This window comes from Actinoplanes sp. CA-030573 (assembly GCF_050951115.1).
Classification (GTDB): domain Bacteria; phylum Actinomycetota; class Actinomycetes; order Mycobacteriales; family Micromonosporaceae; genus Actinoplanes.
In genome coordinates this window covers 8,742,683-8,857,383 of sequence record NZ_CP192038.1, presented here as the reverse complement: position 1 = coordinate 8,857,383, position 114,701 = coordinate 8,742,683, and the positions used below count along the sequence as shown (strand labels likewise).

Sequence of the window (114,701 nt, the reverse complement as noted above, 5' to 3'; positions counted from 1 at the left end):
TGTACGAGGAAGTCACGTAGCACCCCAGGTAGTGCCCGACGGCCTGGCAGCGGTTGACCGCGATGCGCTCGGTCGAGCCGAGCAGCTCGCGGCGCCCGGTGGCCAGGTCCCAGCGGGTGATCGAGGTGCGGTCCGGCGGTGCGGTGGTGCCCTTGAGCACGAGCAGGGCCGTGCCGGGCTCGATGCGCCAGACCGTCTCGCCGGTGACGTCCGCGCCGACCCGCTGCCCGGTCGCCGTGTCGACCAGGTACTGCCGGCCGCCGTCCGGATCGGAGACCACGACCCGCTCGGCGGACGGCGCCCAGCCGCTGCCGATGCCGGGCAGGCGCCAGACGAGCCGGCCGCTGTCCGCCTCGTACGCGGTCAGCCCCCCGGCGTTGTTGACGCAGATGCTCGCGCCGCACGGAAAGGCGTAGCCGTCGGTGCCGTCCGCGTGCCACCTCTCGGTCATCGAGTCGAGACGGTAGACGCTGAGCTCGGCGTGGCCCTGGACGTTGCGGTTCACCACCAGATGGTCCCCGCCGGCCGTAAGGTCGTTCCATTGCCCGCGCTCGGGGTCGGGCCGGGCCCACGGGATGCGCGCCGCGGCGATCCGGCCGCCGTCGGCGAAGCGAAGGATCTCGATCAGCCCGTCGGAGGTGGCGGTGATGACCCGCTCCGGCCCGGCTCCGTCGAGCGCGAAGGCGACGCTGATGGCGCCGGGCGTCGGCCGCTGCCAGACCGTGCTCCGGTCGCGGAGCCGGATCAGCCGCAGGCCGGAGTAGCCGCCGTCGTCGCCGTGGTCGGCCATCAGGACCGCGCCCCGGGCGACCAGGAGCGAGTCGCCGGGCTCGGTCCAGAGCGCGCGTCCGGTGCGGGTGTCCAGCGCGACGGTCTGCTGGGCGTACTGGGCGTAGAACTCGCCGTGCGTTGCCACCTCGGTGTCGGCCGGCAGCAGGAGCAGGCCGTCCGGCTCGGCCGGCTGCGGGTAGCCGAGCACCCCGTCCAGCGTCGTCTCCCACCGGACCTTCCCCGAGGCCAGCTCGTAGGCGGTGAGCCGGGTGCGGCCGCCGGCCGACCGGCTCAGGTAGACGCTGTCGGCGCCGAGCGTCGCGTTGTCCTGGTCGGCGAACGGCACGCTCCACAGGCGCCGAACCCCGCCCGGCGGCTCGGGCCGGGCCGACGCGGTGACGCCGAGCAGGCAGAGCAGGCCGACCACGGCGATGGTGAGCCGGCGGAGGGTGCGGAGGTCGAACTCGCGGACGGGTTCCTCGCCGGGCGCCGAGGAGATCTCACCGAGCTCGATCGTGCTCATCTCGTGGGCATGCGGTTGGCCGCCGCGGCCGCGAGCGCGGCGCTGAGCGTACGCCCGTTGGTGCCGACCTCGGACCAGCCCGCGGCCAGGCCGATCGGGGTGCCCGGCACCAGCACCTGCCAGTTCTCGGCGCTGGTGGCGGCGGCGATCCGGCGGGACACCTCGGCCGCCTGCGCCTGGCCCGCGCCCGGCAGCACCACCACGAACTCGTCGCCCGCGAACCGGGCCACGAAGTCGCCCCGGCGCATCACCCGGTTGAGCACGCCGGCGATCCGCTGCAGCACGAGGTCGCCGCAGTGCCGGCCGTGCCGCACGTTGACCGCGGTGAAGCCGATCAGGTCGCAGACCCCGATCGCCGCCCGCTCGCCCCGCTCCAGCATGGAGCCGACGTAGCGCTCGAGCTGGCGGCGGTTGGGCAGCCCGGTCAGCGGGTCGGTGAGCGTCTCGTCGCCGTACCGGCCGGCGTCGCGCTGGGTCTCCTGGGCGTCGAGCCGGGCCGCGACCCCGTCGAGGTAGCCGTCGCGGAGCCGGTCGATGCGCTGGGCGGCGAGGCGGAACGCGTACCGGTCGGCCTGGTGGGCGGCGGCGTGGTCGCCGGCCGCGGCGTGGCAGATGCTGCGCAGCCGGGCCGGCTCGGCGGCGCCGAGGATCTCGGGCGAGACCGGCACCGCGTCCAGCATGGCCAGCGCCTGCCCGGGGCGGCCGGCGGCGATCGACAGGCAGACCAGCCCGAGATGGTGCAGGTCGCGGGTGCGGACGCTGTCGCCGCCGCTGGTGAGCAGCTCGGCCGCGTTCGCCTCGGTCTCCTCGCCCAGCGCCGCGCGGCGGGCCAGGGCGTAGCCGTAGGCGGCGCGGCTGCCCGGCCGCATCTGGTCGGCGCCGATCGCCAGGTAGCGGGACAGCTCGGCGTCGATGTCGCGCAGCACCCGCAGGCAACCGTCGGTGTCGCCCTGATGGTCGAGGGAGACGGCGTTGCGCAGCCGGATGCCGGGAGCGGCGAAGATCTCGGGGGCGAGCCCGACCGCGGCGCCGACCTGCCGGGCCTGCTCGATGGCGGTCAACGCGTGACCGTGGAAACCGAGGTACGAGTAGGCCATCGCGAGGTCGTGCCAGCCCCACGCGGTCTCGAAGTCGTTCTCCCGCACCGCGGCCAGCGCCCGGGACGCCTGCACGAGGTGGGTCACGCCGCGGTCGATGTTGCTCTGCAGGTGCGAGCCGAGGGCCGCGAAGGCGTGCATCTGGCCGCGCAGGTAGGCGTCCGGTATCTCGCGGACGGCGTTGGCGGCGAGTGTCATGGCGGTGGCGAGCTCGGCGATCCGTCCCAGATTGATCAGTGCGCCGAAGCGCTGGACCAACGCGTACGCCCGGGTGGTGGGGTCGGTGGCGGTGGCGAGCACGTCGTCGAGAATCGGGAGCGCCTCGGCGGATCGTCCGTTCTGCTGCAGCCGCCCGGCCCGCTTCAGCTCCTCGATGTTTTCAGGGAGCTGGTCCAACCAACTCACCGGGCGCCTCCCACCGCATGTCCCCGTGTCGATGCGCCGACCCGGCCGGCCGGCGTCGCACGTGACGTTTGATGATTATGCCGTGGACCCGGACGACGAACACCCCTCCCGACACTTGGTACGGATGCCTCTCGGCCCGGCGCTGGCCGAGGCGGTCACCGTCCTCGCCGCCGCGGGGGTGGCGTCGCCGCGGGTGGACGCCGAGCTGCTGGCCGCCCACGTGCTGGAGATCCCGCGTGGCCGGCTGTTGCTGGTGGACTCGATCCGCGCCGACGAGCTCCGTCGTCTTCGGACGTTGGTGGCCGAGCGGGCGCGCCGGACCCCGTTGCAGCACCTGCTCGGCACGGCCGCGTTCCGGCATCTGGAGCTGTCGGTCGGCGACGGCGTCTTCGTGCCCCGGCCGGAGACCGAGCTGCTGGCCGGGTGGGGCGTGGAGCGTGCCCGTTCGGGCGGCGTCGTGGTCGATCTGTGCAGCGGTTCCGGCGCGATCGCCCTGTCGGTGGCGGACGAGGTCAAAACCTTGCGGGTGTACGCCGTGGAGCGTTCCCCCGTGGCGCTCTCCTTCCTCCGCCGCAACGCCGCCGGATTTCCGGCCGTCGAGGTGGTCGAGGGCGACGTCACCGACCCCGATCTGCTGCCCGAGCTGTCCGGGCGGGTGGACGTGGTGCTGTGCAACCCGCCCTACGTCCCGGACGGCACCGCCGTTCCGCCCGAGGTGTCCGATCATGATCCGGCCGAGGCGGTCTTCGGCGGTGCCGACGGCCTCGAGGTGATCCGCCCGGTGATCGCACTGGCGGCCCGGTTGCTCAAGCCCGGGGGACATGTCGGAATTGAGCACGATGACGGGCACGGCGACGCGGTGCCCGCCCTGCTGCGCGCCGACGGCCGGTTCGACGAGGTGACCGCGCACCGGGATCTCGCCGGGCGCCCGCGCTTCGCGACCGCCCGGCGCACCTGATCGGTGGCGGCCGCCACATGGCAGACTGCACGGTGTGATGCTCTACGACTGCCGTACGACCGCGGACCGGGATCGCGGCATCGCCGCCGCCGTCGAGGCGATCAAGAGCGGTGAGCTCGCCGTTCTGCCGACCGACACGGTCTACGGCATCGGCGCGGACGCCTTCACCCCGCACGCGATCACCGCGCTGCACCACGCCCGCAGCGTCACCAACCAGGTGCCTCCGCCGGTGCTGGTCGGCTCGCGGCACACGCTCGACGGCCTGGTCTACTCGCTGCCGCGGGCCGCCCGCGAGCTGGCCGACGCGTTCTGGCCGGGCGCGCTCACCCTCTACGTCGAGCACTCGCCGAGCCTGCAGTGGGACCTCGGCGACACCGGCGGCCGCGTCGCCGTGCGCATGCCGCTGCACCCGGTCGCGCTCGAGGTGCTGCGCGAGGTCGGCCCGATGGCGGTCACCACGGCCAACAAGGTCGGCCAGCCCGCGCCCACGACCGCCGAGGAGGCCCGCGACCAGCTGGAGTACGCGGTCCGCGTCTACCTCGAGGCGGGCGTGGCGCATGACCCGGCACCTAGCACCATCGTCGATGTGTCTGGGGATGTGCCGCGGGTGCTGCGGGCCGGCGCGATCCCGTTCGAGAAGTTGCGTGACGTGGTTCCCGAGCTGCTGAGCCCGGAGGCCTGAATGTCCGAGCCGTTCACCGTTCTGCACGTCTGTATGGGCAACATCTGCCGGTCGCCCATGGCCGAACGGCTGCTGGCGCGGGCGGTGCAGGACCGGGTCGGCGAGGCCGCCGGGCAGCTGGTGCGCAGCGTCAGCGCCGGCACCGGGGGCTGGCACGAGGGCGAGGAGATGAACCCGCCCGCCGCCCGCCAGGTGCGGGCCCGCGGCGGCTCGGTGACCGGCTTCGAGGCCCGCAAGCTGCGCGGCGACTTCATCGACGAGGCCGATCTGATCTTCACCGCCACGGCCGACCAGTACGACTACGTGGTGGCCCTGCGCCCCGACGCGGCCGACCGCACGTTCGTGATGGGTGAGTTTGGCCGGCTGCTCGCGAGCGTCGACCCGGAGTCGCTGCCGCCGGGTGACGGCAAGCCCCAGTCGGTGCACGACCGGGGCGTCGCGATCGTCGAGGCGGTCCATCGGCTGCGCGGCCCGGAGGGTCCGCTGCCCGGCGACGACCTCGACGACCCATGGGGGCGCGGCGACCAGACGTTCCAGCGCATCGGCGACGAGATCGAGGACACCACGGTCCCGTTCGCCAATCTCCTGCTGTCATGACCGAGAGCTGTCATGACCGGACGGCTGTCATGACCGGAAGGCTGTCGTGACCGGTCGCATCGTCGCGCCCGACGACGGCGGCATCGCCGAGGCGGTCGAGCTGCTGCGGGCCGAGTCGGTCGTCGCGTTCCCCACCGAGACGGTCTACGGCCTGGGCGCGGACGCGTTCTCGGCCAGGGCGATCGGCGAGGTCTACCGGCTGAAGAACCGCCCCTCGTGGAACCCGCTGATCGTGCACGTGGCCGACGTCGAGGCGGCCCGCAAGCTCGCCGCCGAGTGGCCGGCCGCCGCCGACCGGCTCGCGGCCGCGTTCTGGCCCGGCCCGCTCACGCTGGTGGTCCGGCGGGCCGAGCACCTGACCGGGGTGGGCGCCGGGAACGCGACGATCGCCCTGCGGATCCCGGCCCACGAGGTGGCGCTGCGGCTGCTGGCGGCGTCCGGCCTGCCGCTGGCGGCGCCGAGCGCGAACCGGTCCGAGGGCATCTCGCCGACCACTGCCGGGCACGTGCTGCGCAGCCTGCCCGACGTCCCGCTGGTGCTGGACGGCGGCCCGAGCTCGTGGGGCATCGAGTCGACCGTGCTCGACCTGACCACCGCCGTGCCGACGCTGCTGCGGCCGGGCGCGCTGGCCCTGCGCACACTGCGCGACGTGACCGGCTCGATCGCCCTGCGCGACGCCGAGGCGGCCGACGGCACCGCACGCCCGTCGCCCGGGATGAGCCGCCGCCATTACGCCCCCCGCGCGACCCTGCGGTGGGTCGGCGACGCGAACCGTGCCGATAAAACCGACAAAACCGGCGTTCTGACCTACGAGGGTAAAGAGGTCGAGGGCGCCGAGATCTTGTCGGCCGATCCCCGCGAGTACGCGGCCGACCTCTACGCCGCCCTGCACCGCCTGGACGACGCCGGCGTCACGGAGATCCTGGTTCAGGAACCTCCGGACGGCGAGGACTGGCTGGCGATCCGGGACCGGCTGAGCCGGGCCGCCGCGAAGTAGCCGCCTGCCGGGCGATGTTGCGGGCCATCCCGTTGAAGACGATCCCGTGGAACGGCAGCACCGACGCCCAGTACGCGTGCCCGGCCAGCCCTCGCGGCAGGAAGACGGCCCGCTGCCGGTAGACGCTGCGCCCCTCGCCGTTCCCGGTCGCGCACATCTCCAGCCAGGCCCGCCCCGGCACCCGCATCTCGGCCCGCAGCCGCAGCAGCGACCCCGGCACGATCTCCTCGACCCGCCACCAGTCGAGCGCCTCGCCGACTCGCAGCCGGTGCCGGTCGCGCCGCCCCCGGCGCAGCCCGACGCCGCCGGCCAGCTTGTCCAGCCAGCCCCGCACCGACCAGGCCAGTGGGAACGAGTACCACCCGTTCTCGCCGCCGACGCCCTCGATGACCTTCCACAGGGCCTCGACCGGCGCGTCCACCTCCTTGCACCGCTCGTCGACGTAGACGCTGCCGCCCGACCACTTCGGGTCGCTCGGCAGCGGCTCGGCCGAGGCCTGCCGGCCGGCCGCGTTCGACCAGCGGGTCTCCACGTCGGCGTCCTTGATCTTGCGAAGGGCGCGGCCGACCGACTCGTCGAAGCCGAGCGGGTGGACGTCCGGCACCAGCTCGCGGATGTCGTTCTCGCGGGCCACCGCCTCGTGCACGAGGCTGGCGACCAGCGGCCGGGCGATCGAGTTCGGCACCGGCGTGACCAGGCCGACCCAGTGCGCCGAGAGCCAGGGGCTGAGCGGCTTCAGCGGCACGATGATGCGGCGCCGCAGGCCGGCGACCCGGGCGTAGCGGCGCATCATCTCCAGGTACGTGAGGACGTCCGCCCCGCCGATGTCGAAGCCGCGGTTGACCTCCGGCGGCATCGTGGCCGCCGCGATCAGGTACCGAAGCACGTCCCGGACGGCGATCGGCTGGATCCGGTTGCGGACCCAGCGCGGCGTCACCATGACCGGCAGCCGCTCGGTCAGGTAGCGGAGCATCTCGAACGAGGCCGAGCCGGAGCCGATGATCACCGGCGCGCGCAGCACGACCGTGGGCACCCCGCTGTCGAGCAGGATGCGGGCCACCTCCTCGCGCGACCGGAGGTGGGCGGAGGCGCGCTCGCCGGCCGGCGGCTCGGGTCCGCCCAGGTAGATGATCCGGCGCACGCCCGCATCCCGGCAGGCCTCGGCGAAGTTGCCGGCGGCACGCCGGTCGATCTCCTCGAAGTCGCGCCGGCCCAGCGAGTGCACCAGGAAGTAGGCGACCTCGATGCCCTCCAGGGCCGCCCGCAGCGACCCCGGGTCGGTCAGATCGCCCTCGGCGATCTCGACCTGGCCGGCCCACGGCGCGTCGCGGAGCCGGGCCGCGCTGCGCGACAGGCACCGCACCTCGTGGCCCGCGTCGAGCAGCCGGGGCGCCAGACGGCCACCGATGTAGCCGGTCGCGCCGGTCACCAAACATCGCATAACCCCAGAGTGTGCCCGTTGAGCGGCCTCTCAAGCCATATGCTTCAGTTCGGCGGCGTTGCCTACCGGGGGAGGGCACGTGGACACCTTCTGGGGGCCGGACTTCGCGGGGCTCGAGCGCGAAGATCCGGAGATCGCCCGTGTGCTCCTCGACGAGCTCGACCGGCAGCGGACCGGGCTGCAGCTGATCGCGAGCGAGAACTTCACGTCTCCCGCCGTGCTGGCCGCGCTCGGCTCGACGCTCAACGACAAGTACGCCGAGGGCTACCCGGGCCGGCGCTACTACGGGGGCTGCGCCGAGGTCGACCGGGCCGAGGTGCTGGCGGTCGAGCGGGCGAAGGAGCTGTTCGGGGCCGAGCACGCGAACGTGCAGCCGCACTCGGGGGCGTCGGCGAACCTGGCGGCGTACGCGGCGCTGGCCGAGCCGGGCGACACCGTGCTGGCCATGGAGCTGCCGCACGGTGGGCACCTCACCCACGGCAGCCGGGTCAACTTCTCCGGGAAGTGGTTCCACCCGATCGGCTACCGCGTCTCCCCGCACACCGAGGAGATCGACTATGACGAGGTACGCGACCTGGCCCTCGCCCACCGGCCCAAGCTGATCATCTGCGGCGCCACGGCGTACCCGCGCACGATCGACTTCGCGCTGTTCCGGGAGATCGCCGACGAGGTCGGTGCCTATCTGATGGTCGACGCCGCGCACTTCATCGGCTTGGTCGCGGGCCGGGCGGTGCCGTCGCCGGTGCCGCACGCCGACGTCGTCACCTGCACCACGCACAAGGTGCTGCGCGGGCCGCGCGGCGGCATGATCCTGTGCCGGGCCGATCTGGCCCAGCGTGTCGACAAGGCGGTCTTCCCGTTCAGCCAGGGCGGCCCGATGATGCACGTCATCGCGGCCAAGGCGGTGGCGCTGCGGGAGGCGTCGGGTGCGGCCTTCCAGGCGTACGCGCGGCAGGTCGTCGACAATGCGCGGGCGCTGGCCCTGGGTCTGGCCCAGGAGGGGATGCGCCCGGTCTCCGGTGGCACCGACACCCATCTGGTGCTGGCCGACCTGCGCGAGCTCGGCGTCACCGGGGCCGAGGCGGAGGCCCGCTGCGACCGTGCCCGCATCACACTGAACAAGAACGCGATACCGTTCGACCCGCAGCGGCCGGCGGTGGCGTCCGGCATCCGGGTGGGCTCGCCGGGCGTGACCACGCAGGGGATGCGCGAGGGCGAGATGCGGCGGATAGCCGGTCTGATCGGCGCCGCGGTCCGCAGCGACCCCTCGACGGCGGACGGCGCCCGGCGCCTGGCCGGCGCGGCGGACGAGGTGCACGACCTGGTCAGGAGATTCCCGGCCTATGCGCGGCAGGAGGTGATGGCGTGAGCCAGAGCGCCGACGAGTCCTCGGTGACGCTTCCCGGCGTACCCAGGCAGGGTTTTGATCCTGATGATCCGGACGACCGCCCGTTGCCCGCCGGCCTCGCGCCGCTCCCGGCCGATCCGCGGTGGCGGGTGGCGCATCTGCCGTTCCTGAGCGCGGTCTCGTTCGCCCTGCTGCTCTGCGCCGCCTCGGCCGGGTTCCTGACCGGTGGGTCCGCCTCCGCGCTCGGCGCCGCGCTCGGCGTCCTGATCGTCACCATCAGCTACACGATGTCGACGCTGGTGATCGCGTGGGCCGACACCGTGCGCCCGGCCCTGCTGATGCCGCTGGCGCTGGGTACATATGTGTTGAAGTACAGCGTTTTGGGATTGGTGCTTGCCTACGGTGTACAGACGACGTGGACGGGGAAGTCTGCGTTGGGCTGGAGCATCGTCGCCGCCGTGATCGTCTGGACCGCGGTCCAAGCGTGGTGGTTCACTGCGGTGCGTCGCCCGAAGTGATCTATCGCACCGCGTTTTGCCTCGTCAGCGTCCCTTTCGTGATTGGTTGACCACGAAACGGTGACGTGGACGGTCGTGGCTTGTCCGGTTATGGCGAAGGGGGAGTACCGTGTCCTTCCAGTTGCGAGACCCCTGACGCCTGGACAACTGCGGTTGTGCGGGGGGTCCCGCTTAGCCTCGCCTTTCCTGCTGATATCGTTCGGGCCGTCATGACCGGTCAGGAACCTCCCAAGAATCCCCATGGGGACGACGGTCAACAGCCGCCCGACACGGGCATGGGCATGACGGCCGTCTCCTACCTCCTTGCGGGCATGTTGGTGTGGGGCGGGATCGGTTGGCTGGTCGACCACTGGGTCGGGACCAGGGGCATCTTCGCCGGTATCGGCGCGGTCGTTGGCATGGCCGGCGGTGTCTACCTCATCGTGCGCCGTCTGGGCGCCTGACAGGAAGGGCTACGGTGACCGGTCAGTCGATCGTCCTCGCAGCGGATATTCCGTTCCCGCCGAAGGTCGAGGACTTCTACCTGCCCAGCATCCTGCCGTGGGGCGAGCACGACAACTACTGGTTTACGAAGATCACCGCGCTCGTCTGGCTGAGCGCTGCTTTGATCATCATTTTCTTCCTGATGTCGTACCGGAAGCCGCAGCTGGTCCCGACGAAGAGGCAGTGGCTCGCGGAGAGCGTCTACGGCTTCGTGCGGAACAACATCGCCGTCGAGATGATCGGCCCGGCCGGTGTGCGGTTCGCGCCCTACCTGACGACGTTGTTCACCTTCATCCTGCTGAACAACTTCTGGGGCATCGTGCCCCTCGTCCAGATCTCGCCGAACTCGCACATCGCCTTCCCGGCGTTCCTGGCGATCATCAGCTACGTGCTGTTCATCGCGGTCGGCATCCGGCACCACGGCTTCTTCAAGTACTTCAAGACGGCGCTCATCCCGCCCGCGCCGTGGTTCATCCTGCCGCTGCTGATCCCGATCGAGTTCTTCTCGAACTTCCTGGTCCGGCCGTTCTCGCTCGCCGTCCGGCTCTTCGCCAACATGTTCGCCGGCCACATGCTGCTGCTGGTGTTCACGCTCGGCGGCTTCGCGATGCTGAACGCGAACATCTGGTACCTGCCGTTCTCGCTGCTCTCCTGGGCGCTGACGATCGCGTTGACGTTCCTCGAGTTCCTGGTGATCTGCCTGCAGGCCTACGTCTTCACGGTGCTGACCGCGAGCTACGTCCAGGGCGCGCTCGCCGACGAGCACTGAGCTTCACCCCACGCATCGCCCAGTAACACCCCGTTGTCGTCCCGCGTGAAACCGATTCACGCGAGATACCTGGAGGAACTGAAAACATGGACATCGCTGCTTTCACCGGTAGCACCGCCGCCATCGGTTACGGCCTCGCCGCCATCGGCCCCGGCATCGGCGTCGGCCTGGTCTTCTCGGCCTACATCCAGTCGACCGCCCGTCAGCCCGAGTCCTCGCGTCTGACCCTGCCGTACGTCTGGATCGGCTTCGCCGTCATCGAGGCGCTCGCGCTCCTCGGCATCGCCTTCGGCTTCATCTGGCAGGGCTAGAGTCCTCCGCCTCGAAGGAGGTAAGTAATGATCAACTCTCTCGTGGTTCTGGCCGCGGAGGGCACGACCGAGACCGAGCACAACCCGATCCTTCCGATCTGGCAGGAGGTCGTTCTCGGCGCCATCGCCTTCGGCCTGTTGTGCTGGGTGCTGATGAAGTTCGTCTTCCCGCAGATGGAGAAGACCTTCGCGGCCCGGGTGGACGCGATCGAGGGCGGCATCAAGCGCGCCGAGGCCGCTCAGGCCGAGGCCAACCAGCTGCTCGAGCAGTACCGCGCGCAGCTGTCGGAGGCCCGGACCGAGGCCGCTCGCATCCGCGACGAGGCCCGCGCCGACGCCGAGGGCATCCGGCAGGACGTCCTGGCCAAGGCCCGGGAGGAGTCCGACCGGATCATCGCGGCCGGTCGCGAACAGCTCGCCGCGCAGCGCGAGTCGATCGTCCGTGACCTGCGCGCCGAGGTCGGCACGCTCGCGGTCGACCTGGCCGGCCGGATCGTCGGAGAGTCCCTCGCCGACGAGGCGCGCAGCCGCGGCACGGTCGAGCGGTTCATCGCCGAGCTCGACTCCGCCGGCACGACGGGCGGGCGTCGCTGATGGCGTCGAGCGTCAGTCAGCAGGCCTACAACTCGGCGGTCGAGAAGCTCGCCGCCGAGACCGGCACGGCCACGGCCGCGCAGCTGGCCATGGTCGCCGACGAGATCCTGTCGGTGGCGAGCCTGCTGCGCGCCCAGCCCGGACTGCGCCGGGCGCTCACCGACCCGTCGCGGGCCGGGGACGAGCGGGCCCAGCTGCTGCGCTCGCTGCTGGCCGGCAAGCTGGCCCAGACGACCGTCGACACGCTGACCGCCCTGGTGGCCGGCCGGTTCTCGAAGCCGACCGAGCTGCTGGACGTCACCGAGCGTCTCGGCGCCGAGGTCGTCCTGCGGTCCGCGGAGAAGGCGGGCACGCTCGCCGACGTCGAGGACGAGCTGTTCCGCTTCGGGCAGATCGTCGCCGGCAACCCCGAGCTCGCGGTCACGCTGAGTGACCCGGGCGCGCCCACCTCGCGCCGGGTTAAGCTGGTGGAGGACTTGCTCAAGGGCAAGGCCCAGCCGGCGACGGTCCGGCTCGTCGAGGTGGCCCTCGAGGGTTTCCTGGGCCGGAGCTTCGACTCCTCGCTGACCAGGCTGGTCGAGTTGACCGCCGCGAAGCGCGACCGCGAGGTCGCCTACGTGACGGTGGCCAGGCCGCTCAGCGACGCCGACGAGCAGGCGCTGGCTGCCAAGCTGTCCGACCTCTACGACCGGCCGGTCTCGCTCAAGATCGACGTCGACCCCTCGATCATCGGTGGAGTCAGCGTCCGAGTCGGATCCGACCTCTACGACGGCACGATCCTGCGGCGGCTCAACGCGGCACGCCAGGCGTTCGCGAAATAGATGTATTTCCCTCGGTCAACGTCATTCGACACGGTGATCGAGCAGGCCCCTCGGTGGCGGCGACGTCCCGAGCTAGACAGAGAAGGCAGAGGATGGCCGAGCTGACCATCTCCTCGGACGAGATCCGGGGGGCGCTAGAGCGCTACGTCTCGTCCTACACGCCCGAGGTCTCCCGCGAGGAGGTCGGCATCGTCTCCGATGCGGGCGACGGCATCGCGCACGTCGAGGGCCTGCCCTCGACGATGGCGAACGAGCTGCTCGAGTTCGAGGACGGCACGCTGGGTGTCGCCCTGAACCTCGACGTCCGTGAGATCGGCGCCGTGGTCCTGGGCGACTTCGCCGGCATCGAGGAGGGTGGCCAGGTCAAGCGGACCGGCCGCGTTCTCTCGGTCCCGGTCGGCGACGCCTTCCTCGGTCGCGTGGTCGACCCGCTGGGCCGGCCGATCGACGACCGTGGCGAGATCGCCAACGAGGGCTTCCGCGAGCTCGAGCTCCAGGCCCCCAACGTCATGGCCCGGCAGCCGGTGAAGCAGCCGCTGCAGACCGGCATCAAGGCGATCGACGCCATGACGCCGATCGGCCGCGGCCAGCGCCAGCTGATCATCGGCGACCGCAAGACCGGCAAGACCACGGTCGCGATCGACACGATCATCAACCAGAAGGCGAACTGGGCGTCCGGCGACCCGGAGAAGCAGGTCCGCTGCATCTACGTGGCGATCGGCCAGAAGGCGACGACCATCGCCTCGATCAAGGGCACCCTCGAGGAGCAGGGCGCGATGGAGTACACCACCATCGTCGCCGCCCCCGCCTCGGACCCGGCCGGCTTCAAGTACATCGCGCCCTACACCGGCTCGGCCATCGGCCAGCACTGGATGTACGCGGGCAAGCACGTCCTGATCATCTTCGATGACCTGACCAAGCAGGCCGAGGCGTACCGCGCGGTCTCCCTGCTGCTGCGCCGCCCGCCGGGTCGCGAGGCCTACCCGGGCGACGTCTTCTACCTGCACTCCCGGCTGCTCGAGCGCTGCGCCAAGCTCTCCGACGAGCTGGGCGGCGGCTCGATGACCGGCCTGCCGATCATCGAGACCAAGGCCAACGACATCTCGGCCTACATCCCGACCAACGTCATCTCGATCACCGACGGCCAGATCTTCCTGGAGTCCGACCTGTTCGCCTCCGGTGTCCGCCCGGCGATCAACGTCGGCACCTCGGTGTCCCGGGTGGGTGGCTCGGCCCAGGTCAAGGCCATGCGCTCGGTCTCCGGCCGGCTCCGCCTCGACCTCGCCCAGTTCCGTGAGCTGGAGGCGTTCTCGGCCTTCGCCTCCGACCTGGACCGGGCGTCGCGGGCCCAGCTCGACAAGGGCGTGCGCCTGGTCGAGCTGCTCAAGCAGCCGCAGTACTCGCCGTACTCGGTGGTCGACGAGGTCATCGTGATCTGGGCCGGCACCACCGGGCAGCTCGACGACATCGAGGTCGGCGACGTACGCCGCTTCGAGGGCGAGATGCTGCAGTGGCTGCGCCGGCACCGGGCCGACACGCTCACCGCGATCGAGTCGACCGGCCAGCTCAGCGACGACAACGTCGAGAGCCTCAAGTCCGGCCTGGACGAGTTCAAGGAGCTCTTCAAGCAGGGCGAGACCGGCATCAAGCTCAACGAGCCCGACGCCGAGGCGCTGGCCGAGGGCCGCGAGACCCGGGAGACGGTGACCCGCGAGGTTCCCCGTCCCGCGCAGAACGAGCAGTAGTCATGGCCGGTCAGGTACAGGCCCTCCGGCGGCGCATCCGCACCGTCCGGTCGACCAAGAAGATCGCCAAGGCGCAGGAGCTGGTCGCCACCAGCCGCATCGCCAAGGCCCAGGAGCGGGTGGCCGCCTCCAAGCCGTACGCGGAGGCGATCACCCAGGTCCTGACCGCTCTGGCGTCGAACGCGACGATCGACAACCCGCTGCTGGTCCCGCGTGAGCGGGTCCGGCGCGCGGGCGTCCTGCTGATCACCAGTGACCGCGGCCTCGCCGGCGCGTACAACGCCAACGCCATCCGCACCGCCGAGCAGCTGATCCAGAAGCTGAAGGCGGACGGCAAGGACGCGGTGCTGTACGTGGTCGGGCGCAAGGGCGTCGGCTACTACCGGTTCCGCAACCGGCCGATCGAGGCCAGCTGGACCGGGTTCTCCGAGCGTCCGTCGTTCACGGACGCGAAGAGGATCGGCGACGCGTTGCTGGAGGCGTTCATCGCGGGCGCGGACGACACGGACGCGCACTACGGGCCGGACGGCATCCAGGGCGTCGACGAGCTCCACATCGTCAGCACGCAGTTCAAGTCGCTCATGACCCAGAGCGCGGAGGCGCACTTCCTCGCGCCGATGCAGGTCGAGGACCGCGAGGTCGAGCCGGGTCTGCGGCCGGCGTACGAGTTCGAGCCGGACGCCGACGAGCTGCTCGACGCGCTGCTGCCGAAGTACCTCAACACGCGGATCTACGCGGCGTTGCTGGACTCGGCCGCGAGCGAGTCGGCCTCCCGGCGGCGGGCGATGAAGAGCGCGTCGGACAACGCGGACGACCTGCTCAAGCGGTACACGCGCGAGATGAACTCCGCGCGGCAGGCTGCGATCACCCAGGAAATCAGTGAGATCGTCGGCGGCGCCAACGCGCTGGCCGCGGCGGGAAGTGATGTGTGATGACTGCTGTTGCTGAGCCCACCAAGGCGGAGACCGGCGTCGGCCGCGTCGTCCGGGTCATCGGCCCGGTCGTCGACGCCGAGTTCCCGCGTGACGCCATGCCCGACATCTACAACGCGCTGCATGTCGAGGTGACCCTCTCCGAGGGCACCAAGAAGCTGACCCTGGAGGTCGCCCAGCACCTGGGCGACAACCTGGTCCGCGCGATCTCGATGCAGCCGACCGACGGCCTGATCCGGGGCGCCGAGGTCACCGACACCGGCGCGCCGATCTCGGTGCCCGTCGGCGACGTGACCAAGGGCCACGTGTTCAACGCCCTCGGCGACGTGCTCAACGCCGACCCGTCGTCCCTGGACATCCAGGAGCGCTGGGCCATCCACCGCAAGCCCCCGGCGTTCGCCGACCTCGAGCCGAAGACCGAGATGCTGGAGACCGGCATCAAGGTTCTCGACCTGCTCGCGCCGTACGTGCGCGGTGGCAAGATCGGCCTGTTCGGCGGCGCGGGCGTGGGCAAGACGGTGCTCATCCAGGAGATGATCATCCGGGTTGCCCGCAACTTCGGTGGTACGTCGGTGTTCGCCGGCGTCGGTGAGCGCACCCGCGAGGGCAACGACCTCATCCTGGAGATGGAGGAGGGTGGCGTTCTCGACAAGACCGCCCTCGTCTTCGGCCAGATGGACGAGCCGCCGGGCACCCGGCTGCGGGTGGCGCTGACCGCGCTCACCATGGCGGAGTACTTCCGGGACGTCCAGAACCAGGAGGTGCTGCTCTTCATCGACAACATCTTCCGGTTCACCCAGGCCGGCTCCGAGGTGTCCACCCTGCTCGGCCGCATGCCGTCGGCCGTGGGTTACCAGCCCACGCTGGCCGACGAGATGGGCGAGCTGCAGGAGCGGATCACCTCGGTCCGGGGCAAGGCGATCACCTCGCTCCAGGCGATCTACGTGCCCGCCGACGACTACACCGACCCGGCGCCGGCCACCACGTTCGCCCACCTGGACGCGACCACGAACCTCGAGCGGTCGATCTCCGACAAGGGCATCTACCCCGCCGTGGACCCGCTGGCCTCCAGCTCGCGGATCCTCGCGCCGGAGTTCGTCGGCGCCGAGCACTACGCGGTCGCCCGCGAGGTGCAGCGCATCCTGCAGAAGTACAAGGACCTGCAGGACATCATCGCGATCCTCGGCATGGACGAGCTCTCCGAGGAGGACAAGGTCACGGTGCAGCGGGCCCGCCGCATCGAGCGCTTCCTCTCGCAGAACACGTACGCGGCCGAGCAGTTCACCGGCGTTCCCGGCTCGACGGTCCCGCTGAAGGAGACCATCGAGGCGTTCAAGAAGATCGCCGAGGGCGAGTACGACCACTTCCCCGAGCAGGCGTTCTTCATGTGCGGCGGCCTGGAGGACCTCGAGCGCAACGCGCACGAGCTCATGAAGGGCTGACGCTCTCCACGCGGTGACCGGGCCGCGCTCGCCATCAGGCGGGCGCGGCCCGGGGCGTTTCCGGGCCGTTTCCCCGCCGTTAGTCCTTTGCACGCCCGGGTACCTTGGATCGGGCGTCGGACGGCTTCGCGAACCGGTGAGGAGTGATGGTGGCCAGGAACGGCAAGCGTCGTGCACCCATGTGGGCGCGGCTCTGTGCGATCTTCGGCTGCGTCCTGATGCTGCTCAGCGGCGCCGTGTTGCTCGGCGGCCAGGTGGTGCTGGCCCGCTATGCGAACTCGGTGGACAACCAGAACCTCTTCGGCGCGACCGCGGACGGCTCCGAGCAGAAGGTGTCGGACATCAAGGGCCCGCTCAACATCCTGCTGGTCGGCATCGACCCGCGGAACGCCGCGCAGCCCCCGCTCTCCGACTCGATCATCGTGGTCCACGTGCCCAGGGACATGGACCAGGCCTTCCTCTTCTCGGTGCCGCGCGACCTGGTGGTCGACATCCCGCCGTTCGCCAAGACCGGCTTCCGCGGCGGCCGCTCCAAGATCAACGCTGCGATGGGCTACGGCAGTGCGGTCGGCAACGGCAAGCACGACCCGGCCCAGGGCTTCGAGCTGCTGGCCAAGACGGTTCAGCAGCTCACCGGCATCCGTCAGTTCGACGCCGGCGCGATCCTCAACTTCGGCGGCTTCAAGCAGATCGTGGACGCCATGGGCGGCGTGACCATGCGGATCGACCAGAACGTCAAGTCCGAGCACCTCCAGCCGGACGGCAAGCCCCGCCCGCGCTACGCCCGGTGCGCCGACAACACGTGCGAGCACCCCTATTACGGCCCGCAGGCGGAGTACAAGGTCGGCACGTACCACCTGCAGGGGTGGCAGGCGCTGGACTACGTGCGGCAGCGCTACGGCCTGCCGAAGAGTGACTACGACCGCCAGCGGCACCAGCAGCAGTTCATCAAGGCGATGGCCGAGCAGGCGCTCAGCAAGGACGTCATCACCAACCCCGGCAAGCTCGACAAGGTGCTCAAGGCGGCCGGCAGCGCGCTGATCTTCGACGGTCAGGGCCACAGCGTGGTCGACTGGGGCTTCGCCCTCAAGAACATCCGGGCCAACAACATGGTGTCGATCAAGCTGCCCGGCGAGTCGAAGTTCGAGAACGGGAGCTACGTGGGCGAGGGCCTCGACGAGAGCGCGGCCGACTTCTTCGCCGCGGTCGGCGCCGACCAACTCTCCGGATTCCTGTTCCGACACCCGGAGTACGTCAACAAGACCAGCTAGGGATGTGGCGGTCGCCACCCCCGACCGCGGCGCGCAAGGGCGCCGTTTAGACTTCACCCATTCGGTAATGCAGGGCTGAACAGGGAGACAGCGTGGCCAACCAGCTGCACGTCAAGGTTGTCGCCGTCGAGGAGCGCGTCTGGACCGGCGACGCCGAGATGCTCGTCGCGCGCACCACCGAGGGTGAGATCGGTGTGCTGCCCGGTCACGCGCCGTTGCTCGGCCTGCTCAAGGAGCCGTCCCAGGTGCGGGTCAAGCTCGCCGGCGGCGAGCAGCTGACCTACGACGTCAGCGGCGGATTCCTCTCCATCGACGCGGATGGCGTGACCGTCCTCGCCGAGAGCGCCACCCCCGCCACTCCCGAGTCTCACTGACTCCGGCGATGCGGGTTCTCGAGATCCTCGGAATCTGCTTCGTCGCGTTCATCGCGCTCCTGTTCGTGATCTTCTTCCGCCGCCGGCTGCTCATGCTCGGCGGCGGAACCATTCGGCTGCAGGTCCGGGTCAACACGATCGTCCCGGGCCGCGGCTGGTCCACCGGGATCGGCCAGTTCGTCGGCGACGAGCTGCGGTTCCATCGCATGTTCAGCCTCGCGTTCCGCCCTAAACGGGTGCTCGACCGCACGGTGCTGGTGGTCGAGGAAAAGCGGAGACCCGACGGGCCCGAGCGGCTCACGATGCCCGCGCAGTGGTGTGTCCTGCGCTGTTCCCACTGCGGCGCCGGCGAGATCGAGATCGCGATGGCCGAATCCACCGTCACCGGCTTCCTCTCCTGGCTCGAGGCGGCGCCGCCCGGCCAGCCCGGCAGCGTCAGCCCCCGCCCGACGATCCGCCCCCGCACGATCGAGCAGTGAACTTGGCGGGAATCCGCTCGCCCCGCCCGCGCCCGACGTTCTAGCGTCGGCCCATGCGCATCCGGATCGTCGACGCCTTCACCTCCCGCCCGTTCGGCGGCAACCCGGCCGGTGTGGTCGTGCTCGAGTCCTTTCCCGACGCCGCCTGGATGCAGCAGGTGGCGGCCGAGGTGAACCTCTCCGAGACGGCGTTCGTCCACCCGCTCGGGTCCGGCGCCGACTTCGCCCTGCGCTGGTTCACGCCGGCGGTCGAGGTCGCGCTGTGCGGACACGCCACGCTGGCCACCGCCCACGTCCTGGGGCGAGAGAAGGTGAGTTTCCAGACGCTGAGCGGCGTGCTGACCGCGACCTCGGCCGAGAAGGGGTGGTACACGCTCGACTTCCCGACCGCGCCGCTCACGCCGCTTTCCGGCGCCGCGGCGCCGCCGTGGCTGCCGGAGGTCCTCGGCGCGGAGGTGCGGTCGGTGCACCACACCGGGCCGAACACTGACGACCTGCTGGTCGAGCTGGCCGACGAAGACGTCGTGCGCGGGCTGCGCCCCGATCTCGCCGCGCTGGCCCGTAAGGAGAACCGCGGCGTCATCGTCACCGCGGCGGCGGCCGACCCCGAGGCCGGCTACGACTTCGTGTCGCGCTTCTTCGGCGCGGCCGCGGGGGTGGCCGAGGATCCGGTGACGGGGAGCGCGCACACGGCGCTCACGCCGTTCTGGTCGGCCCGGCTGGGCGGGCGCACCGAGCTGGTGGGTTACCAGGCGTCGGCGCGCGGCGGCTACGTGCGGGTCACGCTGGCCGGCGAGCGTACGCACCTCACCGGCCAGGCCGTGACCGTCATCGACGGCGAGCTGCTCGTCTAGGGCGCCTCCGCCACAGCTCGATGTGGTGCAGGCCTCCTACCGGTCCCCGCCCGGTACCCACTTGACGTCACCGCCCGGATTGGCGGTGCGGGACAGGATGAACAACAGGTCCGAGAGCCGGTTCAGATACTTGGCGGGCAGGTCACCCGTACGGCCGGGGTCGTCCTGAAGGAGAGCCCACGCCGAACGCTCCGCTCGTCGCGCCACCGTGCGCGCCACATGCAGCAAGGCCGCGCCCGGCGTCCCACCCGGCAGGATGAAGCTGTCGAGCGCCGGAAGCCGGTCGTTGAACTCGTCACACCACGCCTCGAGCCGGGTCACGTAGTCGTCGGTGATCCGCAGCGGGGGATAGGGCGACTCCTCGGCGATCGGGTTGCAGAGGTCGGCGCCGACGTCGAAGAGATCGTTCTGCACGGCCGTGAGCACGTCGCGGACCTCGTCGGGCAGGTTGCCCAGGGCCAACGCGACGCCCAGCGCGGCGTTGCACTCGTCGGTGTCGGCGTAGGCGGCCAGGCGCGGATCGGTCTTGCGGACCACCTCGTTGTTGCCGAGACGGGTCTCGCCGGCGTCGCCGGTGCGGGTGTAGATGCGAGTGAGATGAACGGCCATGCACCTACCCTACGGAGGCGCCCGTGGGCCGCGGCCCATACCATGGCCCGCGTGGATGTGATCAGGGTGATGGGCGGCGCGCAGCTCTCCGGCGACGTCACGGTCGGCGGCGCCAAGAACTCGGCGCTCAAGCTCATGGCGGTGGCGCTGCTCGCCGAGGGGCGCAGCGTGGTGAGCAACGTTCCCCGGATCACCGACATCGCGATCATGGCGGAAGTGCTGCGCCGGCTCGGGTGCCAGGTGACGCTCGAGGGCGGTCAGGCCACCATCGACGTGCCCGCCGAGCCCGGCAGCGAGGCCGATTACGACCTGGTCCGGCGGCTGCGGGCGTCGATCTGCGTGCTGGGGCCGCTGCTGGCCCGGCGGGGGTACGTGCGCGTGGCCCTCCCCGGCGGCGACATGATCGGCTCGCGCGGGCTCGACATGCACTTCTCCGGCCTGGCCCGGATGGGCGCCGAGATCTCCGGCGAACACGGCTTCGTCATCGCCTCGGCGCCGCAGGGCCTGCGTGGCAGCAAGATCTGGCTGGACTTCCCGAGCGTGGGCGCGACCGAGAACCTGCTGATGGCGGCCGTGCTGGCGCGGGGGGTCACCGAGATCGACAACGCGGCCCGCGAGCCCGAGATCGTCGACATCTGCGACATGCTGACGGCGATGGGCGCGCACATCGAGGGCGCCGGTTCCTCGACGCTGACGGTCGAGGGGGTGCCGTCGCTCGCGCCGGTCTCGCACACCACGGTCGGCGATCGCATCGTCGGCGGCACCTGGGCCTTCGCGACGGCGATGACCCGCGGCGACGTGACGATCCACGGGGTGCGGCCGGAATACCTCGACATCGCGCTGGACAAGCTGGTCACGGCGGGCGCGGTGGTCACTCCGGGCGACAACCGGTTTCACGTACGGATGGAAGACCGTCCCCGCGCGGTCGACATCGTGACGCTGCCCTACCCGGGTTTCGCCACCGACCTGCTGCCGATGGCGATCGGACTGGCCGCGGTGGCCGAGGGCTCGTCGCTCATCACCGAGAACATCTTCGACGGCCGCTTCATGTTCGTGAACGAGATGGTCCGCCTCGGCGCCGACATCCGCACCGACGGCCACCACGCCGTGGTGAACGGCCGGGAGCGGCTGTCGGGCGCGCCGGTGCGGGCGACCGACATCCGGGCCGGGGCTGGCCTCGTGATCGCCGGCCTGTGCGCCGAGGGGGTGACCGAGGTCGGCGAGGTGCACCACATCGACCGTGGCTACCCCGATTTCGTCACCGATCTGGCGAAGCTGGGGGTCGAGGTCGAGCGGGCCGACGTTCCCGAGCCGACGTTCGACTTCTGAGGTTCACAGGGCCGGTGAGCCGCCTACCAGGCGGCGGGCCTCCTCCACCTCTTCGGCGAAGACCAGCACCGCCGTGCGGCCCTCGCGGTCGATCGCCTGGGTGGCCCGGATGCCGGCCGCGCCGAGAAGTCGCCGGATCTCGCCGGCCACCTCGGCGTCGTCGGTGACCGCGGCCGGGGAGAGGAGGCCGTAGTCACCGTCCGCCGGGCCGTTCCGTTCGCCGAAGTCGCGGTCACGGTCGCCGAAGCCGTAGTCGCCGATGTGCGGCTCGCTGTCGTCGCGCTCGCCGAAAATGGCCAGTCCGTCGGCGTACCGGTCGCCGTCCTCGCGGCCGAACGTCCAATGCAGGCCCATGCGCCAGAAGACGGCGCCGAGCAGGCCGACCAGGCCGACGGCAATCAGTGGCCCGATGAGGTACCAGCCGTTGCCTGAGGCCATGCGCATAGTCTGGCACCGCGGGGCGGCCGTTTCCCCGGATTTGCCCCGATCGGGACGCCGACCCCGGGCCTGAGTTTCCGTTAAGTAACAACGGTAGGGTGAGCGGGCGTTGGCGTTTTTCGGCGGAAGGGGAAGGCACATGGCGGGTCGACTCGCGGTCATCGGCTCCGGGCTGATGGGCTCCGGCATCGCGCAGGTCTCGGCGCAGGCCGGCTGGCAGGTCACGATGCGGGACGTCGATGACGCCGCGACCAACCGGGGCATGGCGGCGATCCGCGACTCCCTCGGGCGGTTCGCGGCCAAGGGCAAGATCACGCAGGACGAGGTCGAGGCGACTCTCTCCCGCATCACTCCCACGACCGACCTGGACGCGGCCGCCGACGCCGACGTGGTGGTCGAGGCGATCTACGAGAAGGTCGAGGCCAAGCACGAGGTCTTCCGGGCCCTCGACAAGATCTGCAAGTCGGGCGCGGTGCTCGGCACGAACACGTCGGCCATCCCGATCACCCAGATCGCGACCGTGACCGAGCGGCCCGAGTCGGTGGTCGGCATCCACTTCTTCTCGCCGGTCCCGATGATGAAGCTGGTCGAGCTCGTCCGCGGTTACCAGACCTCGGACGACACGCTGGCCGCCGCCCGCAACTTCGCCGAGGAGGTCGGCAAGACCTGCGTCGAGGTGAAGCGCGACGTCGCCGGCTTCGTGTCGAACCGTCTCTTCTCGGCCCTGCTGGTCGAGGCGATCAAGCTGGTCGAGTCGGGCGTCGTGTCGCCGGCCGACCTCGACACGGTCATGAAGCTCGGCTTCGGTCACGCCATGGGCCCGCTGGCCACGGTGGACCTGACCGGCCTCGACGTGATGCTGAACGCGGCCGGCAACATCTACCGCGACACCGCCGACGAGAAGTTCTTCCCGCCGGAGCTGCTCCAGCGCATGGTCACGGCCGGTGACCTGGGCCGCAAGACCGGCAAGGGCTTCTACTCGTACTGACGGCGTTTGTTCCGGATTCGGCGACCGCCCGGGCAAATCCCCCCTACCATCGTTTTTCACGGTTTTTATCGTGAAGCGGGGAGGCCAGGATGACCCGGGCGGCACCGACTCCGGAGCAGATGCAATGGGCGCTGTCCGAGGCGAGTCACGAGGCCCTGGCCGTCGCGCCGGGCTGGTTCCGGGCCTGGCCCACGGCCGACGAGAGGTGGTCGGCCGTGAACATCCGCGGCGCCACGCAGGTGATCGTCAACCACAGCCGGGAGGACGACCGCCACCCCAACAGCTGGACGGTCCGCGCCCTCTTCGGCACGCACGCGGTCGAGCTGCACGTCGGCCCCTACGACAACAAGGTCGACGCGGTGCTGGTCGCGCACGCCGTGCTGAACATCGCCTTCCGCGATACCTCGCAGCCCTCGCAGCCCCCACCGGTCACCGCTTCACCGGTGCCGCCGGCGCCACCGGCGCCCGAGTGGGTGCCGCCCGCGCCCGCTCTTGAGTAGCGCCGCCGGCCGCTCTTGAGTAGCGCCGCCGGCCGCCCTCGAGTGGCCAAACGCAATCGAGGGGAACGCGGTCGAGGGTGAAGGGGCGTGCGGTCGAGAGGGCGTGCGGTCGAAAGCGCGTGCGGGTGGGACGGCGTGCGGGTGGGACGGCGTGCGGTCGAAAGCGCGTGCGGTCGAAAGCTCGTGAGGTTGGGACGGCGTGCGGTGAGAGGGCGTGCCGTCGGAGGCGGGTGCGGTCGGTAGGCGTGCGGTCGAGAGGGCTTCAAGAGCGCGTGCGGCCGGCAGGGCGCCCGGCCGAGGCATCGCCCGGGTGCGAGGGCGAGCGGGTGACGACCGCGCGGAGGAGCTGGTGGTCAGCCGTCGCGCTTGGTCGTCCACTTGAAGGTTGTCAGGCACAGGATCAAGGCCAGCACGCACCAGCCGGCCAGGACGGCGGCGACCATCGGCAAGTTGAACGAGCCGCCCGGCTCCTGGGCGCCGAACGACGCCGGCAGGAAGACCGCGCGCAAGCCCTGGCACAGCCACTTCAGCGGGAACAGGGCCGCGATCGTCTGCATCCAGCTCGGCAGGCTCGTGAAGACGAAGAACACGCCCGAGATGAACTGCAGGATCAGCGCCACCGGGGTGACCACGGCGGGAGCGCTGCGGCCGGTGCGGGCCACCGACGAGAACGCCACCCCGCACAGCGTGCACGCGGTGATGCCGAGCGCCGACACCCAGAGGAACGTCACCCACTTCTCCGGCGTGTCGGGCAGTTTCAGGCCGTAGAGCAGGGACGCCACGGTCAGCAGGATGACCGTCTCGAGCAGGGCGATGAACGCGACCATCAGCACCTTGCCCGCGAAGTACACCCATTTCGGCATCGGCGTGCCGAGGAACCGTTTCAGCACGCCGCGGTCGCGCTCCTGCGGGATCTGGATGGCGAGCGCCTGGAAGCCGGCCGTCATCAGGCCGGTGCCGATCATGCCGGTCACGAAGTACTGCGTGAACTTCACGCCGTCGCCGATCTCGCCGTTGAAGATCGAGCCGAAGACCAGAATCATGATCGCCGGGAACGCCAGCGTGAACATGACCTGCTCGCGGCTGCGCATGAACTGCCGGATCTCCATGCCGCCCTGCGCCCGGCCGAGCTCGGCCGGGCCGGCCCGCCGCTCGGCGCGAGTCTCCACCGTGGTCATGCCGCGCCCCCGATCATCTCCAGATAGACATCTTCGAGCGTCGGCCTGGTCACGGTCAGGCCCGGCACCTCGCCGGAATAGCGCGCGGCCAGATCGGTGACGACCGCCGTCGGCGTCGCGCTCTGCGTGCGTTCCCAGCTGCCCTCGGGCGTACGCCAGGAAACCGTCGCCAAGGCCGAGTCGCGCCGCCCCAGAGATCGCGGCGTGTCGACCGCGATCAACTGCCCCCGGGCGATGACACCCACCCGGTCGGCCAGCGCCTCCGCCTCCTCCAGATAGTGCGTGGTCAGCACGATCGTCGTGCCGCCCGCCTGCAGGTCGCGGATCAGCGCCCAGAACTCCCGCCGCGCCTCGGGATCGAACCCGGTCGTCGGCTCGTCGAGAAACAGCAGGTCGGGCCGCCCGATGATGCCGAGCGCCACGTCGAGCCGCCGTTTCTGGCCGCCGGAGAGCGTGTGCGTGCGTGCCCGCACCTTCTCGGCCAGGCCGACCCGCTCGATGACCGCACCGGGATCGTCGGCCGCCGGGTAGAACCGCGCGAAGTGCCGGACGACCTCGCCCACGGTCAGCTCGTCGAACTCGCCGGTGCCTTGCAGGACGATGCCCACCCGCTCGCGCCAGCGCTTGGCCACCGCGTCGGAGGTCGTGCCGCGCTTGCCGTTGGCCACCGCCGGGTCGACCCCGAGCACGGTGACCTCGCCGGCATCGCGCCGGCGATAGCCCTCGAGGATCTCCACGGTGGTCGTCTTGCCCGCGCCGTTGGGCCCGAGCAGCGCGAAGACCTCGCCGTAGGCCACGTCGAGGTCGATCGCGGCGACCGCGACGTTGTCACCGTAGGCCTTGCGTAGCGCTCGCACCCGGATGGCTGGCTCGTCCATGCCGACGACAGTAGAGGGCGGCTACGACAATTTCCGCCCGCGATCAATGGGTGGCGGCGAAAGCCAGCGACAGCAACGTCGCCGCGATCATCCCGCCCAGCAGCGTGAGCCCGATGCCACCGATGTCGAGGCGGGCCTCCAGACGGCGATGAGCCAGCAACGCCGCCACCGGAACGCCCGCGGACGGCGCCACGAGAAAGGTCAGCCACCCGAGCCCCCGCAGCAGCGGCCCGCCCCACACACCCGTACCGCCGATGGTCACCAGGCCCGAGGCCACCAGGCCGGCGAGCGCCGCGATCAGCGCGCCCACCAGCGGTAGAAAGGGAAGCGCCCAGCGGGGGAGCGCCCGGCGGGCCGCGGGCCGGACGGTCACGTCGATGCGCGAGGCCGCGCGGGCCAGCAAGATCTTGGGCGACTCCTGGTTCGGCGGCGCCGAGCCGTCGGCCGGGTTGCGGGGGAGCGCCACCCGCGGCAGCGTCTCCATCGGAGCCGGCTCCGGCACCTCGCCGAGCGCCCGCACCCGCAGGCCGCGCGCCCGCCGCAGCTCCTCCCACAGCCGGGCGGCCTCGCGGTCCACGTCGAGCACCTGGGCGGCGGCCGCACCGGCCCAGCGGTCGGCCGAGAGCGCGTCGCCCTCGGCCCGGGCCAGCTCGCCGGCCGCCTGGGCGGCACTCTCCTGATAGGCCTGCTCGGCGCCGCCCAGCTCGGTGTCGCGCCGCCGGGTCGCCTCGGCCAGCGCGCTCACCATCAGCTGGTAGTCGCGGCCGATCGGCTGCCGGTCACGTGTGGTCACTGTTCACCTCGTACGGGATGATCACTTCGGGTGTGCGGTGCACCGAACGGTCGAAGAACAGCGCCCGGCGGGTGCGCGGATACCAGGCCGGGCCGCCGGGCTGGGGATAGAGCGGCGTGAGGTCGGCGCCCTGCACGTCGAGCGCCACCCAGGCCCCGATCGGGTCGAGCCGGCCGGCCGGTCCGCCGAGGCTGTCCCGCAGCCGGGAGACCGACCGCCACCAGCCCAGGACGTGCGTGCGCTGCTCGGGCCCGTCGGTCAGCAACCGCCGCAGCGTGGCCTGGTCGGCGCCGGCGTCGAGCGCGTAGCCGAGAACGTAGTGCGGGATGTCGGTGGCGGCCAGCTCCGGCAACTCGTCGTACCAGTCGGCCGAGGGCAGCTCGGCGACCAGCCGGGCGGCCGCCCCGCCGGCGTCGGGGTCGAGGCACACGACGCTGAAGTGGGCCGGACCCTGGGCGGCCAGCGACAGGGCGGCGGCCGCCAGCACGTCGCAGGCCTCGTCGGTGCGGGTGCCGAGGACGGCCAGGTTGCGGCCGGGCATGCGGCCGAGACGCAGGCGCGCGGGGCGGGCGGCCACGTCGATCCGCTCGCCGAGCACGGCCCCGGGCGACGAGCCGACCGGCGAGCCGGCGTCCGGCAGCACGCCCGACGGCCGGCACGAGGCGGGTAGGCGGGGCACGGCGTCGCCGTCGAACAGCCGGGGCTCCTCGCAGCCGTCCGGCCGCATCCGCCAGAGACGGCGCTGGAGCGTACGCCAGACCAGCCGGTCACCGGCGTCCGGAAGCCGGACCACGACGTTCGCCCCCGGCGCGCCGGCCTCGGTGTTCACCACCGCGTGATGCCGGGGGATGACGGCGGCGGCCAGGTTGTTCTCGGCCAGGATGCGCCGGGCCTTGGGCAGGGCGATCCGGAGCGTGAACTGGCCGACCAGCCCGGTGCGGCCCCACAGCGCCTCGATGCCGGAGACGTCCTGCGAGGCCAGGATCAGGTGGATGCCCTGCGAGCGGCCGCGCCGGGCCAGGTCCTCGAGCAGGGTGACGGCCTCGTCGGCGACCGCGTCCCGGCCGCCGAGCAGCACCTGGAACTCGTCGATGACGGCCACGATCCGGGGCCACGACCCGGCCGGGTCCTCGGCCCGCAGCTCGGCCAGCTTGCTGGCGTCGTGCCGCTTGGCCGCCTGGGCCCGGGCCCGCAGCTCCTCGCCGAGGTGCCGGAGCATGGCCAGGCCGAACTCGCGGTCGCCGTTGACATTGATGCCGGCCAGCCGCACCTGGGGCAGCCAGCTCGGATCGCGCGGCCCGGGCACGTACCGGGCGAACGACACGCCCTCCTTGAAGTCCAAGAGGTAGAGGGCAAGCTCGGCGGGGCCGTAGCGGGTGGCGAGCGCGGCCAGCCAGGCGTAGATGAGGTTGGTCTTGCCCGAGCCGGACGGACCGCCGATCAGCGCGTGCGGTGGGTCGTCGCCGAGCGGCACGTCGATCAGCGTGCCGTCGGTCGCGTCGCCGATCGGGGCGAGCAGGCCCTCGGCCGACGACTCGGTCCAGAAGGTCGCCGGGGAGAGGTCGGCGAGGCGGGCGGGTGGCGGCCCGGCCCGCATCCGCTCGGCGGTCGACCGGCAGAAGGAGGCGACCCGGTCGGCCGGCGGCGGCGGGTCCAGCCTGATCTCGAGGTCCCCGGTGACGTTGCAGGTGGCGCTCTGCTCGCCGGCCTCGATCCGTACCACCGTGGGATGGTCGGTCAACCGCAGGCCACGCACGATCAGATGGACGCCGCACGCCACCCCGGTACGGGCGATCCGATCGAGCTGCGCCCGCTGGCCGTTGGTCAGCTCCTCGGCGGTGGCCGCGTCGGCCAGCAGCACGATGACCCGCCAGGGCTCGGCCCGGGGCGCCGCCGCGTGGTCACCGCCGGCCAGCACGGTCTCGTTGACCCGGCAGATGTATTCGACCAGCTCGTCCAGCATCGGCCCCAGCCCGCCCGGTCCGACGAACGAGACGCCCAGCGGGGCGAAGGGCGCGAGGGTACCGCCGAGATGCTCGGGGTCGTAGACGGTGAGCTGGACGTCGCCGGCCCGGGTGCTGCCGAGGGCGCGCAGCAGCACGCCGGTGATGACGCCGTCGACGACCGGGGCCGGGCCGGTGAGCTCGAGGTGGGCCGCGTCCAGGAACGGTACGAGCGCGGGCAGTCCGGTGGCGTCGTCGAGGGTGAGCGCGCCGATCCGCAGCAGGCCGGGTCGTCCGCCGCGCTCGGGCTCGCTCGGTGCCCACAGCCGCCAGGGCGCGCCGGCCGCTCCCACGGCGCTCAGCGCGGCCACCCGGCGGACGTTGCCGGCCAGCTTGGCGGTCTCGTACTGGAAGCGGCGCTGGATGTCCCGGCGGGCCGTGTCGCGGGCCTCGGCCAGCTGGTGCAGGCAGGTGGAGTACGCCTCGCGGATCAGCCGCCGCCGGTTCTGCGCCTCGCCCCGCGCCGACTCGGCCGCGGCCAGCACCGCCCGGGCCGCGCCCCGCGCCTCGGCCAGCTCCTGCCGCACCGCGGCGACCAGCGCGTTGCGGTGGCTAGCCACTCGACCCCCGGGATTTCACGATGGGGGATTTTACCCATTTTGCCGCGGATGCCGCGATTTTGTGCTGCGTGTCGTGCCGCTCAGCCCGCCCGCACCCGGGTCAGCCAGCGCGGATCGGCCCGCGTCATCTCGTCCCACAGGCGCCGCGCCACGATCGAGGCGGCCTCCTCACGCCATTGGCGCAGCTTGCGGCGCGGCACCTGCCGGCGCATCCAGTCCAGGGCCAGCCGGGTCTCCCGGTCCAGGCCGTCGGTGCGGAGCTTGCGCTCGTACGGGTTGAGGCCGAGCACCGTGCAGAAGTAGAGCGCGTTGTAATGCCGCCACTCGTCGGTCGTCCCGAAGGCGCCGGCCGGCCGCAGCCGGTCGACGCTCTCCGACAGCACCGCCCGCAGCTCCATGGCCCGGGCCAGCGGCTGCTCGATCGTCAGCCCGGAGAGCCGCCGGTCGACCGCCGGCAGGTCGGTCAGCGGGCTGCGCATGAGCCGCCCGAGCTGCCCGTAGTTGTCCAGCGCCTGCCGGGTGAACCGCAGGAAGTCGCCCTGCGGGGTGGTGATCAGCCGGTGCCGGTGACGGTGCCGCGGCAGCGCGTCGGCCAGCAGCAGCAGCGCCGCACGGTCCTGCCGCAGCCGCGCGTCGTGCCGGAACGCGATCGCGTCGAACGCCCGGCGCAGGTGCCCGATCAGCCCGATGCCGGTCATCACGACCCCCACCAGCACGAACTGGAGGATCACCACGCGTCGGCCGTCGGTGCTGAGCAGCGTGAGCACGGCCGGCGTGCCGACGGCCAGGGCGCCGACAAGCGCGGCGGTCAGCGATCGCAGCAGGTCGGGCCGCAGCCGCTCGCCCACGTCGAGCGCGTCACCGACCGCGACCAGGAAGGCGAGCATCATCAGATCGACGCCGATCGCGAGCACCACCAGCACCGGGACGCCCAGCTCGACCGGGAGCAGCAGGAAGGCGAGGCCGGCCGCGTAGAGCGCCGCCACCACCGCCATCGCCGCCGGCAGGATGGTCGGCTGCACCTGGTCGCGGAACCGCCAGAGCAGCACGATGCCACCGGCCAGCGGGGCGAGCACCACGAGCCGGCCGGCCGACGGGAGCGCGACCACCATGACCAGGAACGGTCCGGCCAGGATGCGCCAGCCGAGGTTGATCTGGCGGCGCTCCGGCAGCATGCGGGGGAGCAGGGCGACGGCGGTGCCGGCCCAGCTGAGTGCCGGCACGCAGAGCAGGATCTGGGCGGTGGCCGATCCAGGTGCGACGGTCCAGGCGACCACCCCCATCCCGTACGCGGCGAGCGCCGCGGCCGCCCGGACCAGGGGCGCACGGGCGGGGTCTCGTCCGATCAGGTAGCAGGCGGCCCACCAGGACAGGGCAAAGGCGGGCACGGCGATCGCGGGCACCCGAGAAGTCAACCAAACGGGTGACCCGTACCGGAAGCCGCGATTGCCCGCTTGCGTCGCCGCCGGCGCGCCACCGAGATCGCGCCCCAGATCAGCAGACCGATGCCGACCAGCACCAACACCGGCATGAGGATGGCCAGAATGGACATCAGAACGCTGCCGATGTCTTCGACCGTCGAGGCCACCGGCGCGCCGAAGCCGGCCGTGCTGACGTTCACCACCGGGCGGGCGGCCGCCTTGACGCCGTGCACGCAGAGCGCGATCAGCACGCCGGCCGCGACCGGCACCCATTGATGCGAGCCGAAGAAGGAACCCGGGTCGCTCACCGTCACGGTCTGTGCCGACGAGCCGGCCCCGAAGGCGAGCCCGCCCGCGGTCGGCCGCACGACCGTCTGCACCACGTCGTTCGCGTGGTCGACCACCGGCACCTTGTCCGCCACCACCTCGACCGCCAGCAACACGGCGAGAATCAGCAGCACCCAGCCGTTGGTCAGCCACGTCCAGCCGCCCGGCAGGTTGATCACGTCGGTGTACCGGGCGAGCAGCCCCATCACCATCAGCGGGATATAGGCATTTAGACCCGCCGATGCGGCCAGGCCGGTTCCGGTCAGCGCTTCGAGCACGTCTCCAGGATGGCACCCGTACGCGAGTCCCGCCCGTTCCGCTACTGTCGTCCGGTGCGTCTGGTCATCGCGAAGTGCTCCGTCGACTACGTCGGCCGGCTGTCCGCCCACCTGCCCCTCGCCACCCGCCTGCTGATGGTCAAGGCCGACGGCTCGGTGTCCATTCACGCCGACGACCGCGCCTACAAGCCGCTGAACTGGATGAGCCCGCCCTGCAAGCTGCAGGAGGCGGACGGCGTCTGGAAGGTCGTGAACAAGGCCGGGGAGGAGCTGCGGATCACCCTCGAGGAGATCTTGCAGGACACGTCGTACGAGCTGGGCGTCGATCCCGGTTTGCAGAAGGACGGCGTGGAGGCGCACCTGCAGGAGCTGCTCGCGGCCCATCCCGAGACGTTCGGCGAGGGCTGGACGCTGGTGCGCCGCGAGTTCATGACCGCGATCGGCCCGGTGGACCTGCTGTGCAAGGACGCCGAGGGCAAGTCGGTGGCGGTCGAGGTCAAGCGCCGCGGCGAGATAGACGGCGTCGAGCAGCTGACCCGCTATCTCGAGCTGATGAACCGCGACCCGCTGCTGGCGCCGGTCCAAGGTGTCTTCGCCGCCCAGGAGATCAAGCCGCAGGCCCGGGTGCTGGCCACCGACCGCGGCATCCGCTGCGTGGTCGTCGACTACGACAAGTTGCGCGGCATGGAGCGTGACGAGCTGACGCTGTTCTGACCGGCGGACCGCGCCGGGTTCTGGCCGGCGCCCCGCGCCGGGTCGTTTAAGTCGGCGATCAGGCGGGCCACCAGGGGACGAAGGGCGACCGATCGAGCGCGCCGCCAGGTGGAGATGCTCGGCATGACCGTGTCCGGGATCGTCGCCGCGCGAATCGACCACATCCCGGCCAGCCCCACGACGAACCGCGAAGCCTCCGGCGGCAGCGCCCGCAGCAGCCGGTACGCGTGATCCGTCGCCGCCTGCGGCCCGTCGGCATGACCGGTGGCGACCACGTCGGCAGCCATCTGCGCGAGGTCGATCCAGGGGGCGCCGGCCGCCGCGTACGCCCAGTCCAGCAGCACCGCCGACCGCCCCGGCACGTCCACTGTGGTGTTGTCGAGGCGGATGTCGCGATGCACCAGCGCCCCACCGGCCGTCCACCGCTCCCAGCCGGCGACCACCTCGGCGGCCGGCCGCGCGTGGGCCGCTTCCCAGTCGTCGCTCGGGCCCCTCTCCAGCAGACGCGTCCAGCCGTCGAAGTCGAAGATGCGCTGGGCAACCGGCGGCAGGCCGGCGGGTGCCCGGTGTCCGCTCGCCGTCCGGCACGCCGCGGCGACAGCCGCGATGGAGGCGTCGGTCCACGACGCTTCGGTGGCGCCGGGGGCCCAGGTGGTGACCAGCGCGATCCATGGCCCATGACCGACCGTGGCGAGGCGCCGGGGCGCCGGCACGGATGCGGGGAGAAGGTCCAGGATGGTCGACTCCTGGCGGATCATCCGGTGGTTGTGGGCGCGGACCTCGGCCGACACCGCCTTGACGAAGACCTGACGCCCGTCGGCGAGCCGCAACGCCGCGGCCGGCCCGGGTGACATGCCGCCGTGCAGGTTCCGGTGCCCGACGATGGGGGCGCCGAGCGCTTCGGAGATGGCCCTTTGCAGGGGAGCCGGCGTGGCGGCCCACGCTGCCCGAGGGGTGAAGGTCACGCGGCGCATCGTAGGAGGGTCAAGCACGCGTAGCGGGCCTGTGGAGGGTGGCGCGTTTTTGTCGTAGGCGGGTGCTCTACTCGGCCCCCACCCATCACTCAGGTTCGAGGGATCGTTGCAACACCCTAGGCGTGGGGTACCGGGCGGCGGCCCGGATGGTCGGGGTCAATATACGGATCGGGAAGCGGTGGCGTAACGGTGCCAACCCGATCGGCTCGCCTGCGCGAGGTCCGTCGCGCGGGCGGTACCTCAACGAAGACGAGCGGGTGCACATCGCTGACCGGCGGCGTGAGCGTGCCACGAAGCGGCAGATCGCTGCCGACCTGGGCGGGGATCCGTCGACGATCAGCCGGCGATCATCGGCCAGGACCACCGGTCCGCGATCGGCACGCTCGTCGAACGGGCTACCCGCTATGTCCTGCTCGTGCACCTTCCGTCCGGGCGGACCCCGGAACCGGTCCGTGACGCCTGATCGACACCATCGGCGGCCTACCCGAGCATCTGCGCCGGTCGTTGACCTGGGACCAGGGCAGCGAAATGCACCTCGATCACCAATTCACCAGGGCTACCGACATGCAAGTCTTCTTCTGCGACCCACACTCACCCTGGCAGCGCGGCAGCAACGAGAACACCAACGGCCTGCTCCGGCAGTACTTCCCGAAAAGCACCGACCTGTCCGTGCACAGCCGCGAACACCTCGACGCCGTCGCCGTCGAACTCAACGGCCGACCCGCAAAACGCTCGGCTGGGACACCCTCGAATCCGCCTCAACGGGGTGGGCTGGGCGGGTTCAAGGCGCTGGCCGGCTGTGGACAACGGCGCGTTTTTGTCGTACCGGGGTGCTCTACTCGACCCCCACCCATCACGGGGTGGGGTGGCCTAACTGTGCCGTCCTGGGAGGTCAGCGCGGACGGTATGCAGGCCAACCGACCGGCACAGCCGCCACCCCTTCCGGACAGCGACTCAACCACCCCCGACACGGCCTCAACGGCCCGCGCTCAACTCCACCCGGTCGGTGGCGGTCGTGCCGGCCAGGTACGCCCTTGCCCCCACCCCGCCCACGACGGCCTGCGTGAGCACCGTCAGCCACGACAAGGCGTTCCCCTGGGCGATCTCTACCAGCGCCGGCAGACCGAGCAACAGGGCGTCCGGGCCGATCGCGGCATTGACCAGCGGGCCGGTCGAGACGGTGCCCATCGGGGTGTCCAGCGGCAGCAGTTCGTTGCGGACGAAGCCGACCCGGGCTCGCCGGACGGCCGCCACCGCGCCGACCGGGCCCAGGGCCAGGCCCAGCGCCCACCACGGGCCGGGCGGCAGGTCGTGAAGGACGGCCAGCAACTCCAGCGCCGCGGCCGACCAGATGGCGGCCAGCGCGCCGGGCACCCACATGCGCTGGAGGATCGCCTGGCGGGAGCTCAGACCCAGCATCCGCAGCAGTACGGGATTGCCGGCGTCGGTCTTGACGTTGCCGCCCGCGGTCGAGCCCGCCAGCAGCGCGCCGAGCAGGATGGCTATGCCGGTGATCGCGCCGGGGGCGTCGGCCAGCAGCACCGGCAGCGCCGCGGCCAGCAGCAGCCAGAGCACGCGGCGACGCCGCCGGGCGACCAGCAGCAGGTCCTGCGCGACCAGCACCGGGAGCCGGGCCGGGAAGCGGATCGACCGCATCCTGCGCCGGGCCCAGTACCGCCGCTCGATCATGTCGGTGAGGAAGGACGGCTCCATGCCGAACGCCGTGTCGAACAGGGTGCCGGCGGTCTTCGCCGCTTCCAGGATGCGTTCGTTCGGCGTGCGCGCGAGTCCGCGTACGGCCAGCGCGAAGAGGAACGCCACGACCAGCGCGAGCGCGCCCACCACCGCAAGCAGCACCGACGCCTGCGGCCACCCGCCCACGGCGACCGCAGCGGAGGAGGAGGAAGAAGAGGAGGCGACGAGCCCCGCCAGGCCGGCCGCCAGCAGCAGCGAGATCAGTGCGTCGACCCGGTCGCCCCACCGGCCGCCCGCCTGCGCCGCCAGCGCCACCAGCAGCAGCGCGACGCCGATCAGCGCGGCGCCGGCGGCGAGCAGCGCGACGGCCGAACCGCCGAGCGTCCGCGGCGCCGCATGCCCGACGATCGCGATGCCGGCCAACGCGCCGATCACCGCCGCCACGATCGCGGTGAGACGCAGCGAGGGCAACAGCAGACGGCGACGGCTCACCGGCGCCGGCAGCAGCCAGGACGCCGCCGGCCGGCTCAGCGCGAGCGGGCCGAAGCGCCGCAGCGCCAGGTAGAGCAGGCCGAACAGGACCGGGACCAGGGACGCGGCGACCAGGCGGGACGCGTTCGGCGCGGTCGGCCAGAAGACGACGGCCAGCTGCTTGTGCACCATGCCGCCGACCACGGCCACGAAGAGCAGGGCGAAGTAGATGTTGCCGGCGGTCGCGCCGCGCTCGCGGTGGGCGGACTGGCGGCGGCCGATCCAGCGCCGGACCGGTGCGAGCGGGACGACGGCCGAGGTCATGCCAGCGATTCCATGGTGGTGACCTCGGCACCCGAGGCCGCCGCGAACTTGTCGTCGTGGCTGGCCATCAACAACGAACCACCATCGGCCACGTACGCCGCGAGCAGCGCCGCCACCTCTTCCCGGCCTTCCGGGTCGAGGCGTTGCTCGGGCTCGTCGAGGATCAGCAGCGAGCTGGGCCGGATCAGGCCGATCGCGAGCGTGAGCCGCTGCTTCTGGCCCGACGAGAGCTGCGGCGGGATCGCGTCGGCGTGCCCGGCCAGCCCGAACCGTTCGAGCGCCTCGTCGATGCCGGCCTCCTCCGGGTCCTGCCCGTGGGCGCGGCAGACCAGCTCGGCGTGCTCGCGGACGGTGAGCCCGGGATACCAGGTCGGCGGCTCGACTGTGGTGACCACGGCCCGCCAGAACTCGGGGGTGGCGCCGGGGGTGCCGCCGAAGACCCGGATCACGCCCTCGTCCGGCTCCTGCAGGCTGCTCACGCAGCGCAGCAGCGTCGACTTGCCGATGCCGTTCTCGCCGGTCACGCAGACGCCGCCGCCGGCCGGCACGGTCAACGAGACGCCCTGCAGAACCGGCGTGGAGCCGTAGCTGACGTACAGGCCCTCGACCTCGACCGCCGGGTGATCTACCACCCCGTCAGCTTACGATCGGCGCCCGTAGAGCAGGCGCACGGCCTTGACAATCTGCGCGACCTGGGCCGGGGTGCGCTCGAAGGTGGTGGACGGCAGCAGCGACCGGCCGCGCCGGACCGTGATCGCCTTGGGCCGGGCGAACTCGCGCAGGCCGTCCTCGCCGTGGATGCGGCCGAAGCCGGAGTCGCCCACGCCGCCGAACGGCAGGTTGCCCATGCCGACGAAGGTGAGCGTCGAGTTGACCGCGACCATGCCCGAGCGCAGCCGGCGGGCGATGCGGATCGCGTTCTTCTTGCCGAAGACCGCGCCGCCCAGGCCGTACTTGGTGTCGTTGGCCAGGCGCACGGCCTCGTCGGCGTCGGCGACCTTGGTGATGGTCAGGGTCGGGCCGAACGTCTCGTCGCGGATCTCGGTCGAGTCAGCCGGCACGTCCACGAGCACGGTCGGCGACACGTACGGCGGCCGCACCGCATCGGATCCGCCCAGCACCGCCTTGCCGCCCTTGGCCAGGGCGTCGTCGATGTGCTCGCGGATGATGTCGATCTGCCGCGGCATGGTGATCGGGCCGATCTCCTCGCCGGTGCGCAGCTTGCCGGCCTTGGCGACGATCTCCTTGACGAGCTGGTCGTAGACCGGTGCCACCGCGTAGACCCGCTCGATGCCGATGCAGGTCTGCCCGGCGTTGGTCATGCCGCCCCAGACCGCGGCCTCGGCCGCCGCCGCGATGTCGGCGTCGGCATCGACGATCATGGCGTCCTTGCCGCCGGCCTCGATCACCACCGGTACCAGGTTTTCGGCGCAGGCGGCCATCACCTTCTTGGCGGTGGCGGTCGAGCCGGTGAACGCCATCTTGTCCGCCCCCGAGCGGCACAGCGCGGCGCCGACGTCGCCGAGGCCGTGCACCGCCTGCAGGACCGGCTTCTCGGGCACCACCTCGGCGAACGTATCGACCAGCCACTGGCCGACGATCGGGGTGTACTCGCTGGGCTTGAAGACGACCGCGTTGCCGGCCGCGAGCGCCCCGCTGATCGGGCCCACCGGCGTGACGATCGGGTAGTTCCAGGGGCCGATCACGCCGACCACGCCGTACGGCTGGTACTCGAGGTGACCGGAGTGCTCGGCGACCAGCAGGCGGGTGCGGGTCTTGCGGGGGCCGAGGACGCGCTTGGCGTGGTGCGCGGCCCAGTCGAGGTGCTCGATCGCGGCGACCGCCTCGACCGTCGCGTCCGCGTCCGGCTTGCCGGTCTCGAGGCTGGTGAGCTGGGCCAGCTCCTCGATCCGCCGGACGATCAGCGACCGCCAGCGCAGGAGACGCTCCTTGCGGCCGTCGTATCCGAGGCGCTGCCACCAGAGGGCGGCGTCGCGGGCCTTCTCGACGGCCGCGTTCACATCAAGATCAGATGCGGCCGGTACGCGACCAGCCTCGTCGCCGGTGGCGGGGTTGGTCGAGATCAGCACGCCGTCTTCGATCACCGGCACGCCGGGAACGCGAGTAGCCGTCATGGCGGGAGTCTACGGCGATTGTTACCGGCCAGTCACTACGTACTCTTGATTCCGTGCCCCGCCGCAATCACCCCCGCCGCCGCCCCGACGGATCGCCCGCGCCGCTGACCGACGAGCGGGTCCGCAAGGGCGTCGAGGGCGTGCAGCAGTGGCAGGACGGCGACTGGATGGTGCGCTCGATCTTCGGCGGGGCGGCGGTCAAGACGTACCGCTGCCCGGGGTGCATGCAGGAGATCCGCCCGGGCGTCGCGCACGTGGTGGCGTGGCCGATCGACGGCCAGGGCGATCTCACCGACCGCCGGCACTGGCACACGGGGTGCTGGCGGGCGCGTGACCGGCGCGCCCCTGGGGTGGAGCGCTCGCGCAACGCTCCCCGCTATGGGTGAAAATCCTCGCTATGAGTACCAACCAGATCCGTGCGAACTCGATCCTGCCCGCGCACCGGGAGGACATCGAGCTGCACACCGCCGACGGCCTCACCCTGGTCGGTGAGCTGGCCCGCCCGCTCGACCGCGACCCGGTCGCCACGCTGGTGTGCCTGCATCCGCTGCCCACCCACGGCGGCATGATGGACAGTCACGTCTTCCGCAAGGCGGCGTGGCGGTTGCCGGCGCTGGCGGGCATCGCGGTGCTGCGCTTCAACACGCGCGGCACGAGCAGCGTGCGCGGCACCTCGGAGGGCGCCTTCGACGGCGCGGTCGGCGAGAAGTACGACGTGGCCGCCGCCATCGAGTTCGCCGAGTTCGCCGAGCTGCCGAACATCTGGCTGCTGGGCTGGTCCTTCGGCACCGACCTGACCCTGATGCACGGCCTGGACCCGGCCGTCGCCGGCGCCATCCTGCTGTCCCCGCCGCTGCGGTTCTCCGAGCCCGAGCATCTCGACGCGTGGGCGAAAAGCGGAAAGCCGCTGACCGCGATCATCCCGGAGTTCGACGACTACCTGCGCCCCGACGCGGCGAAGGAGAAATTCGGCGACAAGGCCGAGGTTCTGCCGATAAAGGGCGGCAAACATCTCTGGGTCGGCGACGCCGAGACGGTCCTGGACGAGGTGGTCAAGCGCGTCGCGCCCGAGGTGGAAACCCCACTGCCGAGGACGTGGGACGGGCCGATGGAGAGCGGCGACATGAACGCGTACGCCGACCGCACCGTCGCCGCCTTCTCCGACGTTCCGGTCCCCGGCCCGCTGGTCAGCGGCTCTGCTGACTCGGCACCACGACCTCGCGAATGATGAGCTGGACGGCGGCCACCATCGGGATCGCCACCAGCGCGCCGACCACGCCGAACAGCGCCACCCCGAGCAGGGCCGCGACCACGGCCGCCACGTCGCTGACCTTCACCGAGCGGCGCATCACGTTCGGGTAGATCAGGTAGTTCTCGACCTGCTGGTAGACGATGAAGAACACCACGCAGACGATGCCGGCGGTGAGCGACGACGCGAAGCCGACCAGGCTCACGATGATCGCGCCGAGGGTGGCGCCGATCTGCGGGATCAGGTCGCAGACGGCGACCACCACGGCCAGCGCGAACGGGTAGGCGAGCCCGAGGACCATGGCGAGCACGAAGGAGCTGGCGCCGGCCACCACCGCGATCGCGAGCGCGCCCACCATGTACGCGCCGACCTTGGTCAGGATCTCGTCGGTGAGCAGCCGCACCCGGTTCCGCCGGGAGGCCGGCACCAGCGAGTACGCCGACTCGCGCAACCGGTCGAAGGCGGCCATGAAATAGATCGTCAGCACCAGCACGGTGAGCGTGTTGAAGATCGTCCCGAAGATCAGCTTGGTGCCGCCCACGACCCCGCCGACCGCGTTGCCGACCGTGCCCGCGTTGACCGCGCTGGTGACCTTCTCCATGATGTTGTAGCGCACGACCAGTTCGTTGATGGTCTCGTTGCGCTGCAGCTGCTGAACGTAGCCGGGCACGTTGTGGATCAGCTCGTTGGTCTGGGTGACCAGCGGCGGAACCAGCGCCGCGATGCCGCCGACCAGCAGACCCAGCACCACCAGCGCCACGATCGCGACCGCACCGCCGCGGGGCACGCCCCACCGGCGCAGCCGGGTGATCGCCGGGTTGAGGCCGATCGCCAGGAAGCTCGCGATGAAGATGAGCACCAGAATCGACGCCGCGTTGCGGATGCCCAGAAAGATCGCGTACGCGAGGATGACGCCGAACCCGCCGAGCAGGCCGATCATGAACGGATTGCGCCGGTCGAGGGGCGGCCCGGGCGTGCCGAACCTGCCCTCCTGCTCGGCTTCGTCGACCGCGTCGTCGGCCGGCCCGTCGTCGGAAGGCACGGAGTCAGCGGTCTGATCGTCTACGGTCACGGGGCATTTCCTCACGCCGATCTGGTATCGGCGGAGGCTATCACCCGACTACTCGGCGTCGGCCCCGACACGGGTGGCGGGCGGAACCGTGACCTTGGCCGAGGCGGTCACCTTGCCGGCCGCGTGCTGACCGGCCGGCTCGTCGGCGGCGTGGGCGCCGACCGGACCGCCGGCCACCGCCTTCTCGGCCGGCTCCTCGGCGGCGTCGATGTCGTCCTTGTCGTCGGGGGACGCCGCGGCGGCGAGGACGGCGGCGGCCGCCAGCTCGGCGACCCGCTTCGCCTCCTTCTGCACCTGACGGCGGACGTCGGCGGCGTGCCGCTCGGCGGCCTCGCCCGCCCGCTTGGCCTCGGTCACCCGGTTGAGCTCCGCCTCGAGCTGCTTGCGGGCCTCGGCGAGACGCTCCTGCACCCGCTCGGTCTCCTGCTCGCCGGCCTGGGCGCGCTTCTGCGCGTCGGCGAGCCGGCGCTCGGCGTCGACGACCTTGGCCTGGGCGGCCTCGAGATCGGCGGCGGCCTGCGCGATCTTCTCCTGCTGGGCGGCGATCTCTTTCCGTACGGCCGTGGCCTGCTCGTCCGAGCGACGGAGCACTTCCTCGGCGTACTTGTCGGCCTCGCTGCGCAGGTCGGCGCACTGCTTCTCGACCCCGGTGCGCAGCTGGGCGAGCTCCTGCACCACGCCCTGCCGGCGCTGGGCGAGCTCCTGCTCCATACTGGCCTTCAGCTCGTTGTGAGCGCGGTCGGCCTCCATCCGCTGAGCCGCGATGTCCTGCTGCACCTTTTCCCGGAGCGCCTTGATCTCCTGATCGGCCTGCATCCGGGTCGACTTCGCGTAGCCGTCGGCCTCGGCCCGCACCCGCTGCGCCTCGCGCGCGGTCGTGTCGGTGACCTGCTGCGCCTCGGCGCGGGCCCGGGCCAACGCGTTCTCCGCCTCGACGCGCATCTGCTCGGCCGACTGGCGGGCGGCGGCCAGCGCCTTCTCCGCGGCCGCGCGCTTGGCGGCGTCGGCCCGCTCCTCCTCGGCGCGGCGGGCGGCCAGCGCGATCTCGAAGTCGCGGATGCCGTTGTGGGCGTGCTTCTCGGCCTCGGCCCGGATGCGCTCGGCCTCGGCCAGCCGGGCGGCGATGTCGTCGGTGGCCGACGACTTGATCGCCTCGGCCTGCTCCTCGGCCAGCGCCAGGATCTGCTCGACCCGGGGGCCCAGGTGGCGGAAGGAGACCTCGGGGCCGACCCCGCCCTGGCGGCGGACCTGCGTGATCTCCTGCTGCAGCCGCTCGATCTGCGCGGCCATGCCCTGGATCTGCGCGTACGCCTGCTCCCGCTCGGACGCCAGCGCGGCGATCTCGTTCTCGGCCCGGGCCACGTACCGCTCGACCTGCTTCTTCTCGTATCCCCGCAGGGCGGTCTCGAAGCTGGGCTCGGTGGCCGCGTCTCCGCCGAGACCGAAGATTTCACCGCCGTGCGACATGCTGTCCATCCTCACATACGCATGGTCCGGTCTAGTACCGATACACACCGTCCTGGCCGGAGTATGCGTCTAGTTGTGATTTGTCATAGCCGGCTTGCCGGAGCAAAGGCTACGCGCGCCAAACGACTCAGGCCGCACCGGAGAAACTCCGATACGGCCTGGAGCGTATGCGTAGCGGCCGACCGAACCACCGTCGCGCACCCGGGAGGATGACGCAACCGCAGCGGTCAGTGGCGAACGACTCAGGAATTCGTCTTCGCTGGTACCGGCTTGTCCGCGGCCCCGTTCTTGTCGGCCTCGGGAGTCCGCTGGGTGGGAGCCTCGGTCTTGGCCGCCTCGGCGCCCGGCTTGGCGGCGGCGGGCGCGCCACCCACCCCCGGGACCAGGCCGGAGAGGCCGGAGAGCATCTGCCCGAGCTGGTTGGTGACCGCGTCCTTCTGCCGGGTGAGGTCCTCCACCTCGCGCTTGGCGGCCTGGGTGGTCAGCTCGGCCTCGGTGCGGGCCTCGCTCATCAGGCGCTGCGCCTCGTTGCGGGCCTCGGTGACCGTCTTCTCGGCGAGGGCGCGGGCCTTCTCGGTGGTCTCGGCCGCGTTCCGCTCGGACTCGACCCGGCGCTGCTCGGCGCGCTGCTCGATCTCCTTGGAGCGGTCCTCGGCGGCGCGGGCGCGCTCCTCGGCCTCGGACACCATCTTCTGGGTGGCGCTGACCTGAGCGGCGTGCCGCTGCGACTCCTCGCGCTCGGCCTTCTCCCGCCGCTCGGCGATCTCGAGGGCGAGGGCCTGCAGGTCCTTGTCGCGCTTGTCGCGGGCGTCGGTCAGCAGCTTGGTCGCCTCGGCCCGCTTCTCCTCGGCCTCGCGGGAGGCCTTGGCCCGCAGCTGGGTGATCTCGCGCTCGGCGGTGGCCCGCAGCGACGCCACCTCGCGCTCCACCGTCGACTTCAGCTCGGCCACCTCGTGGGCGGTGACCGTGCGCAGCTGCTTGGTCTCGCGGTCGGCGTCGGACCGCAGCGTGTCGGCCTCGCGCCGGGCCTGGACGCGGGCCTCGGCCGCCTCCCGCTCGGCGTGGGTGCGCACCTGGCCGGCCTCGCGCTCGGCGGTCGCCTTCATGGCGGCGGCCTCGGCGCGCGCCTTGTCGGTGATCTCCCGGGCCTCGAGCCGGGCCGCCGACAGGATGCCCTCCGACTCCCGCTTCGCCTCGCTGCGGTGGTCGTTCGCCTGTTCCTCGGCCAGCCGCAGGATCTGCTCGACCCGGGTGCCCAGCCCGGAGAGCGTCGGCCGGTTGTTCTCCTCGAGCAGCTTGTTGCTGTCGGCGAGCTTCTGCTCTACCGCGTTCAGCCGCTGCTCGGCCTGGCGCAGCCGGCGCTGCGCGTCGTTCATCCGCTGCTCGGCCTCGCCCCGGGCCTGCTCGGACTGGTTGAGCGCGGCGACCAGCCGGCCGAGGTGAGCGTCAACCTGTCCGCGGTCGTATCCGCGGAGGACGACGGTGAAGTCGTGCTGCGAGTTCGCACCGTCGAAAAATGCCAAGTTCTGATCCTGCTGCTGAGGCATTGGGCCATCCTGGCGAAGACGCACCTGCCACGCAAGAGCGGACCGGCATCGGAAAAGACACGTAGATCAGCTTTGAGCTGGCCGTAAACCGTTCGGCCAGCGGCGGTGGGCCGCCCGGGCCTTCTGAGGTCGCCGGGCCGCCACCTGCTGTATCCGGGTTTCGGGTGATCGGCGGCGCCGTCGCGCCGCTCGATGTCCCCGATCCTGCCAGGCCGGCGGGCCCTCCGTCAGGAGGATTCACCCGGAAGGCGGACCTATCCGGCGGGTTCCACCAATTCCACCAGAACTCCACCGGCGTCCTTGGGGTGCACGAAGTTGATCCGGGAGCCGGCCGTGCCCCGCCGCGGAGTGTCGTAGAGCAGCCGCAGGCCCCGGGCCCGCAGCGCGGCCGAGGCCGCCTCGACGTCGGCCACCGTGTAGGCCAGCTGCTGCAGGCCGGGACCGGCACGGTCGAGGAACTTGGCGATGGCGGAGTCGGGCCGGGCCGGCGCCAGCAGTTGCAGCCTCGGCCCGGCGCCGTCGCCGACCGCGAGCATCGCCTCGCGTACGCCCTGCTCCTCGTTCGTCTCCTCGTGCACCACCCGCAGGCCGAAGGTCTCGGCGTAGAAGGCCTTCGCGGCGTCGAGATCGGCGACGGCGATACCGACGTGGTCGATGCGCAACAGGTCGACATCGGCCAATGGGGGGCGGCCCGGTGTGACATTCGCAGGGGAGCTAGGTACGGCCTCGGTCATCCCACTAGTCTTACTTGAACCACCGTTCAGGACGAAAGCGATCAGCCGTGACCACGTCGGTAATCGTCAGTGGCGCCCGCACGCCCATGGGCCGCCTTCTCGGCAACCTCAAGTCGCTCCCCGGCACCGCGCTCGGCGGCCACGCCATCGAGGCCGCGCTGTCCCGCGGCGGCGTCCGCCCCGACCAGGTGCAGTACGTGATCATGGGGCAGGTGCTGCAGGCCGGCGCCGGGCAGATCACCGCCCGTCAGGCCGCGGTGCTGGCCGGCATCCCGATGACCACCCCGGCCGTGACGATCAACAAGGTCTGCCTCTCCGGCCTCGACGCGATCGCGCTGGCCGACCAGCTGATCCGGGCCGGCGAGTTCGACATCGTGGTGGCCGGCGGCATGGAGTCGATGACCAACGCGCCGCACCTGATCAACCAGCGTCAGGGCACCAAGTTCGGCGACGTGGCCGTGCACGACCACATGGCGTTCGACGGGCTCACCGACCCGTGGGACGGCATCGCGATGGGCGAGTCGACCGAGCGCAGCGGGGCCCGGCTCGGCATCACCCGCGAGGAGCAGGACGAGTTCGCGGCCCAGAGCCACCAGCGCGCGGCCGCCGCGCAGAAGAACGGCCACTTCGCCGAGGAGATCGCGCCGATCACCATCGCCCAGCGCGGCGGCGACCTGGTCGTCGACACCGACGAAGGCGTCCGGCCCGACACCACCGCCGCCTCGCTGGCCAAGCTGCGGCCGGCGTTCACCAAGGACGGCACGATCACCGCCGCCAGCTCGTCGCCGATCTCGGACGGCGCCGCCGCGGTCGTGGTGATGAGCAAGGCCAAGGCCGAGGAGCTGGGCCTGGCCTGGCTGGCCGAGATCGTCGCCCACGGCAACGTGGCCGGCCCCGACAGCTCGCTGCAGTCCCAGCCGGCCAACGCGATCAAGCACGCCCTCGGCAAGGCCGGCCTCTCCGTGGCCGACATCGACCTGTTCGAGATGAACGAGGCGTTCGCCCAGGTCGCCATCCAGTCGATGCGCGAGCTCGGCGTCGGCGACGACGTCGTGAACGTCAACGGCGGCGCGATCGCGCTCGGCCACCCGATCGGCATGTCCGGCGCCCGCCTGGTGCTGACCCTGGCGCTCGAGCTCAAGCGTCGCGGCGGCGGCCTCGGCGCGGCCGGCCTCTGCGGCGGCGGCGGTCAGGGCGACGCCCTGATCATCAAGGTTCCGTCGGAGTGAGTCGCCGGCACGACGTGCCCACGCTCGTCGCGCGGGCGCGCGACGGCGATCCGCGGTCGGTGGCCCGGCTGATCAGCCTGGTCGAGAACGGCGATCCGGCGCTGCCCGAGGTGGCCGCGGCGCTCGCGCCCTACGCCGGCCACGCCCAGGTGGTCGGCCTCACCGGCTCGCCCGGCGTGGGCAAGTCGACCACCACCAACGAGCTGGTCCGGGCCCTGCGCGCGGCCGGCCGGCGGGTCGGTGTGCTCGCCGTCGACCCGTCCAGCCCGTTCACCGGCGGCGCCATCCTCGGCGACCGGGTGCGCATGCAGGAGCACACCACCGACCCCGGCGTCTACATCCGGTCGATGTCGAGCCGGGGCCAGCTGGGCGGTCTGGCGGCGGCGACGCCCCAGGCCGTACGCGTGCTGGAGGGCGCCGGCTGCGAGGTGATCCTGGTCGAGACCGTCGGGGTCGGCCAGGCCGAGGTCGAGATCGCCTCGCTCGCCGACACGACGCTGGTGCTGCTCGCGCCGGGCATGGGCGACGCGATCCAGGCGGTCAAGGCGGGCGTGCTCGAGATCGCCGACGTCTTCGTGATCAACAAGGCCGACCGGCCCGGCGCCGACGCCACCTACCGCGACATCCAGGGGATGCTCGGGCTGGGCGAGCGCGCGCCGGGGGACTGGCGGCCGCAGGTCGTGCGGGCCACCGCCGTGCGCGGCGAGGGCATCGACGAGGTGGTGGCCGCGATCGGGAAGCACCGCGGCTGGCTCGAGTCACACGGCGAGCTGACCCGCCGCCGGGAGCGGCGGGCCGCGGTGGAGGTCGAGGCGATCGCCCTCGGCACGCTGCGGGCGAGGATCGGAAACCTGCGCGACGGTACGGCGTTGAGCGCGCTCGCCGCCGCCGTCGCCGCCGGTGAGCTGGACCCCTACGCCGCCGCCGACGAGCTGATCAAGGGTCTCTAACCGGCGCTCGCGAACGCCGCCAGCGTCTGCTGGATCAGCGCCAGGTCCCAGGTGAAGGCCCCCGTCTCCAGGTCTTTCACGACGCCGCGCAGCCAGGCGATCTCGGCCGTGAGCATGGCCGCGCGGTACTCGTCCTCGATCAGGAACAGCCGCGGCATGCCCGGCGGCGCCTGCTCCCGGATGATGGTGAGCCGCGCCTCCTGCGCCTCGATCCGTTTCTCCAGCAGCGCCTTCACCTCGGCCGGCGGCAGCGGGGCGAGGAACGCGAGCGCCGCCGGGAACTCCGGGAACTCCCGGGCCGGGGCCGGCAGCATCTCGGTCAGCCAGCGCCGGAACGTCGCGGCTCCCTCGTCGGTGACCTCGTAGACCGTGCGCTCGGGCCGGCCCGCCTCCCGCGCGGTCGCCGCCGGCCGGGCCAGGCCGTCCCGCACCAGGCGATCGAGCGCCTGGTAGACGCTGTTGCGCTGGGCCACGTTCACGAGCTGGTCCTGTCCCCGCTCCCGGATCACCTGCTGCATCCGGTACGGGTGCATGGGCGCCTCGGTGAGCAGCGCCAGCAGCACCATCGCCAGCGTCGATCGACGCGGTTCTCCCATGCGATCAGCTTACGGGCTTGACGATTCTTAGTCATGTTATGCATAGTCAGGTTATGACTAAAACAGCTCTGGTGGCCGGCGGCGGGATCGCCGGCGCCGTCGCCGCCATCGCCCTGCATCGCGCCGGCCTCGCGCCGCGCCTGTTCGAGGCCCGAGCCGAGGGCGAGGACGACGTCCGCGGCGCCTTCGTGACCGTGGCCGTCAACGGCCTGACCGCCCTGCGCGCCCTCGACCTCGACCCGGCCCGCGTGCTGGCGGCCGGCTTCCCGACCCCGCATCTGGCCATGGTCAACGGCGCCGGCCGCCGGCTGGCCGTTCTCCCGCTCGGCGGACCGACCCCCGACGGCACCGTCACCACGACGATCCGGCGCGCCGACCTCTACGGCGCCCTGCGCGCGGCCGTCGTCGAGCGCGGCATCCCGATCGAGTACGGCAAGCGCCTCACCGGCTACACCGAGCACGACCGTCCCGCCACCGCGCCGCCCGCCACCGCGCCGCCCGCCACCGCGCCGCCCGCCACCGCGCCACCCGCCACCGTTCCGCCCGCCACCGTTCCGCCCGCCGGTCGGCCAACCGCGGCGTCCGCCGGCGGCGTCATCGCGAACTTCGCCGACGGGTCGACGGCCGCAGGTGACCTGCTCGTCGGCGCGGACGGCCTGCGTTCCCGTGTCCGGGAGCTGCTCAATCCCAGCGGCCCCGAGCCGACGTTCCTCGGCCTGCTCAACACCGGCGGGTTCACCGACCGGCCGGTCGACGCCGACCTCGACCGCACGCCCGGCCTCATGCAGATGGCGTTCGGCCGCAAGTCGTTCTTCGGCTGGGCGGTGGCGCCCGACGGCCGGGTGTGGTGGTTCGCCAACCCGCCGAGCAAGCGCCCGGTCCGCTCCAGCGACTACACGCCCGAGTCGTGGCGGGCCCACCTGATCGGGCTCTTCGCCGGCGACGACCTGCCCGCGGCCGCCATCATCCGGGCCACCGACGTGGCGATCGGCCCGTGGAACACCGACGACCTGCGCCGCGTGCCGGTCTGGCACTCCGGCCGGGTGGTGCTGGCCGGCGACGCGGCGCACGCGGTCGCGCCGTCCTCTGGCCAGGGCGCGTCGATGGCCATCGAGGACGCCGTGGTGCTCGGCCGCTGCCTGGCCGCCCGGGACGACATCGGGGCGGCGCTCGAGGCGTACGAGAAGACCCGCCGCACCCGCGTGCAGAAGGTGGTGGCGCAGGGCCGCCGCAACGGAAGCGGCAAAACCGCCGGCCCGATCGGCGCCGCCATCCGGGACGCGATGTTCCCGGCGTTCCTCAAGCTGGCCTACCGCAAGGGAAATCCGCAGAGCTGGATTCTCGACCACCGGGTGTGAGCGATCAGCCTTAGTGATCGTTCAGGTTTGCCTCTACGATGGCGGCATGGATGCTGCCGACATCGCCGCCGGCCGGGAGCGCTGGCAACGGCGCTACGACGCCTCCCGTAAGCGGGAGGCCGACTTCACCACGCTCTCCGGAGTGACCGTCGACCCGGTCTACGGGCCGCCCGACGGCGCCGCCTACCCCGGCTTCGACCGCATCGGCTGGCCGGGCGAGTTCCCGTACACCCGGGGTCTCTATCCCACCGGTTACCGCGGACGCACCTGGACCATCCGCCAGTTCGCGGGGTTCGGCAACGCGCAGCAGACCAACGAGCGCTACAAGATGATCCTGGCCGCCGGCGGTGGCGGGCTGAGCGTTGCCTTCGACATGCCGACGCTGATGGGCCGCGACTCCGACGACCCGCAGTCGCTCGGCGAGGTCGGGCACTGCGGGGTGGCCATCGACTCCGCCGCCGACATGGACGTCCTTTTCAGCGGGATCAACCTGCAGGACGTCACGACCAGCATGACGATCTCGGGGCCGGCCGTCCCGGTCTTCTGCATGTACCTGGTGGCGGCCGAGCGGCAGGGCGCCGATCTGGCGCGCCTCGACGGGACGCTGCAGACCGACATCTTCAAGGAGTACATCGCGCAGAAGGAGTGGCTCTTCGCGCCCGAGCCGCACCTGCGCCTGATCGGCGACCTGATGGAGTACTGCGCCCGGTCGATTCCCAAGTACAAGCCACTGTCGGTGAGCGGCTACCACATCCGGGAGGCCGGCTCGACCGCGGCGCAGGAGCTGGCGTACACGCTGGCCGACGGCTTCGGCTACGTCGAGCTCGGGCTCTCCCGCGGGCTCGACGTCAACCAGTTCGCTCCCGGCCTCTCGTTCTTCTTCGACGCGCACATCGACTTCTTCGAGGAGATCGCCAAGTTCCGGGCCGCCCGCCGCATCTGGGCCCAGCACCTGCGTGACGACTACGGCGCCACCAGCGAGAAGGCGCTCTGGCTGAAGTTCCACACGCAGACCGCCGGCGTCTCGCTGACCGCGCAGCAGCCGGTCAACAACGTGGTGCGCACGGCGGTCGAGGCGCTGGCCGCGGTCCTCGGCGGGACGAACTCGCTGCACACCAACGCGCTCGACGAGACGCTGGCGCTTCCCACCGACGAGTCGGCCGAGATCGCGCTGCGCACCCAGCAGGTGCTGATGGAGGAGACCGGGGTGGTCAACGTGGCCGACCCGCTCGGCGGCTCGTGGTACCTGGAGGCGCTCACCGACCGCATCGAGGCCGAGGCCGAGGAGATCTTCGCCCGCATCCGCGAGCTCGGCACCGACGGCAGCATCACGTCGGGCATCCTGCGCGGCATCGAGGACGGCTGGTTCACCGCCAACATCGCCGAGGCGGCGTTCGTCTACCAGCAGGCGCTGGAGAAGAACGAGAAGCGGATCGTCGGCGTCAACGCGCACACCGGCACGGTCGCGAAGGAGCTGGAGATCCTCCGGGTCTCCCACGAGGTCGAGGTGGTGCAGAAGCGCGAGCTGAGCGATCGGCGGGCGGCCCGCGATTCCGTACGGGTGAAAGCCGCTCTTGATCAGCTGGTGGCCGTGGCGCGCACGTCGGAGAACATGATCCCCGCGATGCTGGAGGCGGCTCGTGCGGAGGCAACACTGGGCGAGATCTGCGGCGTGCTCAAGGGCGAGTGGGGGATCTATCGGGAGCCCGCCCGGTTCTGAGCTTTTGTCCGGTGATTTCCCGCCTAGGCCACCCCACCCCGTTCAGTGGGTGGGGTGACTCCAGGCGCCGGCTACGACAGTTTTCGGGAGTTATCCACAACGCTCGTGGTGATCTGGCACGCGCGGCCGGCCCGGGATCTTGCGCAAGCGGGCGACGGCGTCGAGTATCTGGATGACGTGCGGTTGTGACGTCCGATATCGGCCGCCCCGCGGCACGGCGAACCGCCTTGTCAGCGTGCGAGACTAGGTAACCATGAGCGACCCACGGACCACTCCGTCGATCTTCACCCGCGGCGCGGTCGATCTCAGCGCGCTGCGCTCCCCGGCCCCCGCGCCCTCGGCGGCGCCGACCCGCCCGGCCGCGTCCCCGGCCGCGCCCGCCGACGGCGCGCCCGCGGGCTTCCCGGGCAGCGGCGGACCCGAAACGATCATCGATGTCACCGAGGCCAACTTCCAGTCGGCCGTCCTCGAGCGTTCCCTCAGCACCCCGGTCATCCTCGATTTCTGGGCCGACTGGTGCGAGCCGTGCAAGCAGCTGTCGCCGGTGCTCGAGCGGCTCGCGCAGGCCGGTGGCGGCTCCTGGGTGCTCGGCAAGGTCGATGTGGACGCCAACCCGCGCCTGGCCCAGGCGTTGCGCGTGCAGGGCATCCCGATGGTGGTCGCGGTCGTGGGCGGGCAGCTCGTCGAGGGCTTCACCGGCGTACTGCCCGAGCACCAGGTCAAGCAGTACGTCGACGCGGTGCTCAAGGCCGGCGGCATCTCGGTCGAGCCGGCCGCCGACCCGCGCCTCGACGCGGCCGACGACGCGCTGATGGTCGGCGACCTCGACGCGGCCGAGCAGGCGTACAAGAAAATCCTCGCCGAGTCGCCGGCCGACGCCGCCGCCGAGTCCGGCCTGGCTCAGGTCTCGCTGTACCGCCGGGTGGGTGGCGCCGACCCGGCCGCCGCGCTGGCCAAGGCCGCGTCCGACTCCGACGACATCGAGGCGCAACTGCTGGCGGCCGACGTCGAGGTGCTGTCGGGGCAGGCCGATCGGGCGTACGAGCGACTGGTCGCCCTGGTCAAGCGCACCGCCGGCGACGACCGGGACGCCGTACGCAAGCATCTTCTGTCCCTGTTCAGCGTGGCCGGCCCGGACGATCCCGCGGTCGCCGGGGCACGCCGGGCCCTGGCCAGCGCGCTCTTCTAGGCGGGAGGCTCCGTGCGCCGGATCGCAGTCCTCGACGCACCGTCCAATCTCGGTCTGCGCCCGCCGACCGCGACGTCGGTGCCCGGCTGCGCCAAGGCGCCCGGAGCCCTCCGCGACCACGGCCTGCTCACCCGGCTGCACGCCCGCGACGCCGGCTGCCTGACGCCGCCGCGTTACGACCCCGGCGACTGGCGGCCGGGCGACGGGGTGGCGCACGCCGCCCAGATCGCGGCCTATTCGCGCAAGCTGGCCGACCGCATCGGCGGCATCCTCGACGCCGGCGAGTTCCCGGTGATCCTCGGCGGCGACTGCTCGATCCTGCTCGGCTCCGGCCTGGCCATGCACCGCCTGGGCGAGGCGGTCGGCGGCCGGATCGGGCTCGTCTTCGTCGACGGCCACTCCGACTTCCGGCACCCCGGCAACGCGTCCTACGTGGGCGCCGCAGCCGGCGAGGACCTGGCGCTGGTCACCGGCCGTGGCCAGGCCGACCTGGCGTCGATCGAGGGCCGCCGCCCGTACTTCCGCGACATCGACGTGGTCGTCCTCGGCATCCGCGCCCAGGACGAGTACCGCCTGGACCTCCAGGCCGCCGGCATCATCACCCGCCCGGTGCCGGCCCTGCGCGCCGAGGGCGCGGCCCGGACCGCCCAGTGGGCCCGCGACCAACTGGTGGATTGCGCGGGCTACTGGGTCCACGTGGACGTCGACGTCCTCGACCCGGCCGTGATGCCCGCGGTGGACGCGCCCTCGCCCGGGGGGATCGCCTTTCCCGAGCTCGAGCTGCTGCTGGCCGGGCTGGTGGAGTCGCCGCACTGCCTGGGCGTCGAGATCACGGTCTTCGACCCCGACTACGACCCGGACGGCGAGTACGCGGCCGAGATCACGACGGCGGTGACGGCGGGGTTGGCGGTCGCCCACCACGTCGAACCCCGCCCCGACCTGATCGCCGCCCGCGCCGACCTGGCCAGGCCGGCGGCGCCGACGCCCGCGGCGGGCGCGTTCGCGGAGACCGAGGCTGCGGAGACCGAGTCCGCTGAGCCGGATCGCACCGGGCCAACGAATCTCGAAATTTCGGATTTGTCCGGCGAAGGCCTGTCGGCGGATGGGATGTCAACCGCCGAAGAGGGGCTGCGGGCTGCCGAGGCGCTGGCGGCTGACGAGGCGCTGCAGGCCGACGAGGATGGCGACACGGTCGAGGAGCCGGGATCGGTCGTTGAGGCCGAGGTCGTCCCCGGCGCCGATCACGAAATTTCGGAAATATCCGGTGGAACGGGCCCTGAAGGTGAGAAGAACGACGCCGCCGCGCTGGACACCTCCGAAGAACCTGATGCCGGCGGGCGGGATGCCGACGAGCTGAATCCGGCGGCTGAGCTGGATCCGGCGGGTGATTTTGAAGCGGCAGTGGACGTCGCGGCGGCTTCAGGCCTCGAAGCCAAGCCCGAATGGGCCGAGTCCGAGCAGGCCGAGTCTGGGCAGGCCGAGTCTGGGCAGGCCGAGCCCGACCGGGCCGAGTTGGACCAAGCGGAGCCCGAGCAAGTAGCACCCGCGGAGACCGAGCCTGAGACGACGGAGCTGGAACCGGTGGACGAACCTGTCCGGCTGGCCTCGCGGCCGCTCGGGCAGAACCCGTTGCTCGACTCCGAGCCGCTGCCGGCGACTCGCCCGGGCATGCTCCGGCCCCGGCCGGCTGAGGATCTGCCGGCCGCTGACGGGTTTACGCTTCCCGCACAACGGCCGGCCTTCGACCTTGGCACCGGCTCCCCGGCCGACATCGCCTGACCCTGCCGCCTAAGCCGGGCTGCTGCGTTGCCCAAGCCCCGGCAACTGCCGCGTCGCTCTGGCCCGGCGACGCCGCGCCTCGCGAGCCCGCGCTGCCGTGCCCCGCGAGCCCGCGCTGCCGGGCCGGGCCGGGCGGGCTGCATCAGTTCAGGGCGTTCAGGAACTTCGCCACCAAGGGCACCGCGGCGTCGGCGCCGGCGCCGCCCTTCTGGACCATTACGGCGAACGCCAGGTCGCCCTGGTAGCCGATGAACCAGGAGTGGGTGTCCTTCGAGCTCTCGTCGAACTCGGCGGTTCCGGTCTTGCCGTAGACGGGGGCGCCCTTGACCGTGCGCAACGCCGTGCCGGTTCCGCTCGTCACCACCTCGCGCATCATCGCGCGCAACGCGGTGACTGCGCCCTCGTCCAGCTTCGGGCCGTCGGGGGCGGGCTTGGCGGGGGCCGGGTCGATCACCAGCTTGGGCTGCTTGAACTGGCCTCGGGCGACCGACGCCGCCACGCCGGCCATCGCCACCGGGCTGACCGCGGTCGCGCCCTGGCCGAAGGCGGCGGCGGCCAGCTCGGTCGGGCTGTCGGCGGGGGAGACCTTGCCGCTGAAGGCCTCGATCCCCAGGTCCCACTGGCCGCCCAGCCCGAGATCCTTGGCGGCGCTCTGCAGGCCCTCGGCGCCGAGCTTCGGGGCCAGGCCGACGAACGCGGTGTTGCACGACTTGGAGTAGTCGATGTGGAACGGGACCTTGCCGAACTCCTCGTCGCCCGAGTTCTTGAACTCCCGGCCGGTCACCGTCGCGGTCTTGGGGCAGTCGACGGGGGTGTCGGCGGTGACGACCTTCTTCTGCAGCAACCCGTACGCGGAAACGGTCTTGAACGTCGATCCGGGCGGGACCTGCCCGGTGAGCGCCGTGTCGACCGTGCCGCCGTCGGGGCCGTTGGCGACGGCCAGGATCGAGCCGTCGCTGACCTTGATGGCCACCAGCGAGCTCGGCTGCTTCTGGGTCGCGAGGGCGGCGTCGGCGGCGTTCTGCACCTTGGTGTCGAGGGTGACCTTGATCGGCTTACCGTCGACCGCCTTGGTGCTGTAGAGCTGCGAGTCGCTGACCGTGCCGTCGGCGGCCTCACGGGCGATCACCACGGAAATCCCGGCCGTCCCGCGCAGCGTCGTGTCGTACCGCTGCTGCAGGCCGCCGTGCCCGACGATGTCGCCCTGCGCGACCGCCTCGGGGTTGGCGTCGATGTCCTCGCGGGTCGCCTCGTCGGCCGTGCCGAGCAGGGCGCGGGCGAAGACGCGCGTGGGGGCGAGGTTGCGGTTCTCCTCGCGGAACACGGTGCCCTCCAGCGGGCGTACGGTGTCGCGGATCTTGTCGTAGTCGGGCCGGCGCAGCGTGACCAGGTCGATGAACGCTCCGTCGTCGGCGTTCTTCACGCGATCGGCGAGATTGGACATGTCGACGTTGACCTTGATCTTCTTGAACGCCGCCGCCAGGTCCTTCTGCAACTGTGCCAAGTTTTTGATGTTCACCGGGGTGACCCCGATGGTGACCACCGGGCGCGGCGTCACGAGCGCCTCGCCCTTCGCGTCCTCGATGGGGCCGCGCTTGGTGGCGATCCGGCGGACGCCCAGCTTGTCGCCGGCCGCCAGCTCGGTCTGCACGATCGCCGGCTCCCAGATCACCCGCCAGCCGTCGCTCTTCTGCTTGGTGAGCCGGACCGTGCTGTTGTACGACCACGGCGCGCCGCCCGGCAGCGTCCAGTCCAGCTTGATCGTGCTGGAGGCGATGTCGCCGGTCACCTTCGGGTCGCTGACCGTGGTCAGCACCAGCGGCTGCTTGGCCAGGTCACCGGAGAGCGTCTTCAGCTGGTCGACGACCTCGTTGGCCGAGACCTTGCCGCCGTCGGCGCTGACGAAGCCGACCGCGCTCAGGTCGCCGCTGCGCCAGCCGGCCAGGAAGTCCTTGACCGTGCCGTCCGGCCCGTCCTTCGAACAGGCCGACAGGCCGCCCGCGACCAGGGCCAACGCGGCCAGAACGGCGGCCGTGCGGCGGCTGGTCGGGTCACGACGGTCACGCATGAGCTCCCCTTCCCCGGGTACATCGCAAGCGATGCTACGGAACGGTAATAAAGACACGCCCGTCGCGTGGGCCCGGTGGGGGTGACGTACAGCAAATTTGCCGTGGATCGGACCGATCCCACTACGGGTGTGATCCGTGGTGCCCGGCCCGTTCTACGCTGTCTGCGACACGTTCGAACCCACAGTGTCGTGGGTGAGGGGAGCACCAAGGCCATGGTTTTCGGCGACGAGACTCCGTCGGAATCAGACTCGACCACCGATCCTGAGCTGGACCTTTCGCAGGGCCCCGGGCTCGCCCTCACGGGCCGGCTCGGCGCGTCCGACGAGGGCGAGCTGGACGAGCCACTGCCCAACGGCGAGCGCCTGGTGGCGCAGGCCGTCGAGGTGGCCGGCGCCGACCACGCGACCGCGTCGCTGGTCAGCCGCTTCTGGCGGTTCGCGCCGGACGAGGAACTGGTCGGTTTCACCGCGCAGGAGATGTACGACGCCGCGATCGCGCACCGCGAGCTGGCCGCCGTCCGGCTGCCGGGCGAGCTCAAGCTGGCGATCACGCCACCCAGCGGCTCCCAGTGCCACACGGTCGTGCAGATCGTCACCGACGACATGCCGTTCCTGGTCGACTCCGTGATCGCGCTGCTGACCGCCCACCAGCTGCAGGTGCACCTGCTGGTCCACCCGTTGATCGTGGTCCGGCGCGAGCCGCTGGGCGCGCTGTCCGAGCTCGCCGCCGACGTCGAGCCCGACGACGCGATCGACGGCGACCTGGTGGAGAGCTGGATCCGGATCGAGATCGACCCGGTACGCCGCGAGGAGGCCCGCGAGCAGCTGCACAACGAGGTCCGCCGGGTGCTGACCGACGTGCGCGACGCGGTCGAGGACTGGCCGCGGATGCGCCAGCGGGCCCTGGTGATCGCCGACGAGCTGGCCGCCGCCCGCGGGTCGGAGGCCAAGCTGCCGGTTCCGGACAAGGACGTCACCGACACGACCGAGCTGCTCAAGTGGCTGGCCCACGACCACTTCACGTTCCTCGGCTACCGGGAGTACCGCCTGGACGGCGACGTGCTCAACGCGGTGCCCGGGACCGGCCTCGGCATCCTGCGCGGCGACTCGAACCCGCGCGCCCTCTCCTCGATGACGCCCGAGGCGTACAAGCGGGCCCTGGAGAAGCGCCTGCTGGTGATCACGAAGGCCAACTCGCGGGCCACCGTGCACCGCTCGGCGTACCTGGACTACATCGGGGTCAAGACGTTCGACGACCGCGGCCAGGTGATCGGCGAGCGCCGCTTCCTCGGCCTGTTCTCGAGCTCGGCCTATCGCACCAGCGTGCGCGAGCTGCCGGTGGTCAAGCGCAAGGTGATGGAGGTGCTCGACCGGTCCGGCCTGTCCCCGCGCGGCCACTCCGGCAAGGACCTGCTGCAGATCCTGGAGACCTATCCGCGCGACGAGCTCTTCCAGATCAAGACCGATGACCTGTACGAGGCGGTGATCGGCGTCCTGCGCATGGCCGGCCGCCGTCAGCTGCGCCTCTTCCTGCGCCGGGACGGGTACGGCCGGTTCATCTCCTGCCTGATCTACATGCCGCGCGACCGGTTCACCACCGGTAACCGGCTGCGGATGCAGGAGATCCTGCTGCGCGAGCTGAACGGCATCGGCGTCGACTACACGACCCGGGTCACCGAGCGGATGCTGGCCCGGATCCACTTCATCGTGCGCACCGACCCGGCCGACCCGCCGGGCCAGGTCGACCCGAACGCGCTGGCCGAGATGCTGGCCGACGCGACCCGGATGTGGGACGACGACTTCTCCCTGGTGCTCGAGCGGAAACTGGGCGAGGAGCCGGCGCGGGAGCTGTTCGGGCGGTACGCGGCGGCGTATCCCGACAGCTACAAGGACGGCCATACGCCGTACGAGGGAATGCAGGATCTCGCGAAGCTGGAGCTCTTGGAGGAAGAGGGCCAGCTCGAGATGCACCTCTACCGCAAGCGGCGGCCGGGCAAGACCGGCGAGCCCGAGCCCGACGACCACGACGTGCGGTTCAAGGTCTACCGCTACGGCGAGCCGATGATGCTCTCGGCGGTGCTTCCGGTGCTGCATTCGCTCGGCGTGCAGGTGGTGGACGAGCGGCCGTACGAGATCCGCCGCGCCGACGGGACGATCTACCTCTACGACTTCGGGCTGCGCCCCCCGGCCGGGCATCGTGAGCTGGCCGAGGTGCGTCCGCAGGTGGAGAACGCGTTCGCGGCGGCCTGGCGGGGCGAGGCCGAGGTCGACGGCTTCAACGAGCTGGTCCTGCGGGCCGGGCTCACCTGGCGGCAAGTGGTGGTGCTCCGGGCGTACGCGAAATATCAGCGCCAGGCCGGCAGCGTCTTCTCCCAGCGCTACATCGAGTCGACCTTCATCGCCTACCCGGAGATCGCCCGCCTGCTGGTCTCGCTGTTCGAGACCCGCTTCTCGCCGCGGCTGGAGGTCGGCGAGTCGGAGCGCTCGCGGCTGGCCGACGAGATCGTCGAGCGGGTCACCGAGCTGCTCGACGGGGTCGACAGCCTTGATCAGGACCGCATCCTGCGCTCCTACCTGACGCTCGTGCGGGCGACGCTGCGCACCAGCTTCTTCCAGCGTGGCCCGGACGGCCGGCCGAAGAACTACGTGGCGTTCAAGCTCGATCCCAAGGCCATCCCCGACCTGCCCGAGCCGCGCCCGAAGTACGAGATCTTCGTGTACTCGCCGCGGTTCGAGGGCGTGCACCTGCGGTTCGGCGCCGTGGCCCGCGGCGGCCTGCGCTGGTCGGACCGGCGCGAGGACTTCCGCACCGAGGTGCTCGGCCTGGTCAAGGCCCAGATGGTGAAGAACGCGGTGATCGTGCCGGTGGGCGCCAAGGGCGGGTTCGTCCTGAAGCAGAAGCCGGGCGATCGGGACGAGGCCGTCGAGTGCTACAAGCGGTTCATCACCGCCCTGCTCGACGTCACCGACAACATCCACAGCGGCAAGATCATCCCGCCGCGGGACGTGGTCCGGCACGACGGCGACGACCCCTATCTGGTGGTGGCGGCGGACAAGGGCACGGCGACGTTCTCCGACATCGCCAACGAGATCTCGGTCGGCAAGGACTTCTGGCTCGGCGACGCGTTCGCGAGCGGCGGCTCGGCCGGCTACGACCACAAGAAGATGGGCATCACCGCGCGCGGCGCCTGGGAGTCGGTCAAGAAGCACTTCCGCGACCTCGGCGTCGACACCCAGACCGAGGACTTCACCGTGGTCGGCGTGGGTGACATGTCCGGCGACGTGTTCGGCAACGGGATGCTTCTGTCCGAACATATCCGGCTTATCGCCGCGTTCGACCACCGGCACATCTTCCTCGATCCCTCGCCGGACGCGGCGGCTTCGTTCGCCGAACGGCAGCGTTTGTTCGATCTGCCCCGTTCCTCGTGGGCCGACTACTCGGCCGAGCTGATCAGCAAGGGCGGGGGCGTTTATCCGCGTACTGCTAAATCGATCCCGATTTCGCCGGAAGTGCGGGCCGCGCTCGACCTCGGCGACGTCACCGCGATCAGCCCGACCGAGCTGATGAAGGCGATCCTCAAGGCGCCGGTCGATCTGCTGTTCAACGGCGGCATCGGCACGTACGTGAAGGCGACCTCGGAGACGCACGCCGACGTCGGTGACAAGACCAACGACCCGATCCGGATCAACGGGTCGGAGCTGCGGGTGAAGGTCGTCGGCGAGGGCGGCAACCTCGGGCTCACCCAGCGCGGGCGCATCGAGTTCGCCCGGGCCGGCGGCCGCATCTACACCGACTTCATCGACAACACCGCCGGCGTCGACTGCTCCGACCACGAGGTCAACATCAAGATCCTGCTCGGCGGCGCGGTCACCGACGGGGAGCTGAGCGTCCCCGACCGCGACGCGTTGCTCGCGCAGATGACCGACGAGGTCGCGGCGCTGGTGCTGCGGGACAACTACGAGCAGGCGGCGGCGCTCGGCAACGCCCGGGCGCAGGCCCACTCCCTGCTACCGGTGCACCGGCGGATGCTGACCTCGCTGGAGGCGAGCGGGCAGCTCAACCGCGAGCTGGAGGCGCTGCCGAGCGACGCCGAGCTGGCCACGCGCTACGAGAACGGCGAGGGGCTGACGGCTCCGGAGTTCGCGGTCCTGCTCGCGTACGTGAAGATCTCGCTCGAACGCGAGGTGCTCGCCGACGAGCTGGTCGACGAGCCGTGGACCAACGACGTGCTGGCCCGGTATTTCCCGACGCCGCTGCGCGAGCGCTTCGCGGGCCGGATGGCCGGTCACCGCCTGCGCCGGGAGATCATCTCGACGGCGCTGGTCAACGAGGTGGTCAACCGCGGCGGTACGTCGTTCGTCTTCCGGGCGATGGAGGAGAGCGGGGCCTCGGCGGCCGACGTCATGCGGGCGTACGTGGTGGTCCGTGAAGCCTATGGCCTCTCCGAGATCTGGGCGGACGCCGAGGCGCTGGACAACCGGGTGCCGACCTCGGCGCAGATCCTGGTCTTCCTCGAGTCGCGACGGCTGCTCGACCGGGCCGTCCGCTGGCTGGTCAGCACCCGCCGCTCGCCGATCGACGTGGCCGGCGAGATCGCCAAGCTCAAGGACGGCGTGCGCGAGCTGCTGCCCCAGCTGCCGTCGGTACTGGTCGGCATCGAACGCCGCTCGATGGACGAGCATGTGGCGACGCTCGTCGACAAGGGCGTGCCGCTCGACCAGGCCGAGCGCGTGACCTGGGCGAACTACGGCTTCGGCCTGCTCGACGTGCTGACCGCGAGCGCGCTGACCGGCCGCGACGCGACCGAGGTGGCGAAGGTCTACTTCGTGCTGTCCGAGCGCTTCCAGATCGACCAGCTGCTCTCGCACATCTCGAAGCTGCCGCGCGGCGACCGGTGGCAGACGCTGGCCCGGATGGCGTTGCGCTACGACCTGTACGCGGCACTGGCGGCGCTGACCGTCGAGGTGATCGAGTCGACGTCCGCGGAGTCGTCGGCCGAAGACCGCGTCTCGCAGTGGGAGCACGTCAACGCGGCGTCGATCGCGCGGGCGTCGAACGCGATGGGCAACGTCGACGACACCCCGGCCGAGCTGGCCGCCCTGTCGGTGCTGCTCCGGCAGATCCGCACGCTGGTCAAGACGTCGGCGGCCAGCTCCTAGATCCGCTCGTGATCCACGCCTCCACCATGCCCTAGGTACCCCCAAGGGGTATATGGTGGAGGCGTGGAACGGGTCATCGAGCTCGAGATCGGCGGCATGACGTGCGCGTCGTGTGCCAGTCGCATCGAGAAGAAGCTGAACCGGCTCGACGGCGTGGCCGCCACCGTCAACTACGCCACCGAGAAGGCGCGGGCCGTCGTCCCGCCGGCCGTCACCCCGGAAGATCTGATCGCGGTCGTCGAAAAGACCGGGTACAGCGCGACATTTCGGGCGAAGTCATCGCCGACGGTGGCGCCGACGCGTGATCCGCTTCGCGACCGGCTGCTGATCTCGGCGGTGCTCAGCCTGCCGGTGATCCTGCTCGCGATGGTGCCGGCCTGGCAGTTCACGTACTGGCAGTGGCTGTCGCTGACGCTGGCCGCGCCGGTCGTCGTCTACGGCGGCTGGCCGTTCCACCGGGCCGCGTTCGTCAACCTGCGGCACGGCGCCGCGACCATGGACACGCTGGTCTCGGTCGGCACGCTGGCGGCCTTCGGCTGGTCGCTGTGGGCGCTGTTCCTCGGCGACGCCGGCATGCCCGGCATGACCCATCCGTTCTCGCTGACCGCCCGCGACGGCGACGCCATCTATCTCGAGGCGGCGGCCGGCGTCACCACGTTCCTGCTGGCCGGGCGCTATCTGGAGGCGCGCGCCAAGCGGCGTGCGGGCGCTGCGCTGCGCTCGCTGCTCTCGCTCGGCGCGAAGTCGGTGACGCTCCTGCGGGACGGCCAGGAGCGTTCGATCCCGGCGGCCGACCTGCGGGTGGGCGACCTTTTCCGGGTACGCCCGGGGGAGAAGCTGGCCACCGACGGCGTCGTGGTCGAGGGTGTCTCCGCGGTCGACCAGAGCCTGCTCACCGGCGAGTCGGTCCCGGTCGAGGTGCGCCCGGGCGACCGGGTGACCGGCGCGACGGTGAACGCGGGCGGCCGCCTGACGGTCCGGGCCACCCGGGTCGGCGCCGACACCCAGCTGGCACAGATGGCGCGCCTGGTCGAGGAGGCCCAGAACGGCAAGGCGGCGGTGCAGCGCCTGGCCGACCGCATCTCGGCCGTCTTCGTCCCGGCGGTGATCGCCCTGGCGGTGGCGACGCTCGGCTTCTGGCTGGGCGCCGGCCACGGCGCGTCGGCGGCGTTCACGGCCGCGGTGGCCGTGCTGATCATCGCCTGCCCGTGCGCGCTGGGCCTGGCGACCCCGACGGCGCTGCTGGTGGGCACCGGGCGGGGCGCTCAGCTGGGCATCTTGATCCGCGGGGTGGAGGCGCTGGAGTCCACGCGCCGGGTGGACACGATCGTGCTTGACAAAACGGGAACCGTCACGACGGGCCGCATGTCGGTGATCGACGTGGTGCTCGCTCCGGCCGACGACGGCGCGACGGTCGCGGTGCTTCACCCGGCCGACGGCGGCGAGACGGTCGATCTGAGCGCGCAGGCCCCTCACCGGGCCGAGGGCGGTGAGACGGTCGATCTGCGCGCGGCAGGGCGCTCGGGGGTGGATGAGCTGCTGATTCTGGCCGGCGCCGTCGAGGCGGGCTCGGAGCATCCGCTGGGCCGGGCGATCACCGCCGCCGGCCTGGAGCGGGGTGAGCTTCCGCCGGTCACCGACTTCCGGGCGACGGCCGGGGTGGGTGTGCGCGGCCGGGTCGGCGACGTCCGGGTCGAGGTCGGCGCGGGCGCGCCGCCCGGCGACCACCATCGGACGGCGACCTGGGTCGAGGTCCGCGTGGACGACCGGGTGCGCGGGTGGATCGCCCTCGCCGACGCCGTACGCCCGACCAGCCCCGCCGCCATCGCCCAGCTCAAGCGTCTGGGCCTGGAGCCGATGCTGGTCACCGGCGACGCCGGTCCGGTGGCCGAGGCCGTGGCGGCCGAGACCGGCATCGCGAAGGTCTTCGCGGGCGTGCTCCCGGCCGGCAAGGTGGACGTGGTCAAGCGCCTCCAGGCCGACGGCCGCTCGGTGGCCATGGTCGGCGACGGCGTGAACGACGCCGCCGCCCTGGCCCAGGCCGACCTCGGTCTGGCCATGGGTGCCGGCACCGACGTGGCGATCCAGGCCTCGGACCTGACCCTGGTCCGCGATGACCTGACGGCGGCGGTGGACGCGGTCCGGCTCTCCCGCCGCACGCTCACCATCATCCGGAGCAACCTGTTCTGGGCCTTCGCCTACAACGTGGCCGCCCTGCCGCTGGCCGCCGCCGGCCTGCTCAACCCGATGATCGCCGGCGCCGCGATGGCGCTGAGCTCGGTCTTCGTCGTCCTCAACAGCCTCCGCCTGCGCGCCTTCCGCCCGGCCGCCATCCCTGGCGTGCCGCGCTGACAAAGGCCGGCAACGACGTGAGCCGGGCGCGGCGGATTGCTCCCGAAATCGCCACGCCCGGCTCACCGTCCTGCGTCGCGGGGACTCGGACTGGTCCCGAAGTCCGAGTCCCCGCAACATCCCCAGACCCACCTGCTGACATAACGCTACGTGCCGGCGGAGTGGGCCCGGAAGCTCTGCGTGGCCGAAATGGCCGTTCGGCTAGCCCAATATAGGCGACAAATCCTGAAAGTAGGGGGCGGAGGCGTATTTACGCCGCTTAGGCGTTACGCAGGGTGATGAGTGCGGAAGCTTACCGAGGGTGATCAGTCGTCCCGGCGGATGTTCTCGATCAGGGCCAGGATCTGGCGCAGGGCGGGCCGCAACACGCGCAGCCGGGAGAGCGCCACCAACCGGTCGATCAGCGGCACCGCCCCGTCGATCAGGCGCCTGGTCCGCCGCTGCTCGGGCGATTTGTCGTACACCCAGAAGAGGATGACGCCCATCCAGCCCAGCCAGAGCAGCTCCGGCAGTTCCTTGCGCAGCTCCGGGTCGAGCTTGGCCGACGACCCCTCGACCACGTCGCGGAAGATGGCGATGGACGCGTCCCGGGCCGGCGACGACTCGCGGGAGAACGGGCTGAGCGGCGACGTCGGCTCAGCCGCGCTCTTGAAGAAGGTCGCCGCGAACGAGTGGTACGGCGCGTTCACGTCAATGCCCGCGTGCAGCACCCCGCGCAGCCGGGCCGCGAAGTCCTTCTCGCCGGCCAGCACCGCCGAAACCGCCTCTCGGTGCGCGGCCTGGTTGCGGTCGTAGAACCCCTGGATCAGGTGCTCTTTCGAGTCGAAGTAGTAATACGCGTTCCCGACCGCGACCCCGGCCTCCTTGGCGATCGCGCGCATGGTCGTCTCGGCGTAGCCACGCTCGCGGAACAGCCGCAGCGCCGTCTCGAGGATCAGCTGCCGGGTCTGCTCCCCGCGAGCCCGCCGCGGCTTGTCGGCCGGTTCCGGCGAATCGGGTTCAGCGGCAGCGGTCGTCACACTGGTCACCGTAGTCCGCCGACAAGAGCGGCGAAGGCCCGGGCGAGCGCGTCCCCTCCCGTACCGCCGAAGCCGCTGCGACGAAACGCCGCGCCGCCGGCAGCAGACGCGGCGTGCTCAGCCGCAGGGCCGCGGCCCGGTAATCCGTCAGCGCCCACAGGCAGGCCAGCCACGCGCCGTCCCCGGTGTAATAGGTCCCGTCGTCCGCGACCACCGTGAGATCGCGCAACGTGGCCGCGTGGTCGAGCCCGGGGAAGCGCCGGCGGGCCTCCGCCGACCCGGCCGGAACGAAGTACAACGGCACCAGCTGGGCCCGGCTCGCCAGCCACCGGCGCGCCGTCCGGCAGATCGGGCAGCCCTCGTCGAAGAGCACCGTGAAGAACCCGACCCGGCCGGCCCCGTGACCGGCCGGGTCGGAGCCGGGGCTCATGCCTGGGCCGGCGGTGCCATCGGCGGGATCGGTTGCTGCGGGTGCATCGGGAGCCGCCCGGCCGGCGGCAGCGGCGGCCGGCCCTGCTGCTGCCGGATGCGCCCGCGCCGGTAGCGGTTGAGGAAGAAGACGTTGCAGAAGTGCAGGGCGCCGAGCACCAGCAGCACCAGGCCGATCTTCGTCGACAGCGTCTCGAGCGCCTCGCTGGTGTCGGCGACCCGCGCGCCGGACCGCATCGCGAACGCCACATAGCCGAGGTTGAGCAGGTAGAAGCCCATCACCAGCAGCTGGTTCACGGCCCGGGCGAGCTTGTCGTCGGCGAAGACGTCCTCGAGGAAGACCAGCCCGTTGCGGGACAGCGTGGTCGCCACCCAGACGGTCAGCCCCACGCTGACCGCGAGGTAGAGCAGGTACATCCAGACCTTGGGGTCCATCGTGGGCCGCCTCCTTGAACACGTTCAACTAAGACTCCCTCAGCGTAGGGGGAGACTTGAACGTGTTCAAGAAGGTGTGACGGGGAGATCAGGACGGGGCGAGTCCCAGCGCCTCGGCGGCGGCCCGGCCGTTCGCGAGCGAGGAGCCGTGCGTGGTGACGAACGCGCGGCAGCCGGCCGGGCGCCACGCCGACGGCCAGCCCATCTCCACGACCGCGACCGGGTGGTCGGCGGCCAGCGTCTCGATCAGGGACCGCGAGTCGGGCGAGCGGTGCACGTGCCGGCCGACCACCACGATCGGCCGGCCCGAGGCGTGGGCGGCGAGGTCGGTGGGTGAGGCGGAGGCGGCGACCACGTCGATCTGCTCGGTCCCGTTCAGGTGCGGGCGCAGCCCCCAGGGCACGCGTCCCTCGGCGATCGAGTGCCCCGACGTCAGCTGCACCACCAGCGGCGACTTCAGCTCGGCCAGGGAACCCTCGACCCGCACCGCACGCCGGGCGGCGGCGACACCCAGGCCGGCGTCGTGCTCACCCTCACTGCGGGGAGTCGCGCTCCATCGCGCCATCTCGGCCGTACGAGCGAAAGCCTCCTCCAATCGAGCAGGTGCCAGCCGGCCATCCCGCACGGCCGCGACGATCTCGGCCACCACCGCCTCGACGAGCGCCGCGTCCACCTCCGCCCCGATGCACAACAGGTCGGCGCCGGCCGCCAGCGCCCGCGCCGCCGCTCGCGGGATGCTCCCCGCCGCCAGCGCCGCACCCTTCATCTCGAGGGCGTCGGTGACGATGGCCCCGGTGAACCCGAGCTCCCGCCGCAGCAGCGACTCCAGCGCCGCCGTACTGAACGTGGCCGGATCGTCCCCGGTCAGCGCCGGCACCCGGATGTGGGCCGTCATGATCGCTTGGGTCCCGGCCGCCACCACCGAGGCGAACGGCGGCAGGTCGCGCTCGCGCACCAGGTCGAGCGGCGCGTCGACGGTCGGCAGCTCCAGGTGCGAGTCGGCCATGGTCGCGCCGTGCCCCGGGAAGTGCTTGGCGCAGGCCGCCACCCCGGCCGACTGCAGGCCGGCCACGGCGGCCGCCGAATGCCGCGCCACCAGCAGCGGCGACGACCCGAACGACCGGGTCCCGATGATCGGGTTGTCGTCGGCCGTGTTGACGTCGACAGTCGGGGCGAGGTCGAGGTTGACGCCGGCCGCCGCCAGGTCGCGGCCGATGGCCGCGTACACCTGCCGGGTGAGGCCGGTGTCGTCGACGGCGCCGAGCGCCGCGTTCCCCGGATAGGGGCTGCCGGTGCGGTGCCCCAGGCGGGTGACGTCGCCGCCCTCCTCGTCGATCGCGACCAGCACGTCGGGCCGGGCCGAACGCAGCTCCGCCGTCAGCGCCGCGACCTGGGCGGCCGTCTCGATGTTGTAGCCGAACAAGGTGTGCCCGGCCAGGCCGTCGGCCAGCAGCTCCAGCGCCCACGGCGGGGCGGACTTGCCGGGAAATGCGGCGAGCAGCGTGCCGAGGGCGAGGCGGCGCAGCCCGTGATCGTTCGCCATGGTGTCCTTCCGGTGACGCAACTCTGGCTCAGCCTGCCCGCGAGCTGCCATGATCGCTCCGAGTCGATGACGTGTGCTGCGGACGGCGACGATGCCGACCGTTACGCTGCGGCTACGAACTCGGGCGCTCCGAATCTAATAGGAAACAATCCTAAATACTAGGGGACGACAAAATGGCCGCCACTCGCCTTCCCGGCACGCCCCGGCTGCTGCGCGCTCTCAACGACCGCGCGGCGCTCGAGCTGCTGCTCGCCCGGGGTCCGCTCACCCGCGCGCAGCTGGGCGAGATGACCGGCCTGAGCAAGGTCACCGCCTCGCAGCTGGTCGAACGGCTCGAGCAACGCGGGCTGGTGCGCCGGGTCGGCGAGCAGGCCGGCGGCCGCGGGCCGAACGCGCAGCTCTATGCGGTCACTCCGGGTAGCGCCCACGTGATCGGCGTCGATGTCGGGCCGGAACGCGTGGTGGCCGCCTGCGCCGACATCACCGGCGCCATCGTGAGCCGGGTCGAGCAGTCCACCAAGGACACCGACGACCCGGTCGGCGTCGTGCACAACGCGGTCGTCCAGGCCGCGACCGAGGCCGGCACCGACATGACCTCGGTACGCCGGGTCGTCCTCGGCACCCCCGGCCTGGTCGACCCGGAGAGCGGCGAGATCTCGTTCGCCTGGGACCTGCCGCGCTGGCACCGCGGCCTTCTCGACGACCTGCGCCGCGACCTGAGCACCCCGGTCGTCTTCGGCAACGACGTGAACCTGGCCGCGATCGCCGAGCAGAGCACCGGCGCGGCCAAGGGCGAGAGCGACTTCGTCCTGGTCTGGGCCGGCCGCGGCGTCGGTCTGGCCAGCGTCATCGGCGGCAAGCTGCACCAGGGCGCGACCGGCGCGGCGGGCGAGATCGGCTACCTCGCCGTCGCCGGCACCGAGGTTCCTCGTCACCAGGGCAAGCGGTCGCAGAAGGGCGGCGTGCGCGGCGGCTTCCAGACCATCGCCGGCGGCGACGCGGTGCGGGCGATCGGCAAGAAGTACGGCTTCCGGGGCGCCGAGGCGGCCGACGTCATCCGCTCGGCGGTCGCCGCGGGCGAGGCCGGCGACCAGGTGCTCGACGAGCTGGCCGAGAAGCTGGCCCTCGGTGTGGCCGCCGCCTGCGTGGTGCTGGACCCGCCGCTGGTCGTGCTGGCCGGCGAGGTGAGCCAGGCCGGCGGGCCCGGTCTGGCCGAGCGGGTCGAGCGCGAGGTGGCGGCGATCACCCTGGTCACGCCCAAGGTGGTGATCGCCGGCGTGGAGGACGAGCCGGTCCTGCACGGCGCCCTGCACACCGCGCTGGACGCGGTCCGCGACGAGGTCTTCGGCTCGACCACCGGGTAGTCGGAAGCCGGTGCCACCCGTGGTTGGATGGACGCGTGCTCGAACCTGTCGTACGCATCCCGCCCCACGAGGACACCGTCATCGCGTTCGACCGCGTCAGCGTGATCCGCAGTGGCAACTTCCTGGTCCGCAGCCTGTCCTGGCAGGTCGAGCTGGACGAGCGGTGGGTGATCCTGGGCCCCAACGGCGCCGGCAAGACGACCCTGCTCAATCTGGCGTCGGCCCGGCTGCACCCGTCGCGCGGCACCGCGTACGTGCTGGGCGAGCGTCTGGGCCGCACCGACGTCAACGAGCTGCGCACCCGGATCGGCCTGTCCACCGGCCAGTTCGGCGAGCGCATCCCGCCGGCCGAGCGCGTGCTCGACGTGGTGGTGACCGCGGCCTGGTCGGTGGTGGGCCGCTGGCGGGAGAGCTACGACCCGCAGGACGAGCGCCGGGCCCGGCAGCTGCTCGACCAGCTCGGCATGGGCGCGTTGATCGAGCGGGAGTTCGGCACCCTCTCCGAGGGCGAGCGCAAGCGCACCCTGATCGCCCGGGCGCTGATGACCGACCCCGAGCTCATGCTGCTCGACGAGCCGACCGCCGGCCTCGACCTCGGCGGCCGGGAAGACCTCGTCGCGCGCCTCACCGAGCTCGCCCTCGACCCCGACTCGCCGGCCATGGCGCTGGTGACCCACCACGTCGAGGAGATCCCGCCCGGCTTCACCCACGGCATGCTGCTGCGCGAGGGCACGATCGTGGCGGCCGGCCCGCTCGGCGACGTGATGACCGCCGACAATCTGACCAAGACGTTCGGCATGCCGCTGGTCGTCGACCGGTTCGGCGACCGCTACACCGCCCGGGCGGCGTAAGCCGTGGCGCCTCGCATCGTGGTCGCGGGCAGCGCCAACATGGACCTGGTCGGGGTGGCCGCGCGCCTGCCGCTGCCGGGCGAGACCGTGCTCGGCGACGAGTTCGTGATGATGCCCGGCGGCAAGGGCGCAAACCAGGCGATCGCCGCCGCCCGGGCCGGCGGCCATGCGGTCTTCCTCGGCGCGATCGGCTCGGACTCGTTCGGCGTCACCCTCAACGCCCGGCTCAACTCGGCCGGCGTCGACACCGCGCACCTGCGCACCAGCTACGGCGCCTCGGGCGTCGCGGTCATCATGGTCGACCGCGCCGGGGAGAACTCGATCCTCGTCTCGCCCGGCGCCAACAGCACGTTCACCGACCTCACCGAGGCCGAGGAGCGGGTCATCGCCGACGGCGACGTGCTGCTCTGCCAGCAGGAGATCCCGGTCGGCACGGTGATCGCCGCGTGCCGGGCCGCCCGCGCCGGCGGCACCCGCACGGTCCTCAACGCGGCGCCGGCCCGCGAGCTGCCGCCCGAGCTGCTGGCGAACGTCGACCTGCTGGTCGTCAACGAGAGCGAGGCGCAGGCCATCACCGGCACCGAGACCCCCGATGTGCCCGGGCTGCTCGCGCTCGTGCCGCGCGTGGTGCTGACCCTGGGCGGTGACGGCTCCCGCTTCGCCGAGCGCGACGGCCGCGACGAGCACGTGCCCGCGCACGCGGTCGAGGCCGTCGACACGACCGCGGCCGGCGATGCGTTCACCGCCGCGCTCGCCGTCGCCTGGGGCGAGGGGCGCGACCTGCTGGAGGCGGTGCGCTGGGCGACCGCGGCCGGCGCGGTCTGCGTGCAGCGGCTCGGCGCCTCGAGCGCGCTGCCCACCCGCGCCGAGATCGACGCCCAGTTCGAGCGCTAGCTTCGCCGGCTCGGTCGCCGGCTTTTCGGCTAGCTTTTCGGGGCCGCTGCTGGCTTTTCCGGGCCGCTGCTAGCTTTTCCGGGCCGTCGCCACGAACCGGCTGACCTCGCCCCGCAACACCTCGGCCAGCTGGGACAGCCCGTCCACCCCGGGCCCGCCGTCGACCGCGACGGCGATGCCGTTGGTCAGCCCGCTCATCTCCCGGATGCTGTCGGTGACCCGCTCCAGCACGGCGATGGCGTCCGCCGCCACCTCCTGCACCTCGTTGACGTGGCCCATGATCTCGCCGCTCGAGCCACTGGTCGCGTCGGCCAGCGACTTGACCTCGCCGGCCACCACGCCGAAGCCGAGACCGGCCTCGCCGGCCCGGGCCGCCTCGATGGTCGCGTTCAGCGCCAGCAGCCGGGTCTGCTTGGCCACCTGGTTGATCAGGTCGACGGCGCTGAGGATCTGGTCGGCCGCGCTCCGCAGTGACGTCACGGTCTCGAGCCCGCGCTCGGCCTCGGTCACCGCCGCCCGGGCGAAGTCGGCCAGCCCGTTGGCCGAGGCGCCCATCTCGGTGGCGGCCGTCGCGACCTGCTCGGAGACCCGCAGCACGGCGTGCTCCAGCTCGTCGGCGAGCGCCACCCGGGCCGCGTTCGCCTCGGCCAGCCGGTCGGCGCTGCGGCTCATCGCCTCGATCGAGGCCGAGATCTGCTCGGCCGCGCCGCGGAACGCCCCGCGCAGGCCGCGGGTGAGGATCCGCCGATGGAACCGGCCGTCGGCGGCCGCGGCCGAGGCGGCGCCGGCCTCCCGGACGAACGCGTCGCTCATGTCGAGCAGGTTGTTGAGCGCGTGCCGGCAGTCCTCGGCGGTGGCCGAGTCGCCGATCGGCGGCAGGCGCGCCTCCAGGTCCCCGGCCGCGGCCCGCCGGCACACCTCGGTGATCCCCGCGAGCACCTGGTCATCCATGGGTCACCGACCAGACGAACTCGTCGTAGGACCGGCCGCCGAGCTCGTCCTCCAGCGCGCGCCACCCGGCCTCGACCGCGGCCGGGGTCGATCCCGCCCGGCTCTCGGCCGCGCGTACCCGGTCGTAGACCTGCTTGACCGCCGCGACCGACGCCGGCTCGGGCCGCCGCCGGTTGGAGTGATAGCCGACGTGCCGGCCGTCCGGGCCGTGCGAGGGCGTGACGTGCGCGAACACCCAGTAGTGCGCGCCGTCGACGGCGAGGTTCAGCACGTACGCGAAGATCTCGTCGCCGCCCTTGATCGTCTCCCAGAGCAGCTTGAACACGGCCCGTGGCATGTCCGGGTGCCGGATCAGGCTGTGCGGCTGCCCGATGGCCTCCTTCTCGGTGAGCGCCGAGATGCGCAGGAAGACCTCGTTCGCGTACGTGATGACGCCGCGCGGGTCGGTCTTGGTCACGATGATCTCGTCCGCGGCGAAGGTGCGCTCGATCCCGGTCGGGCGGGTCTGGAGGGCTCGCATGATGCCCTGATCGTCCCGAACACAGCCGGTCCCCCGCGTCAGAACGCCGGAAGAGGTCGCGCCCTTCTGAACCCCACCCGGTCACTGGGTGGGGCGACTATACGGCCGGGCTACGACAATTTCGGGGTCCCCTCCACAGAGGGTTCAGCGCGCTACCCGGCGGGCCCACAGCACCAGCGGGATCTGCAACGGCAGGCGGCCGTACGCGATGGCTCGCCGCGCCGGAGGAGCTTTCCGCCAGTCGACCGCCATCTTGACGTTCGCCGGGAAGACGCCGACGAACAGCGCGGCGGCGGCCAGCGCCCCGGCCCGGCGCGTGCGGGGAAGGGCGACCGCCGCGGCGACCGCCAGCTCGGCCGCGCCGCTCAGGTAGGTCCAGGTGCGCGGCGACCCGGGCAGCGACCGCGGGACGATCGAGTCGAACGGGCCGGGCACCAGGAAGTGCAGCGTGCCCGTGGTGGCCAGCAGGCCGGCCAGGCCCAGCGCGTCCTTCTTCATGCGCCGGATACTACTAGCGAGTAACTCCGGCCGGCTCGAGGGCGCGCTGCAGGGCCCGGTAGATCCGGCCGAAGCGGGCCGCGTCGCCGGTGCGCAGCAGCAGCACGTTGCCGGCCCGGGTGTTGCCCCAGATCTCCAGCTGCCGGCTGCCCCGGTCGTACGAGCGGTCCACGTGCTCGAGCAGCAGGTCGGCGAGTGGCGCCGAGGCCAGCCCGACCAGGATGCCGCCGCCGATCAGCCCGATGGTCACGGCCGCCGACGCGTGGATGATCAGCGCGATCCCGACGCCGAGCGCGCCCACCACGAGCGGCATCAGCATCGCCAGGCCCAGCGCGCCCCGGCCGGCGATCGCCTGCCACGACCGGCGGCCGCGCTTGTGCCACACCTGACGCAGCTCGGCCAGGGCGAAGTCGCGCCCGTTCATACGGACCCCGGCCGACGTGATCCAGACGTCCCGGTCGCGGTAGTACGTGGTCATTCACTCTCCGTACCCGTCGTAGGCTTCGGCTTAACCAACACTCAGGGAGGCGTGTTTCGTGGGCGAGTTCGTGACGCTGGAGATCACCGACGGCATCGGCACCATCCGGCTGGACCGGCCCCCGATGAATCCCCTGAACACCCAGGTACAGGAAGAGCTTAGGGAGGCTGCGCATTCCGCCGCCGGCGACGACGCGGTCAAGGCGGTCGTCGTCTACGGCGGCGAGAAGGTCTTCGCGGCGGGCGCCGACATCACCGAGTTCACCGAGCAGACCTATCAGGACATGGTCGTACGCGCGGGCGCGCTCTCCGGTGCGTTCGACTCCGTGGCCCGGATCCCCAAGCCGGTGGTGGCCGCCATCACCGGTTACGCCCTGGGTGGCGGCTGCGAGCTGGCGCTGGCCTGCGACTGGCGGGTGGTCGCCGACGACGCGAAGCTGGGCCAGCCCGAGATCAAGCTCGGCCTGATCCCGGGCGCCGGCGGCACCCAGCGGCTGGCCCGTCTGGTCGGCCCGGCCCGCGCCAAAGACCTGATCTTCTCCGGCCGGATGGTCGGCGCCGAGGAGGCGCTGCGCATCGGCCTGGCCGACCGGGTCGCGCCCGCCGCCGAGATCTACGAGACGGCCCTGGCGCTCGTCCGGCCGTACGTGACCGGGCCGTCCCTGGCGCTGCGGGCGGCCAAGCAGGCGATCGACAGCGGGCTCGGCATGGATCTCGCCTCCGGCCTGGCGCTGGAGTCGCAGCTGTTCGCCTCGCTCTTCGCCACCGACGACCGGATCGAGGGCACGACCGCGTTCGTGGCGAAGCGTAAACCCACGTTTACGGGCCGCTGATCTCGCTTCCATCGATCGGGTGCCATAAAGTCCGACGGGTGGAACCGGTTCCGCCAACGCGCACGGTGCGCCGCACCGTGCGCGTGGCGGTCTCCCTGGTCGTCGGTCAGGCGCTTCTCTGCCTCCTGATCGGCTGGCTCACGCTCGGCCGGTCGAGCGGGAGCGCGCCGGTCGACCAGATGGCCGCGCCCCCGCGCACTTCGCCGCCGACGGTGAGTGGCCGCTACGCCGAGCCGGGCCCGTCGGCGACGCCCATCACCACCACGGCAAGCTCCCGGCAGACCCGGACCGCGAAGCGCGATGCCGCCGGGAGCAGGCACCGGCCGGACACCACCCGGCCCGCCACCGGCGCCGAGGCCGCGCCCGCGCCGGCCGCTTCGCCATCGCCGTCGCCATCGCCGGCACCGGGCCTGCCCGCCCCGGCCGCGCCCGTGCCCGGCGATCCGGTCTCGCCGGTCATGGCCCCGTCCACGAGCTCCAGCCCGATCGGCAGCTTGGTCCCGCCGCTGCCGAACAACCCGCCGCTGCCGAACAACCCGCCCCTGCCGAACAACCCGCCCCTGCCGAACAACCCGCCCCTGCCCGCCGACCCGCCGCTGCCGGGCAGTGCGCCGGCGCCGACCACCTCGGCGCTGCCCAGCATCCCGTCGATACCGGGCCTGCAGGCGCCGGTCGTCGTGGGCGAGCTCTGCCATCCCGTGGGCGCGTACGGGCTCACCGCCGAGGGCACGCTCGTTCGCTGTCTGCGCACGTGGCACTACCGGCCGCGCTGGAAGATCGTCTAAGGGACTCGACCCCCTAGACTCTGCGACATGGCCACTGACCCTGGGGGGCCGAAGCGGCACGCCCTCGGCGTGGACTTCGGTACGTCCAACACCGTCGCGGTGGCGCGCTGGCCCGACGGCCGCGCGCGCCCGATCCTGGTCGACGGCTCCCCGCTGCTGCCCTCGGCCGTCTACGCCGAGCCCGGCGGCGATCTGAATGTCGGCCGCGACGCCGTGCACAGCGCCCGCCTCGACCCGGCCCGCTTCGAGCCCAACCCGAAGCGGCGCATCGACGACGGCACGGTGCTGCTCGGCGACCAGGAGCTGCCGGTGGTCGACCTGATCGCGGCCGTGCTGGCCCGGGTCGCCGAGGAGTGGCACCGCGCGGTCGGCCCGGTGCGCCCGGAGACCACGCTGACCTGCCCGGCCACCTGGGGCGCGGCCCGCCGCACGCTGCTGGCCGAGGCCGCCGCCCGGGCCGGACTGGAGGGTGCGCGGCTGGTCGCCGAGCCGGTGGCGGCCGCGACCTACTTCGCCGAGGTGCTGGGGCGGGACGTGCCGATCGGCTCGGTCGTCGTGGTGCACGACTTCGGGGCCGGCACCTTCGACGCGAGCGTGGTCGCGCGTACGGGATCGGGATTCGAAGTGATGGCCGTCGACGGCCGCGACGACATCGGTGGCCTCGACATCGACGCCGCGATCGTCGAGCACCTGCGCACCGACGAGTGGCAGCGCCTGCTCGAGCCGGCCACGGTCGAGGAGCGCCGCGCCCGCCGCCAGCTGTGGGACGACGTGCGGATCGCCAAGGAACGGCTGTCGCGCGCCCAGTCCGCCGACTTCGTGGTGCCGCTGCTCGACACCGAGGTCCACCTGACCCGGGATGAGCTGGAGAAGCTGGCCCGCCCGGTGCTCGACCAGACCGTGCGCATCACCAAGAACCTGCTGCGCTGGGCCGACCTGCCCGAGGGGCGGCTGGCCGGGGTCTTCCTGGTCGGCGGCGCGAGCCGGATCCCGCTGGTGGCGACCTTGCTGCACCGTGAGCTCGGCGAGGCGCCGGTGGTGATCGAGCAGCCCGAGCTCGTAGTGGCCGAGGGCAGCATCCTGGCCGACGCCGCGCTGCTGACCACCGGGCCGGCGGCGCCCGGACCGACCGCCGAGCTGCGGCTGGTATCGATGGGACGGGACGACATCGCGACCGTGCCGGTGGCCGACCTGGCGCCCGCTCACGTGCCCGGCACGACCGGCCTGCAGCCCCCGGTCGACCCGTGGCCCGACGCCGACCACGGCGCGTGGGTGCCCGATCCGCAGGCCACCGTGGCCACGCCCAAGCCCCGCTTCAACCTTCCGCCCGAGTCGCCGAGCGCGCGGCTGTTCTCGGCGCCGCCGGCCGCGGGATCGGCGCCGAAACTCAATCCCACCCGGCCGATGTCGCCGGCGATGCCGGCCAACCGGCCCGTCTCGGCCGGCCGCCTCGACTCGCCCGGCCGGCCGGTCTCGCCGTCGCCGCAGAGCGCGTCGTCCCGGCCGGTTCCGGTCACGCCGCCACCCGCGCCGGCGGCCCGGGTCGCGAAGGTCAAGAAAGCCAAGCCGGCCCGTCCGCCCAAGGCACGCAAGCCCAAGCGCCGCGGCGGCTTCCGGCGCGGGATGCAGATCCTGTTCAGCATCGTCGTCATGATCGCGGTGCCGCTGGCGGCCCTGGTGGTGGCCTACGGCTACGGCAACGCCGAGCCGCTGACCGACGACGCCCGGCATCTCTGGCATGACATCGCCCAACTCCTGGGTATCTGAGCGCCCTACCGGCCGGTAGGTTGCTTGCATGGCAGAAGTGATCGAGGGACACGGCGGCGACCTGGCCCTGGCCGCGTTGCGGTCGTTCGGGGTGAACGAGATGTTCACGCTCTCCGGCGGGCACGTGTTCCCGCTCTACGACGCCGCGCACAAGCAGAACTTCCCGATCTTCGACGTACGCCACGAGCAGAGCGCCGTCTTCGCGGCCGAGGCCGTGGCCAAGCTCCAGCGGCGTCCCGGCCTCGCGGTGCTCACCGCCGGCCCCGGCGTCACCAATGGCATCTCCGGCCTGACCAGCGCGTTCTTCAACGCCTCGCCGGTGCTCGTGCTCGGCGGCCGGGCGCCGCAGTTCCGTTGGGGGTCGGGCAGCCTGCAGGAGTTCGACCACGTGCCGCTGGTCGCCCCGATCACCAAGTACGCGGGCACGGTCGGCGACACCGACTCGATCGCCGGCGAGATCCGGGCCGCGCTCACCTCGGCGCTGACCCCCCACCGCGGGCCGTCCTTCCTGGACCTGCCGCTCGAGGTGATCTTCTCCTCGGGCGAGGCGGCCGCGCCCGGCGCCCCCGAGGTGCCGGTGCTCGAGGCCGACCCCGATGAGGTGGCCCGGGCCGCGACGCTGCTCGCCACGGCCGCCCGCCCGGTGATCATCGCGGGCTCGGACGTCTGGGCCGGCGACGCGGTCGGCGCGCTGCGGGACGCGGCCGAGGCGCTGCAGGTGCCGGTTTTCACCAACGGGATGGGCCGCGGCGCGCTGCCGCCGTCGCACCCGCTGGCGTTCGCGAAGGCCCGCCGGCCCGCGCTCAACGAGGCCGACGTGGTGTGCGTGATCGGGACGCCGCTCGACTTCCGGCTCGGCTTCGGCGAGTTCGGCGCGGCCCAGGTGGTGCACATTGTGGACGCGCCGTCGCAGCGGGCCGGGCACGTGACGCCGGCCGTCTCGCCCGCGGGTGACCTGCGCCGGATCCTTTCCGCCATCGCGGCTCACGGCGGCGACGTGACCGACCACGCCGAGTGGATCGCGGGGCTGCGCTCGGCCGAGGACGCCGGCAAGGCGCGCGACGCCGAGGCGATGGCGGCCGAGACCGACCCGATCAAGCCCGCCCGCATCTACGGCGAGCTGCGCAAGGTGCTGGCCGAGGACGCGGTCACCATCGGGGACGGGGGCGACTTCGTGTCGTACGCCGGCCGGTATCTGGAGCCGTCCCGCCCCGGCACCTGGCTCGACCCCGGCCCGTACGGCTGCCTCGGCACCGGCATGGGTTACGCGATGGGCGCCCGGGTCACCTACCCCGACCGGCAGATCTGCGTGCTGCTCGGCGACGGCGCGGCCGGCTTCTCCCTGATGGACGCGGAGTCCCTGGTCCGGCAGAACCTGCCGGTGGTCATGGTGGTCGGCAACAACGGCATCTGGGGGCTGGAGAAACACCCGATGCAGGCCATGTACGGATATGACGTCGCGGCCGACCTGCAGCCGGGCCTGCGCTACGACGACGTCGTGCGCGCGCTGGGCGGCGCCGGGGAGACCGTGGAGAAGGCGTCCGAGATCGGGCCGGCTTTGGCACGCGCGTTCGCGGCCGGTGTCCCGTACCTGGTCAATGTGCTCACCGACCCGGCCGACGCCTACCCCCGCAGCTCGAACCTTGCCTAGCTCCCGCTATTTGTCGTCGTCCCGGTTGTTGAACTCCCTTTCCCACTTCTCGAGCAGCTCACGGTCGCGGCGGGACTGTTCGCTGTCCATCGAGCTGAGAAAGTCGGGATCGTCGTCCGGCGAGGAGGGGCGCGCCTTCGACCGGCGCACGGGTGTGCCCTCCCGCGGGGCGGCGACCGGCCGGCCCCACACGAAGTAGCCGATCGGGCCCAGCAACGGGACCAGCACGATCAGCAGCACCCACACGAACCGCGGCGCGTTGCGGACGCGATCGGCGGACAACACGCTGATCAGCGCCAGCACGAAGAGGACCAGCTGCACGGCAGCCAGGAAGATGAACAACCGGACCATGAGGCAATGATGACTCGGCCGGAGCCGCGCGGCACTGATCAGAGCATGACAACCAGCCCGCCGAGGACGGCGAGTACCACCGTCACGAGCGCGTAGACCGGAATCGCGCGGCGGGCCGGCCGTGGCGGCGCCTTTCCCAGCCCGATCGCGCGACGGTAGGCGACACCGATCAGGGTCGCCCAGGCGGTCATCGCCAGGGCCGCGATCAGCCAGGCGGCGACGCCGGCGTCGGGGTGGAAGGCCGGGCGGGCGGCGAGCAGGCCGACCGCGGTGGCCGAGAGGCCGGTACGCCGCCAGGCCATCCGGGTGCGCTCGGCCGACGCGCCCGGATCGGTCACCTCGCCGCCTTCACGATCACGGCGACCACCAGGAGTACGGCGCCGGCCGCCACCACCAGGGCGAGGACGGCCGGGAACTTCGAGCCGGGCAGCTCGGTGCCGAGCCGCATGGCGCGCTCGGTGCGGGCCCAGTGGTCGACCGCCCGCAGCGCGGTCAGCCCGCCGAGCAGCAGCAGGGCGATCGCGATGACCTCGCGCAGGTGCTGGACGCCGAGCGGCGGCAGGAACTGCGCGCAGGCCAGGCCGCCGGCGATCAACGCGAGGCCGGTGCGGACCCAGGCGAGGAAGGTCCGCTCGTTGGCGAGCGAGAAACGGTAGTCGGGCGTACGGCCGACGGTCGGCTGCTTCTCGGGGTCGAACCAATGCCGCAGGGCTCCGAACACCGGTTGATTATCGACCGGACGGGTCAAGAAGGCGTCGTCCACAGGTTGCGGACTTCGTCACTGACGCACCGCTCACGGAGCTGGCCGCATCGGCACCACGGCGAGTCGGCGCCGGTGCGGGCGTGGGTCTCCGGCGCGGGGGCGCCCGGGCGTGGTAGAGGATGGGGGACGGGCTGGCGATACCCGTCCAGCAGCGGAGCGAATTGGCCGGACATATACGACACCTCCGCCCTCATCATGGTGAGGCGCGTCACGCAGGGTGGCTGTCCTCGCCAAGCTACTGACGGGTAACCTTCGAGGCGACGGTCCGACCGCAACGGTGCGTTCATAACAGGAGGTCGTGAGAGCGCGATGAACATCGTCGTTTTGGTGAAGCAGGTGCCGGACTCCGGCGCACCGCGCTCGCTCGGCGCGGATTTGTCGGTGGAGCGGGCGTCCGCGAACAACGTCATCAACGAGATGGACGAGTACGCCATCGAGGAGGCCTTGAAGATCAAGGAAGCGCATGGCGGTGAGGTGACGGTGCTGACCATGGGCCCGGCGTCGGCCACCGAGTCGATCCGTAAGGCGTTGTCGATGGGCCCGGACAAGGCCGTCCACGTGCAGGACGACGCGTTGCACGGCTCCTGCGCCGTGGCGACCTCCAAGGTGCTGGCCGCCGCGCTGGGCACGTTGAACGCGGACCTGGTGATCTGTGGGGCGGAGTCGACCGACGGGCGGGTGCAGGTGATGCCGCACATGCTGGCCGAGCGGCTGGGTATCGCGGCGTTGACCGGCGCGCGGAAGCTGACGGTGGACGGGTCGCAGTTGACCGCGGAGCGGCAGACCGACGAGGGCTACGAGGTCGTGTCGGCCGCCACCCCGGCGGTGGTCAGTGTGTGGGACACGATCAACGAGCCGCGGTATCCGTCGTTCAAGGGGATCATGGCGGCGAAGAAGAAGCCGGTGCAGACGCTGTCGCTGGGCGAGCTGGGCATCGCCGCCGGCGAGGTGGGCACGGCCGGGGCCACCAGTCAGGTGCTGGAGTTCGCGCCGCGGCCGCCGCGGGCGGGCGGTACCAAGGTCGTCGATGAGGGCGACGGCGGCGCGCAGCTGGTCGCGTTTCTGGCCACCGAGAAGTTCGTCTGAGAGGGCTGGTCATGGCTGAGGTTCTGGTGGTTGTCGAGGCCGGTGTCAAGAAGGTCACGCTAGAGGCGTTGACGTTGGCGCGGTCGTTGGGGGCGCCGAGCGCGGTGGTGTTCGGCGACGCGGCGACGGACAAGCTGGCCGAGTACGGCGCCGAGAAGATCTACGTCGCGGCCGGCTCCGACATCGAGGATCACCTGGTGGCGCCGAAGGCGAGCGTGCTGGCGTCGCTGGTGCGTGAGAAGCAGCCGGTGGCGGTGTTGCTGGCCTCGACCCAGGAGGGTAAGGAGATCGCCGGCCGGTTGGCGGTCAAGCTCGACAACGGGCTGCTGACCGATGCGGTGGCGGTGGACGCGGACGGCACCGCGACCCAGGCGATCTTCGCCGGGTCGGCGACGGTGAGGTCGAAGGTCACCCGCGGGATCCCGATCGTCACGATCCGGCCGAACTCGGTCACCCCCGAGGCGGCGCCGGCGGCGGGCACGGTCGAGCAGGTGTCCGTGGCGGTCGGTGAGGCGGACAAGCTGGCCCGGGTGGTGGAGCGGGTGGCGGAGCAGAAGGGGTCGCGGCCGGAGCTGACCGAGGCCGGGATTGTGGTCTCCGGTGGCCGGGGTGTGGGTAACGCGGACAACTTCAAGCTGGTCGAGGAGTTGGCGGATCTGCTCGGTGGTGCGGTCGGCGCGTCGCGGGCGGCGGTCGACTCCGGTTTCTACCCGCATCAGTTCCAGGTCGGGCAGACCGGCAAGACGGTCTCGCCGCAGCTGTATGTGGCGTTGGGTATCTCCGGGGCGATCCAGCACCGGGCCGGCATGCAGACGTCCAAGACGATCGTCGCGGTCAACAAGGACCCGGAAGCGCCGATCTTCGAGCTGGCCGACCACGGCGTCGTCGGCGACCTGTTCAAGGTCGTACCCCAGGCCGCCGACGAAATCCGCAAGCGCAAGTGACGACGGACGGTCGCAGTGAGGGGCGCCACCCCTCACTGCGATTTCCCGCTGCGGCCGGTGGGCGGTTCGGGGCATAAGCTTCTTTGTTGATGGCCTACCTGGATCACGCAGCTACCACCCCGATGCTCGCGGAAGCGCTGGACGCCTACACGGCGGCCGCCCGCGAGGTCGGCAATCCGTCGTCCCTGCACGCGGCCGGCCGCGGCGCCCGCCGCCTGGTCGAGGAGTCCCGCGAGCGGATCGCGGCGGCGCTGAACGCGCGCCCCTCCGAGGTGGTCTTCACCAGCGGCGGCACCGAAAGCGACAACCTGGCGACCAAGGGCATCTTCTGGGCGCGGCGGTCGGCCTCGCTGAACCACACCCGGGTCGTCGCCTCCGCGGTCGAGCACCACGCCGTGCTGGACGCGGTCGACTGGCTGGCCACCCACGAGGGCGCCACGGCCGACCTGCTGCCGGTGGACGAGACCGGCCGCGTCGACCCGGCCGCCCTGACCGAGCTGATCGCCCATTACCGGGACGAGATCGCGGTGATCAGCGTGCAGTGGGCGAACAACGAGGTGGGCACCATCCAGCCCATCAACGATCTCGCGCGTACGGCCGCGGAAGCCGGCATTCCCTTCCACACCGACGCCGTCCAGGCCGTCGGGCAGATCCCGGTCGACTTCGCCGCCAGCGGCGCGGCCGCGATGACCGTCACCGGCCACAAGGTCGGCGGCCCGGTCGGGGTGGGCGCGCTGCTGCTCGGCCGCGATGTCGCCTGCACGCCCCTGCTGCACGGCGGCGGCCAGGAGCGGGACGTCCGGTCCGGCACGCTCGACACGGCCGGGGTGGCGGCGTTCGCGGTGGCGGTCGAGATGGCGGTCAAGTCACAGCAGGACCACGCGGCCCGGGTCGGCGCGCTGCGCGACGAGCTCGTGGAGCGGGTCCGGCACGCCATCCCCGACGCGATCGGCAACGGCGCCCCGGCCGGCCTGCGCCTGCCCGGCAACGCGCACTTCAGCTTCCCCGGCTGCGAGGGCGACGCCCTGCTCCTGCTGCTGGACGCGCAGGGCGTCTACTGCTCGACCGGGTCGGCCTGCTCGGCGGGCGTGGCCCAGCCGTCGCACGTGCTGCTGGCGATGGGCGCCGACGAAGACCGGGCCCGGTCCTCGCTGCGGTTCACGCTCGGCCACACGAGCACGATCGAGGACGTGGACGCCCTGCTCGCCGCCCTGCCCGGCGCGGTCGAGCGGGCCCGGCGGGCGACCGCCTGGAAAACGCCGCGCTGAAGCCCCGGATAGGCTTGCGGCATGCGAGTTCTTGCGGCCATGTCGGGCGGAGTCGATTCCGCCGTTGCCGCCGCGCGCGCCCATGACGCCGGGCACGACGTCACCGGGGTGCATCTGGCGCTGGCGCGCAACCCCCAGACCTACCGGACGGGCGCCCGGGGCTGCTGCACGCTGGAAGACTCCCGCGATGCCCGCCGCGCCGCCGACGTGATCGGCATCCCCTTCTACGTGTGGGACATGGCCGACCAGTTCCACGAGAACGTGGTCGACGACTTCGTGGCCGAGTACGCGGCCGGCCGCACGCCCAACCCCTGCCTCCGCTGCAACGAGAAGATCAAGTTCGCGGCGGTGCTCGACCGGGCGGTGGCGCTCGGCTTCGACGCGGTGGTCACCGGCCATCACGCGCGGCTCGGCGCGGACGGCCTGTTGCGCCGCAGCGTCGACGAGGGCAAGGACCAGTCGTACGTGCTGGCCGTGCTCACCCGGGCGCAGCTCGACCGGGCGGCGTTCCCGCTGGGCGACTCGACCAAGGCCCAGGTGCGCGCGGAGGCGGCCGAGCGCGGTCTGGCGGTGGCCGACAAGCCCGACTCGCACGACATCTGCTTCATCGCCGACGGTGACACCAGGGGCTTCCTCGAGCGCCGGCTGGGCGCGGCGCCGGGCGACATCGTCGACGCCGGCACCGGCGAGAAGATCGGAACACACAACGGGGCGTACGCGTACACGGTCGGCCAGCGGAAGGGTCTCGACCTGCGGGTGCCGGCCGCCGACGGGCGGCCGCGCTACGTTCTGTCGATCACCCCGAAGACGAACACCGTGACGGTCGGCCCGCGCGAGGCCCTGGCGGTCGACGTGGTGACCGCGTCCCGGGTGATCTGGCACGGCGCCGAGACCCCGGTCGAGTGCGACGTGCAGCTGCGCGCCCACGGCGAGGTCGTGCCGGCTCTCGTTACGGTCGAGGGGGACACCCTCACCGCCCGGCTGCGGTCGCCCGCTCGCGGGGTGGCGGCCGGCCAGGCGATCGTGGCCTACCGCCGGGACCCGGAGGGGGATGTCGTGCTCGGTTCGGCCACGATTTCGGCCAGTGTCGCTTCCTCGGCCGCGCCTGTTTCCTCGGCCGTGCCGGCTTCTTCGGCCGTGCCGGCTTCTTCGGCCGTGCCGGCTTCCTCGGCCGTGCCGGCTTCTTCGGCCGTGCCGGCTTCTTCGGCCGTGCCGGCTTCCTCGGCCGTGCCGGCTTCCTCGGCCGCGCCGGCTTCCTCGGGCGCGGTCGCGTCCGAGGCCGCGGCGGTGGCTCGTGCCTGAGTTTCCGTGGCCGGCCGGGGCGGCGACCGGGATCGGGTCGCTGCCCGGCACCGACATCGCCGAGGCGCAGCGCATCGTCTTCGGGGAGCTGCCCGAGCTGCCGCACCTGCCGGAGCTGCCCGCGCGCGGTCCCGGGGCCGACATGATCGGGCGGAGCGCCGGGTTTCTGGTCGAGTTGCCGGTGCAGCTCTACGCCGGCCGGTGGCAGATGGCGCCGCGGCCGGGTGCGGACCTGCGCCGCACCGCCGACCTGCTCGAACGCGACCTCGACCAGGCGACCGAGCAGGGTGACGGCTTCGCCGGGACGTTCAAGCTGCAGTCGGCGGGGCCGTGGACCCTCGCGGCCGGCATCGACCTGCAGATCGGCGGCCGGGTGCTGCGCGACCCGGGTGCGGTGCGCGACCTGACCGACTCGCTGGCCGAGGGGCTGCGGCGGCACGTCGACGAGGTGCGCAAGCGGCTGCCGCGCGCGTCCATCCTGCTGCAGCTCGACGAGCCGTCGCTGCCCGCGGTGCTGGCCGGGCAGGTGCCGACCGAGAGCGGGCTGAGCGCCTACCGCGCGGTCGACTCGCCGGACGCGGCGAGCGCCCTCCGCACGGTGGTGGAGGCCGTCGGCGTGCCGGTTGTCACCCACTGCTGCGCTCCCGGCGTACCGCTGCAGGTCTTCCGGGATGCACAGGCCGCGGCCGTCGCGCTCGACCTCTCGTTGCTCAAAGATCTTGATCCGCTCGGTGAGGCGATCGAGGCCGGCCTCGGGCTCTTCGCCGGCGCCGCGCCCACCCGGCCGTCCGGCGCCATCACCGGCAAGCAGGTGGCCGAGCGGGTCACCAAGCTGTGGACCAGGCTCGGCTTCCCGCCCGCACGGCTCCCCGAACAGGTCGTCGTCACCCCGGCCTGCGGTCTCGCCGGCGCGCCCGAGCCGTACGTCCGCGCCGTGCTCACCGCCTGCCGCGAGGCCGGACGCCGCCTGGCCGAGGCCTGATCCCGCCGCGCCGCGTTGTCCTCGTCGGCGGACCCCGAAAAATGTCAGGGGTGGGGGCTACCGTGCCTCTTAGCCGAAGCGAGATGGAGGTTCCGGTGGCCGACAGGGCGGATGTGCAGCGTGACGGGCAGTCGACGGCCGAGGTCGAGGAGCTGTCGTCCGGGCCGACCCCGGAGCAGGAGGCCGCCGCCGGTAAGGACCCGACGCCCGAGGTGAGCGCTCAGCACGCCGAGCTGGCCGACGAGCTGCGCGGCCACCAATATCGCTACTACGTGCTCGACTCGCCGACCATCTCCGACGCCGAGTTCGACAAGAAGCTGCGCGAGCTCGAGGCGATGGAGGCGGAGTATCCGGCTCTCCGCACCCCCGACTCGCCGACGCAGAACGTGGGCGGCACGTTCTCCACCACGTTCACCCCGGTGCAGCACGCCGAGCGCATGCTCTCGCTCGACAACGTCTTCGACGAGGCCGAGCTGGGCGCCTGGGCCGAGCGCACGGTGCGCGACGCGGGCGGGCCGGTGGAGTTCATCTGCGAGCTCAAGGTCGACGGGCTCGCGATCAATTTGACGTACGAGAAGGGTCGTCTCGTCCGCGGCGCCACCCGTGGCGACGGCCGCACCGGTGAGGACGTCACGCCCAACGTGCGCACGATCCGTGAGATCCCCGAGCGGGTGGCCGGCGACAACCCGCCCGACCTGCTCGAGGTGCGCGGCGAGATCTACTTCCCGGTCTCGGCCTTCGCCGACCTCAACGCGTCGCTGGTCGAGCAGGGCAAGGCGCCGTTCGCCAACCCGCGTAACGCGGCGGCCGGCAGCCTGCGCCAGAAGGATCCCCGCATCACGGCGTCCCGCGGGCTGCGCATGGTGGTGCACGGCATCGGGGCGCGGGTCGGGTTCACGCCGACTTCGCAGTCTCATGCGTACGAAGCCTTGAAGGCCTGGGGTCTGCCGACGAGCGAGCGGTGGAAGCTGGTCGATGACCTGGCCGGCGTCCACGAGTACATCGCGTATTACGGCGAGCACCGGCACGACGTCGAGCACGAGATCGACGGCGTCGTGGTCAAGGTCGACTCGGTGTCGATCCAGGGCCGGCTGGGCACGACCAGCCGGGCGCCGCGCTGGGCCATCGCGTACAAGTATCCGCCCGAGGAGGTCACCACCAAGCTGCTCGACATCGCGGTGAATGTCGGGCGCACCGGCCGGGTGACGCCGTTCGCGGTCCTCGAGCCGGTCAAGGTGGCTGGGTCGACGGTGGCCCAGGCGACGCTGCACAACGCGCGCGAGGTCGAGCGCAAGGGCGTGCTCATCGGCGACACGATCGTGCTGCGCAAGGCCGGCGACGTGATCCCCGAGGTGCTCGGCCCGGTGATCGACCTGCGGCCCGACGACGCCCGCGCGTTCGTGATGCCGACCGAGTGCCCCGCCTGCGGCACGAACCTGGCGCCGGCCAAGGAAAGCGACATCGACATCCGCTGCCCCAACACGCGCTCGTGCCCGGCGCAGCTGCGCGAGCGGGTGTTCCACCTGGCCGGCCGCGGCGCGTTCGACATCGAGGTGCTCGGCTACAAGGCGGGGCAGGCCCTGCTCGACTCCGGCGTCATCACCGACGAGGGCGACCTGTTCTCGCTCACCGCCGACCAGTTGCGCCAGTCGCCGTTCTTCGTCAACCAGGACGGCAGCCTCGGCAGCAACGCGGTGCGCCTGCTCGACAACTTGGAAAAGGTCAAGGACCAGCCCCTGTGGCGCGTGCTCGTGGCCCTCTCCATCCGACACGTCGGCCCGACCGCGGCCCAGGCGCTGGCCCGCGAGTTCGGCTCGATGGAGGCGATCGAGCGGGTGGTCGCCACGCCGCCGCCCGTTCCCGAGCCGGCCACGGGTTCGGCCGCCGAGCCGCCCGCCGCGTCGGTCTCCTCTTCCGAGCTTGACGCCGCGTCGCTCTCCTCTTCCGAGCTTGACGCCGCGTCGGTCTCCTCCTCCGAGCTCGACGCCGCGTCGGTCTCGTCCCCCGAGCCGGGCGCCGCGTCGGTCTCCTCCTCCGAGCTTGACGTCGCGTCGGTCTCCTCCGAGCCGGGCGTCGAGCCGGCGGGCGGCAAGCGCAAACCCAAGGCCGAGCCTGACGTCCTGTCCGCGGTCGAGGGCGTGGGCCCGACGATCGCCGAGAGCCTGCGCGAGTGGTTCACGGTCGACTGGCATCGCGAGATCGTCCGCAAGTGGCGCGAGGCCGGCGTGCGAATGGCCGACGAACGCGTCGACGAAGGCCCCCGCCCGCTCGAGGGCATGACGGTCGTGGTCACCGGCACGCTGGCCGGCTATTCGCGAGACCAGGCGACCGAGGCCGTGACGTCCCGGGGTGGCAAGGTGAGTGGTTCGGTCTCGAAGAAGACGGCCTTCGTGGTGGTGGGCGACAACCCGGGCAGCAAATACGACAAGGCTTTGTCGCTGAAGGTTCCGGTGCTGGACGAGGCGGCCTTCGGGGTGCTTCTGGCCGAAGGCCCGGAGGCGGCGAGGGCGGTGGCCGAGGTGGCCCCGGAGGCACCGGCGGCGGAGAGCTGACGGCGGTCGCTTTCCGGCGGTTTCGGGGCGCCGCTGCGGCTCGGGCTGGCAACGCGGTCGGGCATGGCGGCGCGGTCGGGGCATCGCAACCGCTCCGGAGGTGGGCTGAACGCTGCTTCGGCGAGGGCTGGAGCGTCACTCGGATGGGGGAATTCGCGGAGATTGAGCGTTTAAGGGCTTATGCCGATTTGATAACGCCGAAGCGGTTTAGCGGTCAACGGACAATGCGGATCTATGGTGAAAACCTAGGTAGATCGCCACTGTGGAGGCCGCATGGACGCCGCACGTCCGCGCAAGCGCGCGCTCGGTGACGGCATGGGCGAGAGCCCGGCGTCGGCCTCGCACGTAGGGGAAGCCTCGGCTGCCGGCCAGCACGGGGCGGGCTCGGGAGCGGGCGCGCACGGGGCGGGCTCGGGAGCGGGCGCGCACGCTGGGCGGCGGGTTGCGGCCGACGTGGCGGAACCTGGCCCGGGCGCCTGTGCCGGCCGTCAATGGCATGTGTCGAAGGAGCGGCGGCGGGCTCTGGTAGCCACGGCCGGGGTTGCGGTTGTGGTCGATGCGCTGCTGTGGGCCTTCGGGCGCGATGCCTTCGGGGGACTGCCGGGAGCCTACTGGCTGATGGCGGTGCTCGCGGTGGTGGTCGACGCGCGGCCCTATGTGGTTGCTGATCGGCGGGCCAGCTCGGTCATCCTGCCGTCGATCTGCTTCACCTTCGCGATCGCGCTGGCGTGGGGGATCGGGCCGGCCCTGGCCGTGCAAGTGGTGGCCGTGACGGTGGCCGGCATGCGGATGCGGCTGGCCGTGCGGCGGACGCTTCATCTCGCGCTGCAGCATGCGGTGGCTCTGGGGGCCGCGGCGGCGGTCGCGGGGCTGGTCTCGCTGCACATCGGGCCCGAGCCGGACTGGGACGACGCGCTCCTGACCGTTGCGGCGGCAGCGGCCTGGATTCTGGCGAGATATGGGCTTGCGGCGCTGGTTGCCCGGGTCAACTCGCATCGGCGGCGGCTGCGGGCCCGGCGGCAGGGGGTCGAGGTGCTGGCGACGGCGGCGCTGTTGCTGCTCGGGCCGGTGGTGCTGGCAACCGCCCAGGTCGGGCTGGCGTTCGTGCCGTTGGTGCTGCTGGCGCTGCATGCGGTGCATCGGATGGTGCGGTCGGCGGGTGAGTCGGAGCGGGCGGCGCGGGTCGATGCGCTGACCGGGCTGCCCAATCGGCGGGCCCTGCAGGCGTCCGTCAACGACCCGCGCGGGCTGGGCGGCGAGACCGGCGACCGGCGCGGCCGAAGAGGCGGGCGGGAGAACGGGCGGGGGGAACGGAACGGCGGGACGCAACGGGCGCTGCTGCTTCTGGACCTCGACCGGTTCCGTACGGTCAACGACGCCCTCGGGCACCGGGTCGGCGACCGGCTGCTGGTGGAGGTGGCCCGCCGGCTGGCCGAGGTGGTCCCGGCGCACGATCTGGTCGTCCGGCTCGGCGGGGACGAGTTCGCGGTCCTGGCCAACCGGGTGGACGGGGCGCCGGAAGCGCGGCGGATCGCGTCCCATCTGGCCGAGGCGCTCAACCGGCCGTTCGCGCTGGACGGGCTTCCGGTCGACGTCAGCGCCTCGATCGGGATCGCGCTGCAGGGGTCGCCGGGGGACGACTGCGCGGTCCTGCTGCGCGAGGCCGAGGCCGCCATGTACGACGCGAAGCAGCGCGGGGACCAGATCTCGGTCTACGGGCCGGACGCGGCCCACCACTCGCCCGATCGGCTGGCGCTGCTGGCCGACCTGCGGCGGGCGCTGCTCCAGGACGCGCCCGACGACGGGATCATGCTCTTCTACCAGCCCCAGATCGCGATCGCGACCGGTGCGGTGGTGGGGGTGGAGGCGCTGCTGCGGTGGCAACATCCGGAGCGCGGGCTGGTCGGGCCGGAAGAGCTGATCCGGGTGGCCGAGCCGACGCCGGTGATGCGGCTGCTCACCCAGCGGGTGCTGCACGACGTGGTGCGCCAGCTGGCGATCTGGCGGGAGGCGGGACGGCCCCTGCGGGCCGCGGTCAACGTGAGCGCGCGGGACCTTCATGCCGGTGGCATCGCCGATCGGGTGGAGGAGCTGCTTCTCCGGTACGCCGTTCCGGCCGACCTTCTGCAGCTGGAGATCACCGAGAGCGCGCTCATGGCCGACCCGCACCGGGTGCTGAACACGATCACGCGGCTGGACCGGATGGGCGTCGCGATCTCGCTCGACGACTTCGGCACCGGATATTCCTCGCTGCAGCACCTGCGCCGGCTGCCGCTGGCCGAGGTGAAGATCGACCGATCGTTCGTGCTGGGCATGGCGACCGACCGGGGCGACGCCGCGATCGTCCGTTCGGTGATCGACCTGGCCGAGGCGCTCGGCCTGCGGGCGGTGGCCGAGGGGGTCGAGGACGAGCGCACCTGGCGGCTGCTCGCCGAGGCCGGCTGCCACGCGGCCCAGGGCTGGTTCCACGCCCGGCCGATGCCGCCCGACGAGCTGGGCACCTGGCTCGCCAAGTACCGCCCGATCCGCCCCGGCCGCACCCCGGTCCCGTTGCCGAGCCCGTCCAACTGACGCCTCCGGGCAATCGATATAGTTGGATATACGGGGCTTGGCATTAATCCCCACCTGCGCACGCGTGGTAGCCCGGGCAGGTCCCGCCCGCGGTCGGCGACGACCGCGGGGTGCCTTGGGCGCAACCACTCACGCAGGTCGCCCGGGTGGGCCGAGCGTTCTGGGCGCGCCAGCGCCCTGCTCGGCCCGCCCGGGTCCCGGCGGGAGCAACGGTCCGTACTCCCCACCCACGCACGACATGATGAATTTGATCTTCGGTTTGAGGGTTCTCGGAGTCCCGGCGCGGAAGCGTAATCGCCAGAGAAATAGACTCGCCCTGTCAGCTTCGGACCGGAGAAAGTAGGAAGCGATGGCCATCTCCCGCGAAGAGGTCGCGCATCTCGCGCGCCTGTCGCGGCTCGCCGTGACCGAGCAGGAACTGGATCAGTTCGCGGGGCAGCTCGACGTGATCCTGCAGTCGGTGGCGCGGGTCGGCGAGGTGGCCGCGGACGACATTCCGCCCACCTCGCACTCCGTGCCGCTGACGAATGTCTACCGCGACGACGTCCCGCAGCCCTGTCTCACGCAGGAGGAGGCGCTCTCGGGTGCGCCCGACGCGTTCGAGGGTCGCTTCCGGGTGCCGCGGATCCTGGACGAGGAGGCCTGAGATGACCGATCTGATCCGGATGTCGGCGGCCGAGCTCGCCAGCAAGATCAAGAGCAAGGAGGTCTCGGCCGTCGAGGTGGCGCAGGCTCATCTCGATCGCATCGAGGCCGTCGACTCTCGCGTCCACGCGTTCCTGCATGTCGACCGTGAGGGCGCCCTCGAGGCCGCGGCGCGTGTCGACAAGGGCGAGGTCAGCGGGCCGCTGGCGGGCGTGCCGGTCGCGGTGAAGGACGTGATCGCGACCAAGGGCGTGCCGACCACCGCGGCGTCGAAGATCCTCGAGGGGTGGCGGCCGCCCTACAGCGCCACCATCGTCGAGCGGCTGCAGGCGGCCGGCACGGTGATGCTGGGCAAGACCAACATGGACGAGTTCGCGATGGGCTCCTCCACCGAATACAGCGCTTACGGGCCCACCAACAACCCGTGGGATCTCGGCCGCATCCCGGGCGGCTCGGGCGGCGGGTCGGCGGCGTCGCTGGCCGCCTACGAGGCGCCGCTGGCCATCGGCACCGACACCGGCGGCTCGATCCGGCAGCCGGGCGCGGTGACCGGCACCGTCGGGGCGAAGCCGACCTATGGCGGCACGTCCCGCTACGGCCTGATCGCGTTCTCCTCGTCGCTGGACACCCCCGGCCCGTGCGCGCGCACCGTCGAGGACGCGGCGCTGCTGCACTCGGTCATCGCCGGGCACGACCCGCGCGACTCGACCTCGATCCCGCAGCCGGTGCCGGACGTGGTGGGCGCGGCCCGCCTCGGCGCGAGCGGCGACCTGAGCGGCGTCAAGCTCGGGCTGGTCAAGGAGTTCGCGGGCGACGGCTCCGAGCCGGGCGTGGCCGCGGCCTTCCGCGAGTCGCTGGAGGCGCTGGTCAAGCTGGGCGCCGAGGTCGTCGAGGTCTCCTGCCCGCACTTCCAGTACGCGCTGCCCGCCTACTACCTGATCGCCCCGAGCGAGTGCTCGTCGAACCTGGCCCGCTTCGACGGCGTTCGGTACGGCCTGCGGGTCGGCGACGACGGCAACCGGTCGCTGGAGGAGGTCATGTCGCTGACCCGGGAGGCCGGCTTCGGTCCCGAGGTCAAGCGCCGGATCATTCTGGGGACGTACGCGTTGTCCAGCGGCTACTACGACGCCTACTACGGGCAGGCGCAGAAGGTCCGCACGCTGATCACGCGGGACTTCCAGCAGGCGTTCGAGCGGGTCGACGTGCTGGTCTCGCCGACCACGCCGTTCGTGGCGTTCCCGTTCGGCTCGCGTACGTCGGATCCCTACCAGATGTACCTGGCCGACCTGTTCACCATCCCGACGAACCTCTACGGCGGACCGGCGATCTCGGTGCCGTGCGGGCTGTCCGAGGGGCTGCCGGTCGGCTTCCAGATCATGGCGCCGACGATGGCCGACGACCGGATGTACCGGGTCGGCGCCGCGCTCGAGTCGGCGGTCGGCACGTTCACCCCGCCGGAGTTGAAGGAGCTCAACGCATGACGACCACCGCGCTTGGGTCCTACGAGGATGCCGTCGCCCGCTACGAGCCGGTCATCGGCCTCGAGACCCATGTCGAGCTGGGCACGCGGACCAAGATGTTCTGCGGCTGCCGCACCGACTTCGGCGCCGAGCCCAACACCCAGGTCTGCCCGGTCTGCCTCGGCCTGCCCGGCGCCCTCCCGGTGGCCAACCGCGCCGGCATCGAGGCGACGATCCGCATCGGCCTCGCGCTGAACTGCGAGATCGCGTCCTGGTGCCGCATGGCCCGGAAGAACTACTTCTACCCCGACATGCCGAAGAACTTCCAGACTTCGCAGTACGACGAGCCGCTGTGCACCGACGGCTATGTCGACGTGGAGGTCGACGGCAAGCAGTACCGGATCGGCATCGAGCGGGTGCACCTCGAGGAGGACACCGGCAAGACGCTGCACGTGGGTGGCTCGACCGGCCGCATCCACGGCGCGACCGAGTCCCTGGTCGATTACAACCGGGCCGGCATCCCGCTGGTGGAGATCGTGACCAAGCCGGTGCCCGGTCTCGGCGCGCTCGCCCCCGAGGTGGCCCGCGCCTACGTGACCGAGCTGCGCGACATCATCCGCTCGCTCGGCGTCTCCGACGTCCGCATGGAGCAGGGCTCGCTGCGCTGCGACGTGAACACCTCGCTCAACAAGCCGGGCGAGGAGTGGGGTACGCGTACCGAGACCAAGAACGTGAACTCGCTGCGTTCGGTCGAGCGCGCGGTCCGTTCCGAGATCATCCGGCAGTCCGGTGTGCTCGACGAGGGCGGCCGCATCGTCCAGGAGACCCGCCACTTCCACGAGGACCGCGGCGAGACCAGCCCCGGCCGCTCGAAGGAGGAGGCGACCGACTACCGCTACTTCCCCGAGCCCGACCTGGTGCCGATCGCGCCCGACCCGGCGTGGGTGGATTCGCTGAAGGCGGCGCTCCCGGAGAAGCCGAGCGTGAAGCGGGCCCGCCTGCGGGAGGAGTGGGGCATCTCCGAGCTCGACATGCAGTCGGTCGCGAACGCCGGCGCCGTCGAGCTGATCGAGGAGACCATCGCGGCCGGCGCGTCCCCCGCGGGCGCGCGCAAGTGGTGGATGGGCGAGCTGGCCCGCCGTGCCAACGAGACGGGCGTCGAGCTCGCCTCGGTCGGCGCGACCCCGGCCCAGGTCGCGGCCCTGCAGAAGCTGGTCGACGACGGCAAGCTCAACGACAAGCTGGCCCGCTCGGTGCTCGAGGGCGTCGTGGCCGGCGAGGGTGACCCGGCCGCGGTCATGGCGGCCCGTGGGCTCGAGGTGGTCAACGACGAGGGCGCGCTGACCGCCGCCGTCGACGAGGCCATCGCCGCCAACCCCGACATCGCCGCAAAGATCCGCGACGGCAAGGTGGCGGCGGCGGGCGCCCTGGTCGGCGCCGTCATGAAGACGACGCGGGGCCAGGCGGATGCCAAGACCGTCCGCGAGCTGATCCTGGCTCGTCTGTCCTGATCGTTCGGCTGCCCGCCCGGCTTGGTGATCGCTCGGTCTGCTTCAGGAAGCCGCGCGAGCCAGCCGGGCGAGGCGGGCCCACGCGGGGGAGTCGTTGATCGAGGCGGCGGCCAGGCGGGTGATCGTCGGGTCGAGCGGCGGGGCCGACTCCGTGGCGTGGGCCAGGTACCAGGCTCGGGTCCGGGCGGCGAGCGCGGGCAGGCGGGGATCGTCCGGCGACCAGTCGTAGGCCGCGTCGTAGTCGCGATAGAGCGCCTGGAACTCCGGGTCCTCGATCGCTTCCAGCTTGTCCGCGACCCACCCGGCGGCCTGCTCGGGCGAGACCGCCTGGAGCAGGATCCAGACCTCCCGCTCGAGACCAACCGTGCGATCGCCGATGCCGAGCGCCCGCAGCCGGTCGAGATAGCCGGCCACCTCGGGCGAGACGAAGAGGCCATCCCCGGCCCGCAGCCCGGCGATCCGTCGCCGCGTGCGGCCGATCTCGGCGGCCCGCGCCCGCAGGTTGTCGTCGATCTCGGCGATCGCGGCGGCGAACTCTCCCTCCGGCGCCACCAGCAACTCCTTGATGCGGGCGAGCGGCACCCCGGCGTCGGCCAGCGTCTTGATCTTCACGAGCTGAACGGCGTGCCCGGCGTCATAGCGTCGATAGCCGGACGAGTCGCGCTCGGGCTCGGGAAGCAGCCCGCGCTCGTGGTAGACCCGGACCGCCTTGATCGTGACGCCCGCATATTCGGCGAGCCGCCCGATCGTGATCAGCCGCCGGGGCGCGTCGCTCATGCGGCTCATCGTCTCATCACCACGCTTCCGGTTCGGGGCTCGGCGCCGCGGGCTGGGGAAGCCTGTGGACAACGCGCCGAAAGTGTCGGTGGGTGGTGGTTGAGTGCGGCCCCACCCAGAAGGGGTGGGCCGGGAGAGGCGCGGGCCGGGAGAGGCGCGGGCCGGGAGAGGCGCGGGCCGGGAGAGGCGCGGGGAGAGGCTCACGCCACCGCACGACGGGTCATGCGTCCCCCGGCGCAGCGGTGCGTCGGGTGACCGTCCTCGTCGCCGACGTACGAGATCAGGAACTGGCGTGCGTGGCCGTCCACGGCTTCGAGCGGCAAGCCCGCCGGGGCGAACACCCCCTCGCCGACCGGGACCCAGCGACTTGGCGCCGCCGGGAACGCGCCGCCGGCGAACTTCGTGAAGATGGCCTCCTGGGCTCCAGAGGCCGGCTCGTACGTCACCCGCTCCTCCAGCATCCCGTCGACCACCGTGACGTCCACGCGCAGCTGGTTGGAGCGGTACGTGCCGGCGTAGCGGTCGAGCTCCGCCGGCACGACGGCGACCGGCGGGAACGAGACCGGCACCCGCTCGCGGATCAGCGACAGCAACAGCTCGTCGTGCAGGGCCAGCGCCTGCGGTGCGTTGCCGAAGGCGGCGAAGACCAGGTCGAGCTGGGGCACCACGGCCAGGACCGCGACGCCCCCGGGCGACGCGCCGGACATCGACAGCACCGTGACGTCGCCGAACGGGACCAGCAGCAGGCCCAGGCCGACCGGGGGCACGTTGGGCACGCCCATGTCGTGGTGGACGGTGTGCATCGCGGTCACCGATGCGGCCGACAAAAGGCGGGCGCCGGTGGGGGCCACGCCGCCGTCCAGGTGCAGGCGGCCAAGGGCGATCAGGTCCGTGACGGTGCCGATCGGGGTGGCGCCGGCCGGACCCCACGTCTCGGGCAGCATGAACATCTCGGTCGGCCGCGCCACCGGCGGTGCGACGGACAGGTCGGGGAAGTGGCCGATCGCGGTGCTGCGGAGGATCGCGTCGGCGGCCGAGGTGGTCGCGCCCGTCATGCCGGCCGGGCCGAAGACATCCCGGGCGAGCAAGGAGGGGTACGGCAAGCCGGTCACCACCTCCAGCAGCCGGCCGGCGACGATCATGCCGCCGTTCGAGTAGCTCACGTATTCGCCGGGCTCGAAGAGCGTGCCGCACTCCCGCAGGCCCTCGAGGTAGACGGCGAGCGCGGACGGGCCGGCGGCGTCGGGGAAGAACAGGTCGGCGTCGATCCCGCTGTCGTGCGTGAGCAGGTGCCGGACCAGGATCCGGCCGGCGGTGCCGGGGACCGCGAGCTCGAACTCCGGCAGGTACTTCACCACCGGGGCGTCGAGGTCGAGCACGCCCCGCTCGGCCTGCTGGAGCACGAGCGTGGTGGTCATGACCTTGGTGATCGAGCCGAACAGGAAGCCCGTGTCGGGCCGCATCGGCGCGCCGGTGGTGACGTTGGCGATGCCGTGGGTGCGGATCTCCAGCTCGCCGGCCCGGTAGATGCCGGCCACGTAGCCGGGAACGAGGTTCTCGGTGCAGAAGGCGGTGATGTCCATGCCGCCATCGTCGAACCCTGCCCCCGGGGCAAGGTCAAGGCCCGGACGGCGAGGGGTTGTCGGACGGCTCCGGCTTGGCCCCGATCACGTTTCGCTGCATTTCCACATTGGATTCGCCGGTGCCGCCGAGCTGGATGTCGTCGTACGCCTTGAGCAGGTGATTCTCGTCGAAGTAGAGGACCGAGAGGCTCAGCGGCGTCGGTTTCTCCTTCTCCAGACCACGCAGGCCGGCCCCCCCGGTCGACCCCTCGATCATGAGCCGGGTCTCGGGCGCGGGGGCGTCGCCGGCCGAGGGCTGCGGCGCCGGACTGGCCGAGGCCGACGCGTCCGGCGCCGGGGTGGGTGCCGGCAGCAGGCTGACCTCGCGGTGGTGCAGGTGGCCGGCCAGCACGAGCGGCACGACGCCGGAGAGCGGCTGGGCCATGGCCGGGTCGTGCACGAGCGCGACGTCGACCGGCTTGTCGCTTTTCTGAATGGTGTCGGCCAGCCGGGCGCCGGAGGCGGCCAGCGGGCTGGTGGTGGGATCGTCGGGGTCGGCGGCGGCCGGCGTCTCGCTCTTGTCCGGCGTGAACTCGGGGTCGCCGATCCCCGCGATGGTGAGCCCGTCGACCGTGGTGATCGAGTTGTCGAGCACGGTGGCGTTGCGCTGGCGGGCCACGGCGGCCTGGATCGCGGTCGAGTCGTGGTTGCCGCGGACGTAGATGTACGGGACGCCGACCGACGGGATGGACGACACGTAGTTGGTCTCGGCCGCGCTGCCCCAGTCGACCATGTCGCCGGTGTCGACCACGGCGTCGATGTCGAAGGTCTGCACCACGGTGCGGATCAGCCCCCACGAGGCCGGGTTCAGGTGCAGGTCGGAGACGTGCAGGATGCGCGTGGTGTTGCCGGCCGGCTCGTAGACGGGCAGCGATGACACCGTGGTGTAGAGGCGGCTCACGTTGCTGACGATCTGCTGGAGCTGGTCGGCGTACCGGCCGTAGTTGTCGGCGATCCGCCGCGCGTCACCGACCACCGCCGGCGCGTTGACCAGCAGGCCCTCGTAGCGCGGCTCGGCGATCGAGTCGGGGCGCAGGGTGCCGGCCGCGAGGCCGAGGCTGCCGGCGGTCACCGCCAGGGCGACCAGGCCGGCGGCGGCGACCCGGCGGATCTCCCGGAAGATCAGAGCGGCGAGGATCATCGCGCTCAGGACGGCAATTCCCAGCGTCCGTACGCCGAGACGCATCACGCCGAGCCGGACATCGTCGACCGCGTTCTCGCCGGCCGAGCTGATCGCGGCCGGGTCATCGATCAGGGCCTCGGTGCGGCTCTGATCGAGCGAGGCAAGGTTGACCTTGAGATGGATCGGCCCGTCGTGGCTGTCCAGATGCAGCGAGCCCAGCGGCGGGATGTCGACCTCGGTGCCGCCCAGGACCGACGGGCTGATCGACGTCTCGGCGCGGAACGGGCCGACGTTGAGCGCGGCATGCGCGAACAGCATCGTGCCGATCACCGCGCCGCCCACGCTGACCAGGAAGATGACGGTCGCCATAGCGATCTTGCGGGTCCAGCGGTGCCGGTAGAGACGACCGGCGGCGGCCGGCGTGCCCCGGAGACGCCGGCGGAGGGCCAGCGCCCATGGCTGTTCGATCATCGGCCCATCACGTGCCCCCACCCAACGATCATCAAACCGTCCCGTCCCTAGCTGCGGCCGGCGCCGCCGTCAGAGAAAACGAGCCGGATGATCCGATCGTCGTCGGGGCCGGGGTCGCCCGCGTCCTCCTGGTTCGACGTGCTGGCCCACAGCGAGCCGTCCGGCGCCGCCACCAGGCCGCGCAGCCGGCCGTACTCGCCGGTCAGCAGCGCCTGCGGGGTGCCCAGCACGGTGCCGTTGTCGGTGATGTTGAGCAGCCAGAGGCGCTTGCCGAGCAGGCAGGCGGTGGCGACGGTCTGCTCGACCGTGGCCACCCCGGCGCAGCCCGAGTCGGCGATCGGCCAAGTGAACAGCGGACTCGTGAGCGTCTTGTCGGTGCTGACGCCGTCGGCCTTGGCCCAGCCGTAGTTCTTCCCCTTGACGATCACGTTCAGCTCGCCGTTGCGTGGCTGGCCGTTCTCACTCGCGTACATCCGCTTGGTCTTGTCCCAGGCCAGGCCCTGCACGTTGCGATGGCCGAGCGACCAGACCAGCGAGTCCTTGATCGGGTTTCCGGGCGCGGGCTTGCCTGCCGTGGTCATCCGCAGGATCTTGCCGCCCAGGCTTTTCGGGTTCTGCGCCTGCGTGCCGTTGGTGGCGTCGCCGGTGGACGCGTAGAGGAAGCCGTCGGGACCGAAGGCCAGCGCACCGCCGTTGTCGTCGGCCGAGCGGGGGATGCCGGTCAGGATCGGCTGCAACTTCCCCTTGAGCACCAGCTTGCCGATCCGGTTGTCCTTGGCCGTCGAGTAGTAGACGAAGATCGTCTTGTCGGTCGTGTACTTCGGGCTCACCGCGATGCCGAGCAGGCCGCCGTCGCCCGAGGCCTGCACCTCGCTGAGCCGTTGCACCTCGGTGACGGTCAGGCCCTTGGCGTCGGAGTCGGGGCCGACCTGGAGGATGCGGCCGGTGTCGCGCTCGGTGACCAGGGCGGCGCCGTCGGGCAGGAAGGCCATGCCCCACGGGACCTCGAGGCCCGTCGCCAGCACTGTGACCGCGACCTCCTGATCGCCCTCGGGCGCGCCGGAGTCGGACACGGCGACCGACGGTTTCGGCAGGTTGGGCGGTGTGCCCTGCTGCTCGGCGTCGGGCGGGCCGAAGCTGCAGGCCGCGGTCAGCGCCAGCACGGCGCCGAGCGACCCGGACACCGCCCTCACCCGGCGGGAACGCACCACCACGCGACCTCCTCGACTCGACGCACCCCAGGGTAGCGGCGCTGCCTGGGAAGCCCCTGCCGATCACTCGGGGTGGCTGATCTCCTGTTTGCCGGCGGCCAGGACCCGGGGGAGGTTGCCACGGGTGACGCCGGTCAGACGAATCACGTTGCCGTTGTCGAGCAGGGCCGAGACCTGGCCCTTCTCGTCCGGCGCGAGCTCGGTGACCCGCGCCCACGGCACCCGGGTGCTGCCGAAGAGCGCCTTGACCCGCAACTCGTCGGCGTAGACGTCGGTGCCGGCCCGCCAAGCCCAGGCGAAGATCGCAATCGGGATCAGCAGGATCGGGCTCAGCTCCCATTTCGCCCCGGCGAACGGCACCGTGCCGACGAACGCGATCACCGCGGCGACCAGGAGCGCGCCGGTCTTGCGGACGCGAAGGAGGGGCTTTCGTCTCACCCGGTCATTGTCCCACCCGCCGGTTCGGCGCCTCCGCCACCCGGGTTGTCCACAGGCGACGATCTCGGCGTGCGATTTCGGCTCGCCCGGCCGTAACCTGTTCCAGGGACGTTCGTTGATCCGAGACAGCTACCCCACCGCAGAGGATCCGTCGACGTGGCAGTGCAGCCCCCCGTGCACGCCCGGCTCATCGACCGGGTGACGCTTCTCGGCGTCCCGGTGGTGGCCGTGCTCGTGCTGCTCGCGGGCGTCGTGGGCAGCACCCCGCCCGCGGTCGCGCTCGCCATCGGAGTCGGCGGCACCGCGCTCTGGGCGTGTCTGCACCTGGTCCGCGCCGCGCTCGACATCCATCACGCCGACGGCACGTTCGTCGCCTGCCGCGGCGCCGGCTTCATCGGCCTCGCCGCGCTGGCCACCGGTCTCACCGCGGTGGTTCCGCTCTGGGGTCCGCCGTCGGCGGGCGTCTGGGCCACTTGCGGGTACGCGGTGACGGCCGCCCTCTTCGCGGTCGGCGTGCTCTTCCTGCCCGGCTCGGCGACGAACTGGGTGGTGCGCACCCGTCGCGCCTTCGACGGCGCGGGCCTGGGCGTGAGCCTGGCCTTCGCCGGCTACCTGATCCCGCCGGAGAAGGCGGCGCCCGCCACCACCCTGCCGGCCACCCTGATCGGCGCGCTCGGCATCTCGGTCGCGGTCGTGGCCGTGCTCCGCGGCCGTCCGCACCGGCGGCCCTCGCTGCGCTGCGGCGCCGGCGCGGTCGTGACCATGGCCGCCCTCGGCATCCTGACCACGGTGGTGGCGCTCGGCCACGGCGGGGTGGTGCTGCCGCTGCTCGGCATCCCGGTGGTGGCCGGCCTGGCCGCCTCGGCCGACGGCGGCAGCCGCCGGCATCTGCCCGCGCCCGCCCTCGAGCCGCGCAACCCCGACCAGTACCTGGCGAGTTACCCGCTGCTCGCGGTCCCGGCCGCGGTCGGCGTGATCGCCGCGCTCTGGCACCTCGCCGTGGTCCGCAGCTTCGACACGATCGGCGTGCTGCTCGGCATCGGCATGGTCGCGGTGCTGGTGATGCGCGAGCTGCTGGTGGTGCGCGACATCCGGCGGTACGCGGGCCAGCTGCAGACCGCCGAGGCGCACTTCCGCTCGCTGGTCGCCGGGGCCACCGACCTCACCCTGGTGCTCGACGAGCAGCTGCGGATCAAATGGCAGTCGCCGGCCGCTTCCCGGCTGTTCGGCCTCTCCGACGACGAGGTGGTGGGCCGCGCCTTCCGCGACCTGATCCACCCCGACGACGTGGCCGACGCCCAGGCGGCGATCGACTCGGTGCTGGCTGGCGAGCACGCCGACGGGCCGCCGGCCCTGGTCACGGCCCGCATGCGGGACGGCGCCGAGCTCTGGCGCGACACCGAGTCGACGATCGCCGACCAGCGCTCGGTGCCCGAGGTCGCGGCCCTGGTGGTGCACGTGCGCGACATCGGCGAGCGGCGGCACCTCGAGCGGACGCTGCACAAGATGTCCTACATCGACCAGCTGACCGGGCTGGCCAACCGGCGGGCGCTGATGCGCGACCTGCTGGCCCACCGCCGCCGGGCCGGCCAGCAGGGCACGCTGCTGGTGATCGACCTGCACGGGCTGGCCGAGATCAACGACACCCGCGGCCGCGAGACCGGCGACGCGGTGCTGATCGAGGTCGGCCGCCGCATCCGCACCCTGCTGGCCGAGGACGACGTGGCCGCCCGGCTCGGCGGCGACGAGTTCGCGGTGCTGACCGATGACGGCGCGGTGCTGGCCTACGCGCTGGCCACCCGGCTCGCCCGGGTGCTGTCCGAGCCGCACGAGCTGCCGGGGACGGTCGTCGAGCTGCACACCAGCATCGGCCTCGCCGAGCTGGCCGGCGCGGCCGACTCCGACCAGGTGCTCCGGCACGCCGACCTGGCCCGCCGGCGGGCCCGGCAGCTCGGCCTCGACCGCGTCGAGTGGTACGACCCCGACGTCGAGATGAAGCTCAATCGCCGGATGGAGCTCGAGCAACAGCTGCTCGGTGCGGCCGAGCGGGGCGAGCTCGACCTGGTCTTCCAGCCCGTGGTCGACCTGCGCGACAACCTGCCGGTCGGGGTCGAGGCGCTGCTGCGCTGGCGGCACCCGGAGCTGGGCACGATCCTGCCGGCCGAGCTGCTGCCGATCGCCCGGGCGGTGGGCATCGCGGCCGAGATCGACGAGTGGGTGCTCGACGCCGCCTGCAAGCACCTGGTCGCCTGGTCGACCGGGGACAGCGGTTTCTGGCTGTCGGTGAACGTGTCGCCGCGCGAGCTGCTGACGGCCCGGTTCCCGGACCGGGTGGCGACGACGCTGAAGCGGTACGGCCTGCCGCCCGAGCGCCTGGTCGTCGAGGTGGCCGAGGACTGGATCGCCGAGGACGTGCCGACGATCGTGGCGTCGCTGGCCGCGCTGCGAAAGCTCGGCGTGCGGGCCGCGCTCGACGACTTCGGGGCGGGCCAGGCGTCGCTGTCGCACCTGCGGCGGCTGCCGGTCGACGTGCTCAAGCTCGATCAGTCGCTGGTCAACACGGCCTCCGAGGGCGCGACGGGCAGCGGCCCGGCCGTGATCGACGTCGTGGTGAGCCTGGGGCGCCGGCTCGGCCTGGAGATCGTCGCCAAGGGCCTGGAGACCGAGGAGCAGATCGAGCGGGCGGCCAAGGCGGGCTGCCTCTACGGCCAGGGGTTCGCGCTGGGCCGCCCGGCGCCGGCCGAGCGCATCGAGGCCTACTTGGAGAGCCACCGAGCGTGACGGCGCCCGATCGGCGGACCGGCGGCGAGCCAGCGGCCGCGGCCGAGCAGAGACCGCGCGGTCGACCAAACCGCGCGGTCAACCAAACCGCGTGGCGACAGAGACCGCGCGGCGACAGAGACCGCGCGGCGACAGAGACCGCGCGGCGACAGAGACCGCGCGACGGCCGATCGGCAGCGACCGCGCGGCGGCTGATCGAAAGCGGGCGGCGGCTCAGCGCGGCGGGGCGGTGCTCCCGCGCGGCGTGAGGTGGGCGGTGCCGGCCTCGACGCTGCCGACGTCCTTGCCGTCGATGGCCGCCAGCAGCTCGCGGGCCGCGTGTGCGCCGTACTCGGCGATGTCTCGGGTCAGGGCGGTCAGCGGGGGATGCACCAAACTGCACAGTGGAGAGTCGTCCCACGCCACGATGGACAGATCGCCCGGCACGGTGAGGCCCATCTCCTGCGCCACGGCCAGCCCGGCGACGGCCATCACGTCGTTGTCGTAGATGATCGCGGTCGGACGGTCGGTGTCGATGAGCAACCGGCGGGTGGCCCGGCTGCCCTCCTCGCCGGTGTAGTCGGACGGGACCGTCACCGCCTCGAGCCCGAGCGACGCGCAGGTGTCGTTGAACGCCCGGGTGCGCGCCTGGGTGTGCAGCAGGCCGGGCAGACCGCTGACCCGGGCGATCCGCCGATGACCGAGGGCGACCAGATACCGTACGGCCTCGGTGATCGCGCCCGCGTCGTCCGACCAGATCTGCGCGATCTTGCCGGTATCGCCCGGCCCGCCGATCACCACGGCCGGCAGTTGCAGCTGCTGCAGGACCGGGATGCGGATGTCGTTCTCCCGGAGGTCGGTGACGATCACGCCGTCGATCCGGCGCTCGCCCCACCAGCGGCGGTAGACCTCGACCTCGAGCTCGGGCGTCGCCACGACCTGCAGGGTCAACGCGTACGACCGGGCCGACAGGGCGGCCTCGAAACCGCTGATCAGGCCCATGAACCAGGGCTCGATGCCGAGAATCCGGGCGGGCCGGCACAGCGTCAGCCCGACGGCGCGTGCGCTCGCGCCGGACAGGGCCCGGGCGGCGCTGTTCGGGTTGAAGCCGATCTCCTGGGCGATGGCGACGATGCGCTGCCGCGTCGCTTCGGACACGCCGGGCTGTCCGTTCAGCGCGTACGAGACGGCGCCCTTGGACACGCCCGCTCGCCGCGCGATATCGGCGATCGTGGGCCGCTTCACTCGGTCTCCCTCTGAGGGTCCGTCCTGCCGGTCACGACAGACCCCCGTTTCCGGCTGAAGCTTACCGGCAGACGAAATCGATAGAGCGCTCTCACGCGGCCCCACGGCGGGGTGATCAGGCGTCGAGCTGAACGCTTGATCGGTTAAGTGTTACGGCACACACGCCCGTTTGTAAACGCTGATGCGCCTACAAGTCCGTTTTGTGGTACTTAACCGGCACTGACAACGTGAGGAAATCAACCTCGTAACGTGCTATTGACACTCATCGAGGCGACGCTTAACGTCTCCACAACTTACCCGGTTCAGTAAATTCTCTCCGCCATGGAGGCGTAATGGCACGGCTTGGCAAAGTGACGATCGCGGCGGCCGCCGCGGCAACCCTGGTGCTCACCGGCTGCAGCGGGCAGAGCCTCGAGGGCGGCGGCAGCGACAAGACCGCCGGCACGGTGACCCTCAAGGTGGCCTTCTGGGGCGACATGGGCCTCGACAAGCTGAAGGCGGAGTACGAGGCGGCGCACCCCAACGTCAAGATCGTGCTCAACTCGGGCGAGTTCAACGCCCAGCACGAGGACCTGCAGAAGAAGCTCGTCGCCGGCACCGGCGCGCCGGACATCTCGGCCGTGGACGAGGGCTTCATCGTGCAGTTCCGCAGCCAGGCCGACAAGTTCGTCAACCTGCTCGACAAGGGCGCCGCGGACTACGAGTCGAAGTACCTGCCCTGGAAGTGGAAGGCTTCGATGTCGCCCGACGGCAAGCAGATCGGCCTCGGCACCGACGTCGGCGGCCTGGCCATGTGCTACCGCACCGACCTGTTCAAGAAGGCCGGCCTGCCCACCGACCGGGAGGCGGTCAGCAAGCTCTGGGGGACCTGGGACGACTTCATCAACGTCGGCAAGACGTACGTCAGCAAGACCGGCAAGAAGTTCGTCGACTCCGGCACCAACATGTTCAACCCCGTGCTCGCGCAGCAGCCGGTCGGCTTCTACAACGAGCAGGAGCAGCTGCAGATGGACGGCGGCCCCAAGGTCGCGTTCGACGTCAGCATGAAGGCGATCCAGGCCGGCCTGTCCGCCAACCTGGCCAGCTTCCAGCCGAACTGGGACCAGGGCTTCAAGAAGGACCAGTTCGCCGTCCTCGCATGCCCGGCGTGGATGCTCGGCCACATCCAGGACACCGCGCCCGAGCAGAAGGGCAAGTGGGACATCGCCTCGATCCCGGGCGGCGCCGGCAACTGGGGCGGCTCGTGGTGGACGATCCCGGCCCAGGGCAAGAACATCGACGCCGCCGCCGACTTCGTGAAGTGGATGGTCCAGCCGGAGCAGCAGATCGAGGTCTTCAAGACCGTCGGCAACCTGCCCTCGCAGCCCGCGCTCTACAAGGACCCGGCGGTGCTCGACTACAAGAAGGAGTTCATGAGCAACGCCCCGACCGGCCAGATCTTCGCGGCCACCGCCGAGAACCTGAAGCCGCAGTACCTGGGCAAGAAGAACGGCCCGACCCGGGTCGCGGTCGAGAACGTGATCACCCAGGTCCAGCAGGGCCGGATCAAGCCCGACGCCGCGTGGGCGGAAGCGGTCAAGCAGGCCGAGAAGGCCAGCAACTCCTGACCAGCGACAACTGAGAGCGGCGGGGCGGCGAAACTGCCGCCCCGCCCTTACCTAGGAGTGGCCGTGTCCCTCACCCAGCTCAGGCCGGCGCCGCAGCACGCGGCGCCACCGCGTAAACCGAGCCGGGCCAAGCTCGCGCTCTACCGGTTCGACACGAAGTTCATCCCGTACGTCTTCATCGCGCCGTTCTTCATTCTCTTCGCGATCTTCGGACTGTTCCCGATCGTGTTCAACGCGATCGTGTCGCTGCGCACCTGGCGGCTCGACGACCCGGACAAGAACGGCTGGGCCGGCTTCGCCAACTTCACCAAGCTGTTCAGCGACTCGGACTTCTGGAACGCGCTGTACAACACGTTCGGCATCTTCCTGCTCTCCACGATCCCGCAGCTGCTGGCCGCGCTGATCATCGCCAACCTGCTGAACCGCAAGCTGCGGGCGCAGACCTGGTGGCGGATCGGGATCCTGCTGCCGTACCTCACGCCGGTCGTCGCCTCGACGCTGGTCTTCGCGGTCTTCTTCTCCCGCGACAACGGCATGGCGAACTGGTTCCTCTCGCTCGTCGGCTACGGCAAGGAGCAGCCGCTCGACTGGCGGGCCGAGAAGTGGAGCAGCTGGATCGCGATCGCCACGATGGTCAACTGGAAGTGGATCGGCTACAACGCGCTGCTCTACCTCTCGGCCATGCAGTCGATTCCCAAGGACGTGTACGAGGCGGCGGCGGTCGACGGCGCCGGCCCGTGGCGTCAGCTGTGGCGGATCACCGTACCCATGATCCAGCCGGTGGTGGCGTTCACCGTGATCCTGTCGACGATCGGCGGGTTGCAGCTGTTCAACGAGCCGATGATGTTCGACGAGAACCCGCAGTCGGCGACCGGCGGCTCGGCACACCAGTTCCAGACCATCGCCCAGCTGATCTACAAGGTCGGCTGGAAGGACCTCAATCTCGGGTACGCGGCGGCCATGTCGTGGGCGCTGTTCGCCATCATCCTGATCGTGGCCCTGGTCAACAGCACGCTCACCAAGCGACTGGGAGGGGACCGGTGACGTCGTTCGTGAACCGGGCGCCGCAGGACACCCGCGGCAGCTGGAAGACGTACCTCGGCCTCGCCCTGGTGTTGATCTTCTCGGCCTTCCCCGTCTACTGGATGTTCGTGATCGCGACCAGCACCGACGCCGCGGTCTCGCAGATCCCGCCGTCGGTGATCCCGGGCAGCCAGCTCCTGCACAACCTCAACGAGGTCTTCACGATGCAGGAGGTCTACTTCACGGCCTCCCTGATCAACAGCGTGATCGTGTCGAGCGTGATCACCCTGTCCACGCTGTTCTTCTGCTCGCTGGCCGGGTTCGCCTTCGCGAAGCTGCACTTCCCCGGCCGCAACTGGCTGATGGTCGTGGTGATCCTGACCCTGACCGTGCCCAACCAGCTCGGCGTGGTGGCGCTCTACATCCTGATGGGCAAGCTGCACTGGAACGGCACGCTGCTCGCGGTCATCGCGCCCGGCCTGGTCAGCGCGTTCGGCGTGTTCTACATGCGTCAGTTCATCGGCCACGCCGTCCCGGACGAGCTGGTCGAGTCGGCCCGCATCGACGGCGCCATGACCATGCGCGTCTACTGGAGCATCGTGCTGCCGGCGATCCGGCCCGCGCTGGCGGTGCTCGGCCTGCTGACCTTCGTGATGGCCTGGAACGACTTCCAGTGGCCGCTGATCACGCTGAACGGCACCGACTTCCCGACCTCGATGGTGGCCCTCAGCGACCTGGCCAGCGGCAACTATGTGATCTACCGCCGGGTGCTGGCCGGCGCGTTCGCCGCTACGGTTCCCTTGATCGTCCTGCTGCTGATCGGCGGCCGGCAGATCGTCCGGGGAATCATGGAAGGTGCCGTAAAGAGCTGATGAGTTACCGACCTCTGCACGAAGGCTGGACGCTGTCGGGTTCCGACGTGTCTTCCCTTCCGGCGACCGTGCCCGGGTGCGTGCACACCGATCTGCTGGCGGCGGACCTGATCCCGGATCCGTACCTGGACGCGAACGAGCACTCCGTCTCGTGGGTCGGGCGGACCGAGTGGGAGTATTCGACCTCCTTTTCCGCTTCCTTGGACGCGCCTCGTATCGATCTCGTGTGTGCGGGACTCGACACGGTGGCCGCGATCTCGCTGAACGGCACGCTCGTCGGCGAGACGGCCAACATGCACCGGGGCTACCGCTTCGACGTGCGGTCGCTGCTGCGCGAGGGCGAGAACTCCCTGAAGATCAAATTCCGCAGCCCGTACGCGTACGCCGAGGAGCAGCGCGATCGGCTCGGCGCGCGCCCCAACGCGTACGGTGAACCGTTCAACTTCATCCGCAAGCAGGCCTGCAACTTCGGCTGGGACTGGGGTCCGACCCTGGTCACGTCGGGCATCTGGCAGCCGATCGGCCTGCACTCCTGGTCGGTGGCCCGGCTCGCCTCGGTCCGGCCGCAGGTGACGGTGGCCGGTGATGTCGGACGGGTCGAGGTGCGGGTGCGGCTAGAGCGGGATTCGTCCTCGCCGGCGGCCGGTTCGGCGGCGTTCGGTTCGGCGCAGGTCGCTTCGCCGGCGGTCGCTTCGCCGGCGGTTGCTTCGCCGGCGGTCGGTGAATCGGTGACCATCACCGCATCGGTCGCCGGCCGGCGGGCTCAGGCCACCGTCGACGGCATCGAGGCGCTGCTGATCCTCACCGTCGACGACCCTGACCTCTGGTGGCCCCGCGGCTACGGCGAGGCCGCTCTCTACGACCTCGACGTGACCGTCGCCTCCGCGGCCGGGGAGGTGCTCGACACCTGGTCGCGGAGGATCGGCTTCCGGTCGGTGCGGGTCGACACGGCCGGCGACGCGTTCACGCTGAACGTCAACGACGTCCCGGTGTTCGTGCGCGGCGTCAACTGGATCCCCGACGACGTCTTCGACAACCGCGTGACCCCGGACCGGCTGGCTTCCCGATTCCGGCAGGCGGCCGACGCGAACGTCAACTACCTGCGGGTCTGGGGCGGCGGCCGGTACGAGTCGGACGAGTTCTACGCGCTCGCCGACGAGATGGGCTTCCTGGTCGGGCAGGACTTCCTGTTCGCCTGCGCCGCGTACCCGGAGGAGGAGCCGTTCGCCTCCGAGGTCGCCGCCGAGGCCCGCTACCAGGTGGCCCGGCTCAGCTCGCACCCGAGCCTGGTGCTGTGGACCGGCAACAACGAGAACCTCTGGGGCCACGAGGACTGGGACTGGAAGCAGCCGCTGGCCGGCCGCTCCTGGGGCGCCGGCTTCTACTACGACCTGCTGCCGCGGATCGTGGCCGAGATCGACCCGTCCCGCCCGTACTGGCCGGGCAGCCCGTACTCCGGCGACCCGCGGCGGCACCCCAACGATCCCGGGTACGGCACGACCCACATCTGGGACGTGTGGAACACCGACGACTACACGAAGTACGCCGCCTACCGGCCGCGTTTCGTCGCCGAGTTCGGCTTCCAGGCGCCGCCCACGTACGCGACGCTGAAGCACGCGCTCTCCGACGATCCGCTGGCGCCCGACTCGCCCGGCATGGCCCACCACCAGAAGGCCATCGGCGGCGACGGCAAGCTGACCCGGGGCCTGGCCAACCATCTGCCCGAGCCCAGCGACTTCGACGACTGGCACTACCTGACCCAGCTGAACCAGGCGCGGGCCGTCGCGTACGGGATCGAGCATTTCCGCTCTTTGCGTCCACTGTGCATGGGCAGCATCATGTGGCAGCTCAACGACTGCTGGCCGGTGACCTCGTGGGCGGCGGTCGACGGGTACGGCCGCAAGAAGCCGTTGTGGTTCACGATGCGCGACGCGTACGCGGATCGCCTGCTCACCCTGCAGCCGCGCACCGGCACGCCGCCGACTCCGGGAGGCCCGCCCGGATCGCTCGCCCCCGGCGCCGTCTTCGTGCCCGATGGCGCACCGGCGCTGGTCGCGGTCAACGACGGCCGTACGCCCTGGTCGGTCGCCGCCACCGTGACCCGCCGCGACCTGACCGGAAAAGTTTTGGCCGCCGCCGCCCTGTCCGTCGACGTGGCCCCCGGCTCGGCCGCGACCGTGCCGCTCCCCGCCGACATCGCCACTCCCGGCGACCCGGCTGCGGAGCTGATCGTCGCCGACACCGGCGACAACCGGGCGCTGTGGTTCTTCGCGCTGGACAAGGAAATCGCGTGGCCGCCGGCCTCGTTCACCGCGTCGGTGGCCTCCGACGGCGAGTCCACATTGGTCACCGTCACGGCCGAGACCATTCTGCGGTCGCTCACGCTTTTCCCCGACCGGGTCAGCCCCACGGCCGAGACCGACCGCGCCGCCGTGACGTTGTTGCCGGGGGAGTCGGTGACCTTCACGGTCACGGCCGACGAGATGTTGCCGCCGCCCGCTCGGGAAGCTTTGGCCGGCCGCCCGGTCCTCCGCTGCGTGAACGACATCGCGCAGTAGGAGGGGGCCCGGATCGCTCTGCTCACCTGTCCCCCCGCAGGCGGGCAGAGCGATCCGGTTTGTCGTCCTCGGTGTCGGGCTCCTCGCCGAACTCGCCCGCCCCGGCAGCGCCGCCGAGGACGGCCCCGTCTACGCCCTGGGCTCAAGGTGACGATCCCGAGCAAAGCCGGCCAGTGTCTATGACGTCGGTCCGCGCCCTGAGCGGGCACCTTGGCGGCCAGCGTGTCGGCCGGCAGAATCTCCGGCGGCGCTGCCAGCACGCGGCCGGCGTCGGCCATCAGCGTCTTGGCGATCGGGCCGGTGACGTCGGCTTGACGGGCGTCCTCGTTCGTCGGTGCGCAGGGCGAATCACACGATCGTGCCGGCCTCGTCGTCGGCAAGCTCGAGAGCCCTCGGCGCGGGCGTCGCGGCAGGCATACGACTTGTCGGCCGAGCCGTTGTCCGATAACACCCGTTCGACGGTGGCGCCGCGGGCGGCGAACCAGGCGATCGCGTTGCGCAGTCGCCTTGGGCCCGGCCGAGGTGGCGCCGGCCGCCACCGTCGGGAATGTTGCCGTACTTGGTGACGTCCACGTGCAGCATCGCGCCGGGCCGGCCGTGCTCGTAACGGCGGACGGGTTAGCGGGTGACCCGCTCGGTGTGTGACAGCCGGTTGAGCCGGCAGCGAGTCAGCACCGCGTGCACGGTGGAGGCCGGCATGCCGAGGCGACCGCCGATCGGCACCGGGCCGAGGCGGTGTTTCCAGCGCAGATGCCGGATCTGGCGCACCGCGGACCGACCGTGACCAGCGGTCCTGCATCCCGTCGGCGCCCAGCTCGCGGTAACGCTCGGTCCAGCGTTTCACGGTCCGCCGGGACACGTCATAGCGTTCCGCCGCCCGGGCGGGTGACCAGCACACCTGGATCGCGCCACCTACTCCACCCCACCCGTGACTGGGTGGGGTGGAGATTAGGGCCCGGGTACGACAGTTCTCGCGAGTTATCCACATCCGCCGTCGCCGCGGGGCGTGGCGCGTATGGATAAGCAGAGCAAAGGGCGCGCGACCGCAGGTCAGGCCGGCGAACCGGTGACCACCGGGCTGGCGCCCAGCAGGATGTCGTGGCCGTTCTGGTCGGTGGTCAGCTCGACCCGCGTCGCCACCGGGGCGTGGCCGCTGGCGGCGACCGTATAAACGCCGGGCGGCAGATCGCGCAGCTCATAATGGCCGTCCGCACCGGTGATCGTCGAGCCGGCCACGACTCCGGACTGGTCGACCGCCACCACCGAGGCTTCCGGCACCGGGCGGCCGGAGCGCGCGGCCCGCACGTTCCCGGACAAGGTTGCGCCGATCGTCAGCACCAGGTCGGCCTGGCGGGCCCGGCCGGGGGAGATGATGCGGGTTGCGGGGCGGGCGTGTTCGGCCGTCGCGGTCAGCATGTAGTCGGCCTGGTCGAGGCCGGACAGCCGGTACCGGCCGTCGGCGCCGGTGGTGGCGGTGGCGATCACGGTGCCGCCGAGGTCGGTGAGGGTGACGGTGGCGTTGGCTACCGGGCGTTCCAGGCGGTCGGTGATGCGGCCCTCGATGCGGCCGGCGCCGGCCAGGGACAGGACCCGGCGGATCTCGCCTACGCCGGCGTTGACCAGGACGGCGGCGGGCTGGTGGTCGTCGGCCGCGCAGATCAGCATGAAGGCGCCGCCGGTCGGGAGAGTCAGGCGGAACTCGCCGTCGGGACCGGTCGTGGCGTGGGCGATCTGTCCGCCGCCGAACTCGGCCACCGTCGCGGTGGCTCCGGTGAGCGGCTCGCCGCCGGGTCCGTCGATGCGACCGCTGATCACGGGACCGTCGGCCGGCAAAGGAGGAGCGCCGGCAGCGGCGGGCGAGGGCGAGGACAAAGGCGAGGACGAAGGCGACGGGGAAGGCGAGGACGAAGGCGACGGGGAAGGCGAAGGCGACGACGAAGGCGAAGGGGAAGGAGGCGTGGCCAAAGCGGTCGACTCCGCGTGCGTGGACGGAGACGCCGCCTCGTGGGCGGCTACCGCACCGGCCCGGGCGCGCAGCGGGACGTGCGGCAGGAAGAGGAACAGGATCAGGGCCGCGACCATGACCACGGCCGCGATCAGGAAGATGTGGTCCATCGCGGTGGAGAAGCCGGCCTGGAACGGGCGGGCCAGCGCTCGGGACACGTGCGACAGGAACGACGTGTCGTCCAGCGACGTGGCCGGAGCGCCGCCCTGCGGGAAGGACGCCAGCAGCGACTTGTTCGCGGGATCGGAGGTCACCGCGGGGTCGGTCAGGACGTGCGACTTGCGGATCGCGTCGCCGATACGGTCGCCCACGGTGCCGAACAGGATCGACAGGAAGATGGCGGTGCCGGCGGTCGCGCCCATCTGGCGGAAGAACGTCGCCGACGCCGTGGCCACGCCGATCTCGGACGGCGCCATCGCGTTCTGCACGGCGAGGGTGATCGGTTGCAGGACAAAACCAAGACCGACACCGAAGACACCCATGAAGATCCCCGTACGCCAGAAGGGCGTATCGACCCCGAGCGAGGCGAGCAGCAGCAGGCCGCCGATCATCAGGCCGGCACCGATGACGGGATACGGCTTGTACCGGCCGGTCCGGCTGATCAGCTGACCGGACACGAGCGAGCCCAGCATGATTCCGGCGGTCAGCGGCAGGAGCTGCAGGCCCGATTCGGTCGGCGTGGCCCCCCGTACGATCTGCAGGTAAAGCGGCAGGAGCGCAAGCCCGCCGAACATGCCCATGCCCACCACGAAGCCGCCGGCCGAGGTCAGGGCGAAGGTCGGGTTGCGGAAGAAGCGCAGCGGGATCAGCGCCTCCTCGCCCATTACCGCCTCGGTGAGCAGGAACATCACCAGCCCGAACGCGCCGACCCCGTAACAGATCAGCGAGCCGGCCGAGCCCCACCCCCACGACCGCCCCTGTTCCGCCACAGTCAGCAGCGGCACCAGGCAGACGCAGATCGTGACCGCGCCCCACCAGTCGATGCGGTGGTTCCGGCGAGTGTGCGAGAGGCGCAGCACCCGGGCGACCACGAAGAGCGCGGCCGCCCCGATCGGCACGTTGACCAGGAAGACCCAGCGCCAGCCGGCGATGCCGAAGATCTCGTCGGCGCCGGCGAAGAAGCCGCCGATGACCGGACCCAGCACGCTCGACATGCCGAAGACGGCCAGGAAGTAGCCCTGGTAGCGGGGGCGGTCGCGGACCGGCACGATGTCGGCGATGATGGCCAGCGCCAGCGAGAACAGGCCGCCGGCGCCGAGGCCCTGGAGGGCGCGGAAGCCGGCCAGCATGGACATCGACGTCGCGAACGAGCACGCGGCCGATCCGAGCACGAAGATCGTGATGGCCGCCAGGAAGAACCGCTTCCGCCCGTAGATGTCGGACAGCTTCCCGTACAGCGGGGTCGAGATCGTCGCGGTGATGAGGTACGCCGTGGTGACCCACGCCTGCATCGACAGCCCATGCAGATCGTCGCCGATGGTCCGGATCGCCGAGGCCACGATGGTCTGGTCGAGCGCCGCGAGGAACATGCCGAGCATCAGCCCGGCGAGCACCTCGAGGATGTGGCGATGACTGAGTTGCCCTGAATCGGTAGATCCCACTACCTCGCAACGATGCATCGTGCCGTGAGGTTTCAGCCGGACCTCAGCCGGACCTCAGGAGGAACCGTCAGGGTCGCCGTCCGATCGTTCGGTGGTGGCGGGAGTGGGTGTCCATGAGGAAGAGGCTGTCGATCGCGGTAGTGGCGGCGACCGTGGCCGGGGTGTCCATGGCCGGGGTGGCCGCCGCGGTCGTGGTCACGCCGGCGGGTCCCCGGGCCGGCCGGCTGACCCAGGTCGGGCCGATCGCCGAGCACGGCTTCCCGGCCTGGTACCGCGACAGCAACGACGTGCGGCTGGAGGCCTGCACGACGCTGGACGACCCGCTCTGCCCGGCGCTCGCCGACGAGGTGCCCGACCCGGAGCAGCCGATCTCGTTCCCCGGCAACTTCCCGGGCGAGTTCTTCTACCAGCTGGACGGCGCCGAGCTGACCCTCACGTCAGGCGCCCGGGCGGTGATCGGGCTCAATTTGGAGGGTGCGTTCGCCAACGACGAGGTGGTCGACGGCGACCAGATGGTGTTCGGCCGGGTGCGCATCCGGTTCCCGGCGCCGGCCGGTGAGCGTTATCGGATCACCCATCCCTACGGCATCGACGACCTCGTGGCCACCGACAAGGGCGTCAACCTGACCGAGGACATCGGCGCGGTGGCGGGCGCGTTCGGTCAGGCCCTCAACAGCCGGATCGGGCCGTTCCTGAAGTGGGATCCGAACGTCGCGCCGGCGGCGCCGGCCGGATACGTCGGCGACCCGGGCGTCGACCACAAGGTAATCGGCTCGCCCTACAACACCAATTTCGTACGCGTGGAGCGGCTCGACCCGGCGACCGGCGCCGTGCTGGCGCAGGTCGGGTTCACCGACGTCTTCAGCATCCAGGGCCGGTATGCCACCAATGCGGGCGTCGACGTCGACCAGGCCACCTACTCGACCGACGGCACGTCGGGCACGCTCGAGGTCTTCGCCACCAGCGAGCCCGGCCAGGCGATCGAGGTGACCGGCGTCCCGGCGCTCGGCTTCCGCACGACGCGGCTGCGGGGCGGCGGGAACGGCCACTACTACGGCCGGTTCCCGATCACCGGGCCGGTGCCGCCGGGCACGAAGATCGAGGTGGTGAACGCCGGCGACCGGCCGATCGCGAGGAAGACCCGGCCGGTGGTGGACGTCGTGCGGATCGAGGAGGTCGGGTACGACGCCGACGCTGGCACCCTGACGGTCCGGGCGTCGTCGAGCGACCGCACCGGCCCCGCCTTGTCGGTGACCGGGTTCGGCCCGTTGACGCAGACGTTCACCGGTGTGCTCGCGCCGCCGCCCATCATCACCGTGACCTCGGCCGCCGGCGGCTCGACCACGGTCCCGCTGACCGGCAGCGGCGGCACCTTCACGCCGGCCGCCCCGGTGGCCGCCGCGACCGCCGACGGGACGGCCGTCGTGGGACAGACCGTGAAGCTGGACGCGACCGGATCGGCCGGCGAGATCGACGCGTACGCCTGGACCCAGATCGCCGGACCCCCGGTGACCCTGACCGGCGCGGGCGGAAGCACCCCGTCGTTCGTCCCGGCCGAGCCCGGCGCCTACACGTTCTCCCTGGTCGTCACCGGCCCCGGCGGGTCGAGCGAACCGGCCACCGTCTCGGTCACCGTGATCGAACAGGCCGGTCCGAAGGCGGTCGTGGGCGCCGACCAGACCGTGGTCCGGGGACGGGCCGTCACGCTGGACGGCAGCCGGTCGACGGGCGTCGAGACGTACGCCTGGAGGCAGATCTCCGGCCCGGCGGTGACGCTCGCGGGCGCCACCACCGCCAAGCCCTTCTTCACCTTCCCGGCGCACGCCCTCCCGGCCGTGCCCGGGCCGAACCCGGCCTACGTCTACGACAACGATCCGGTGGTGCTGGAGCTGACCGTACGCAACCCGGCCGGGACTGACGTCGTGCGCACCACGGTCCGGCCGGCCGCCGACCAGCTGACCAATCTCACCGTCCGCTACCGCACCGGCGCCAACGAGTGGCGGATCAGCGGCACCAGCACGCTGATAGCGGGCCAGCGGGTCACCGCGGTGCTCGGCTCGACGCTCACCGGCCGGGTGATCGGCACTCCGGTCGCGGTCGACGCGACCGGCGCGTTCAGCATCAAGGTGACCGGACCGGCGCCCGGCCCGGTGACCACGGTCAGCCTGGTCACCACGACCGGCGGCCGCGCGCTGGCTCAGCAGACCACGGTCACGAACTAGCCATCAGCTCGCGCAGGTAGCGGCTGGAGGCGCCGGACACCTGGCCGGCCACGGCGTCACGGATCAGCGTGGCGCGGTGGCCGGCCAGTCCGTCTCCGCGCTCGCCGAGCAGGTGGGCGTGCACCAAGTGGTCGATGGCGGCCAGCACCTCGCCGGCCGGGTACGCGGTGAGGCGTACCAGATCGTCCGTCCCCATGTCGCCGAGCACCGCGCAGAGCCGGAGGATCTCCCAGGCCGGGTCCGGCATCCAGCGGGTGCGGGCCCGGGCCGTCTGCATGGCGACGCCGAGCGCGACCACTCGGGGCCGGTCCGCGACCGCCACCAGCGCCGGGATGCCGCCGGTGCGCTCGACCAGCGTCTCGTCCCCGAGCGGGGCCAGTTCCTCGGCGGTCAGCGGTTCCAGGCGCAGCACCACCGGCGTGCCCAGCCCGGCCAGCGGCCGCCGGACGATCTCGGACGGGTAGCAGTAGGCGACCACCAGGTGCAGCCCCGGGCAGTTACCGGAGAGCCAGGACAGCTCGGCCACGCTCGTGGCGTCGAGGTCGGACGCATCGTCGACGGCCAGCACGACCGGCTCGGGCCCGGTCAGCGCCGAGCCGATCAGCTCCAGCTCGGCCCGGCCCAGCGGCCGGTCGGGCTCGGCCGCGTCGGCCACCGCACATGCCTCCCGGTCGGCGCCGAGCCGCACCAGCGCCTGCCGAAGCCAGGCCAGCCGGTGCACGCCGACCGACGAGCCCGCGCTGCCGACGCCCACCCGTCCGACCAGGTGCCGGGACAGCTCGGCCAGGAACGCCGACTTGCCGGCGCCGGACGGGCCGACGATGTGCACGACCCGGGGCTGGTGCGGCTCGACCAGCACCCGCAGCTCGGAGACCCGGCCCAGGAACCGTTCCGGCAGCCGCCGCTTCATCGGCGCCGACGACGCGGTCGTCGCCGCGTCGATGGGCCGGCGGTCGGCGAGCACCCGGCGCTGCAGCTCGAGCAGGTCGGCCGAGGGCGCCACGCCCAGCTCGTCGTGCAGCACGCGGCGGCAGCGCTCGAAGAACCGCAGGGCGTCGTCCCGCCGGTCGAGGGCCGCGGCCCCCTCCATCGCCATCCGGTAGGCCCGCTCGAGAAACGGGTTGAGCTCGATCGCCTCCTGAGCCAGGCGCAGCGCCCGGTTCGGGTCCCGGCCCAGCGCGGCGCCGGCCAGTGCGAGGCGGGCGCTGACGGCGGCGATCTGCACCTCGGTCCGCGCCGCGTCCGCCCACTCCGCGTACGGGTCCTCGGGAAAGGGCAGTTCCCGGGCCAGCTCGAGGATCTCCTCCTGCCGGGACAGCCGTTCCGGGCCGTCCTGCGGCAGCGCGTCCAGGTCGCGTACCTGCTGTCGGAGCTCGGCCAGGTCGAGCGCGGCCCGGCCGGTGTCGAAGAAGTAGCCGCCGCCCTGGGTGACGATGAAGCAGGCGGAAGCCGGGTCGCCGGGTTGCAGCCGCCGGCGGACCACCGAGACATAGTGCTCGAGCGCGGCCACGTGGTTACCGGGCAGGTCGGTGCCCCAGACGGCGTCGGCCAGCGCGTCCTTGGACTGGATGCGGCCGTGCCGGGCGGCGAGAACGGCGAGGACCTGCCGGGCGCGCCGGGGCAGCTCGCCGGCGGGCAGCACGGTTCCATCGGCCGCGGTCACGGTCAGCTGACCGAGCACCCGGACTCGCACGTTCTCCTCCGGCAGCAGTTCTCAGGATTTCCTCAGGTGGACTTCAGTGCCCCTCCATACGGTCGCCGCCCCTGGAACCTGAGAGAAACGGGAGGACGCATGACCAGCGGTAGCCTGAGCCGGCGCGATCTGTTGCGCGGCGCGCTGGCAGTGGGTGGCGGCGGCCTCATCGTGGCGGCCGGCGGCGGTGCGGTCATGGCGGCGTCGAGCCGGCTGTCGTCGAAGAACATGCCCACGCCGTACGGGGCCATGTTCCGCCGCCCGCCGGTGCTGATGCCGGTGGCCGAGGGCGTCGACGACAAGGGCCCGTGGCAGCGCTACCGGCTAACCCAGAAGCTGGGGCAGGCCTCGATCGTGCCCGGCCTGACCACCACCATCGCCGGCTACAACGGGATCTTCCCGGGACCGACCATCAAGGTCAGCCAGGGCACCCGGACCGAGGTGCGGATCTCCAACGCGCTGACCGTGAACCGGTTGAACGGGCTCCCCTTCTCCACGGTGACCCACCTGCACGGCTCGGCGTC

At 71.8% G+C, this 114,701-nt stretch carries 93 protein-coding genes and 7 pseudogenes (2 of these 100 running past the window's edge); 59 read left to right on the top strand and 41 right to left on the bottom strand.

Translation table 11 applies throughout. The annotated features are described in order from the left end of the window. Both ACQP2F_RS40845 and ACQP2F_RS40840 read right to left on the bottom strand, forming a co-directional pair. A protein-coding gene (locus ACQP2F_RS40845; RefSeq protein ID WP_433297366.1) for a PQQ-binding-like beta-propeller repeat protein crosses the window boundary here: on the bottom strand, positions 1–1,294 show its 5' portion. The gene continues 23 nt to the left of window position 1, outside the view; the window shows 1,294 of its 1,317 coding nt (coding positions 1–1,294); the start codon lies at positions 1,292–1,294; the stop codon falls past the left edge of the window. Further along, complete coding sequence (locus tag ACQP2F_RS40840) at positions 1,291–2,796, bottom strand: diguanylate cyclase domain-containing protein (protein ID WP_433297364.1); 1,506 nt, start codon at positions 2,794–2,796, stop codon at positions 1,291–1,293. Before ACQP2F_RS40840 ends, ACQP2F_RS40845 begins: the two co-directional genes overlap by 4 nt. Before the next feature lie 124 nt (positions 2,797–2,920). On the opposite strand from ACQP2F_RS40840, the gene prmC reads away from it, so the two are divergent. From prmC to ACQP2F_RS40820, 4 genes are read left to right on the top strand one after another with little or no spacing between them, the layout of a single operon-like run. Further along, positions 2,921–3,754 (top strand): peptide chain release factor N(5)-glutamine methyltransferase, encoded by an 834-nt coding sequence (gene prmC, locus ACQP2F_RS40835; RefSeq protein ID WP_433297361.1) that lies wholly within the window; start codon positions 2,921–2,923, stop codon positions 3,752–3,754. Positions 3,755–3,791: 37 nt separating this feature from the next. Next, positions 3,792–4,436 (top strand): L-threonylcarbamoyladenylate synthase, encoded by a 645-nt coding sequence (locus ACQP2F_RS40830; RefSeq protein ID WP_433307819.1) that lies wholly within the window; start codon positions 3,792–3,794, stop codon positions 4,434–4,436. Next, the gene (locus ACQP2F_RS40825) at positions 4,437–5,033 is read left to right on the top strand and encodes a phosphotyrosine protein phosphatase (protein WP_433297359.1); all 597 of its coding nucleotides are present in this window, start codon (positions 4,437–4,439) and stop codon (positions 5,031–5,033) included. A gap of 46 nt (positions 5,034–5,079) precedes the next feature. Beyond that, positions 5,080–6,030: an L-threonylcarbamoyladenylate synthase gene (locus tag ACQP2F_RS40820; RefSeq protein ID WP_433297357.1), complete on the top strand. Its 951-nt coding sequence runs from the start codon at positions 5,080–5,082 to the stop codon at positions 6,028–6,030. Here ACQP2F_RS40820 and ACQP2F_RS40815 read toward each other — a convergent pair. Next, positions 5,945–7,471: an SDR family oxidoreductase gene (locus ACQP2F_RS40815; RefSeq protein ID WP_433297354.1), complete on the bottom strand. Its 1,527-nt coding sequence runs from the start codon at positions 7,469–7,471 to the stop codon at positions 5,945–5,947. The two genes, ACQP2F_RS40820 and ACQP2F_RS40815, sit on opposite strands and share 86 nt — an antisense overlap. A 79-nt stretch (positions 7,472–7,550) precedes the next feature. Here ACQP2F_RS40815 and glyA point away from each other — a divergent pair, with 79 nt between their 5' ends. The 14 genes from glyA to ACQP2F_RS40745 all read left to right on the top strand — a co-directional run bounded on the left by glyA (position 7,551) and on the right by ACQP2F_RS40745 (position 19,412). Further along, positions 7,551–8,840: a serine hydroxymethyltransferase gene (gene glyA, locus ACQP2F_RS40810; RefSeq protein WP_433297351.1), complete on the top strand. Its 1,290-nt coding sequence runs from the start codon at positions 7,551–7,553 to the stop codon at positions 8,838–8,840. A gap of 23 nt (positions 8,841–8,863) precedes the next feature. Further along, positions 8,864–9,337 carry a hypothetical protein gene (locus ACQP2F_RS40805; RefSeq protein ID WP_433297349.1) on the top strand — a complete coding sequence of 158 codons (474 nt, stop codon included), beginning with the start codon at positions 8,864–8,866 and terminating at the stop codon, positions 9,335–9,337. 209 nt (positions 9,338–9,546) lie between these two features. After that, entirely contained in the window at positions 9,547–9,780 is a 234-nt protein-coding gene (locus ACQP2F_RS40800; protein ID WP_433297347.1) for an AtpZ/AtpI family protein, read from the top strand. A gap of 14 nt (positions 9,781–9,794) precedes the next feature. Continuing rightward, positions 9,795–10,589 (top strand): F0F1 ATP synthase subunit A, encoded by a 795-nt coding sequence (gene atpB / locus ACQP2F_RS40795; protein ID WP_433297345.1) that lies wholly within the window; start codon positions 9,795–9,797, stop codon positions 10,587–10,589. Positions 10,590–10,675: 86 nt separating this feature from the next. Next, positions 10,676–10,900 (top strand): F0F1 ATP synthase subunit C, encoded by a 225-nt coding sequence (locus ACQP2F_RS40790; protein ID WP_433297343.1) that lies wholly within the window; start codon positions 10,676–10,678, stop codon positions 10,898–10,900. Between the two features lie 27 nt (positions 10,901–10,927). After that, entirely contained in the window at positions 10,928–11,494 is a 567-nt protein-coding gene (locus ACQP2F_RS40785) for a F0F1 ATP synthase subunit B (RefSeq protein WP_433297341.1), read from the top strand. Further along, positions 11,494–12,315, top strand: coding sequence for a F0F1 ATP synthase subunit delta (locus ACQP2F_RS40780; RefSeq protein ID WP_433297339.1), 822 nt, complete (start codon positions 11,494–11,496; stop codon positions 12,313–12,315). Before ACQP2F_RS40785 ends, ACQP2F_RS40780 begins: the two co-directional genes overlap by 1 nt. Positions 12,316–12,407: 92 nt before the next feature. Then, complete coding sequence (gene atpA / locus ACQP2F_RS40775) at positions 12,408–14,060, top strand: F0F1 ATP synthase subunit alpha (RefSeq protein WP_433297337.1); 1,653 nt, start codon at positions 12,408–12,410, stop codon at positions 14,058–14,060. A 2-nt stretch (positions 14,061–14,062) separates the two neighbouring features. Continuing rightward, positions 14,063–14,992 carry a F0F1 ATP synthase subunit gamma gene (locus ACQP2F_RS40770; protein ID WP_433297335.1) on the top strand — a complete coding sequence of 310 codons (930 nt, stop codon included), beginning with the start codon at positions 14,063–14,065 and terminating at the stop codon, positions 14,990–14,992. After that, positions 14,992–16,434, top strand: a complete 1,443-nt coding sequence (gene atpD / locus ACQP2F_RS40765; protein WP_433297332.1) for a F0F1 ATP synthase subunit beta — start codon at positions 14,992–14,994, stop codon at positions 16,432–16,434. The genes ACQP2F_RS40770 and atpD overlap by 1 nt, the downstream gene beginning before the upstream one ends. 179 nt (positions 16,435–16,613) lie before the next feature. Beyond that, positions 16,614–17,705, top strand: a complete 1,092-nt coding sequence (locus tag ACQP2F_RS40760; RefSeq protein ID WP_433307817.1) for an LCP family protein — start codon at positions 16,614–16,616, stop codon at positions 17,703–17,705. Between the two features lie 92 nt (positions 17,706–17,797). Continuing rightward, positions 17,798–18,079 (top strand): F0F1 ATP synthase subunit epsilon, encoded by a 282-nt coding sequence (locus tag ACQP2F_RS40755; RefSeq protein ID WP_433297330.1) that lies wholly within the window; start codon positions 17,798–17,800, stop codon positions 18,077–18,079. 8 nt (positions 18,080–18,087) lie between these two features. Then, positions 18,088–18,558, top strand: coding sequence for a DUF2550 domain-containing protein (locus tag ACQP2F_RS40750; protein ID WP_433297328.1), 471 nt, complete (start codon positions 18,088–18,090; stop codon positions 18,556–18,558). Positions 18,559–18,611: 53 nt separating this feature from the next. Further along, positions 18,612–19,412 carry a PhzF family phenazine biosynthesis protein gene (locus ACQP2F_RS40745; RefSeq protein ID WP_433297325.1) on the top strand — a complete coding sequence of 267 codons (801 nt, stop codon included), beginning with the start codon at positions 18,612–18,614 and terminating at the stop codon, positions 19,410–19,412. Between the two features lie 36 nt (positions 19,413–19,448). On the opposite strand, the gene ACQP2F_RS40740 is transcribed toward ACQP2F_RS40745, so the two are convergent. Next, complete coding sequence (locus ACQP2F_RS40740; RefSeq protein ID WP_433297323.1) at positions 19,449–20,021, bottom strand: cob(I)yrinic acid a,c-diamide adenosyltransferase; 573 nt, start codon at positions 20,019–20,021, stop codon at positions 19,449–19,451. Between the two features lie 42 nt (positions 20,022–20,063). On the opposite strand from ACQP2F_RS40740, the gene murA reads away from it, so the two are divergent. Beyond that, positions 20,064–21,350 carry a UDP-N-acetylglucosamine 1-carboxyvinyltransferase gene (murA, locus tag ACQP2F_RS40735; protein WP_433297321.1) on the top strand — a complete coding sequence of 429 codons (1,287 nt, stop codon included), beginning with the start codon at positions 20,064–20,066 and terminating at the stop codon, positions 21,348–21,350. Positions 21,351–21,353: 3 nt separating this feature from the next. Here murA and ACQP2F_RS40730 read toward each other — a convergent pair whose 3' ends face one another. Next, the gene (locus tag ACQP2F_RS40730) at positions 21,354–21,788 is read right to left on the bottom strand and encodes a hypothetical protein (RefSeq protein ID WP_433297319.1); all 435 of its coding nucleotides are present in this window, start codon (positions 21,786–21,788) and stop codon (positions 21,354–21,356) included. 139 nt (positions 21,789–21,927) lie between these two features. Here ACQP2F_RS40730 and ACQP2F_RS40725 point away from each other — a divergent pair, with 139 nt between their 5' ends. Beyond that, positions 21,928–22,776, top strand: coding sequence for a 3-hydroxyacyl-CoA dehydrogenase family protein (locus ACQP2F_RS40725; RefSeq protein WP_433297317.1), 849 nt, complete (start codon positions 21,928–21,930; stop codon positions 22,774–22,776). Between the two features lie 89 nt (positions 22,777–22,865). After that, positions 22,866–23,276, top strand: a complete 411-nt coding sequence (locus ACQP2F_RS40720; protein ID WP_433297315.1) for a hypothetical protein — start codon at positions 22,866–22,868, stop codon at positions 23,274–23,276. Between the two features lie 353 nt (positions 23,277–23,629). Here ACQP2F_RS40720 and ACQP2F_RS40715 read toward each other — a convergent pair whose 3' ends face one another. The 6 genes from ACQP2F_RS40715 to ACQP2F_RS40690 form a co-directional block, all read right to left on the bottom strand. Then, on the bottom strand, positions 23,630–24,454 hold the full coding sequence (locus ACQP2F_RS40715; protein WP_433297313.1) for an ABC transporter permease: 825 nt from the start codon (positions 24,452–24,454) through the stop codon (positions 23,630–23,632). Continuing rightward, positions 24,451–25,332 carry an ABC transporter ATP-binding protein gene (locus ACQP2F_RS40710; protein WP_433297310.1) on the bottom strand — a complete coding sequence of 294 codons (882 nt, stop codon included), beginning with the start codon at positions 25,330–25,332 and terminating at the stop codon, positions 24,451–24,453. Before ACQP2F_RS40710 ends, ACQP2F_RS40715 begins: the two co-directional genes overlap by 4 nt. A gap of 43 nt (positions 25,333–25,375) precedes the next feature. Beyond that, positions 25,376–26,125 carry a hypothetical protein gene (locus ACQP2F_RS40705; RefSeq protein WP_433297308.1) on the bottom strand — a complete coding sequence of 250 codons (750 nt, stop codon included), beginning with the start codon at positions 26,123–26,125 and terminating at the stop codon, positions 25,376–25,378. Further along, positions 26,112–28,688: an FtsK/SpoIIIE domain-containing protein gene (locus tag ACQP2F_RS40700; RefSeq protein WP_433297306.1), complete on the bottom strand. Its 2,577-nt coding sequence runs from the start codon at positions 28,686–28,688 to the stop codon at positions 26,112–26,114. Before ACQP2F_RS40700 ends, ACQP2F_RS40705 begins: the two co-directional genes overlap by 14 nt. A gap of 80 nt (positions 28,689–28,768) precedes the next feature. Then, positions 28,769–30,091, bottom strand: coding sequence for a hypothetical protein (locus tag ACQP2F_RS40695; RefSeq protein WP_433297304.1), 1,323 nt, complete (start codon positions 30,089–30,091; stop codon positions 28,769–28,771). An 8-nt stretch (positions 30,092–30,099) separates the two neighbouring features. Beyond that, positions 30,100–30,714, bottom strand: a complete 615-nt coding sequence (locus ACQP2F_RS40690; RefSeq protein WP_433297302.1) for a DUF4126 domain-containing protein — start codon at positions 30,712–30,714, stop codon at positions 30,100–30,102. Between the two features lie 54 nt (positions 30,715–30,768). On the opposite strand from ACQP2F_RS40690, the gene nucS reads away from it, so the two are divergent. Continuing rightward, the gene (nucS, locus tag ACQP2F_RS40685; RefSeq protein ID WP_433297300.1) at positions 30,769–31,428 is read left to right on the top strand and encodes an endonuclease NucS; all 660 of its coding nucleotides are present in this window, start codon (positions 30,769–30,771) and stop codon (positions 31,426–31,428) included. On the opposite strand, the gene ACQP2F_RS40680 is transcribed toward nucS, so the two are convergent. Beyond that, positions 31,380–32,393, bottom strand: coding sequence for a phosphotransferase family protein (locus ACQP2F_RS40680; RefSeq protein ID WP_433297298.1), 1,014 nt, complete (start codon positions 32,391–32,393; stop codon positions 31,380–31,382). The two genes, nucS and ACQP2F_RS40680, sit on opposite strands and share 49 nt — an antisense overlap. Positions 32,394–32,548: 155 nt before the next feature. On the opposite strand from ACQP2F_RS40680, the pseudogene ACQP2F_RS40675 reads away from it, so the two are divergent. Beyond that, a pseudogene (locus ACQP2F_RS40675) lies at positions 32,549–32,692 on the top strand (IS30 family transposase); the annotation flags it as partial. Between the two features lie 2 nt (positions 32,693–32,694). Continuing rightward, positions 32,695–33,148 (top strand): annotated as a pseudogene (locus tag ACQP2F_RS40670) (IS30 family transposase); the annotation flags it as partial. A 229-nt stretch (positions 33,149–33,377) separates the two neighbouring features. On the opposite strand, the gene ACQP2F_RS40665 reads toward ACQP2F_RS40670, so the two are convergent. Genes ACQP2F_RS40665 through ACQP2F_RS40655 form a run of 3 tightly spaced genes read right to left on the bottom strand, consistent with a single transcriptional unit; the run spans position 33,378 to position 37,027 of the window. Further along, the gene (locus tag ACQP2F_RS40665) at positions 33,378–34,892 is read right to left on the bottom strand and encodes a DUF6297 family protein (protein WP_433297295.1); all 1,515 of its coding nucleotides are present in this window, start codon (positions 34,890–34,892) and stop codon (positions 33,378–33,380) included. Then, complete coding sequence (locus tag ACQP2F_RS40660; protein ID WP_433297293.1) at positions 34,889–35,524, bottom strand: ABC transporter ATP-binding protein; 636 nt, start codon at positions 35,522–35,524, stop codon at positions 34,889–34,891. The genes ACQP2F_RS40665 and ACQP2F_RS40660 overlap by 4 nt, the downstream gene beginning before the upstream one ends. 9 nt (positions 35,525–35,533) lie before the next feature. Then, complete coding sequence (locus tag ACQP2F_RS40655; RefSeq protein WP_433297291.1) at positions 35,534–37,027, bottom strand: aldehyde dehydrogenase family protein; 1,494 nt, start codon at positions 37,025–37,027, stop codon at positions 35,534–35,536. 53 nt (positions 37,028–37,080) lie between these two features. Here ACQP2F_RS40655 and ACQP2F_RS40650 point away from each other — a divergent pair, with 53 nt between their 5' ends. Together ACQP2F_RS40650 and ACQP2F_RS40645 are read left to right on the top strand one after the other, a co-directional pair. Then, positions 37,081–37,413, top strand: a complete 333-nt coding sequence (locus ACQP2F_RS40650) for a hypothetical protein (protein ID WP_433297289.1) — start codon at positions 37,081–37,083, stop codon at positions 37,411–37,413. 11 nt (positions 37,414–37,424) lie between these two features. After that, positions 37,425–38,255: an alpha/beta hydrolase gene (locus ACQP2F_RS40645; RefSeq protein WP_433297287.1), complete on the top strand. Its 831-nt coding sequence runs from the start codon at positions 37,425–37,427 to the stop codon at positions 38,253–38,255. Here ACQP2F_RS40645 and ACQP2F_RS40640 read toward each other — a convergent pair. The 4 genes from ACQP2F_RS40640 to mce all read right to left on the bottom strand — a co-directional run bounded on the left by ACQP2F_RS40640 (position 38,215) and on the right by mce (position 43,096). Beyond that, positions 38,215–39,318, bottom strand: a complete 1,104-nt coding sequence (locus ACQP2F_RS40640) for an AI-2E family transporter (RefSeq protein WP_433307816.1) — start codon at positions 39,316–39,318, stop codon at positions 38,215–38,217. The genes ACQP2F_RS40645 and ACQP2F_RS40640 overlap by 41 nt on opposite strands. 78 nt (positions 39,319–39,396) lie before the next feature. After that, positions 39,397–40,824, bottom strand: a complete 1,428-nt coding sequence (locus ACQP2F_RS40635) for a Laminin subunit beta-1 (protein ID WP_433307814.1) — start codon at positions 40,822–40,824, stop codon at positions 39,397–39,399. Positions 40,825–41,057: 233 nt separating this feature from the next. Continuing rightward, a complete protein-coding gene (locus ACQP2F_RS40630) occupies positions 41,058–42,362 on the bottom strand; it encodes a DivIVA domain-containing protein (RefSeq protein WP_433297285.1) in 1,305 nt (434 codons plus the stop codon). Between the two features lie 254 nt (positions 42,363–42,616). Next, on the bottom strand, positions 42,617–43,096 hold the full coding sequence (gene mce / locus ACQP2F_RS40625) for a methylmalonyl-CoA epimerase (protein WP_433297283.1): 480 nt from the start codon (positions 43,094–43,096) through the stop codon (positions 42,617–42,619). An 86-nt stretch (positions 43,097–43,182) separates the two neighbouring features. On the opposite strand from mce, the gene ACQP2F_RS40620 reads away from it, so the two are divergent. Both ACQP2F_RS40620 and meaB read left to right on the top strand, forming a co-directional pair. Next, positions 43,183–44,325, top strand: a complete 1,143-nt coding sequence (locus ACQP2F_RS40620) for an acetyl-CoA C-acetyltransferase (protein ID WP_433307812.1) — start codon at positions 43,183–43,185, stop codon at positions 44,323–44,325. After that, positions 44,322–45,275, top strand: a complete 954-nt coding sequence (gene meaB / locus ACQP2F_RS40615) for a methylmalonyl Co-A mutase-associated GTPase MeaB (protein ID WP_433297281.1) — start codon at positions 44,322–44,324, stop codon at positions 45,273–45,275. The genes ACQP2F_RS40620 and meaB overlap by 4 nt, the downstream gene beginning before the upstream one ends. On the opposite strand, the gene ACQP2F_RS40610 is transcribed toward meaB, so the two are convergent. Further along, positions 45,272–45,871 (bottom strand): PadR family transcriptional regulator, encoded by a 600-nt coding sequence (locus ACQP2F_RS40610; protein WP_433297279.1) that lies wholly within the window; start codon positions 45,869–45,871, stop codon positions 45,272–45,274. The two genes, meaB and ACQP2F_RS40610, sit on opposite strands and share 4 nt — an antisense overlap. Positions 45,872–45,924: 53 nt before the next feature. On the opposite strand from ACQP2F_RS40610, the gene ACQP2F_RS40605 reads away from it, so the two are divergent. The 4 genes and pseudogenes from ACQP2F_RS40605 to ACQP2F_RS40590 all read left to right on the top strand — a co-directional run. After that, the gene (locus ACQP2F_RS40605; protein ID WP_433297277.1) at positions 45,925–47,229 is read left to right on the top strand and encodes an FAD-dependent oxidoreductase; all 1,305 of its coding nucleotides are present in this window, start codon (positions 45,925–45,927) and stop codon (positions 47,227–47,229) included. 46 nt (positions 47,230–47,275) lie between these two features. Continuing rightward, on the top strand, positions 47,276–48,949 hold the full coding sequence (locus ACQP2F_RS40600) for an acyl-CoA mutase large subunit family protein (protein WP_433297275.1): 1,674 nt from the start codon (positions 47,276–47,278) through the stop codon (positions 48,947–48,949). A 253-nt stretch (positions 48,950–49,202) separates the two neighbouring features. After that, positions 49,203–50,138 carry a tetratricopeptide repeat protein gene (locus ACQP2F_RS40595; RefSeq protein WP_433297273.1) on the top strand — a complete coding sequence of 312 codons (936 nt, stop codon included), beginning with the start codon at positions 49,203–49,205 and terminating at the stop codon, positions 50,136–50,138. Positions 50,139–50,150: 12 nt separating this feature from the next. Continuing rightward, positions 50,151–51,117: pseudogene (locus ACQP2F_RS40590) on the top strand (arginase family protein); the annotation flags it as partial. 942 nt (positions 51,118–52,059) lie between these two features. On the opposite strand, the gene ACQP2F_RS40585 reads toward ACQP2F_RS40590, so the two are convergent. Then, positions 52,060–53,985: a penicillin-binding transpeptidase domain-containing protein gene (locus ACQP2F_RS40585; RefSeq protein WP_433297271.1), complete on the bottom strand. Its 1,926-nt coding sequence runs from the start codon at positions 53,983–53,985 to the stop codon at positions 52,060–52,062. Positions 53,986–54,321: 336 nt separating this feature from the next. On the opposite strand from ACQP2F_RS40585, the pseudogene ACQP2F_RS40580 reads away from it, so the two are divergent. From ACQP2F_RS40580 to ACQP2F_RS40570, 3 genes and pseudogenes are all read left to right on the top strand, one after another. Beyond that, positions 54,322–56,443: pseudogene (locus ACQP2F_RS40580) on the top strand (NAD-glutamate dehydrogenase); the annotation flags it as partial. A gap of 68 nt (positions 56,444–56,511) precedes the next feature. Continuing rightward, positions 56,512–59,145, top strand: a pseudogene (locus tag ACQP2F_RS40575) (NAD-glutamate dehydrogenase domain-containing protein); the annotation flags it as partial. A gap of 96 nt (positions 59,146–59,241) precedes the next feature. Further along, positions 59,242–61,497, top strand: a complete 2,256-nt coding sequence (locus tag ACQP2F_RS40570) for a heavy metal translocating P-type ATPase (protein ID WP_433307810.1) — start codon at positions 59,242–59,244, stop codon at positions 61,495–61,497. Positions 61,498–61,802: 305 nt separating this feature from the next. Here the strand turns inward: ACQP2F_RS40570 and ACQP2F_RS40565 are convergent, their stop codons facing one another. From ACQP2F_RS40565 to ACQP2F_RS40550, 4 genes are all read right to left on the bottom strand, one after another. Continuing rightward, a complete protein-coding gene (locus ACQP2F_RS40565; RefSeq protein ID WP_433297268.1) occupies positions 61,803–62,516 on the bottom strand; it encodes a TetR/AcrR family transcriptional regulator in 714 nt (237 codons plus the stop codon). Further along, positions 62,497–62,946 carry a thiol-disulfide oxidoreductase DCC family protein gene (locus ACQP2F_RS40560; RefSeq protein ID WP_433297266.1) on the bottom strand — a complete coding sequence of 150 codons (450 nt, stop codon included), beginning with the start codon at positions 62,944–62,946 and terminating at the stop codon, positions 62,497–62,499. Before ACQP2F_RS40560 ends, ACQP2F_RS40565 begins: the two co-directional genes overlap by 20 nt. Then, positions 62,943–63,380, bottom strand: coding sequence for a hypothetical protein (locus tag ACQP2F_RS40555; protein ID WP_433297264.1), 438 nt, complete (start codon positions 63,378–63,380; stop codon positions 62,943–62,945). Before ACQP2F_RS40555 ends, ACQP2F_RS40560 begins: the two co-directional genes overlap by 4 nt. Positions 63,381–63,468: 88 nt before the next feature. Beyond that, positions 63,469–64,923: a glycoside hydrolase family 3 N-terminal domain-containing protein gene (locus ACQP2F_RS40550; RefSeq protein WP_433297262.1), complete on the bottom strand. Its 1,455-nt coding sequence runs from the start codon at positions 64,921–64,923 to the stop codon at positions 63,469–63,471. 173 nt (positions 64,924–65,096) lie between these two features. Here ACQP2F_RS40550 and ACQP2F_RS40545 point away from each other — a divergent pair, with 173 nt between their 5' ends. From ACQP2F_RS40545 to ACQP2F_RS40535, 3 genes are read left to right on the top strand one after another with little or no spacing between them, the layout of a single operon-like run. Beyond that, positions 65,097–66,287: an ROK family protein gene (locus ACQP2F_RS40545; protein WP_433297260.1), complete on the top strand. Its 1,191-nt coding sequence runs from the start codon at positions 65,097–65,099 to the stop codon at positions 66,285–66,287. A 35-nt stretch (positions 66,288–66,322) separates the two neighbouring features. Beyond that, a complete protein-coding gene (locus ACQP2F_RS40540; protein WP_433297258.1) occupies positions 66,323–67,138 on the top strand; it encodes an ABC transporter ATP-binding protein in 816 nt (271 codons plus the stop codon). Positions 67,139–67,177: 39 nt separating this feature from the next. Further along, positions 67,178–68,032 (top strand): ribokinase, encoded by an 855-nt coding sequence (locus tag ACQP2F_RS40535; protein ID WP_433307808.1) that lies wholly within the window; start codon positions 67,178–67,180, stop codon positions 68,030–68,032. 69 nt (positions 68,033–68,101) lie between these two features. On the opposite strand, the gene ACQP2F_RS40530 is transcribed toward ACQP2F_RS40535, so the two are convergent. The 4 genes from ACQP2F_RS40530 to ACQP2F_RS40515 form a co-directional block, all read right to left on the bottom strand. Further along, entirely contained in the window at positions 68,102–68,983 is an 882-nt protein-coding gene (locus ACQP2F_RS40530; RefSeq protein ID WP_433297256.1) for a methyl-accepting chemotaxis protein, read from the bottom strand. After that, positions 68,976–69,503 carry a PAS domain-containing protein gene (locus tag ACQP2F_RS40525; RefSeq protein WP_433297254.1) on the bottom strand — a complete coding sequence of 176 codons (528 nt, stop codon included), beginning with the start codon at positions 69,501–69,503 and terminating at the stop codon, positions 68,976–68,978. Before ACQP2F_RS40525 ends, ACQP2F_RS40530 begins: the two co-directional genes overlap by 8 nt. A gap of 144 nt (positions 69,504–69,647) precedes the next feature. Next, positions 69,648–70,001 carry a DoxX family protein gene (locus ACQP2F_RS40520; RefSeq protein WP_433297251.1) on the bottom strand — a complete coding sequence of 118 codons (354 nt, stop codon included), beginning with the start codon at positions 69,999–70,001 and terminating at the stop codon, positions 69,648–69,650. 13 nt (positions 70,002–70,014) lie between these two features. After that, on the bottom strand, positions 70,015–70,479 hold the full coding sequence (locus ACQP2F_RS40515; protein WP_433297249.1) for a DUF6232 family protein: 465 nt from the start codon (positions 70,477–70,479) through the stop codon (positions 70,015–70,017). Between the two features lie 58 nt (positions 70,480–70,537). On the opposite strand from ACQP2F_RS40515, the gene ACQP2F_RS40510 reads away from it, so the two are divergent. The 4 genes from ACQP2F_RS40510 to ACQP2F_RS40495 are packed head-to-tail and all read left to right on the top strand — an operon-like array spanning position 70,538 to position 75,514. Beyond that, positions 70,538–71,311, top strand: a complete 774-nt coding sequence (locus tag ACQP2F_RS40510) for an enoyl-CoA hydratase/isomerase family protein (protein WP_433297247.1) — start codon at positions 70,538–70,540, stop codon at positions 71,309–71,311. 38 nt (positions 71,312–71,349) lie between these two features. Then, positions 71,350–72,096, top strand: coding sequence for a hypothetical protein (locus ACQP2F_RS40505; RefSeq protein ID WP_433297245.1), 747 nt, complete (start codon positions 71,350–71,352; stop codon positions 72,094–72,096). 27 nt (positions 72,097–72,123) lie between these two features. Then, complete coding sequence (locus ACQP2F_RS40500; RefSeq protein ID WP_433297243.1) at positions 72,124–73,863, top strand: Hsp70 family protein; 1,740 nt, start codon at positions 72,124–72,126, stop codon at positions 73,861–73,863. A 28-nt stretch (positions 73,864–73,891) separates the two neighbouring features. Then, on the top strand, positions 73,892–75,514 hold the full coding sequence (locus tag ACQP2F_RS40495; RefSeq protein WP_433297241.1) for an acetolactate synthase: 1,623 nt from the start codon (positions 73,892–73,894) through the stop codon (positions 75,512–75,514). 6 nt (positions 75,515–75,520) lie between these two features. Here ACQP2F_RS40495 and ACQP2F_RS40490 read toward each other — a convergent pair whose 3' ends face one another. Genes ACQP2F_RS40490 through ACQP2F_RS40480 form a run of 3 tightly spaced genes read right to left on the bottom strand, consistent with a single transcriptional unit; the run spans position 75,521 to position 76,586 of the window. Continuing rightward, on the bottom strand, positions 75,521–75,865 hold the full coding sequence (locus ACQP2F_RS40490; protein WP_433297238.1) for a PLDc N-terminal domain-containing protein: 345 nt from the start codon (positions 75,863–75,865) through the stop codon (positions 75,521–75,523). 38 nt (positions 75,866–75,903) lie between these two features. Continuing rightward, positions 75,904–76,203 (bottom strand): DUF202 domain-containing protein, encoded by a 300-nt coding sequence (locus tag ACQP2F_RS40485; RefSeq protein WP_433297236.1) that lies wholly within the window; start codon positions 76,201–76,203, stop codon positions 75,904–75,906. Continuing rightward, a complete protein-coding gene (locus tag ACQP2F_RS40480; protein WP_433297234.1) occupies positions 76,200–76,586 on the bottom strand; it encodes a YidH family protein in 387 nt (128 codons plus the stop codon). The genes ACQP2F_RS40485 and ACQP2F_RS40480 overlap by 4 nt, the downstream gene beginning before the upstream one ends. A 351-nt stretch (positions 76,587–76,937) precedes the next feature. Here ACQP2F_RS40480 and ACQP2F_RS40475 point away from each other — a divergent pair, with 351 nt between their 5' ends. The 10 genes and pseudogenes from ACQP2F_RS40475 (at position 76,938) to gatB (ending at position 90,949) form a co-directional block, all read left to right on the top strand. Further along, positions 76,938–77,714, top strand: coding sequence for an electron transfer flavoprotein subunit beta/FixA family protein (locus ACQP2F_RS40475; protein WP_433297232.1), 777 nt, complete (start codon positions 76,938–76,940; stop codon positions 77,712–77,714). Positions 77,715–77,725: 11 nt separating this feature from the next. Then, complete coding sequence (locus ACQP2F_RS40470) at positions 77,726–78,658, top strand: electron transfer flavoprotein subunit alpha/FixB family protein (protein ID WP_433297230.1); 933 nt, start codon at positions 77,726–77,728, stop codon at positions 78,656–78,658. Between the two features lie 89 nt (positions 78,659–78,747). Then, a complete protein-coding gene (locus ACQP2F_RS40465) occupies positions 78,748–79,926 on the top strand; it encodes a cysteine desulfurase family protein (protein ID WP_433297228.1) in 1,179 nt (392 codons plus the stop codon). Positions 79,927–79,947: 21 nt separating this feature from the next. Next, positions 79,948–81,012, top strand: a pseudogene (gene mnmA / locus ACQP2F_RS40460) (tRNA 2-thiouridine(34) synthase MnmA); the annotation flags it as partial. A 208-nt stretch (positions 81,013–81,220) separates the two neighbouring features. Next, positions 81,221–82,210: a methionine synthase gene (locus tag ACQP2F_RS40455; RefSeq protein ID WP_433297226.1), complete on the top strand. Its 990-nt coding sequence runs from the start codon at positions 81,221–81,223 to the stop codon at positions 82,208–82,210. A 41-nt stretch (positions 82,211–82,251) separates the two neighbouring features. Then, entirely contained in the window at positions 82,252–84,762 is a 2,511-nt protein-coding gene (ligA, locus tag ACQP2F_RS40450) for an NAD-dependent DNA ligase LigA (protein ID WP_433297224.1), read from the top strand. A 618-nt stretch (positions 84,763–85,380) separates the two neighbouring features. Beyond that, positions 85,381–87,333 (top strand): putative bifunctional diguanylate cyclase/phosphodiesterase, encoded by a 1,953-nt coding sequence (locus tag ACQP2F_RS40445; RefSeq protein ID WP_433307806.1) that lies wholly within the window; start codon positions 85,381–85,383, stop codon positions 87,331–87,333. A gap of 349 nt (positions 87,334–87,682) precedes the next feature. Beyond that, entirely contained in the window at positions 87,683–87,979 is a 297-nt protein-coding gene (gene gatC, locus ACQP2F_RS40440; RefSeq protein ID WP_020518092.1) for an Asp-tRNA(Asn)/Glu-tRNA(Gln) amidotransferase subunit GatC, read from the top strand. 1 nt (position 87,980) lies between these two features. Beyond that, positions 87,981–89,459, top strand: a complete 1,479-nt coding sequence (gene gatA / locus ACQP2F_RS40435) for an Asp-tRNA(Asn)/Glu-tRNA(Gln) amidotransferase subunit GatA (protein WP_433297221.1) — start codon at positions 87,981–87,983, stop codon at positions 89,457–89,459. After that, positions 89,456–90,949 (top strand): Asp-tRNA(Asn)/Glu-tRNA(Gln) amidotransferase subunit GatB, encoded by a 1,494-nt coding sequence (gene gatB / locus ACQP2F_RS40430; RefSeq protein ID WP_433297219.1) that lies wholly within the window; start codon positions 89,456–89,458, stop codon positions 90,947–90,949. Before gatA ends, gatB begins: the two co-directional genes overlap by 4 nt. Before the next feature lie 42 nt (positions 90,950–90,991). On the opposite strand, the gene ACQP2F_RS40425 is transcribed toward gatB, so the two are convergent. The 5 genes from ACQP2F_RS40425 to ACQP2F_RS40405 form a co-directional block, all read right to left on the bottom strand. After that, entirely contained in the window at positions 90,992–91,726 is a 735-nt protein-coding gene (locus tag ACQP2F_RS40425) for a MerR family transcriptional regulator (protein WP_433297216.1), read from the bottom strand. 200 nt (positions 91,727–91,926) lie between these two features. After that, the gene (locus ACQP2F_RS40420; RefSeq protein WP_433297214.1) at positions 91,927–93,309 is read right to left on the bottom strand and encodes a serine hydrolase domain-containing protein; all 1,383 of its coding nucleotides are present in this window, start codon (positions 93,307–93,309) and stop codon (positions 91,927–91,929) included. A 34-nt stretch (positions 93,310–93,343) separates the two neighbouring features. Continuing rightward, a complete protein-coding gene (locus tag ACQP2F_RS40415; protein ID WP_433297212.1) occupies positions 93,344–94,942 on the bottom strand; it encodes a metallophosphoesterase family protein in 1,599 nt (532 codons plus the stop codon). 47 nt (positions 94,943–94,989) lie between these two features. Continuing rightward, a complete protein-coding gene (locus ACQP2F_RS40410; protein WP_433297210.1) occupies positions 94,990–96,156 on the bottom strand; it encodes a PQQ-dependent sugar dehydrogenase in 1,167 nt (388 codons plus the stop codon). A gap of 60 nt (positions 96,157–96,216) precedes the next feature. Continuing rightward, positions 96,217–96,591 (bottom strand): PH domain-containing protein, encoded by a 375-nt coding sequence (locus tag ACQP2F_RS40405; protein WP_433297208.1) that lies wholly within the window; start codon positions 96,589–96,591, stop codon positions 96,217–96,219. A 156-nt stretch (positions 96,592–96,747) separates the two neighbouring features. Here ACQP2F_RS40405 and ACQP2F_RS40400 point away from each other — a divergent pair, with 156 nt between their 5' ends. Beyond that, complete coding sequence (locus tag ACQP2F_RS40400; protein WP_433297206.1) at positions 96,748–99,372, top strand: putative bifunctional diguanylate cyclase/phosphodiesterase; 2,625 nt, start codon at positions 96,748–96,750, stop codon at positions 99,370–99,372. 213 nt (positions 99,373–99,585) lie between these two features. On the opposite strand, the gene ACQP2F_RS40395 is transcribed toward ACQP2F_RS40400, so the two are convergent. Next, positions 99,586–100,596, bottom strand: coding sequence for a LacI family DNA-binding transcriptional regulator (locus tag ACQP2F_RS40395; protein WP_433297204.1), 1,011 nt, complete (start codon positions 100,594–100,596; stop codon positions 99,586–99,588). 332 nt (positions 100,597–100,928) lie between these two features. Here ACQP2F_RS40395 and ACQP2F_RS40390 point away from each other — a divergent pair, with 332 nt between their 5' ends. From ACQP2F_RS40390 to ACQP2F_RS40375, 4 genes are all read left to right on the top strand, one after another. After that, positions 100,929–102,203 carry an ABC transporter substrate-binding protein gene (locus ACQP2F_RS40390; protein ID WP_433297201.1) on the top strand — a complete coding sequence of 425 codons (1,275 nt, stop codon included), beginning with the start codon at positions 100,929–100,931 and terminating at the stop codon, positions 102,201–102,203. A 63-nt stretch (positions 102,204–102,266) separates the two neighbouring features. Further along, on the top strand, positions 102,267–103,247 hold the full coding sequence (locus ACQP2F_RS40385; RefSeq protein WP_433297199.1) for a carbohydrate ABC transporter permease: 981 nt from the start codon (positions 102,267–102,269) through the stop codon (positions 103,245–103,247). Then, positions 103,244–104,098 carry a carbohydrate ABC transporter permease gene (locus tag ACQP2F_RS40380; protein ID WP_433297197.1) on the top strand — a complete coding sequence of 285 codons (855 nt, stop codon included), beginning with the start codon at positions 103,244–103,246 and terminating at the stop codon, positions 104,096–104,098. Before ACQP2F_RS40385 ends, ACQP2F_RS40380 begins: the two co-directional genes overlap by 4 nt. Then, positions 104,098–106,656, top strand: coding sequence for a glycoside hydrolase family 2 protein (locus tag ACQP2F_RS40375; RefSeq protein ID WP_433297195.1), 2,559 nt, complete (start codon positions 104,098–104,100; stop codon positions 106,654–106,656). The genes ACQP2F_RS40380 and ACQP2F_RS40375 overlap by 1 nt, the downstream gene beginning before the upstream one ends. Positions 106,657–106,984: 328 nt before the next feature. Here the strand turns inward: ACQP2F_RS40375 and ACQP2F_RS40370 are convergent. After that, a pseudogene (locus ACQP2F_RS40370) lies at positions 106,985–107,560 on the bottom strand (helix-turn-helix domain-containing protein); the annotation flags it as partial. Between the two features lie 146 nt (positions 107,561–107,706). Further along, positions 107,707–110,214 (bottom strand): DHA2 family efflux MFS transporter permease subunit, encoded by a 2,508-nt coding sequence (locus tag ACQP2F_RS40365; RefSeq protein WP_433297192.1) that lies wholly within the window; start codon positions 110,212–110,214, stop codon positions 107,707–107,709. A 161-nt stretch (positions 110,215–110,375) separates the two neighbouring features. Between ACQP2F_RS40365 and ACQP2F_RS40360 the strand changes: the two genes are divergently transcribed. Continuing rightward, positions 110,376–112,484, top strand: coding sequence for a PKD domain-containing protein (locus ACQP2F_RS40360; RefSeq protein ID WP_433297190.1), 2,109 nt, complete (start codon positions 110,376–110,378; stop codon positions 112,482–112,484). Here the strand turns inward: ACQP2F_RS40360 and ACQP2F_RS40355 are convergent. Further along, a complete protein-coding gene (locus tag ACQP2F_RS40355; RefSeq protein ID WP_433297188.1) occupies positions 112,474–114,177 on the bottom strand; it encodes a BTAD domain-containing putative transcriptional regulator in 1,704 nt (567 codons plus the stop codon). The two genes, ACQP2F_RS40360 and ACQP2F_RS40355, sit on opposite strands and share 11 nt — an antisense overlap. A 99-nt stretch (positions 114,178–114,276) precedes the next feature. Between ACQP2F_RS40355 and ACQP2F_RS40350 the strand changes: the two genes are divergently transcribed. Then, on the top strand, positions 114,277–114,701 hold the 5' end (the start) of the coding sequence (locus ACQP2F_RS40350) for a multicopper oxidase family protein (RefSeq protein ID WP_433297186.1). 1,246 nt of this gene lie beyond the right edge of the window; only the first 425 of its 1,671 coding nucleotides appear in the window; it begins with the start codon at positions 114,277–114,279; its stop codon lies off the right edge, out of view.

What these genes read in the sequence shown, in the direction of transcription:
- prmC (WP_433297361.1), top strand. Translation starts at nt 2,921, where the DNA reads ATGCCTCTCGGCCCGGCGCTGGCCGAGGCGGTCACCGTCCTCGCCGCC.
- ACQP2F_RS40830 (WP_433307819.1), top strand. Translation starts at nt 3,792, where the DNA reads ATGCTCTACGACTGCCGTACGACCGCGGACCGGGATCGCGGCATCGCC.
- ACQP2F_RS40825 (WP_433297359.1), top strand. Translation starts at nt 4,437, where the DNA reads ATGTCCGAGCCGTTCACCGTTCTGCACGTCTGTATGGGCAACATCTGC.
- ACQP2F_RS40815 (WP_433297354.1), bottom strand. Translation starts at nt 7,471, where the DNA reads ATGCGATGTTTGGTGACCGGCGCGACCGGCTACATCGGTGGCCGTCTG.
- ACQP2F_RS40800 (WP_433297347.1), top strand. Translation starts at nt 9,547, where the DNA reads ATGACCGGTCAGGAACCTCCCAAGAATCCCCATGGGGACGACGGTCAA.
- ACQP2F_RS40790 (WP_433297343.1), top strand. Translation starts at nt 10,676, where the DNA reads ATGGACATCGCTGCTTTCACCGGTAGCACCGCCGCCATCGGTTACGGC.
- ACQP2F_RS40785 (WP_433297341.1), top strand. Translation starts at nt 10,928, where the DNA reads ATGATCAACTCTCTCGTGGTTCTGGCCGCGGAGGGCACGACCGAGACC.
- ACQP2F_RS40780 (WP_433297339.1), top strand. Translation starts at nt 11,494, where the DNA reads ATGGCGTCGAGCGTCAGTCAGCAGGCCTACAACTCGGCGGTCGAGAAG.
- atpA (WP_433297337.1), top strand. Translation starts at nt 12,408, where the DNA reads ATGGCCGAGCTGACCATCTCCTCGGACGAGATCCGGGGGGCGCTAGAG.
- ACQP2F_RS40770 (WP_433297335.1), top strand. Translation starts at nt 14,063, where the DNA reads ATGGCCGGTCAGGTACAGGCCCTCCGGCGGCGCATCCGCACCGTCCGG.
- atpD (WP_433297332.1), top strand. Translation starts at nt 14,992, where the DNA reads ATGACTGCTGTTGCTGAGCCCACCAAGGCGGAGACCGGCGTCGGCCGC.
- ACQP2F_RS40760 (WP_433307817.1), top strand. Translation starts at nt 16,614, where the DNA reads ATGTGGGCGCGGCTCTGTGCGATCTTCGGCTGCGTCCTGATGCTGCTC.
- ACQP2F_RS40750 (WP_433297328.1), top strand. Translation starts at nt 18,088, where the DNA reads ATGCGGGTTCTCGAGATCCTCGGAATCTGCTTCGTCGCGTTCATCGCG.
- ACQP2F_RS40745 (WP_433297325.1), top strand. Translation starts at nt 18,612, where the DNA reads ATGCGCATCCGGATCGTCGACGCCTTCACCTCCCGCCCGTTCGGCGGC.
- ACQP2F_RS40740 (WP_433297323.1), bottom strand. Translation starts at nt 20,021, where the DNA reads ATGGCCGTTCATCTCACTCGCATCTACACCCGCACCGGCGACGCCGGC.
- murA (WP_433297321.1), top strand. Translation starts at nt 20,064, where the DNA reads ATGGCCCGCGTGGATGTGATCAGGGTGATGGGCGGCGCGCAGCTCTCC.
- ACQP2F_RS40730 (WP_433297319.1), bottom strand. Translation starts at nt 21,788, where the DNA reads ATGGCCTCAGGCAACGGCTGGTACCTCATCGGGCCACTGATTGCCGTC.
- ACQP2F_RS40725 (WP_433297317.1), top strand. Translation starts at nt 21,928, where the DNA reads ATGGCGGGTCGACTCGCGGTCATCGGCTCCGGGCTGATGGGCTCCGGC.
- ACQP2F_RS40720 (WP_433297315.1), top strand. Translation starts at nt 22,866, where the DNA reads ATGACCCGGGCGGCACCGACTCCGGAGCAGATGCAATGGGCGCTGTCC.
- ACQP2F_RS40715 (WP_433297313.1), bottom strand. Translation starts at nt 24,454, where the DNA reads ATGACCACGGTGGAGACTCGCGCCGAGCGGCGGGCCGGCCCGGCCGAG.
- ACQP2F_RS40710 (WP_433297310.1), bottom strand. Translation starts at nt 25,332, where the DNA reads ATGGACGAGCCAGCCATCCGGGTGCGAGCGCTACGCAAGGCCTACGGT.
- ACQP2F_RS40665 (WP_433297295.1), bottom strand. Translation starts at nt 34,892, where the DNA reads ATGACCTCGGCCGTCGTCCCGCTCGCACCGGTCCGGCGCTGGATCGGC.
- ACQP2F_RS40655 (WP_433297291.1), bottom strand. Translation starts at nt 37,027, where the DNA reads ATGACGGCTACTCGCGTTCCCGGCGTGCCGGTGATCGAAGACGGCGTG.
- ACQP2F_RS40645 (WP_433297287.1), top strand. Translation starts at nt 37,425, where the DNA reads ATGAGTACCAACCAGATCCGTGCGAACTCGATCCTGCCCGCGCACCGG.
- ACQP2F_RS40635 (WP_433307814.1), bottom strand. Translation starts at nt 40,824, where the DNA reads ATGGACAGCATGTCGCACGGCGGTGAAATCTTCGGTCTCGGCGGAGAC.
- ACQP2F_RS40630 (WP_433297285.1), bottom strand. Translation starts at nt 42,362, where the DNA reads ATGCCTCAGCAGCAGGATCAGAACTTGGCATTTTTCGACGGTGCGAAC.
- mce (WP_433297283.1), bottom strand. Translation starts at nt 43,096, where the DNA reads ATGACCGAGGCCGTACCTAGCTCCCCTGCGAATGTCACACCGGGCCGC.
- ACQP2F_RS40620 (WP_433307812.1), top strand. Translation starts at nt 43,183, where the DNA reads ATGGGCCGCCTTCTCGGCAACCTCAAGTCGCTCCCCGGCACCGCGCTC.
- ACQP2F_RS40610 (WP_433297279.1), bottom strand. Translation starts at nt 45,871, where the DNA reads ATGGGAGAACCGCGTCGATCGACGCTGGCGATGGTGCTGCTGGCGCTG.
- ACQP2F_RS40605 (WP_433297277.1), top strand. Translation starts at nt 45,925, where the DNA reads ATGACTAAAACAGCTCTGGTGGCCGGCGGCGGGATCGCCGGCGCCGTC.
- ACQP2F_RS40600 (WP_433297275.1), top strand. Translation starts at nt 47,276, where the DNA reads ATGGATGCTGCCGACATCGCCGCCGGCCGGGAGCGCTGGCAACGGCGC.
- ACQP2F_RS40595 (WP_433297273.1), top strand. Translation starts at nt 49,203, where the DNA reads ATGAGCGACCCACGGACCACTCCGTCGATCTTCACCCGCGGCGCGGTC.
- ACQP2F_RS40585 (WP_433297271.1), bottom strand. Translation starts at nt 53,985, where the DNA reads ATGCGTGACCGTCGTGACCCGACCAGCCGCCGCACGGCCGCCGTTCTG.
- ACQP2F_RS40570 (WP_433307810.1), top strand. Translation starts at nt 59,242, where the DNA reads ATGACGTGCGCGTCGTGTGCCAGTCGCATCGAGAAGAAGCTGAACCGG.
- ACQP2F_RS40560 (WP_433297266.1), bottom strand. Translation starts at nt 62,946, where the DNA reads ATGAGCCCCGGCTCCGACCCGGCCGGTCACGGGGCCGGCCGGGTCGGG.
- ACQP2F_RS40555 (WP_433297264.1), bottom strand. Translation starts at nt 63,380, where the DNA reads ATGGACCCCAAGGTCTGGATGTACCTGCTCTACCTCGCGGTCAGCGTG.
- ACQP2F_RS40550 (WP_433297262.1), bottom strand. Translation starts at nt 64,923, where the DNA reads ATGGCGAACGATCACGGGCTGCGCCGCCTCGCCCTCGGCACGCTGCTC.
- ACQP2F_RS40545 (WP_433297260.1), top strand. Translation starts at nt 65,097, where the DNA reads ATGGCCGCCACTCGCCTTCCCGGCACGCCCCGGCTGCTGCGCGCTCTC.
- ACQP2F_RS40535 (WP_433307808.1), top strand. Translation starts at nt 67,178, where the DNA reads ATGGACCTGGTCGGGGTGGCCGCGCGCCTGCCGCTGCCGGGCGAGACC.
- ACQP2F_RS40530 (WP_433297256.1), bottom strand. Translation starts at nt 68,983, where the DNA reads ATGGATGACCAGGTGCTCGCGGGGATCACCGAGGTGTGCCGGCGGGCC.
- ACQP2F_RS40525 (WP_433297254.1), bottom strand. Translation starts at nt 69,503, where the DNA reads ATGCGAGCCCTCCAGACCCGCCCGACCGGGATCGAGCGCACCTTCGCC.
- ACQP2F_RS40520 (WP_433297251.1), bottom strand. Translation starts at nt 70,001, where the DNA reads ATGAAGAAGGACGCGCTGGGCCTGGCCGGCCTGCTGGCCACCACGGGC.
- ACQP2F_RS40515 (WP_433297249.1), bottom strand. Translation starts at nt 70,479, where the DNA reads ATGACCACGTACTACCGCGACCGGGACGTCTGGATCACGTCGGCCGGG.
- ACQP2F_RS40500 (WP_433297243.1), top strand. Translation starts at nt 72,124, where the DNA reads ATGGCCACTGACCCTGGGGGGCCGAAGCGGCACGCCCTCGGCGTGGAC.
- ACQP2F_RS40495 (WP_433297241.1), top strand. Translation starts at nt 73,892, where the DNA reads ATGGCAGAAGTGATCGAGGGACACGGCGGCGACCTGGCCCTGGCCGCG.
- ACQP2F_RS40490 (WP_433297238.1), bottom strand. Translation starts at nt 75,865, where the DNA reads ATGGTCCGGTTGTTCATCTTCCTGGCTGCCGTGCAGCTGGTCCTCTTC.
- ACQP2F_RS40475 (WP_433297232.1), top strand. Translation starts at nt 76,938, where the DNA reads ATGAACATCGTCGTTTTGGTGAAGCAGGTGCCGGACTCCGGCGCACCG.
- ACQP2F_RS40470 (WP_433297230.1), top strand. Translation starts at nt 77,726, where the DNA reads ATGGCTGAGGTTCTGGTGGTTGTCGAGGCCGGTGTCAAGAAGGTCACG.
- ACQP2F_RS40465 (WP_433297228.1), top strand. Translation starts at nt 78,748, where the DNA reads ATGGCCTACCTGGATCACGCAGCTACCACCCCGATGCTCGCGGAAGCG.
- ligA (WP_433297224.1), top strand. Translation starts at nt 82,252, where the DNA reads ATGTCAGGGGTGGGGGCTACCGTGCCTCTTAGCCGAAGCGAGATGGAG.
- ACQP2F_RS40445 (WP_433307806.1), top strand. Translation starts at nt 85,381, where the DNA reads ATGGCGGTGCTCGCGGTGGTGGTCGACGCGCGGCCCTATGTGGTTGCT.
- gatC (WP_020518092.1), top strand. Translation starts at nt 87,683, where the DNA reads ATGGCCATCTCCCGCGAAGAGGTCGCGCATCTCGCGCGCCTGTCGCGG.
- gatA (WP_433297221.1), top strand. Translation starts at nt 87,981, where the DNA reads ATGACCGATCTGATCCGGATGTCGGCGGCCGAGCTCGCCAGCAAGATC.
- gatB (WP_433297219.1), top strand. Translation starts at nt 89,456, where the DNA reads ATGACGACCACCGCGCTTGGGTCCTACGAGGATGCCGTCGCCCGCTAC.
- ACQP2F_RS40425 (WP_433297216.1), bottom strand. Translation starts at nt 91,726, where the DNA reads ATGAGCGACGCGCCCCGGCGGCTGATCACGATCGGGCGGCTCGCCGAA.
- ACQP2F_RS40420 (WP_433297214.1), bottom strand. Translation starts at nt 93,309, where the DNA reads ATGGACATCACCGCCTTCTGCACCGAGAACCTCGTTCCCGGCTACGTG.
- ACQP2F_RS40415 (WP_433297212.1), bottom strand. Translation starts at nt 94,942, where the DNA reads ATGATCGAACAGCCATGGGCGCTGGCCCTCCGCCGGCGTCTCCGGGGC.
- ACQP2F_RS40390 (WP_433297201.1), top strand. Translation starts at nt 100,929, where the DNA reads ATGGCACGGCTTGGCAAAGTGACGATCGCGGCGGCCGCCGCGGCAACC.
- ACQP2F_RS40375 (WP_433297195.1), top strand. Translation starts at nt 104,098, where the DNA reads ATGAGTTACCGACCTCTGCACGAAGGCTGGACGCTGTCGGGTTCCGAC.
- ACQP2F_RS40360 (WP_433297190.1), top strand. Translation starts at nt 110,376, where the DNA reads ATGAGGAAGAGGCTGTCGATCGCGGTAGTGGCGGCGACCGTGGCCGGG.